Source organism: Pseudoalteromonas sp. A601 (genome assembly GCF_002165575.1).
GTDB lineage: Bacteria > Pseudomonadota > Gammaproteobacteria > Enterobacterales > Alteromonadaceae > Pseudoalteromonas.
The window spans coordinates 1-115,343 of record NZ_MXQF01000011.1; the positions used below are offsets into that span (position 1 = coordinate 1).

Below are 115,343 nucleotides of genomic sequence, written 5' to 3' on the forward strand. Positions count from 1 at the left end.
GCGGCGGGGAATAAACCCGAAGAGATTTAAAAGCAGCATTGGGCTCAATCACAATGCGGCTTTTACTGTCTTCTTTAAATGTCTCAATCTTACTCACAACAGTGCCAAAATCGAGCACATCTAACTCATACAGTAAGTCGTCTAAAATATCTGTATGATGAAATTCAGCAATAATTTTTCCACCACTTTCATGAACATCAACTGCCGCTTGGGTATCCTGCAAAAATACGAAAATGCGTGCTTCACCTTTTTCACCACGACGAAAATCAATAGATTGGATCGAGTTTATAAAATTACTAGTATCGTTAGCGCTTGCTTCGGCCGCATCTGACCTTGAGTTAGTCAGCATGTTGTCAGATACATGTAACGACACTAAATTATTATTCACCGTCGTTTGGTAAATTTTTAAACGATCCATATGTACGGTGACAATTAAGTGACCGTCGCTTACCTTACTTGTTACTTTCTCAATTCCTGCTTGGTCAATAGCAACGTCGCTGACAGCCTTTTCTACATTACTATCAATGAATCGCATTTCGATGCGGGCGGGGTTATTAAATACTTGTACTGTCGGTTGCTGCGCTAACTCTTCATCAAAAACCAGCTGTAGCTCGGTTTCTCCTGCAAGTAACGGATTGTACCGAACATCATAAAGTAATGGCTCAGCAAGCGCCGCCTGCGTGATAAAAAGGGCAATAACGCCAAGCACTGATTGCTGAATGCGGTTACTCCAAGATACTCCCTTATGCATTTTAATTTTACCTTTTTTATTTTTAACTCGCGCCATCAGTTGTCGCCTCTAACATTTCAAGCTTAGTCAGGCGCTCTTTCCAACAACCAGACCCATCGGGTATTAATTCTAGTAACTCTATAAAATCACTTTGAACATCTTTCACTACACCATGATATAAACCTAAGTAATCCCCAATTGTGACTCGGTGCAAAGATTCATCAGCGGCTTTAATTAAAGCCCATGTTCTGCCATCTGAACCAAGAGTCCCCTTCATTGCTAAGTTGTCTAAAGGGTATTTCTCCAATGGTTCTCGAGCTCGATCAGGATCAGGGTGTAAACAGTTCTTCACTTGCACCATATTATTTTGAATAATTTCAGGCTGTGGCGCAACAAACGGGCTGCGTAATTGACGTGCGCTGTATTCAAAATGTTCAAACTTAGTGAGCTTAGGTATTTCTTCAACTTTAGGCGTTGTGCTGGCCTTAACCTGATCAATAAATTCTTGCTGCTGTGCAATATCATCATTACACGCAGTTAAAGCAAAAGCTGAAAGAAGTATTGTAGCTATTTTTCTCATTTTCTAGCCACTCCCTTCTTAACTGCACCTTCATAGCGATAGGTTTTTGCGACCACGCTAAATGTAAGTTTACCGGTATTTGTGCTGGTTATTGAAAAATCGTGCAAACTTACAATGCGAGGTAGTTGCGCTACTTTGCCAACAAAATCACCAAATTCATGGTAACTACCTATCACTTCTATTTTTATAGGTAACTCAGTATAAAACTCTTTTTCTATTTCAGGTAGCCAACCAATCTTTAAGAAGGTTAATCCGCTTGTGGTACCAACATAAGTTAAATCATCTAGTAAACCAGGTGTTTCATTAGACGTTGGCAAGCGCTTTAATAGCTGTGAGAACTTATCTTCCATCTCCACCATTTGTTGGCGGTAAATCTCTAAATTACTCGCTACCGCGTATTTTGCGCGATAAGTATTGCGTAGCTCAACTTCCTTCGCTACCGCATTATGGTAACTATCAATTTCGTCTGAAACTAACAGGCTATAACTAAAAAATAGCACCAAAGCTGCTACAAAAGCACAACAAATAACTTTAACAACAACTGGCCAATCACCAATGTTTTCTAGCTCAATTTCATTCCAATCAATCTCGGTTAAGGCTTTGATATCAAGGTTCATTGCTTAACCTCACCAATTTTATCAAAGGGCTTAACATAAAACTCCATATTAAAATCACTAAGTAAGCGAGATGACTTTTCACCCGCTACGATCCCTTGCATAGTGGGTTTTTCTAACAGATAAGAGTTTTGTACTTGCCTTAACATGCTTGATAGGCGGTTATTTGATTCACTGCGTCCAATTACATGAATGGCGCTTCCCCGACGCTCTAACTTAGTTAAATAAACCCCACCAGGTACAATTTTAGCTACTTCATCCATAATTTGCGTACCTAAATTTCGACTACTCTGTAAATCCTCAATAAGACGCATACGCTGTTGTAAGTTTTCTTTCTTTTTATCTAACTCACGAATTTCGCGAATACGCGTATCTAGATGACCTATTTCGGTTGTTAAAAAATTATTTTTAACATTCTGTCCATCACGCAGATTGCCGTAATATGTACTTAACATATACATACTTAAAAAGCTCAATAGCACAACTAAAAACAAAGTAGTGGCAAACTTATTCTGAGATTGTTTACGCTGCTGTTCACGCCATGGCAGTAGATTTATATGTGGCATGATGAAAAGCTCCTTAATGCCAAACCTGTAGCAATGGCAAACTGCGTTCGGTGACGCTGCATTACATTACGATCAACTCTAGGTGATATATCCATATTTTCAAATGGTTCGGCAACTATTGTATGTATACCAAGCTCTTCTATTAACAAGCGATCTAAACCATTAATCATGGCTGTTCCGCCGGTCAAAATAATATAATCAATTTGCTCTTTACCACTGGTAGTCAAAAACATCTGTACAGCACGGCGAACTTGTTGTAACAGTGAAGTTTGAAAAGGCGCTAATACTTCAAACGTATAGTTAGGCGGTAAATCAGCGGTTGTTTTACCTATTTCAGCTTCATCAAAGCTTTTATTATAATAAGCAACAATGCTATTAGTGTATTGATCGCCACCAAACACTTGGTCACGAGTGTAAATAGTTTCACCTGCAAGTACCACACTTACTAAGGTCAGCACAGCCCCTATATCAATCATTGCCACACATTTATTAAATGCATCGCTGGGCAGTTGTTGATAATAAACGTCCATGGCTCGGCTAAGCGCATAACTTTCAACATCGACGACTTTTGCAGTTAAGCCTGCGGTTTCTAATGCTCCAACACGGGCTTCAACACTTTCGGTTCGTGCAGCCGAAAGTAACACGTTCATTTTAGTAGGATCGGCTTCATTGGTTGCTAGTTTTTCAAAATCGAGACTAACTTCATCTAACGGGTATGGAATTAAGCTATCGGCTTCAATTTCGATTTGCGACTCAAGTTCGGCATCACTTAACGTAACGTCCATAAAGATAACTTTGGTGATCACTGTTTGCCCGGAAACAGCAACCGCCGCAAATTTTGCCGATTTAGGTAATTTACGCTTCAATTTAGTGATAATATTACCAATCGCTTCAATGTCCTGAATATTTCGTTCGGACATTGTTCCTTTTGGCATAGGTTCAATTGCTAAGGCCTCTAGGCGGTAGCCGGTTTCCGTTTCATTCAGTAACACTGCTTTAATAGCGTGCGAACCGATATCTATCCCTATCATCATTGATGAAGACTTATTCATTAGTTGGCTTAACATGTTTGCGATTCGGCCTTTGTTTTAAGAATAAACAAGTTATAATTTTTATCTGAAAAAATACTATTCATTTTTTAATCAATATATACTATCAGCCTACGATTCTAATTGGGAGTCCATTTAGGGAAAATATAAGTGATTTTATTCAAACGAACTTTACAATTTTTTATCATTTGCACGTTTTTGGGCTTAATTACATTAGCAAGCCTTTATTATTACGTTAAATCCGATATCCCAAGTGTGCAAGTTTTAAAAGACGTGCAATTACAAACTCCCATGCAAGTATTCTCTCGAGACGGCTTGTTGATCAACCAATTTGGAGAGAAACGCCGTATACCCGTTAGTATCGATGAGATCCCACAGCCACTCATTGATGCAATATTAGCCACTGAAGATACACGATTTTATGAACATATTGGTATAGATCCTATAGGTATAGTTCGTTCAGCGATAGTATTAATATCAACTGGCGAGAAAAAACAAGGCGCAAGTACAATCACCATGCAGCTCGCTCGTAACTTTTTCTTAACACGAGAAAAAGCCTATATTCGTAAAGTAAAAGAAATCTTTATTGCCCTGCATATTGAAAACCTACTTAGTAAAGATGAAATACTTGCTCTTTACTTAAATAAAATCGAATTAGGCAACCGTGCATTCGGTATCGGTGCAGCTGCACAAGTTTATTATGGTAAAGAGCTTAATGAATTAAATTTAGCACAAATGGCGATGATTGCAGGTTTACCTAAAGCACCATCAGCATTAAACCCTATTCGTAACCCTGTGCGTGCTAAAGCTCGCCGCAATGTTGTGCTAAGTCGGATGCTTGACGTGGGCTTTATCACCCAGCAAGAGTTCAATGAAACGTCAAAGCAGCCAATTACAGCACGCTTTCATGGAGCTGAAATTGATTTGTATGCCCCTTATATTTCGGAAATGGTACGTGCCGAAATGGTCGCTCGCTACGGTTTCGAACGTGCCTATAATACCGGTTTTAAAGTATACACCAGTGTAGAATCAGACGTACAAGCCGCAGCACAAAAAGCGCTGGTAGATAATCTACATGCTTATGATATGCGCCATGGCTATCGCGGCGCAGAGGTTCATCTGTGGGATCATGAGACACAATCACCACTCAATCAACAAGCAATTTTAGACAAACTTGCTCCCATCAAAGAAATCGGCCCGCTGTTGGCCGCCGCAGTATTAGAGGTAGGCGAAAAAAGCGCTAACGTATTATTAAAAAATGGCGAGCACGCCACGCTAAACTGGGATAATTTAAAATGGGCACGCAAGTTCATCACTCGTTACCGTCAAGGTTTTGCACCAAAAACAGCCAGCGAAATTTTAGCGCCAGGCGCTCAAATTTGGCTGCGTAGAAATAACGACGGCAGCTATCTACTTAGTCAACTGCCAGAAGCCGCCAGTGCTTTAGTGTCTCTAGATCCTAATGATGGCCGTATAAAAGCTATAGTAGGTGGTTATAGCTTTGAGCAAAGCCAATACAATCGTGCAGTTCAAGCGAAGCGCCAAGTAGGCTCAAACATTAAACCCTTTATTTATTCTGCAGCACTAGAAAGAGGCTATACCTTAGCATCTATTTTAAACGATGCACCTATAAATCAATGGGATAAAAGCTTAGGTGTGGCATGGCGTCCTAAAAACAGCCCTGCAGTTTATAATGGCCCAATTCGTATTCGCCGTGCATTAGCGCAATCTAAAAACGTTATTTCCGTGCGTTTATTAAGAGGGGTTGGACTCAATCGTACTGCTGATCATTTACTTAAATTTGGCTTTCAAAATAGCGATATCAATCGTAGCGAATCGTTGGCCTTGGGTAGTGCCTCAATTACTCCGCTTGAACTTGCTCGAGGTATGAGCGCGTTTGCTAATGGAGGCCATTTAATTACTCCTTACTTTATTAGTGAAATTCAAGATTCTGCTGGCAATGTGCTATTTAAAACGCAACCACAACTCGCTTGTGACGCTGATGCAGCTGCTAACGAAGGTGACGTTGCCTTAAATAGTAATTTAACAAGCCCATCTAGTAATGTTTTTGAGGATTCCACTACAGGCCATGCATCCGCAGTAACATGTGCTCCGCGCATTATTTCTAAGCAAAATGCATTCTTAATTGCTGATGCTATGAATAGTGCGATTTGGGGCGGCGGTAGCTGGGCCCATAAAACGGGTTGGAGTGGTACAGGTTGGCGAGCGCAAGCGCTAGAGCGACGCGACTTATCAGGTAAAACAGGTACTACCAATGACTCCGTTGATACTTGGTTTAGCGGCTTTAATCGTAACGTAATGACTTCTGTTTGGGTGGGCTTTGATAATCCAGGTAACCCACTGGGTCGCTCTACCTATAATAGTAATTTGAGTAAATCTCAGATCACAGGCGCTGAGTCAGGCGCTAAAACCGCTCAACCTGCTTGGGTTGATTTTATGCGTGTAGCACTTAAAAACCAGCCAGAAGCGCCAATCGAGCCACCTGAAGGACTAGTGTCAATTCGTATAGACCTAGCAACAGGCTTACTTAGCCAAAAGAATGATTACACTAGTCGCTTTGAGTATTTCAAAAAAGGCACCGCCCCTACAAAATACGTTATGCAGCACGTTGAAGATGTATTTGAAGAGGATACTAAAACTGAAGAAGAGCTATTTTAATCGTCGTGATATAAAATCGCTGCTACATAAAACAAAAAAGCGCCAAAATTGGCGCTTTTTTATTACAAGCTTTTTATTTTAAATTTTGTATTAACCAATATAAATCCGAATGCACGCCTGCTGCGGTGACCTCTTTACCTGCACCAGGGCCTTGTATTACCAAAGCATTGCCACTATACCACTGGCTGTTTATTACAAAGATATTATCGCCCGGTGTTAAATTAGCTAACGCATCACCTTGAGTGGCAAACGCCAGCCCAACTTGCGCTGTGAGTTTATTATCAGCAAGTGACAAAGCGCCAGTATAGCGCAACACCTTACCCTGCTCGCTCGCCTGCTTGGCCTTGTCAGCAATAAAGCTATCTAACTGTTGTTTGTTATCTAAAAATGACTGCCAATCGCCTTGTGCTAATTGCTCTGGCATCAGTGCTATTAAGTCAATATCATCTAACTCTAAAGTTAAACCTAATTCACGCGCTAGAATAAGCAACTTACGCTGCATATCACGACCAGATAAGTCTTCACGCGGATCAGGCTCTGTAAAACCCATTTCCTGCGCTTGTAATACTAAATCTGAAAATGGCACACTGCCATCATAGCTACTACACAACCACGATAACGTACCAGAGAATACCCCTTCGATACGCGTGATTTTGTCACCACTATTTTGTAAATCAGCTAAAGCAAAGTTAATCGGTAACCCAGCGCCAACAGACGTGTTATAGCGCCAAAATAAATTGCGTTCAGCTAAATTGTGGCGTAATGCTTGATACCAGTCATTATCAGCCGTACCTGCATATTTATTCGCACTGATCAAGTGACAGTCTAAATTAACAAAGTCAGGATAAAGTAAACTAAATGATTCACTGGCGGTAATATCAATCACCACTTTATGTTCGTAATCAAGTTCACTTATATGCGTTAATAAATCCGCTTGCTGATAATCAGCAGCTTCGTTATCCCATCGTGTTTGCCATTGCTCCAGGCTAATACCGCTTGGGCTGAATAACATTTGCTGAGAACGTACTAAACCCACTAACTTCACACTAAAATGCTGTTCTAAGCGATTTAGCTGTTGTGAAAGCTGTGAAATAAACACTTCGCCAACATTACCTAAGCCTGCAATGATCACCGCAAGCTCTTGGCCTTTGTTGATTAACTTGTCATGTAATAGCGTTAATACATCACTATCAATTACTTGATCAGTTAATAACAAAGCATAATCAGTATCTTGGTGGCTAAAACGTGGTGCTAAACTTTGTTCACTAAGCAGCGAGGAAGCCTGTAAAGATAAATGAGCTATATCATTACTTGGTGCAACAATCGCGCAGCCATGTAAGTTTGACTCAACAATATTAGCACGCCCTTGTAACTGGCTCACAACTTGGTGAGTCGCACTACCTGGCACTAATAAGTAAGTATCGCCCTGCTTAACAAAATGGTGCAAGCTATGTTGAATAAGCTGACTCAGTTGCCCGACTTCACCTGCATTGAGTTGATCCACACGTAATAAATCAATGTTTTCTAGCGTGGTGATAAAACGCTTAGCTTTACTATAACTTTCTTTAACTATTTCAGTGGCACTGGCTTCAGTATCAAAACTGCTGCGTACAACCAGCTTTATATCAGTATTTTTTAACGGTGATAATGTTTTAGCATGTAAAACAGGGTTACCTAATCGTGCTAATAAATTGGCTTGACCACGACACACTTTTGAATATTTAAGCGCTTTATTTACCTTACGAGGGTCAGTACTAAATACACCTTGAGTATCGGTCCAAATAGACACTTGCTGGGCATGACAATAACTACCTAAGAGTGTGGCACTGTAATCACTGCCATTACGTCCAAAAGTTACTGTATCACCATGGCAGTCACTGGCAATAAAGCCGGTAACCACATTAACATGCCGCTTGCTTATCAAATCTATACAAGCTTGTTGATTCTTTTGATGCAATAACTGCCCATCATTTAAGGTAAAAAGCTGACGCGCATCAATATCTTTTGCAGCTAAACCTAATTGCTGTAAATAGCTTGCAAGTAATCTCGCCGACCACACTTCACCATGAGCAAGTAAAGGAGCCTCAGTTAAAGTTTGCTGCTTGGCTTGTTCGGCTAATTGTGCCAATTCTTGTTGCAATAAGCTAAGGGCCTGCTGCTTGGCTTGTGCCGTTAATAATTGCTCAATCAAGGTTCGCTGGTGATTATCTAACAATAATAAAATGTCGCTAACAGCTTGCAGATCATCCTGCTGGTAACTTTGCCATAACTTAACCAAAGTGTTCGTTGTTTTACCTGCGGCTGAAACCACAACACAATCACCCACTTCGCTATTCGCTAAAATGATATTCGCGACTGCTTGATAGCGCTCTGGCGAACTTAAGCTCGAACCACCAAATTTATGTACTATATTAACCATTTTTCTTACCACAATGCCGTATGTGCTGGCGTTAGTTTAAATGAGCTTGATTGCTGATCTTGTTGTTTAGCTGTGGCTTGTTGTGCAACAAGTTGCTCACTTTGACCACCCTGACCAGGCTTTACTTTATTAAACACACGTTCTAAATCAGCCACTAAGTCTTTAACATCTTCAATACCAACAGAAATACGAATTAGCGTGTCACCCACACCAGCTTCAAGGCGTGCAGTTGCATCCATTCCGGCATGAGTCATAGTAGCTGGATGACAAATTAAACTCTCAACACCGCCCAGTGACTCAGCTAAAGTAAACTCTTCAAGACTCGTTAAAAATGCTGCCGCATCATTTACATCACCCTTAATATCAAAACTCACCATGCCACCAAAACCACGCTGCTGTACTTTAGCCAACTCATGCTGTGGATGTGACTCAAGACCAGGATAATAAACTTGGCTTACATAAGGAGAGTCTTCTAGATATTGCGCTATGATAAACGCATTTTCTTGGTGCTGACGTAAACGAACATTTAACGTACGCAAGCCACGCAAAGTTAAGTAGCTATCAAACGGCGCACCGGTAATACCAATATTATTTGCCCACCACGCAAGCTCATCACCTAACTCTTGGGTTGCAGCAATCACGGCGCCACCCACAACATCTGAGTGACCATTAATATATTTAGTTGTTGAATGCACCACAATATCGACACCAAATTCGATTGGATTTTGTAAAGCCGGCGATAAGAATGTGTTATCTGCGCCAACAAGTGCACCACATTGTTTAGCAATAGTGGTAATCGCTTTAATATCGGTCAGGCGTAAAATAGGGTTGCTCGGTGTTTCAATCCAAATTAGCTTAGGTTTAATTTCAAGAATTTTTTCATGATTTTCAGTTTTCGTTAAATCTAAAACCACTAACTTTAATAACCCACGCTTTTCAAGAGAGGTAAATAAACGGTAGCTGCCACCATAACAATCATGAGGAATGATTAAAGTATCATCGCTATTGAGTAGTTGAGTCGCTAAATGTACTGCCGACATACCCGTGGCCGTAATAATTCCCTTAGCGCCTCCTTCAAGTTCAGCCAGCGTCTCAGCTAGAATATCGCGGCTTGGGTTACCACTGCGGCCATAATCGTATTGGCGTTTAGTATCAAAATCAGCAAAGGAATAGGTTGTTGATAAATGAAGAGGCGGCACAACAGCGCCATGATGTTTATCAGCATCGATACCATTTCGTACCGCGATAGTTGCTTTGTTCTTTTGACTCATAACGTCACCTACAATAAATGGATGTTTAGACGTCTAAAAGGTTAGATGATCAGTCCCCATAAGTCAAAACATTTGTGGTGTAACCAGGGCATTATTAGCGGTAAAGATATTTAGCTCGCTAGATGGCTAAATAACAAGTGTTTGACTATCTTTTTTAAAACGATAGAATTTCCGCATCTTTGCAAAGCAAATAGGCTATGCAAACAACTAACAACCTGAGGCAACGATACTTCTTATGGCTAAATGGAACGGTGAATATATTCACCCATACGCAGAACACGGTAAAAAATCAGAGCAAGTGAAAAAGATCACCGTGTCTATCCCACTTAACGTGCTAAAAGTGTTAACTGACGAGCGCACCCGCCGTCAAATTAACAACCTACGACACGCGACTAACAGCGAACTACTTTGTGAAGCATTTTTACACGCTTTTACTGGGCAACCGCTGCCAAACGACGAAGACTTGCGTAAAGACAACCCTGAGAAAGTGCCTGAAGAAGTGAAGAAAATCATGCTCGAAATGGGACTTGAAGTACCTGTACTTAACGAAGATTAAGTTACGGTTTGCATTCCTGCCTTCAGGAATTGGATACAAAAAAACCTCAGCACCTAACATTGCTGAGGTTTTTTATTGCTTGATCGTTTCGGCTAAGCCATATAATTTTCAGGCATATCTATTTGCGCAACACCTGAATCAATAGCCGCTTGCGCTACCGCTTTTGCTATACGTGGCAACAAACGCGGATCCATTGGTTTTGGGATAATATACTCAGGGCCAAATTCAAGAGAATCAACACCCGCTGCTTTTAATACTTCTGCGGGTACTGGCTCTTTAGCAATACTACGAATGGCATCCACTGCTGCAATTTTCATTTCATCGTTGATTTGGCTTGCACGAACATCAAGCGCACCACGGAAGATAAATGGGAAACATAGCACGTTATTAACTTGGTTCGGGTAATCTGAGCGCCCTGTCGCCATAATAAGATCTTTACGGGCGCCGTGTGCACGCTCTGGCGCAATCTCAGGATCTGGATTAGAACATGCAAAAATAACTGGTTTGTCGGCCATTAGCTTTAAATCTTCTGGATCTAACAAGTTCGGACCTGATACACCAACAAACACATCTGCATCGGCTATTACATCTTGTAACGTACGTTTATCTGTATTATTTGCAAACAGTTGTTTATATTCATTTAAATCATCGCGACGTGTATGAATAACCCCTTTACGGTCAAGCATATAAATATGCTCACGCAGAGCGCCACATTTAATAAGTAGTTCCATACATGCTACAGCAGCTGCACCAGCACCTAAACATACAATAATCGCATCTTCAATTTTTTTGCCTTGCACTTCAAGCGCATTGATCATACCCGCAGCAGTTACTATAGCAGTACCGTGTTGATCATCATGAAAAACAGGAATACTACAGCGCTCAATTAATGCTTTTTCAATCTCAAAACATTCTGGCGCTTTAATATCTTCAAGATTAATACCGCCAAACGTATCTGCAATATTAGCCACCGTATTGATGAAATCTTCAGTTGTACGATGCTTTACTTCAATATCAATTGAATCTAGGCCTGCAAAACGCTTAAATAATAATGCCTTACCTTCCATTACTGGTTTTGACGCCAGTGGCCCTAGATTACCTAAGCCTAATATAGCGGTACCATTAGTAATAACAGCCACCATATTACCTTTGCCCGTGTATTTATATGCATTAGCTGGATCGGCTGCAATTTCACGCACAGGTTCAGCAACACCTGGGCTATAAGCTAGAGCGAGATCATTAACGGTTTCAGCTGGCTTAGTAAGTTCAATGCTGATTTTTCCTGGAACGGGGTGAGCATGGTAATGTAATGCTTGTTCACGAAAGTCTGACATAACGCGATTTTATCCTGCAAGTAAGTTAAATTTAAAGTGAGAGTGAGCAGTTCTTAGCGAACAATACCTATATTATAATTAAATTCAAGCAATATCAGGTCTATCCTGTTATAAGCTATATCAGTTAATTTTATGCGTTTTGCCAGCATTTTTAGTAAATAATTCTAAAAACGCCTGATTAAAACACTAACAAAACATCAAAAAACCCAGCTAAATTTGCTTGAATTTAAAGCAAATATTACTGCAACTCGAACAAACTAAAAAACAACAACAATTATCGACGATAGCGACAAATAACTGCAATTTAGCCCGTTTTAGATACAGTAATAGCAGCAATGTAATTTATATTAATAATTAATATAGTGAATTAATTAGGGTTTGTCTGTGCTTCATTAGCTATAACCATTATAAGAAACAGAAATATTAGTCAGAATAATATCGCTATAAATTAGCCATATCGCTGGCAACAAAGTAATACACAAAGGGGGATTTTCTAATTTTAATCTATGTAAATTAGGAGGGGAAAATGAGTCACTGTAAGTTTTTCTAAATTACAGGCACAAAAAAAGCACCCGAAGGTGCCTTTCTTAACACGAAAGCAGAAATTACTTGCTGCTAAGTGAACCGAAACGCTTGTTAAAGCGATCAACACGGCCACCTGTGTCTAAAATCTTTTGCTTACCAGTGTAAAACGGGTGACACGCAGAGCATACGTCTAAGTGAATGTCTTTACACAGAGTTGAACTAGTTTCGAATTTATTTCCGCATGAACAAGTTGCTGAAATTACTTCGTACTTAGGGTGAATACCTTCTTTCATAGAAACCTCTAGTTAAGGCCGCATCGCTCTCCAAACCCGAAGTCTGGCACCATACGTCGTTTAAATCAAAATAATTGGACGCGTATTCTAAGCAACAACCTCGCCCGCCACAAGCTTTAAATGTGTTTTTTGCTAATTAAATGAGCAAAAACTTTAAACCCAGCATTTGCTGATAGGTTTTTTATCGTAACTTTAGTACATTAGCTGTCTTGTTGGTTTTTGTTGAGTTGCTATGAGTTTTGTTGAAGTTGCTATAAAAGTTCCGCTACAGCGTACTTTTGATTACAGCCTACCGGAACAACTTAACGGTTTATCAGTAACGCCACAAGTTGGCACCCGGGTTATAGTGCCATTTGGTAATCAAAAGAAAGTCGCCGTGGTACTCGCGTTAAAAACCACCACAGACGTGCCAAAAGATAAAATTAAAGCACTCTTAGAGGTGATTGATGATGAGCCTATTTTATCTGCACAGCATCTTGATTTATTACGCTTTACCGCCCGCTATTACTGCTACCCATTAGGCGAAACAATACATATTGCATTACCTGGCGCATTACGCCAAGGCGAATGCCCTGATAAAAGCAGTATTAACATGGTCGCCTTAACTGCAAAAGGCGCCAAGCTTCCGTCTTTAAAAGCAAAAAGCCAACTAGGACTATTAAAGCAATTAGCCGAATCAGGAAAGTCCTCACTCACCGAATTAAAAGCGCTCGGGTTTAATAAAAAGACCATTGATAGTTTGCTGACAAAAGAGCTTATTAGCCAAAGTATTGAACACGATAATCAATGGCAACAACAAGCGCCACAAATTGGTACCAAACCCGTATTAAACAAAGAGCAAGCCGTTGCCTGTACATCAATAAACCAAAGCACAGGTTTTAATAGCTTTTTACTTGAAGGCGTCACCGGCAGTGGCAAAACTGAAGTTTACTTACAATGCCTAGAAGAAGTACTAAAACGAGGTGAACAAGCACTCGTACTAGTGCCTGAAATTGGCTTAACACCCCAAACGGTTAACCGCTTTCGCCGCCGCTTTGTTGATACTCCTATCATGCTTTGGCACTCAGCCTTAACCGATAACGAGCGCCTGCAAACATGGCGCTTTTGCGAAAAAGCCAGCTGCGCTATTGTCATAGGCACTCGCTCAAGTATCTTTTTACCTTTTTTAAAGCTGGGTATGATCATTGTTGATGAAGAACACGATAGTTCATTCAAACAACAAGATACCTTGCGCTATCATGCCAGAGACTTAGCAGCGTACCGTGCTTACCAACACAAAATCCCTTTAGTCTTAGGCTCTGCAACCCCCGCTTTAGAGACTCTGCACAAAGCCATTAATGGTAAATACCAACTACTGAGCTTAACGCAGCGTGCGCAAACCAATACAGATAACAAGTTTCAGTTGTTAGATATGAAAGGTCAGCCTGATCAAGCCGGTATTGCGCATGCAAGCCTTGCCACGATGCGCCAACACTTAAACCGCGGTAAGCAAGTAATGGTATTTTTAAATCGCCGTGGTTTTTCACCTACACTAATTTGCCATGAATGTGGTTGGCTCAGTGAGTGCTCGCGTTGCAGTACCAGCGCAACATTTCACAAAGCTATAGGCCAAATGATTTGCCATCACTGCGGCGAACAAGAACGGGTACCACATCAATGCCCTGATTGTGGCAGCACGCAAATATTTCCAAATGGTAAAGGCACAGAGCAAATAGAAGAGTTTTTAACAACAGAGTTTACTGACACCCCTATTAGCCGGATTGACCGTGATTCAACACGGCGTAAAGGCAGCTTAGAAAAAGCCCTTGATGATATTAATCAAGGCGGCGCACGAATTTTAGTGGGTACGCAAATGCTCGCTAAAGGACATCATTTTCCCGATGTCAGCTTAGTGCTTATTTTAGACGTAGATAGCGGCTTATACTCCTGTGATTTTCGTGCGACCGAGCATTTAGCTCAACTGGTTACACAAGTTGCAGGGCGAGCAGGACGAAGCGGAGAGCCTGGCCATGTTTTATTGCAAACACACTTTCCAGAGCACCCATTATTACAAGACTTAGTTAATAATGGGTATCAAGATTTTGCCCGCTTTGCATTACAAGAGCGTGAAGATGCACAACTACCCCCTATTACGAATATGGCCATTGTCCGCGCCCAAGGGCATAACGTGAAGCAGGTGGTGGATTTTTTAACTGATTTAGTTCCTGTGCACGGTGTAACTGGTATACAATTGCTAGGTCCAATTCCTGCTCCTCTTGAAAAAATAGCAGGGAAATACCGTTTTCAATTGCATATTCAAGCGCTTGATCGTCAATTATTGCACCAATATTTAGCGCAAATGATTGACTACCTAAGCACCAGTAAGCTTGCACAAAAAGTGCGCTGGAGCTTAGATGTCGACCCAATAGATATGATTTAAGGTTAAAACTTAGAACACACATGGCACAACACGATTTTATTAATAAAAAACCGGGCAACCGTAACAGTAAAAAACAGCCACCCGCTAAAAAGCCATTTCCGGTTTTATTAGTTATTTTAACGACTCTTTTGGTCGGTGGTTTTTGCTTTGGCTTATGGTATGTAAAAACCAATGCCGACCCTAAACTTGTTGAACAACAAGCCAATCCGACTAAAGCTAAAGAAAAAGTTGAGCCGGCTAAACCGCGCCCGCCTGAATTTATAAAAGAAATAAAAGAGCATGAAATCCAAGTTGAAGTTAAAGAGCTTAAACAAAAAGGCCCTTATGTCATGCAATGCGGGTCATTTAGAACTCGTTCTCAAGCCGAAACTCTCAAAGCAAAAATAGCCTTTGCAGGACTCATTGCTGAAGTACGTGAAACCACTGGCACAAATGGAATTTGGTATAAAGTACGCCTTGGGCCTTATAAAACCAAGCGTTTAGCTGAAAGTGACAAAAACAAACTCAAACGCAGCAAAATAATGGGCTGTGGAATTTGGCTTTGGACTTGATTTTAATCCATTAACCCATATTAACCTCTCATCAATCGCTTTTTACGAGTCGCCCCCGCGGCTCGATGATGAGGAATAACATGACCACTATTGTAAGTGTACGCCGCGACGATAAAGTCGTCATTGGTGGCGACGGCCAAGTTTCACTTGGTAACACCGTAATGAAGGGCAACGCCCGTAAAGTTCGACGCCTTTATAATGGCAAAGTAATCGCTGGTTTTGCTGGCGGTACTGCTGATGCCTTTACCCTATTCGAACGTTTTGAAAGCAAACTTGAAATGCACCAAGGTAACCTAACCAAAGCTGCCGTAGAAATGGCAAAAGACTGGCGTAGTGACCGTGCTCTTCGAAAACTCGAAGCCTTGCTTGCGGTTGCTGATGAAACCGCGTCATTGATTATTACAGGTAACGGCGATGTCGTGCAGCCTGAAAACGACCTAATCGCTATTGGTAGTGGTGGTAACTTTGCGCAATCAGCCGCAACTGCGTTACTTGAAAACACCGACCTGAGCGCCCGTGATATCGTAGAAAAAAGCCTGACAATTGCAGGCAATATTTGCGTATTCACAAATAACTTCCAAACTATCGAAGAATTGTAATAGGAACCGCTATGTCTGCTATGACTCCAAGAGAAATCGTTCATGAACTTGACCAACATATCATTGGCCAAGCAAAAGCAAAAAAAGCCGTCTCTATTGCGCTTCGTAATCGCTGGCGCCGTATGCAATTAAGCGACGACTTACGCACTGAAGTTACCCCAAAAAATATTTTAATGATTGGTCCTACCGGTGTTGGTAAAACTGAAATTGCACGTCGCTTAGCAAAACTCGCTAACGCGCCATTTATTAAAGTTGAAGCCACTAAGTTCACCGAAGTGGGTTATGTCGGTAAAGAAGTTGAAACTATCATTCGTGATTTAGTCGATGTGTCAATTAAAATGACACGCGAACAGCAAACTAAAAAGTTTAAGCATCGCGCTGAAGAAGCTGCAGAAGAACGTATTTTAGACGCATTACTGCCACCAGCGAAAGACTCATATGGTGAAGCTCAGCGTGATGAAAACTCATCAACGCGCCAGACATTCCGTAAAAAGTTACGCGAAGGTCAATTAGACGACAAAGAAATTGATATTGATGTTGCTCAAGGGCAGCCTAATGTTGAGATCATGTCGCCTCCTGGTATGGAAGAAATGACCAACCAGCTGCAGAGCATGTTCCAAAACATGTCTTCTGATAAAAAGACCAAACGTAAGCTGAAAATTAAAGAAGCCTTTAAACTGTTAGCCGAAGAAGAAGCCGCTAAATTAGTAAACCCTGAAGAACTTAAAGAGCAAGCTATCTTTGCGGTTGAGCAAAACGGTATTGTGTTTATCGATGAGATAGACAAAATCTGTAAGCGTGGCGAGTCATCAGGCCCAGATGTAAGTCGTGAAGGCGTACAGCGCGATTTACTGCCGCTGATTGAAGGTTCAACTGTCAACACCAAACACGGCATGGTTAAAACCGACCACATGCTATTTATTGCCTCTGGTGCATTCCAAATGTCAAAACCATCTGACATGATCCCAGAGCTACAAGGTCGTTTACCTATTCGTGTTGAACTAGAAGCACTCACAGCCGATGACTTTAAACGCATTCTAACTGAGCCACATGCGTCACTCACAGAACAACAACGCGAACTACTTAAAACTGAACAAGTAAATGTAGAGTTTGCCGATGATGCAATTGAGCGTATCGCTAAAGCCGCTTGGCAGGTAAACGAAAAAACCGAAAATATCGGTGCTCGTCGCTTACATACTGTGATGGAAAAACTAATGGAAGAAATTTCATTTGATGCTTCAGAGCAAGCAGGTTCAAATCTAGTGATTGACGCCGCTTATGTTGAAAAACATTTAGGCGCATTAGTTGAAGATGAAGACTTAAGCCGCTTTATTCTTTAATTTTAAAACTAGGATCTAGGGCCTAGGTTCTAGGTTCTAGGTTCTAGGTTACTCACAAAGGTATAACAATGAAACAAGTGATCAAGGTACACCATCATACCGTTAGCAAAGCGCTTGATGTTTATTTTGATGACGACTCAACTTGCACTTTCAGCAGTGAGTTTTTGCGTGTTCACTCCCCTTCTGCCGAAGTACAAGGCCATGGCAATGAGCCGATGAAACTCGTTTTGAGTAAATCACAGGTTGGCATCAGCAAAATAGAACCCGTTGGTCACTATGCAATTAGACTCATCTTCGACGATAACCACAACAGCGGCTTATTCAGTTGGAGCTACTTATCACACCTACAAGCTAACCATGATGATCTATGGCAAACATATCAGCAACGCGTAGCAGAGCACCAAGCTAACAAAGACAGCGTACCGATCAAGTTTGTGCCTTAATGAGTTGGCGAGAGTAAAGTTAGCAAGTTAAAAGGTTCAAGGTGAAAGTTAGCCCAGCTCGGCGTTAAAGCTGATTATGTGGTTGTGGTTGTGGTTGAGTGCAGCGAAATCTAATGAGAAGGTTCTAGGTTCTAGGTTTGCCGAGCCATAAAGTAGTCTTATCAAACTTTGTCAAATTAGTGAACTTCAATCAAATCAAACAGGCGTGTTTGTGCCAATATAGTCTTTGAACATTCGCAATTTCCCCCAGACAGCTTCCTAGCTGAACAACATTGGCTTGATAGATGTTTTACTTACTATTGATGTCATTTTTAACTTTTTGGTTTAACTCCATAAAGTCTTTTACCAATGAGTCGCAAACAGACTTTTTAGCAGCACATTTTACTTCAGTAGTTATTCCAATCTGACCATTTCTCTCGACAACCGCACGGCGCACAACTGACGGATATGAAGGGTGAGCTTTGGGTGCAAATGACCAAAGAGCTTTATTCGTATTATCGTTTACAATAACCCAACCTTTAGACTCACTAATCTCTGCATCGAGATCTAACTTCAGCGCTTCGAGAGCCCCTAAAACAGTGTTATAACCAAAAACTTGCCCATTTTTTCCTTCATATCCCAACTTTGAGTTTGAATCAGTAGCAAATGAAAAACACGAAAAAATTAATAAAGCTAAAAATATTACTCGATTCATATACAGCCCTACTTAAGCACATAACGAGCCTATAGAATTACTCGTTTTTAATTTATTTTTATTAATGCATTAACCATAGCGGAGTTGCAATTTTGATTCAATCGCTTAGTCATATTCGGGTTAGATTAACGACTATTTAAGCATGTAAGTACTAAACGCTAAGTTTCCCTCATTTACTTCTCATTCCCTGCTATTTGTGCAAAAGATCTTTAACTGAATTATTCACAAGGAAGTTAAGTAACTAGAGCCTGAGATTGGCGTAGGTCGTGCTTTAGCGCGTCAATTCCAATAGTTAATTGATTCTCGCCATAAATGACGACCTACAATAGTCCTAAGTGTCGACCCGCAGTTCGTTGCTCGAACCCCGTGGCTTGTCACTCCCTTTGTACAAAAAATCTTTAACTGAATTATTCGCAAAGAGGTTAAGAGGCGCTGCGCTTTAGAGAAAATAAGTAAACGAATATGTTTATTGGCTTTGAATTGACCGTCACTGTATTAAAACGCTCAAAAAGAACATTAGACTGAGTTAAGGCTTATTGGTGTTATAACAGAGTTTACACATCGTCCTCGGTCAAAATTTGCCGACAGTTACGAACAGTCAAGATTCGAATTTCGTGACTTGAACTGTAGATAATTCGATAGTAACCAAAAATAATTTCACGGTAATTTGTGTGTGGTATTTCAGGAACGAAGCGCCCCATTTCTGGCGTATTGCCAAGCAATTCTGTTTTATCAAAAACGTCATTCACCCATTTTTCAGCAGCAGATGGGCTATCTAAAGAAATGAACTCTGCTGCATCACCCAGTTTTTGAAGTGCTAATGGGGACCACACTACTTTCATTACTTAATGCGCCGTAGCACTTGTGAACGCGCATCTTCATTTGTAACACCTAGCCCTGAAGCCAACTGGGCTTCTGCGGTACGCATTTCTTCAAGTAGCTCGATCTTTTCTTGCATTGCTTCATACTCAGCAACATCGAGAACAACAGCTACGCCTTTACCACGCTGTGTGATTACCAATGGACGACGAGTCTCATTGATCTGTTTGATGTAAGATGCAACGCCAGCACGAAACTCAGATAACGGTTGAATATCTTGATCGAAATGAATGCGACTCATATTGAACTCCAATTAGTACAAAATAACGTACAAATAATAGTTCAACAGTTCACTGTTAGCAAGAGGCCGATATTGTAAAATAGCACTTTATAATACGCACATATGCCCACTTCACCTCACACTCATTTTAATTACCCAACAAAAAAGCCATAAGCTCAAAGCTACTTAGACTGCTTAAAATAAAACTTATGGCTTATAACTTTAAAACTGACGGCTGACGGCTGACGGCTGACGGCTAGACCTTAAACTTATCTATCGCTTGATGCAGTACTTTCGCCTGCTCTGATACTTCTTCACTGGTTTGTGCATTAGTAACAGCATGGCCTGATGCGCTTTCGGCGATATCACGAATTCTCACTACATTTTTATTTACTTCTGAGGCCACTTGGCTTTGCTCATCAATGGCGGCAGCAATATGGGTGCTCATGTCCATGATGGTTTGTACATCTTCAGTGATAGAGCTAAGTAACTCACCTGCCTTTGTGGCTTGAGCAGCACTTTCTCCCCCTTGTGTGCGGCAACGTTGCATTATACTCACCACTTCTTGAGTGCGCTCTTGCAAGGTTGAAATAATACTTTCGATTTCTGTTGTTGATTCCTGCGTGCGCTGAGCAAGCGAACGTACTTCGTCAGCAACAACAGCAAAGCCTCGTCCTTGCTCTCCGGCACGGGCTGCTTCAATAGCTGCATTCAGAGCAAGTAAGTTTGTTTGTTCTGCAATACCGCGAATTACATCCAATACAGAACCAATTGTTTCACCGTCTTTTTCAAGTTGTGAAACCACTGAAGAGGCATTACCAAGTGAATCCGAAAGTTGATTAATGTGCTTAACGGTAGATTCTACTTCCGAGCGCCCCTGTTGTGCGCTTAAGTTAGTCGACTCGGCCTTTTTAGCCGCCGCTTCAGTATTGTGAGAAATATCTTGAATGGTTGCCTGCATTTCAGTAGCAGCTGTTGCTACCATATCAGCTTCATGCAATTGCTCTTGCATACCGCTACTTGTTGCAGAGGTTGTCTCTGATAAGTTACCTGTCGCAATATTTAATGTAGTGAGCGCGGTATTTACTTCATAAATAAGCTTTTTGAAATCACCAATTAAACTATTAAAGTCAATGGTCATAGTAGTGATTTCATCTTTACCGGTTTCTTCAATAAACAAGCTTAAATCGTTGTTGCGCCTAATATCATTAATGGTGTGATACACCCGCTCGATAGGTAAGATGATTGAACGACTAGTAAAATAAACCAGTGCCATAACAATTAAGCTAGCAATGACAAAAATAGCAATTGCTAGCATTTGTGCCTGCTTAGCAGTTTCATCCACTTGCTGTTTGGTCTCGCTTGTAATGCGCGAAACCACCTCATCACTTTGTTTGACACTACCGCGCATTTTTCCTAGAGCACCTGAATCTAAATCTAGACCCAGTGCAACTTGTGCATCCACCAGTGCTGTAAACTTACTTTGATAGCTGTTAAGTAATAAGGCCAACTGCCCACTAGTGTTAGCATCAATATCTGCCGCTCTAATTTGTTGGCTTAATTGCTGGGTTAAGTCTTTAAAACGCGAAAGGTATTTAAGATCTAAGCGCAGCATAAAATCTTTTTCGGCGCGGCGTAACTGTAGCATTAAAGTTAAAAGTTGGTTGTTGTCTTGCTCATCTAGCACCATTTCCATCTCATGTACCGCACTACGCAACTCACCATATAAGGCGTCTGTTGGGTGCAATCCTATGACACGTTGTAACTCAACAACTTTTTGAAAATCGTTATAATACTTCTCAGCTAGCGCCGCGAACTGATTAACTTGAACAGTGGCGATATTTAATTCATTTGACAGTACAGTCAGTTTATCGAGTTTAGACTGCAATTGTTCATACTCTTGATCAAATGCTGCTAACTTCGACACATCCTTATAAAAAAGAAAATCTTTTTCATGTTTACGCATCGATAGCTCATGTATATCCAGTTCTTCTGCATATTGAATGGTTTCATTTAGTTTTAGCATGGTCCGTGCTTCATAAATGATGATACAAAGCATAACAATCATTGCTAAACCAACAACTAAAGCGTTAATTTGTAACCGACGCTTAATCGTCAGGTTTTGGAGTAAAGTCATCTACAACAGCCTTTCTAATTTAATCATTATGATTATAGTCAAGTATTGGTCTTAATGTGCTGATTATCTCACTTTAAACCAATAATCTGTAAATTAATTTACTCTTTATCTAAAATTAAGCCACTGAATCCCATAATGATTCGTGTAAATTTTGGGTGTTACTCCATTGCTTCTCTGCCAGCCAGTTTACCAACGGCTTAGGATCACTGGGAAAGTTTATCTGCATGTGATCTTTGCTAGTAATCCACTCATCAAGTGCACATGGGTTTAAATAACTCATCACATGCGCTGCTTTCATGGCTAATAACGTTTGTGCATTGGCATCCTGCTCAAATTGACCTGACAATGGTTTGAGTAATAATTTTTTACCGAGCTTTAGCGCTTCACTGGAAAGTTCAAACCCTGCATTGGCTATTACGCCGCTGGCGTTGGCTAAGTCATTCAAAAAGCCACTGCGTGAAGGTGCCCTTAAATGAATGTGCCCATGAGAGTTATTTTTTGCATCGGGGTGATAACAATAAAACTCTTTAGCCGGAAAGTCCTTTAAATAATCAACCACACTTGCTAGTTCTTCAAATGGTAAATAAACCAATACCTTATTATCAACACTCACTGGATTATCATGATGGTGATTGGCAATAAACGGTGGGATGATATTGCCTGCAAACGGTTGCCAATGAACGCCTAAATAAACATCGGCAGGCGCATAACAACGAATTAATGAACGGCGAAATAAACCATGACCAAACATAGGCACTTTGGGTGATAAAAAAGCGGCTTGGTGGCTCATTCCAATAACCGGCACACCTTGGCGCTTTGCTGCCCACGCGGTGATGGGCTCGAAGTCATTAAACACAAAATCGTAACTGGATACATCCAGCTGCTTAATATCATTTAGCAATTTGCACACTCGCGCATTCTTTACTGTGCGTAAACTACTAACTTGACCATTTTGGGTTGAAAACGATAATCCGCGAAAACTACGGTAATTTATAAATTCGCCCATATCAAAATAGTCTTGCTGCGCGCGCCCTGAAAAAACATAATCAACTTCTACGCCCATCTGGCTAAACGCATTTGCCATTACTCGTGCACGAGTTATATGTCCGTTTCCTGTGCCTTGAATACCGTACAGTATTCTCATAGATAACCCACCAATAAAATAGCCATTACACCACAACTTGAACCCATTAAAGCCCCAAGCACGACATCAGCAGGGAAGTGAACCCCTAGCACCACACGAGAAGCAGACACACCGCTGGCCCATGCAAACCATAACCAGAATAATTCTGGAAAATATTGCGCCAGTATAATGGCGACTAAAAAAGCGCCCGCACTATGCCCTGATGGCAAACTAAACTTATCGCTAGGCACTATATATGCGCCTTTTACTAAACAATCACATGGGCGAACTCGCGCGAAGGTTTTTTTTGCAACATAATAAATTGGTCTTTCGATCAAAAAGCCAAGCAACAAGGTGATCGATAGCAGTTGCAACTCTTGCTCACTGCCTAACCAGCCAAACCCCAAAGCCATCATGACGTATAAGCCACCATTACCGCTTTTTGAAAACCCTAACGCTGAATTTTTTATCCATACGGGTGAGTTTCCATTAAATAGCTTAAGGAACAAATCTTCATCTAACTGTGCAACCTTTTTTAGTATATTGTTCTGACTCATGGTTGGGTCCTTTTTCACGCAAACTATGTACACAATTTCAGCATAGGCGCTCTAAATAACAATTGGGTGACGCTTTTAAGACACTAATGTTGCTTTTACCTACTTACGCTCTTTTTTGCATAAAAAGAGCACAATTAACTATCATTAAGTCGTTGTTATTGCGTTTAAGAGGGGTATACTGAAGACTAGCTCATATATCTTTTAGAAGGATAGAAAAATGGATTACAGCACCTCAGATTTATGCGATCACTTTGCCGACGTGGTCGATGTGCTCGAACCTATGTTTATTAACTTTGGTGGCCGTCACAGTTTTGGTGGCCGTATCAAAACCGTTAAATGTTTTGAAAATAATGAACTGATCAGAGAGATCCTTAGCGAAGATGGTGATGAGTGTGTTTTACTCATTGATGGCGGTGGTTCAACTCGTCGTGCACTGATTGATATTGAGCTAGCTGAATTAGCCATAGAGAATAATTGGCAAGGCATTGTTGTTTACGGTGCAGTACGCCACGTAGACGAACTTGAAGAACTCGACTTTGGTATTCAAGCGATTGCATCTATTCCTGTTGCGGCAGATAGCCAAGGTGCTGGTGAAGATGGTATTGGGGTTAATTTTGCCGGTGTTTCATTTTTTGATGATGATTACATCTACGCAGACAGCACGGGGATCGTGTTATCAGCTGAAGAGCTAGAATTGGAAATTGTTGAAGAATAAATGTCCGAATACCTACATATTTATGATGAAGCGACTGTTAAACCTTGGTGTAGCAGTCGTTTAAATGAAAAAAAAGCATGGCAGTCTATTGCTTTATTAGACACCCAAGTAAACCCACTACAGGCCATGCAAGATGCTGCACAGTTTGGTATTAAATACGTTTTACTTGGCATCTGTGAAGACATTGGCCCCAGAGCAAACCTTGGTAATGGCGGAGCAAGCGATGGCTGGCACGCATTTATTAAGCGCTTTTTGAATCAGTCAAATAATCAATTTTTAGCAAACGAAAAAGTGTTATTGCTTGGTGAGGTTGGTGTTGCAGATATTACCGCAGCCGCAGCTGATTTAGATATTCAGAACCCAGAGCAACTTAACCAATTACGTGATTATTGCGGCCAATTAGATACCCGTGTTGAGCACGTGTTAAATTTAATTTTTAGCGCCGGCCTTGAGCCAATAATAATAGGTGGCGGCCATAACAATTGCTTAGGTATTATTCGTGCTTTAAGTAAACATAAAAAGCAGCCTATCAACGCTATTAATTTTGACCCTCACGCCGATTTTCGTGACTGTGAAGGTCGTCATTCTGGCAATGGCTTTCGTTATGCATACAATGAGCAGCACCTGCATAATTACCATGTAATTGGATTGCACGAACTAAAGAATAATCAAGCGATTATTGACGCATTAGCTGAGGCTAAGTTTGGTTATGATAGCTACCAAGCACTGCAAGTAAGGCGTGAAAAATCACTCACGCAAGCATGCCAGCAAGCGCTTGATAAATTAAGTCATGCACCTTTAGGTGTAGAAGTTGATTTAGACAGTATTTCATTAATGCCAGTAAGCGCATACACCAATTGCGGATTTAGCGTCAGTGATGCAGAGCATTTTGTATATTTAGCCGCAACGCAAGCTAATAGCCAATATTTACACCTTTGTGAAGCAGCGCCAAATCAACACCCTAGTGGTTTAAATGCGGGATTGAATGATGCCGGGCAAATCATTACCGCACTGGTTAATGCATACCTGCAAGCTAAAGAAAACTAAGCCGTCGCGTAATTTAGCTGTGCTCGATTTGCCATTGCTTTAACCAAGAAATCATACCGACGCTACTCAATGGGTGGCTAAAATAATAACCTTGGGCTGCGAACGCATTGAGGTTATTAACAAAGCTTAACTGCTCTTTAGTTTCAACTCCCTCACAAATAACTTTACTATTTTGTTGATTATGCATTTCAACCATGCCGGCGATTAAGCTTCTTATATGTCCTTGCTGGCTAAAGTCTGCGGTAAGCGAAGGCGATACTTTTACATACTCAACAGCTAAGTTAGGTAACTTAGCCAACCACACAGGGCTATCGCCTAAGCCGTCGACACACATTTTAACCCCTTTACTATTAAGTCTTGCAACCATTGCTTTGCCTTGCTCATCTAAATTCATAAAGACCTCAAGAGGGCACTCTATGATTAAATCTCCTGGTAATAAATGATGTTCTAAAAAAACCTGATCAATAAATGCAATAAACTCCTCATTAAGCATTTCTGGGCCAAATATATTTGTGCTTAATGGCATTTTAATACCTTCCATCCGCAATGCCATTACCAACTCTGCAGCTCTTTCGATAACAAATTCAGCTAAAGGATACCCCAACCCTGCAATACGAATATCTTCGATAAATCGGCTGGCAGATAAAATACCCTGCTTAGGATGTTGCCAACGCAGCAGCAACTCCAAAAACTCGATATCTTCATCATGATTACGAATAACGGGCTGAAAATACAACTCCAACTCGCTCGAAAAGTTAATATTGGCCAACTCTTTTAATCGAGCTTGCTGCTCTAGTTGCTCAACCATCATTTGTTGATGAAAAGCGACAACTTGTTTATTAGGTTGGCTATCGAGTGCTAAATACCCGTACGAGATTAAACTATCAAAACCACTGCCTTGTTCATCACAATTTACATAGCTTGCCCGTGCGGTTACTTCGACGGTGCAATTAGCCACATTGAAGGGTTTTAGCGTTGCCCCTAATATTTGACTAATAAGCTGTTCGTGAAGGTGCTTATAGGTATCTAAGCAACATATAAATGCAAAGTTTAATCCACCTAAATGCGCTAATTTTTGCTGTGCTGATATATTAATAACGTCTTCAATAGCTAATAACTGTTTTGCTCTACTTGCCGATTGCGCCAATAGTAAATCACCGAAATCTCGGCCGATGTGCTGGTTTACAGCAGCAAAACCTTCTAAGCGAATAATAACGAGCGCGCCATCATGTTCGCCGCCATGGCGCCAGTCATAATAAGCCTGTTTTAATTTAGCACGATTTGGTAGTTCAGATAGCGGCGATGAAATTAACGGCTCGTCTCGGCTAACTTCATCTTGGCTATTGGTTAAGTCATGTTCATCTTCGAAAAAATAACCTGAACTTGCTAATACCAGCGTTGCAAGTACCACCCAATGATTTGGAATAGCTAACAGTAAGTGGGCAGCAAAACAAATTGTAAAAACTAGCGCAGCACCAAAGCTAATGCTCAGCATAGTCCAGTTGTTTTGTTTAAACGTTTGCCACAAATGTAAGGCAATCATCAAAGCGAGTAATAGTTCAAGATAGGCGTAATGAAAGCTCAATAATGCTAATGCAACAAAGGCATTGGCTATATAACTTAAGCGAAGTAATGGGTGCCTTACAACACATAAGGCACATATCATTGACATCAATATCGCCCCACTTAGAAAAACGGGGATTTGTGTGTTAGTTAAAAAAGAGCTTCCTGCTATTTGTGTAAGTCCAGTAGTTGTTAATAGCGCAAGTAAAGTCATCAAATAAGTACAGCATAAAAATAGACTAGTTAAGTCTACCTAATACCCACAGATTTAACAGTTTATTTACACCTAATTGATAGCTTAATTGCGCTGGGTGTGAGATCTGCCAGTGTGCGATGTCTGCTCTCATACCCACTTTGAGCACACCTCGATCAGTTAAACCCAGTGCCTTAGCTGCATTTCGAGTTACACCAGCTAAGGTTTCTGTGGGAGTTAACCTAAATAATGTGCATCCCATATTCATCATTAATTGCAAAGAGCACAATGGCGATGTTCCCGGATTAAAGTCTGTCGATATAGCAATGGGCACATTATACTGCTTTAATAAATCTATTGGTGGTTGTTTAGTTTCGCGTAAAAAGTAAAACGCGCCAGGTAGTAGCACGGCAACCGTGTCTGCAGCAGCCATGGCTTTTACACCCTCTTCATCTAAATGCTCAATATGATCTGCCGATAAGCCCTTAAACTCAGCAACTAATTGTGCGCCCTGTTGATTTGATAATTGTTCTGCATGGCATTTAACAGGTAGGCCGTGCTTAGTAGCTGCGTCAAACACACGACGGGTTTGCTCATTGCTAAAACCGACATTTTCGCAAAATACATCAACCGCATCGGCTAAATTGGCAGAAACAACTTGCTCTAGCATGTCATTACACACCAAATCTATGTATTCATCACTACGACCTTTAAACTCTGGTGGTAATGCATGTGCGCCTAAAAATGTGGTCTTTACGTCAACAGGGTGGTTTTCTCCCAGCAGTCGAGCAACTTCGAGTATTTTGACTTCATTTTCGCAATCGAGCCCATAGCCCGATTTTATCTCTACCGTAGTCACACCTTCAGCATAAAGCGCATTTAACCTGTCTTTGGCCAGTACAAATAGCGCTTCGTGATCGGCTTCACGTGTGGCTCGCACAGTACTGGCAATCCCGCCTCCTTGAGCAGCTATTTGCTCATAGCTAACGCCTTGTAGTCGCTGTTCAAATTCTTCGGCCCGAGAACCCGCAAATACTAAATGCGTGTGACAGTCAATTAAACCTGGCGTTAACCACTGTCCTTTTGCTGAAAGCATCGGCGTCGCAAAAGCATCAAATTTTGGTAACTCGCTTTGCTTACCGAGCCACGCTATATGGCCATCTTTAATTGCTAAGGCCGCATTTTCAATAGCACCATATGCAGAGTCGATACTGCTATCCATGGTGGCAATATTGGCGTCGGTTATTAATAAATCCCACTCACAAGATAAACTGTCTAATGTTGAATTACTCATCACGGCCCTTAAAAAGTTTTTTATTAGTTTAACAACCCATCTTGTATATACAAGCTTATTATGCCATCTTATAGCGAATATAAATTAATACACAGTGTAATTTAAACCAATGACGACTCCTAAGTTCGCACAAATTAAGCAATTCATTGTTGATAATATTCGTAGTGGCGCTTGGCTTGAAAACCAACGTGTTCCTTCTGAAAATGAATTGACCGAGCAATTTAGCGTCAGCCGAATGACTGCCCGCCGCGCTTTAAGTGAATTAACCGAAGCCGGTATTTTAACCCGCAGCCAAGGGCTTGGTACGTTTGTAGCAAGCTTTAAGTCACAATCGTCATTACTTGAAATTAAAAATATAGCTGATGAAGTAAAAGCCCGAAATGGTAATTACAGCTGTACCGTTTTAGTGCTTGAATCAATCAACGCAGTAGCACCGATTGCCATTGCATTAGGGGTTGAAGTCAATAGCGTGGTTTATCGCAGTGTTTTAGTGCACAACGAAAATGAATTACCACTGCAAGTAGAAGAGCGGTTTGTAAACCCAGCCCTTGCGAGTAATTATCTACAGCAAGATTTTACAGCCCTGACACCACACGAATATTTATCCAGCGTGGCACCATTAACCGAAGCGCGCCATACCGTCGAAGCGGTAATGCCTAACAGCGAAATGTGCCAATGGTTAAACCTCTATCATGAAGAGCCATGCTTACAGGTTATACGTCGAACATGGTCATCAGCGGGCATTGTGAGTTTTGCACGCCTAGTATCACCTGGTAGCAAATACCGTTTAGGTGGTCACTTGACGTTTAAAAACAACAAAAAGTAACTAAATATCATAAAGATGCGCTTAACTGCGTATTTTTTGTAACTAACAAGCTTGTATATACAACAGGAGCACACTATGAATAACAGACTCGATGAATCGCGTGTGATACGCGCACCGCACGGTGATAAAATCAGTGCTAAAAGCTGGCTCACAGAAGCGGCTAAACGTATGCTAATGAATAACCTTGACCCTGAGGTTGCAGAGCATCCACATGCATTAGTTGTGTATGGCGGCATCGGCCGCGCAGCACGCGACTGGCCTTGTTTTGATAAAATCATCGAAACCTTAGATAGACTCGAAGATGATGAAACTTTACTTGTGCAATCTGGTAAACCTGTTGGTGTATTTAAAACACATAGCAACGCGCCACGAGTACTCATTGCGAATTCAAACCTAGTACCACACTGGGCAAATTGGGAACATTTTAATGAGCTCGATAAACTTGGTTTGATGATGTACGGGCAGATGACAGCGGGCTCTTGGATCTATATTGGCTCACAAGGCATTGTCCAAGGTACTTATGAAACCTTTGTTGCCATGGCAAAACAGCACTTTGCTGGCGATGCTAAAGGTAAATGGGTGTTAACCGGCGGCTTAGGCGGTATGGGCGGCGCACAACCCCTTGCAGCAACTATGGCAGGTTTCAGCGCTTTAGTAGTCGAGTGTGATGAAAGTCGTATCGATTTTCGTATTAAGACTCGCTATGTTGATGTTAAAGCGACTGACTTAGATCATGCCTTAACCCTGATTAATGATGCCTGTGCTAAAGGCGAAGCACTCTCTGTGGGTTTATTAGGTAATGCCGCCGATATCTTTAGCGAGCTAGTTGAGCGTAATATCACCCCTGATGTCGTAACCGACCAAACCTCTGCTCATGATCCGCTAAATGGTTATTTACCACAAGGCTGGACTATGGAGCAGGCTGCAAAGATGCGTGAGCAAGACGCGACAGCTGTTGTAAAAGCGGCTAAGCAGTCTATGGCTGTACAAGTTAAAGCCATGCTCGCATTACAACAAGCAGGTGCAGCAACAACTGACTATGGTAATAATATTCGTCAAATGGCGTTTGAAGAAGGCGTAGAGAATGCGTTTGATTTCCCAGGTTTTGTACCCGCGTATATCCGCCCATTATTTTGTGAAGGCATTGGTCCTTTTCGCTGGGTAGCGCTTTCTGGTGATCCTGAAGATATTTATAAAACCGATGCTAAAGTCAAAGAGCTTATTCCTGATGACAAGCATTTACACAACTGGTTAGATATGGCCCGCGAACGCATCCAGTTCCAAGGTTTACCGGCACGTATCTGCTGGGTTGGCTTAAAAGACCGTGCTCGCCTAGCATTAGCATTTAATGAAATGGTTAAAAACGGCGAGTTAAAAGCACCAATAGTGATTGGTCGTGATCACTTAGACTCAGGCTCTGTTGCTAGCCCTAACCGCGAAACCGAGGCCATGAAAGATGGCTCTGATGCAGTATCTGATTGGCCATTACTTAACGCATTATTAAACACCGCAGGCGGTGCTACTTGGGTGTCGTTACACCACGGTGGTGGCGTAGGCATGGGCTTTAGCCAACACTCAGGCGTAGTTATTGTTGCTGATGGTACCGATGAGGCCGCAGCACGTGTAGGACGCGTGCTTTGGAACGACCCTGCCACGGGCGTAATGCGTCATGCGGATGCTGGATACGATATAGCAGTTAACTGCGCCAATGAACAAGGTCTAGACCTGCCAATGCTAAATAAGGATTAATCATGTTTGAATATACACTCACACCTGGACAACTTGATTTAGCAACTTTGCGAGAAATAAATCAATCGCCAGTAACATTGACACTCGCCAAAGACAGCGACATCAAAATTGCTGCCAGTGCGCAAACTGTACAAGACGTGATTGATCAGCAGCGTACAGTTTATGGCATAAATACTGGTTTTGGTTTATTAGCAAATACAAAAATTGCCGAACACGAACTTGAGCTTTTACAGCGCTCAATTGTACTCTCTCATGCCGCTGGTATTGGTGAGTATATGGATGACAGCACGGTTCGCTTGATGATGGTGTTAAAAATCAACTCATTATCACGTGGTTTCTCAGGTATTCGCTTAAAAGTCATTGAGTTTTTTATCCAGCTACTCGCTGCACAAGTCTACCCTTGCGTACCAAAAAAAGGCTCTGTTGGCGCCTCGGGTGATTTAGCGCCGCTATCACACATGTGTCTACCTCTTTTAGGTGAAGGCGAAATGCGTCACCAAGGACAAGTGATTAAAGCCAGTGAAGGTCTAAAAATTGCGGGTCTTGAGCCACTCACTTTAGCGGCAAAAGAAGGGCTGGCCCTTTTAAATGGCACGCAAGCATCGACCGCATTTGCCTTACAAGGCTTATTCCGCACTGAAAATTTGTATGCACAAAGTTGCGCGATTGGCTCAATGAGCATTGAAGCTGCAATGGGTAGCCGCTCACCGTTTGATGCACGTATTCATGACGTTCGTGGTCAACGTGGACAAATTGATTCAGCGGCAGTATTTCGTGACATACTTGGCAAACAATCACAAATCAGTGAAGCCCATGTTGATTGTGAAAAAGTGCAAGACCCTTATTGTTTACGCTGTCAGCCGCAAGTGCTTGGCGCTTGCTTAACCCAAATTCGTCAAGCTGCTGAAGTACTGTTGTGTGAGTCTAACGGTGTTACCGATAACCCGTTAGTATTTGCTGATGTTGGCGATATTATCTCTGGCGGTAACTTTCATGCAGAGCCTGTTGCAATGGCTGCGGATAATCTAGCCCTAGCGATAGCCGAAATCGGCGCATTGGCTGAGCGACGTATTGCCTTACTAATTGACTCAAACCTGTCAAAGCTCCCGCCATTTTTAGTTGATAATGGCGGCGTTAACTCTGGCTTTATGATTGCGCAAGTAACAGCAGCGGCATTGGCCTCTGAAAATAAATCACTCGCACACCCAGCATCGGTAGATAGCTTACCGACCTCAGCAAACCAAGAAGATCATGTATCAATGGCAACGTTTGCTGCGCGTCGCTTAAGCGAAATGGCCGATAACACCCAAGGTGTGCTCGCCGTTGAATGGTTAGCATCAGCACAAGGTCTTGATTTTAGAGCACCACTTAAAGCATCAGCTAAAGTTGAACAAGCAAAAGCAACCTTACGCGAAAAAGTGAGCTACTACGATAAAGACCGCTATTTTGGTCCTGATATCGAAGCTGCAAATACGTTATTAGCGCAAGGTAATCTATGCAGCCTGCTACCTGATGGTGTACTGCCTTCATTTTAAATATCAAACTGATAATTAAAACCAAGTGATTCAATCGCCGAGCCATTAATAATGCGCTCGGCTTTTACATCACTGGTAAATGTAGGTGCTGGTGTACCGTATTGCGCACATTTTTGTTTATAGTAATCAGCTTTACTTGGGTGTGCAGGGTTAACTACATTATAAATAGGTGCTGCTGTTTGCCAGTGTTCTAGCACTGTAACAATTGCATTTATTACATCTTGCTGATGCACCATATTCACAACTTGTTGACTAGAACTGTTTAATTGCTTACCAGCTACAAACCGTCCTGGCTCTCGCCCAGGCCCGACTAATCCAGCAAGGCGTAATACTTTACCTCCAGCATTTAACACACTTTGCTCGGCATCGATTAACCTTTGTTGGCGCTCACCTGAAGCAGTAATATCACTTGCTTCATCATAAATATTTGCACTGGGGTCGTACACACCTGTGGATGAGCACAACAAAAAACCCTGTGCATTCATTGCTTTTGCTAATTTTAAGCTGCGTTCTAAAGTCGCCTGATAGTTACTTTCAGGTTGTCGGCTGCGTGGTGGCATCGCACACACCCACCATGCATTTTCCAAATCCAGCTGATGAATTAATTGCTCATTTTGCAACACAAACTGCCTTAAAAATTCTTCTTGATGCTCTGCACTTCGATGTGTGCCTTGAACTTGCCAGTTCTGTTGTAGCCTATTCAGGCATAACGCCTGACCTAACCAACCAGCCCCTAAAACGACTAATTTGCGCTCGAATATACCCATAAAGTAACAAGACCCTTACGATTTTATAAAAAATGCTGCATTTGCCTTACCCCATAATATGGCGATTAAGACTAAGATATGATTATATATAGATGCCTACTCTACTAAATAACAAGAATGTGTGCACTCATGCTTAAAAATCTATCATTGCGAAAAAAAATATTATTGTTAATTGGAGGGACAATTAGTGTTTTACTAATTATTGCCTCAGCCTACTTTGTCAATCATATCGCCTCGCTATCGCGACAAGGTATTGAGCGCGAAGCTCATAGCTATCTACAAAGCGAACAACTTTCAATGCAAGGCTACTTTGCTAAATACGGTAAATTAGTCAGCACCTTTGTGACAAACCCACACTTAGTGAACTGGTTTGATGCCTGGGATCAACGAGATCAACCGCTTGAAGGTGCACCTGGGTATAACGAAGTCGATCAAGACTTTGTCCGCATCAGTAGCAATGATGAAAATGTTTTATCAGCATTTTTTGCCTCAGCAAAAACTGGCGAATACTTTAAAGAGCATGAACGTACAACTCATTATAATGGCCAACCTTATTATGCCTATAAGCGTGGCTGGTGGCAGGACGCCCTAAAACTAAACCGTCTTTATGTTGGGCCTATCTCAGTTGATTTGACCACAGGGAACGCCTCTGCGGTAGTGCAACAGCCTGTATATAACCAACAACGTGAACTTATCGGCTTTGGTGGTGTTGATTTACAGCTCAACAAAATCAATAAAATGGTTGAAGACATTCGCTTTAACGGACAAGGTTACGGTTTTTTACTCGACGGCGATCAAAAAGTCGTGCACCTATCTAACCGCACCAATCACAAATTATCAGTTACTGACGAAGGCCCAAATGGTAAAGAAGGACTCGAGCAATTAGAAAAGCAGTTTAGCGATACCAGTGGTTTTAGCCAATTAAATCGTGAAATGAAGAGCAACACCCGTGGTGATGCTAGCGTAATTCTGCAAGGGCAAGAGTATTTTGTGGTTTATGACCGCTTACAACTAGAAGAGCCCTTCCTAAACTGGTATGTGGGTATTTTAGTACCCCGTTCGATGATTGATGAGCCAGTGAATCAAGCGGTCACCACGACCACGACTTCTGTTGTTATTATTCTTTTAATCATTATTGCAATGATCATGTGGGCAACTCATATGATAGCCCAACCAATCACCACTCTAACTCACATTATGCGCGACATTGCCTCGGGTGATGGTGACTTAACGCAAAAGATCACCATTGATAGTAAAGATGAAGTGGGTCAATTAGCTCATCACATGAATACCTTTATTGATAAACTTCGCGCTATGATGCTAGACACAGCTGCACAGGCTGAGCAACTGACCAATGCAGCAGCGCAGTTAAAGTCGGTATCGCAGAAAACCAATGACGAAATCCAGCAAGAGAAGCAGCAAGTTGATAGTGTGAGTGCTGCGGTTACTGAAATGGCCACCACAGTAATGGAGATTTCACGTAATGCGCAGCACACCAATAGCGCCGCAGAAGAAGTACAAAACATAACTGCCGATGGCGCTACTCGCTCGCAGAACGCCCAAAGTGTGATGACAGCACTGGCCGAGCATATTGGTGAGGCGTCTACGGTGGTTGCTGGCTTAGAGCAAGAAAGTGGCAACATTGGTGCTGTTGTTGATGTAATCAATTCAATTGCAGAGCAAACAAACCTACTTGCACTTAATGCCGCAATAGAAGCAGCACGAGCCGGTGAACAAGGTCGTGGCTTTGCTGTAGTAGCCGATGAAGTACGTTCACTTGCTAGTCGTACCCAAGAGTCTACCGATGATATTCGTAACATGATCTCGCGTTTACAACAAATTGCTCAAAAAGCATCGATCATGATGCAACAAGGTCAAGAGCGCGCGCAAGGCTCCGTTACACAAACACAAGAAGTACTCGATGCGCTGAAGAACATTGCTAATGCGGTAACCAGTGTTCAAGACCAAAGCCATCAAATAGCGACCTCTACTGAGCAGCAAACTGTCGTCGCGGAAGATATAAATAGCAGTTTGTCGGCTATTAATCACTTAGTGAACAGCACCGCGGATCATGCTTTAGAGCTTGCCGATGAAGCACGTGATTTGAATGAGCTTGCCAGTTCACTAAATAGTACAGTCAATCAATTTAAGCTTTAACGCTTATAAAAATAAAAAGAGTGCCTTGTGCACTCTTTTTTTGTTGTAGATCAATAACGCTTTGTTGCAACTTTTTATAATGACGCAAACTTTATATAAAGGTGCGCGTGATGATTAATTTACCCAAGTGGGATCAAAGCTTAATAAACAAATACAATGTATCGGGACCGCGGTATACCTCCTACCCGACAGCTTTATCGTTTAATGAAGGCTACCAACAGAATGACCTTATTGATGCAGTAGAATCATCATCAACTAACAGCCTCTCTTTATATATTCACATTCCGTTCTGTAGTCAACTTTGCTATTACTGTGGCTGTAATAAAGTCATTACTCGCCATCAATCAAAGGCCGATCTTTACCTGGATTACTTAGAAAAAGAGATCATTGCACAGTCACAACTGTTTAATCACTATCAAGTTGAGCAACTGCATTTAGGGGGTGGTACACCCACTTTTTTAACTGCAGCTCAAATGGCACGCCTGATTGGCATACTTGAACTGCATTTTCAATTTAGTCCAGATGCAGAGCGCGGCATTGAAATTGATCCTCGATCGCTTGCTGATGGCATGCTTAATCATTTACGCTTTTTAGGCTTTAATCGGGTATCATTCGGGATTCAAGATTTTAACGATGAGGTACAACTTGCCGTTAATCGTCCTCAGTGTGCAGATGCAGTAAAAAGCTTGATCAGTGAAGCTCGTGAGCTTGGCTTCAACTCAATCAATGCAGATATGATTTATGGCTTGCCTTTACAAACACCACACAGCTTTAAAGAAACCATAGAGCAGCTTATTGCTCTAAGCCCAGATAGAGTCTCTGTATTTAATTATGCACACTTACCTGAGCGCTTTGCCGCACAACGTAAGATCAAAGATGCTGACCTACCTAGCGCCCACGACAAACTCACCATGTTCAAAAATACCCTTGAGCAAATGACTGAAGCGGGTTATCAGTTTATCGGTATGGATCACTTTGCAAAAGCTAATAATGAGCTGGCTGTGGCACAAAATGAGCAACAGTTACACCGTAATTTTCAAGGTTATACCACCCACGGGAACTGCGACTTATTAGGCTTAGGAGTATCGTCAATCTCACAAATTGGCACATATATTTTGCAAAACCAAAAAGTGTTAAAACACTACTACCATGCAATCGACAACAACTTGGGTAGTGCTATTTGTAAAGGCATGAAATTAAACCAAGATGATGTGATTCGTGCTGATGTAATCAAGCAGTTAATTTGTCACTTTGAGCTTGATATGCAACATGTAGCCACTAAATTCCAGCTAGATTTTCAGCGCTACTTTGCTGATTCGTTAACTGCGTTAGCACCACTGCAGGCTGACGGCTTAGTAAAAATAGAAAATGATATTATTCGTGTGACAGCACGAGGAAATTTATTTATTCGTATAATCTGTATGTGTTTTGACGCCCATCTACAAAAGCAAATAAACGCAACACGATTTTCTCGGGTAATTTAACAGAGGACTTAGCAGGTAATGAAAAAGCAGGCTAAGCCTGCTTTTTCTAATTGAATACTACATTTTCACTGCCGGGGGCAGCTTGAAATTCTTCAATAATTTTTTTGCAGTCTGCTTTTATTTGCTCTGCATGTTCTTCTTCCGCGCGCCAACGAGCTGTATCTTGCTTAAAAATCTCTTTTTTCGAGTATTTTTTGCGGGCTTCGTGGGTTGGCATTTCTTTTACCACTTCGTACATAGCAAAAATACCCGGATAACGAAGTGTTAAATCACCTTCATCGGCAAAACTATATTGCGACATCAGCACCCATATTCGTAAGCTTCCCTCAGAAAACTCACATTGCTCTTGCTCCATGGCGCGAGCAATTAAATGAATGCTATCAGCAAGCTTTGCATTACGCTCTAAGCGCGACTTAGCAAGCTTTTGTTGTTGCTTAGCTTGCTCCTTAGCGATTAGTTTATTTTGCGCTCTGAGCTTATACAGCAGCTGCCCTGCGTAGAATGCAAGACCAGCGATGATCACAGCGCCCACACACAGAGCTAAGATCATCATCGTCATTATTTATCATCCTCGTCGTCATCTAGCCACTCGTTGGCTAAATCATTCGACAAGTATTGATCAAAGTCGCTGCTACCTTGCTCTTCATACTCTTCGTCATCAAAGTCATCTTCTGGCTCATCTTCAATACCTAAGATCTCACACAGCACTTGGTGACGATCTATGCGGCTATTAAAGTACTTAGCATCTTTACCAGTTAACATCTCACCTTTTTCATGACGCTCAACTAATTTTAATAAACGCTCATCATTTTCTAAGGCTTCAAGCTCTTGCTCTGGTGATAGTTCTGGTTCAGTCACTTTTTTCAGCTCAACCTGAGGCTTTAGGTTACGTTTTAATTCAACCACTGGCTCAGGTGCTTTAGCAACTAAAGGCACTGGCTTTTTACTGCCTACACGCTTATCTTTATTTTGCGAGTTGCTACTTTTTGTTTCCGGCTGCAGTTCATCTACAGCATTACGAGAGCCCGGTTTTGCACCCTTATGCTTTTTAACGCGCTGCTCTTTTAAAGCACGCATTTCCTGAAGCTTATCTTTACTTAAACGAACAGGGCCGTTAGACGGTATTTTACGTGATTTTTTCTTTCTACTCATATCTTGATCATCTCACTTAAGAGGTTTTGAACAACACACATTATGGCGTTGCAGTGCTGGTCTTGCCAGAAGAATTCGGTTTGTGCGGAAATGAGGTTGGGTTACTCGACTACTAGCGCACTATTTCGCGTGCTATTGTAACAGGACAAATAAAAAGGCGGTAGAGAAAACATCTCTACCGCCTACTAATCTGAGCGCCATAAATCTGGACACTTCTCCCTTCGACTTTTTAGTCTTTATTATTTTTATTATTATTGCTGTTCCATTTTGTTATTGTTTTTATCTTCCGTGTACCATTCCATTTTTTTATTATTATCAAACTTCCATGAGTTTTTATTATTTTCGGTCTTCAATGACACTTTTTTAGTATTTCCTTTGTAGCATCAACTGATGCCAATCCCAATATGCCGCTAATTACTATCCCTATAGTTCTATCCATTTTGTTTTTATTGTTTTTTGCGACAGGGGTTAATTTACGCATTAATAATTTTGTTACAACTAATTTATATATTTTTTCTTACAGGATACAAGTAACAAAAAAACAAAAACAATAAATAACAACAACCTATAATTATAAAATAAATAAAAATAGGAATTTTCCTACACCACGACATGGGCAATGTCTTACAAGAGAGTGAGCTAAAGCGACGAATTTTAAACAAAAAAAAAGCAGCTTACGCTGCTTTTTTATTCAACTCTGTAATATAATACTAGCGATAAGGCTAATCTATACAACTTTAGTGTAAACCACCTAAGTACTTAGACAGTACTTCAATATCTTTATCTGTTAATTTCTTCGCTACATCTTGCATCATGCCGTTTAAGTCATTATTACGGCCACCATCGCGGAACTTTTCAAGTTGCGACTTGATATAACCTGGATGCTGGAAAGAAATCTTCGGGAACTTAGCTAAAGACGAACCATTACCGCGAGGGCCATGGCACGATGCACATGATGGAATACCACGCTCTGCATCACCGGCTTTAAATAACATCGCACCAACTTCTGCAACATCTTTAGGTGTTGCACCCTCAGACATATTAAGAGATGCAAAGTAAGCAGCTAAGTCTTTCATATCCTGATCGTTAAGCGGCATAGCCATGCCACTCATCACGGGATCCATACGACCTTCTTTGCCCCCAGAAGTCATACCTAGTTTGAATTCTGTAAGCTGTTTATAAATATAGTCTGCGTGTTGACCTGCAATCTTTGGGTAGATATTAACCGGCGCATTACCGTCTGGGCCGTGACAAGCCGCACACGTTGCTGATTTTTCTTTACCTGCGTTTACATCGCCATCAAATGCTGTTGCGTTGCTTGCTGACAACGCACCAAGCAATATAGTTAAAGATAGTGCTATTTTTTTCATGGTGAATTCTCTGTTTCCGACCCTGTATCATCTACAATATGGATGTTGCGATTTATATATTCTACACGATAATAAATTCTCTGGCACGTTTTCTACTCATATTAAACTTATAAATTATAGGGTTTTGACCTAGATTAAGCTTTGTTCATATGGTTTTAGTTTATTTAAGGTGCTTTAGTTGCCTTAAATACGCTTTTTAATGTGTTGGTAATAGTATAAAATACGCGCCCTGAGTAAACATGGTTTACTCTTTATTCATTATTATTGTACTTAGGAAAGCCCGTGCTTAAATCTCGTATCAAATACAACACTGCGTCGTTCGTTACCAGCGCTCCAGATATCACTAAATTACCTGATGATACGGGAATTGAAGTTGCATTTGCTGGTCGTTCTAATGCTGGTAAATCAAGTGCGCTAAATGCACTTACTGATCAAAAACTTGCCCGTACAAGTAAAACGCCTGGGCGAACACAGCTTATCAATACGTTTGAATTAGCAAACGTTGATAATATGCGTTTAATAGATTTACCGGGTTACGGTTTCGCTAAAGTGCCTATCGAAATGAAGAAGAAATGGCAAAAGTCGCTCGGTGAATACCTACAAAAACGTCAAAGCTTAAAAGGCATCGTGGTGTTAATGGATATCCGCCACCCCTTAAAAGACTTAGATTTAGACTTAATTAATTGGGCAATAGGCAGTGAGATCCCTGTTTTAGCACTATTAACTAAAGCCGATAAGCTCAAGCAAGGTGCACGCAAAGCACAAGTACTTCAAGTTCGTCGTGAGTTAAGCAGTTTGGAAGGTGATATTACCGTTCATGCGTTTTCATCACTTAAAGGAACGGGTTTACCTGAGCTGGCGAAAAAACTTGATGAATGGTACTTAGGACCAATCGTTGCAGTACCGCCTACAGAGCAAACGCCTGAATCAGACGCTTAATAGCTGTTATAAATAAAACCGCTGCGTTGCAGATTGAACAAAATAGCCTTGCTCATCAGCTTGAGCTATTTGTTCAGCCCACTGATAAAACACATTTCGTGCAACTCTGGCGCTACAACCATGAGGTAATTGTAAGTAAGGTATTGCTGTTCCTTGATAGTCTTGCATGTACAAAAACTGCTTTTTCGTTACTAACCACACCCGATCAATATTATCGATACAACACAGTACGTCGCCTTGTGCTGTTTGCTCATAACGCCAATTAACTATAACAAATGGTGCGTCAGCAACGGTGATCGCTATTTTCTCTACTGGCGTTTTTAAATAATACGTATCTTGTTCTTTGCATAATACTGACGCAAACAACTTAACCATAGCGATACGAGATATTTCACTACCTTGATAATGCCATTTGCCGTTGTTATCAATAACAATTGGCAACGTACCACACTCGGTAGGTTGCCACTGTTCAAAGGGTTTACTTGGCTGTGACAAACTCGCCGCCAGCTCAGAAACCGATAACATTACTTATCTTTGCTCAAAGTCAGCGAATAACTAACAGGCACAGCCGTCGCAATAGCTGATAATCCAGCTAATTTTTGTAATTGCGCAATACCACCTGTCACTGCAAAATCAGCTGCGTTAATAATAATAGGCGATACAGATGACACAGTTACGTCACCTTCTGGCGACATATTAGCAAGCACATCAGTGGTGATTTCTTTTGTTTGGCCATGAAAAGCAAGCTGTGCTTTTATACCTTTTAAAATATGCTGGCCTGGGATAATAGTCGTTAAGTGCTTGCTTAAATCTGCTGTTAACGTAGCCGCAGGAAACTTAACCGTTTCAAATAGTAACTTAGTCATTCGTTCATTGCGGATAGGGATCATTGTTTCAACAGATGACAAGTCAATATCGATTTTAAACATACCCTGCTCAGTTAGACTCCCTGACAACGCCTTAAAATGGTGCACTTCAGCAACACTGTTATTTTTAATCGAAACAAAGCTCACCTTGCTTTGCTCATTATTTAACTGCCAATCAGCAAACGCTACGTTACTTGCTAATAAACTTGCTAACGAAAAACCTAAAACAGCGATTGATTTAATCACGACGCAATCCTTTCAAAATGAAAATGAGATTCAATGGTATCACCTCAACTGTGAAGTGCAATAAATAGAAGTGGGCTCAAGTTAGGTTGTTTTATAAGATAACAGAAGAAAAAACGGCCCAACAAATAAATGCAGGGCCGGTATAGCAAACTGGGGAGAAGCTATCAATAAGTTGCACCCTTTCGAGTGCATCATCAACAGGATGTCCTACAGGATGAGGACGGCGCGGACTTTACCAAAATCAGCCCTAAAAATAAATTAAAAACCCTCTATTTTGGTTCGATTTAATGAACAAATAACGCTTGAACACATATTGTTCGATAAATTTACCTTTTAGTTACAATAAAAGCGCCCTCGGGCGCTTTTATCTTAATATAATGTATTAACCTAAGCTTTAGCGCACTAGTGCGCTTGCTCCCAGTTATCACCGCTGTCAGCTTCAACAATTAGCGGTACATCTAATTGAGCAGCCTGTGACATTAACTGGCAAATTTCTGCGGTATATTGCTTGGTACAATCTGCTTTGATCTCAAAGACTAATTCATCGTGTACTTGCATCAGTAATTTAACGGTATCAGGCGCTTGCTCAGCGACCCACTTATGCACTGTAAGCATGGCCTTTTTAATAATATCTGCCGCTGTTCCTTGCATTGGCGCATTGATAGCTGCACGTTCTGCACCTTTGCGGCGTGCGCCATTTCGCGCGTTGATCTCAGGCAGGTGTAAACGTCGCCCGAAAATAGTTTCAACGTAGCCGTTTTCTGCAGCTTTTTCGCGAGTTGATTCCATATAGTCTAAAACACCAGGAAAACGCTCAAAGTACTTATCAATATAATGTTGTGCTTCATGGCGTGGCACATCAAGTTGACGCGCTAAGCCAAATGCCGACATACCATAAATTAAACCAAAGTTAACTGCTTTAGCCTTACGGCGCATATCGGTGGTTACATCTTCTAACTCAACCCCAAAGACTTCTGCGGCTGTTGCACTGTGTACATCTAGGCCATTAGCAAAAGCATTTAGTAAGCCCTTATCTTGTGATAAATGCGCCATAATACGCAGTTCAATTTGGCTGTAATCGGCAGCAACAATTTTATAGCCATCTGCTGCGACAAATGCTTCACGAATGCGACGTCCTTCTTCTGAACGAATTGGGATATTCTGTAAGTTAGGATCGGTTGAACTTAAGCGTCCTGTTGCCGTTACCGCTTGATGATAAGAGGTATGCACACGGTTAGTTTGCTCATTAACCATTAATGGTAGCTTATCGGTGTAAGTAGATTTAAGTTTTGATAGTCCGCGATGTTCAATAATTACTTTTGGTAGCGGGTAATCATGAGCAAGCTCTTGCAGCACTTCTTCTGCAGTTGACGGTGCGCCTTTTGGCGTTTTTTTAATAATTGGTAGCTCAAGTTTTTCAAACAACAATACTTGCAACTGCTTGGGCGAGCTTAAATTGAATGGTTCGCCGGCAATCTCAAAGGCTTCTTTTTCAAGCTCAAGTAAACGCTCGCCTAAACGTTGGCTGTGCGCAGCCAGCATTTTACTGTCAATCGCAACACCGGTGCGTTCAATATCAGATATAACACTAACAAGCGGTAGTTCGATTTCTTCAAATACTGATTTTAACTTTTCATCAGCTTCAATTTTTGGCCATAATACTTGGTGTAAACGCAGCGTAATATCTGCATCTTCCGCGGCATATGGCGCGGCTTTATCCAGCTCAATTTGGTTAAAGGTTAATTGCTTTTTACCTTTACCGGCAATCTCTTCAAAGCTAATGTTCTTATGGCCTAAATATTTAAGTGCCAATGAATCCATATCATGGCGAGTCCCCACACTATTAAAGACATACGACTCAAGCATAGTGTCAAACTTAATACCCTTTAGCTCAAAACCCGCATTAGCTAATACGCTTTTATCATATTTAAGATTTTGCCCGACTTTGGCTTTATTTTTATCAGCCAAAATAGGACCAATCTTAGCCATTACCGTATCTAAGCTTAATTGCTCAGGGGCACCCGGATAATCATGAGCCACAGGTAAATAAACTGCTTCTCCGGCTTTTACCGCAAAGCTCATACCAACCAATTGCGCTTGCATGTAATCTAGACTGGTTGTTTCTGTATCAAAGGCAAATAATTGGGCTGCATTTAATTGCTCAACTAATGTGTCGAGTTGCTGCTCAGTTAAAATGGTTTCGTAGTGCGCATCATCCACTTTAGGTAATTCATTTGCTTCACTTGGCACTGCAAGATGCGTATCTGTATCTTTAGGGTTATCTAATAATTCGGCTAACCAACGGCGGAACTCACATTCACCATATAATGCAATTAACTCATCTTTATTTGGCTCTTGTAATTTAAATGTATCGAGATCGGATTCAACTTCAACATCACATTTTATAGTTGCCAATTCATAACTCAATGGTAAATGATCAATTGCGGCCGCTAGCTTTTCACCAATCTTACCTTTGATTTCACTGGCGTGATCTAGCACACCTTGTAATGATCCGTATTTTTGCAGCCACTTAACCGCAGTTTTTGGACCACAACCGTCTACGCCAGGGATGTTGTCTACTTTATCACCCATTAAGGCTAAGTAGTCGATAATAAGCTCTGGGCCAACACCAAACTTTTCAACCACAGTAACCGGATCTGAAATGCTATCGGTCATGGTATTGATCAAAGTAACATGCTCGTTTACTAGCTGAGCCATGTCTTTATCACCTGTCGATACTAATACATGACGCTTTTGCTCTGTAGCGATACGTGCGAAAGTCCCGATTACATCATCAGCTTCAACACCTTCAATACTGATCAGCGGAAATCCCATCGCTTTAATAATACTGTGTAATGGCGCTATTTGCGTACGCAGATCATCCGGCATAGGGGGACGATTAGCTTTATATTCGCTATACATATCATTTCTGAATGTTTTACCCTTGGCATCAAATACCACCACCATATGAGATGGATCATATTGTTTGATCAAGCTTTTGAGCATATTTACCACACCATAAATGGCACCCGTCGCCTCGCCCTTAGAGTTAGTTAAATGTGGTGGCGAATGATACGCACGAAATAAGTATGAAGAGCCATCAACTAAGATAAGTGGATTTTCGGGGATCTGAGCCATGATGTAATTGGATCCTAAATGAGATGAAACGAAATAATTATAAGCATGCCACAAGGACACGCATAAAACGACTTGAATTAGGTTATGTTTAAGGCTTTAAATAATAGCAAGCTGTGGATAACTTTGTAGATAACAAACACAGTCAATTCTTCCAAAGCAGCAAAAAGCACTTAGAAAAATTATAACCAGTTGATTTATATAAAAAGATAATACGACGTTCTTTTTTTATTTTTTTTAGGCCAATGTGGAAAAGCAATTTTTTTATTTACTTCCCTTGTACTTGTCTAATATATGGCCTTTTCGTGTAACCTAGCAAACGGTTATTTTTTACCCTTCTAAATAACCGGACGAGCATTCTACCATAATGGATCAAAGATCATAGTGATCCTTTATAATTTTTTCCTCTTTAGTGACTTTAAAAAAAGCATATACCGCGATTTCACTTTGCTACACTGGTATTTGGAATAAATTTATTTTTATAATTCGCTGATCTCTATTTTGACTCTGCTGCATGCTAGACTAATCGTATCAACTTCAAGGAGATCTTCATTATGAAAAAAATTGCTGTAATTTTAGCTGGTTGTGGTGTTTATGATGGTGCAGAAATAAACGAAGCAGTACTTACATTACTCCATATAGCCAAAGCCAATGCAAGCTATCAATGTTTTGCCCCAGACATAGAACAACTACATACAATTAATCACCTCACAGGCGAGCCAATCACGCCAAATCGAAATGTATTAGTCGAAGCCTCTCGTATCGCCCGTGGTGATATTAAACCAGTAACCGAGCTCAATGCAGATAACTTTGATGCACTGATCGTTCCTGGCGGCTTTGGTGCAGCAAAAAACTTGTGTAATTTTGCAATTAAAGGCGCTGAGGCACAAATGAATACTGAGGTAATGCAGGCTTGCAAACAGTTTGCTGACATGGCTAAACCTGCTGGTTATATGTGTATAGCACCAGCAATGATCCCACTGATCTATCAAGCAGGTGTAAAAACCACCATTGGTAATGATGCTGACACAGCATCAACTATTAACACCTTAGGCGCTAAACACATCAACTGCTCTGTGGATGAGATTGTTATTGATGAACAACATAAAGTAGTTACAACGCCTGCGTATATGCTTGCGCAATCTATATTAGATGCCGATGCAGGTATTGAAAAGCTTGTCAAAGCAGTCATTAAAATGTGTTAAGCCATTAGTGAACAATGAGAGAATTTTATAACGACATTTTTTGCGCTAACGCAAAAAATGTCGTTTTTTCAAAATAAAAACAGCTTGCAGCGTTTTATAAATTGCAGCTAAGCGTTATAATCGTTCTAAATTCCGTCATCTATCGTGATTGATCACGTTCAAATCGAAGTGAGCAAGGCAAAATGAAAAAACTATCAGCAGCATTATTATTGCTAGCAACCACCGCATACGCACAACCATATGATAACTCTATGACTGAAGATGCGATCAAAAAACGTATCGCACCTATCGGTGCCGTTTACTTTGAAGGCGATAAAGCAGCAGTTGCTGAAGTGCCAACAGGTCCTCGTTCTGGTGAACAAGTCTATCAAGCTGCATGTTTTGCATGCCATGGCACAGGTGCACTAGGCGCGCCAAAATCAGCTGAGGATTGGGCGCCTCGTTTAGCTAAGGGTGCTGAGACTCTGTTAAATCATGCAATTAACGGCTTTAATGCAATGCCCCCTAAAGGTACTTGTATGGATTGTTCTGATGATGAATTACAAGCTGCCATTGATTTCATGTCTAAAAAGTAATACTTAATTATTTATTTTAAATTCAAAAGGCTGGTTTTTACCAGCCTTTTTTGTTAGATAAACTATAAATATTAATATTTTATAATGAATTATTATTATCTTCTTCTAATACTATTATCTACTTGACGATTAACCTAAAAAATGAAAATATGAGTGTAATAATTATACAATAAAAACAGTCGGTTTAACGTCAGTGGAAGATAAAGCAGCTTTATTACAAAAACTAGAGCATAAGAATGCCCGTTTATCCGCTTTAGTTAAAAAGTACAAGCAATCACATCACCTACAAAATGCCCTGATACAGCTATCAGAGCAAGCAAGTACAGTTGCCGAACTAAACCTACTTTACCCTGCAATCCACAATATTTTGCAAGACTATGTACCAAGTAAAAGTTTTTACGTTGTATTATTAAATCAATTCACAAACACCTTAGAGCTATCCTATTTCGCCGATGAAAAAGACGGTATATCTATTCCTTTAAACCAAGATCATAACTTTAGCCAAGGTGTCACAGGTTATGTATTCAAGCAAGGTAAGACAATTTATTACCAAGGTAATGAGATGCAGAAAGCAGCTGACACAGGGCATTTTAAATTACTTGGCTCACCAGCGGAACATTGGGTAGGTGTACCTGTTTATCGAGAAAAACAAATAATCGGCGTTCTTGTAGCACAAAGTTACGATAAAAAACAAAGTTATTCAGAGCAACAAATAGAGCTGCTTGAAGTCATGTCTTTATACCTTGCAACAGCAATTGAGCGGGTTAAAAAACGTGAGTTATTAGAGTCTGAGGTAAAAATACGAACTCGCGCCCTGACACAAAGTAATGAAGCACTCAATCTTGAAGTTGAGCAACATAAAAAAACGTTAGAACGTCAGCATATTCTGTTTAAAATATCTGAACTTGCCACCCAGAGCAAACATATAGAAGAAGTCTATCAGCAAGTTCATGAGATAATAAAATCAATCACTTACGCTAAAAACTTGTACATTGCTCTGTATGACAAGAAATCAGGCTGGTTAAACTTTCCTTATTGTGTCGACGAATTTAACCCCAATACCCAGCCTCGTCCTTTTGCCAAAGGTTATAGCGAGCTAGTATTAAGTACTGAGAAAACGCAATTAATTGATTCAACCCGCGCTGAAAAGTTAATAAAAAGTGGTGTTGTTGAGCGCCCAGAGTTAGTACCAGAGCAGCAAATAGCAACCAGCTGGTTAGGAGCGCCACTAAAAACCTCACAAGGAGTTATTGGCTTAATTGTTTGCCAAGCTTATCAAAATAAGCATATTTTTAATCACGATGATTGTGAGTTAATTACCTTTGTTTCTCACCAAATTGCGAGCGTATTACAAACACATTTAGCAAGCCAAGCAATAAAACGCAGTAACCAAAGTCTTGAGCATCGCGTCGCTGAAAAAACCAAAGAGATTCGCCAAACCAATATGCATTTGCAGATGCAAATTGAAGAGCGGAAAAAAATTGAGCAGCATTTATATCACGATGCCCACCACGACTCGCTTACCGGTTTACCAAACCGCAGCTTATTTTTGACCCAGCTTGAAAAAACGTTACAGCACTATCAGCGCTACCCCGAGCAAGAGTTTGCGGTATTATTTATAGATTTAGATAAATTTAAAGACATTAACGATCAACTCGGTCATCAAGCGGGCGATCAATTTTTAATAGGGGTGGCTGAATCATTTTCGCAATGTATCCGTGAGCACGATTTATTAGCGCGTCTTGGAGGTGATGAATTTGTTATTTTATTAACTCACCTAACAGAGCGTCAGCAAGCCGAAGACGTTGCAAAGCGTATAACTAAGCTTATGAAAAAACCATTTTGCATGAAAGGTATTTGTGTGCAAAGTGGTGCCAGTGTGGGCATTACCTATTCAAAAACACATTACAAGCATACCGATGAAATTATTCGTGATGCAGATGCAGCCATGTATTACGCTAAAAATGCAGGTCGCAGTCGCTTTGAGTTTTTCCACCCGTTACTCAATGTTACTGCTAATAATCAGGAGTTTGAGGCTAGCCATCATCTCGATGCATTACCTATGCATTTTCGCAGCTCTGAAATCATTACCCTGAATGAGCAATTCCAATCAGAAGTGTTAATAGAAGCATTTGGTGAACATCCAGTACTTGGCAGCACCAGTTTTGATATTTTGAAAAAATTTGCTGCAGACAAAGCACAGCAACTCGATGTGGAACTGCAGCTGCTAGATCAAGCTTGCAAACAAGCGAAAGCGGCTGGTTTAGGCGTAGTATTATTGCCTTGTTCTGCATTATTGCTGGAAAAAATTGAATTTCAAGCTTTGTGCCTAACCTTACAAGGGCAAATAAATAAAAAACAGCTTTGCTTATTATTTAATGAACAAGAAATTAGATATGCTTCAGCCGTGCAGCTAAATAATCTGAAACAATTGAGTGCTCATGGCTATGCAATTGGCTTAAATGACTTTGCTAAAGACCGCTGCGAGTTAAACCTATTAACTGAGCTTAACTTTGACTACCTGCTGCTAAGCTCAACATTTAGTAAGCGCGTTTTACAACAACAAAGCTACGATTTGCAATTACAAGGTGTATTAGCAATCACTAAAATTAAACACATTAAAGTGATCGCAAAAGGCCCTTCAATTTTAAATTTTAGAGCCTTACTAGACACTCATGGCCTATCTTTGTTTGTTGGTAGGCAACATGCAATTAATATGCTGCCCACTGCAGACTCAGCTCTTGATAGCAGCGAGCAACAACTAAATTAGTTAACCTGAAATCTGCTTAGTTAGGCTTTTTCAACATAGCACGCAGGTTTGCAACGCGTGCTTGACCCTTTTCCATTCGCTCTGCTTGAGTATTAGGCGCCTTTTTATTCTCAAACGCTAAATCATCTTGTGGCAACTCTTGCACAAAGCGACTCAACTCCGTTTGTGACGTTTCACCAAATTGACGGCGGATTTTCGCATAAGTCATGGTCAGTTCTTGTTGTGCACGGGTTATCCCCACATACGCTAAGCGACGCTCTTCATCGACATTTTCTTCATCAATACTGACTTGGTGCGGCAGTAACCCCTCTTCCATTCCCACCATAAACACGTACGGATATTCCAACCCTTTTGAAGCATGAAGTGTTAGCAATTGTACCGCATCGCTTTCATCTTCTTCTTCATTACGTTCAAGCATATCGCGCAGCGTTAGTTTGCTTACCACTTCGGCCAGTGTCATAGGTGGATTATCTGCATCCCCCGTTAACATATCGGTGATCCAACGGTATAACTCTGACACATTTTTCATCCGCATTTCTGCAGCTTTGGCACTTGGTGATGACTCGTATAAATAAGCTTCGTAGTTAATTTGTCTGATCAAGTCTTTTACCGCTTCGAGCGTATCGCCCCGTACAGCGTTATCAGACAACTCAACCACCCAGCGGGCAAATCCGGCTAACGAATTTAAGCCACGCCCTTTCAATCGATAACTAAGATCGTTATCAAAACAGGTAGCAAATAAACTCGCGTGTTTTTCATTCGCTAATGTCCCCAGCTTTTCAAGCGTGACTGTGCCAATTTCGCGACGCGGCGTATTCACAATACGTAGAAATGCATTATCGTCATCTTGGTTCACGAGCAAGCGTAGATACGCCATGATATCTTTAATTTCAGAACGAGAGAAAAACGACATTCCACCACTAATTTTATACGGAATGCGGTTGCTCATTAATGATTTTTCAAACCCACGGGCTTGGTGGTTCCCTCGATACAAAATAGCGTAGTCTTTATAGCTGGTGCGCTTCATAAACTTATGCGAAATAATTTCAGCTACCACTCGCTCAGATTCATGCTCTTCATCACGACAGCCAATTACTTTTATTGGCTCACCATAACCCAGCTCACTAAATAGTTTTTTATCAAACTCATGAGGGTTATTAGCAATCAAAATATTCGCGGCTTTAAGAATTCGCCCTGCACTACGATAGTTTTGTTCAAGCTTAATAAGCCTAAGCCCTGGGAAGTCTTTACTTAACAATACAAGGTTTTGAGGGCGTGCACCGCGCCATGAATAAATCGATTGATCGTCATCACCTACCACAGTAAAGCGGGCACGCTCACCCACTAGCAACTTAACCAGTTGATATTGGCTGGTATTGGTATCTTGATACTCATCCACCAGCAAATAGCGAAAACGTTGCTGCCAGCGCTCTCGAGATGTGGCATTAGTGCTTAATAACAATGTTGGGATCATGATCAGATCGTCAAAGTCTAATGCATTATAAGCACGCAATTGCGTTTGATAGCGCGCATAAAGCTGGGCAAACAATGCTTTTTGCGGTTCGCGAGCTTCGCGAATAGCTTGCTCTGGTAAAATGAGTTCATTCTTCCAGCTGCCGATTTGCATCTTCAATAAGTTAAGTAAATCTTTATCTTTTTTCAGTTCGTCTTCGGTTAAGTCACCGAGTAATTGATTGGTGTCTTGATCGTCAAATAATGAAAAACCCGGTTTAAACCCTAACGTTTTTAACTCTTTTTTAATGATCTCAAGGCCCAAGGTATGAAAGGTAGACACCCATAGTCCTTTTGATTCTTGCTTGCCGAGCGTTTGCATCACCCGTTCGCGCATTTCTTTAGCTGCTTTATTGGTAAAAGTAACTGCGGCGATATTGCGCGCTTGATACTCACACTTTTGCACCAAGTAAGCGATTTTATTAGTGATTACTCGCGTTTTACCAGAGCCCGCCCCTGCCAACACTAGGCATGCACCACTAATATATTTTACCGCTTCATCTTGTTTAGGATTGAGTTTCATAACGACCAAAGAGATTACATTAAAGACGGGCAATTTTAGCGTAATCACTACAATACGCCTAGCCAATAAGGTAAGATTAGTTATTATCATTTTACGCGACACCGAGGGATAGACATGATCAACCCAGCAAAAATTGAAGAAATCGCCAAGCAAATCTCAAGCAATATGCCACAAGGTGTAAAAAACCTCGCGGATACTTTTGAAGTAAAAACCAAGCAGGCTATTCAAAATAAACTAGCTGAAATGGACTTTGTCAGCCGTGAAGAGTTTGATGTACAAAGCCAAGTGCTTATCCGTACGCGTGAAAAGTTAACCGATCTTGAAGCGAAAGTTGCCTTATTAGAGCAGCAATTAGCTAATAAAGATGACGCTTAATTAACTTATCAAGCTCACTTTAAAGGCAGCATTCGCTGCCTTTTTTAATACCTGTAAAAAACTTATACTTGATATATAGGCAAAATAATATACGCTATATATACAAAGCATATATACATTACATATTGGCAGATTTATGGGCATTGTAAAAATTAGCGACGAACTGCACGAAGAAATTCGTAAAGCCAGCAGCACTATGGTTCGTTCAATCAATTCACAATCTGAATTCTGGATAAAAATAGGCATGCTTGCTGAGCTTAACCCCACTATGACTTACGCTGAAATTTTAAAACAACAATTGGCGCAAGCTGATGTCACTACGAAGGAATTTCAACATGAGTGATATCGTCATCAAAACCCCCGAACAAATTGCTTTAATGCGTGAATCTGGCCGTTTACTTGCTCAAGTGTTTACCTATTTAGATGAGCATGTACAAGTCGGTATTACCACTATGCAAATTAATGATTTAGTTGAGCGCTATATTATTGATGAGCTTACTGCGCGTCCTGCAAGTAAGGGACAATACGATTACCCATATGTATTAAACAGCTCTGTTAACGAGGTTGTTTGTCATGGCTTCCCCGATACTAAACGCGTTTTAAAGTCAGGTGACATTGTTAATATTGATATCACCCTGGAGAAAAATGGTTATATTGCTGACTCAAGTAAAATGTACATGCTTGGCGATGTCTCACCATTGGCTAAGCGTTTGGTTGATAAAACCTACCAAGCCATGTGGCAAGGCATCAAGCTCGTAAAACCGGGAGTGAGGTTAGGCGATATTGGCAACGCCATAGCAAACTTTGCTCATGGTAATGGTTATAGCGTAGTTAAAGAGTACTGCGGACATGGCATTGGTGAACAAATGCATGAAGAGCCACAAGTACTCCATTATGGTAAACGCAATACAGGGGTAGAACTCAAAGAAGGAATGACGTTCACCATCGAGCCGATGATCAATCAAGGTGCAGCAAAGATAAAAACCAAGCCTGATGGATGGACGGTAGTTACGCGTGACAAAAAACTATCGGCACAGTGGGAGCACACTATTGCTGTGACTGCTGATGGTTATGAAGTACTCACTTTACGCGCAGAAGAAAGCGCGTAAAGTCATAGCTAAAATAGCCTTATTTAATATTGCGCTCAAACACTCTTTTCGCTGCGCTTTTATAAGTATCAGCCACTTCATCGGCACAGGTCACTACTGATTCAAGATCGGTTAAGTGGCCGTTTGCTAAACCATATACCCAACCATGAATGGTGAGTTCTTGGCCACGCTGCCATGCTTCTTGAACTATGTTGGTGCGACAAACATTACGTACTTGTTCAATAACATTGAGCTCAATTAAACAGTTTAAGTGCTCTTGCTCTGGCATTTCGCTTATATTGGTAATGTATTTTTCTTTTACATCGCCAACATGACGTAGCCAATTATCAATCAAACCAAACTTAGCATCATTAAGCACCGCCTGAACGCCACCACAACCATAGTGACCTACCACCATAATGTGCTTCACTTTTAACACTTCAACGGCGTACTGCATTACTGAAAGGCAGTTATGATCGGTATGTACAACAACATTAGCTACATTACGGTGGACAAATAACTCTCCTGGCATTAAATCTACAATTTCGTTCGCTGGAACGCGTGAATCTGAGCAACCGATCCATAAGTATTCTGGGTTTTGCTGCATTGATAAAATTTTAAAAAATTCAGGATCATCTTTGCAAGTGCGTTCTGCCCAGCGTTTATTATTTTCGAATAAATTCTTTAACTTTCTCATTGCATCTCTTATCTATTTATAACGGTAAATTTGCTTGGATCAAGATATTGCGAGGCGTTAATTGCTTTTCACAAAATGTTTTCACAGTGACTTGATAACCTTGTTGTTGCAAATATAAAGCACGATCGAGCACAAGCCAAACTTCTATTGCTCTTCTGAACACATGTCGAACCAGTTCAATACGCTCTGTGACCTTTTTGCGCATTTTCCCCTTTAATAAAAAATAATCATAATCAATATCTTGCGGTATTTCTAATGACTTTTTTTCAGCTGCCCATGCGCAAAAAGCTTTAAATGAACCTGAGAACATAGCCTTGTTTACAGACGGTACACTGACATAATTAGTAGAGTCGGTAATTGCTTTGCGCATCGCATCAAAACCAAGCCGCCACTCAACTTCAGTTTTACGCACTTTTGCAACTCTTGAAGGTGCGGTGACGGTTTCTTGTAAAGCTAGTTTTAAGTCTCGATGACGCAACATTAATTCACTTTGCTTTGCAACCTCACTCATCGCTAGATAAGCATCTTCAGTAAAAAGGTGATAACAACACGGGGACAAGCTGATCTGTTGAGTTTTCGCAAAGCATGCTTCACGTATAAAGCTTTGATGTAGTGCGCCACAGGCATGTAAAGCAACCGCATGCTGTTGCTCTCTAAAGTGGTTTGATACGTCATCTTTTAACACATCAGCCTGGCTAAAGTGCATCGCAAGCCCCTGCTGCTGCGCACTATGCTGACCTTGATCGCATAAATGTTGTTGTAGCTCGATACTGTGTACATTCGGCGCTTGATTAAATGCCAGCATCCGCCCTAAGTGACCTTTACCTGCGCACCATTCAAGTACAGGCTTGGTTTGCACACCCAAAGCCGCAACAAAATCTTGGAGCTGTTCAAACTTGCGCCCTTTAATACCATTGCTGATCCAAAAAGGATAATCTGTGCGCATAATTTGCGCTGTTGATATCGCACACAAATCAGCAAGCTTTTCTAATTCATTAATTGATGGACTAAAAAAGGTATAAAGTGCATCTTGATCACTATCCAGCTCAGCAACTTGTTGATCGGTTAATGCTTCAAGAATCGGCGCAAGCTCTGGCCAAGGAAGTTCATCGTAATCAAATGCGGTGCATTGCCAAAATTGGCGAGTCGATAATAAGAGAGTATCTAGGGCTGTAAACTGCTCAGCAAGGGTCATAAAATTTTTAACGATGAAAAGTATTTGCCTTATTATACGCTTTTTTTCAGCATCAAGCGTAGGTAAAGCGGGATAGATAACACACTAATAATAATAGCCGCTATCAACATCCACGACAGCCGTAGCTTTTTAGGTTTCTCATATTGGTAAATAAAGCCATTTTTCACTTCATCAAAACGATCCTGCTCTATATTGTATAAATCAGCTATTAATCGCCATTTAGCCATCGACATAGCCCCTAATTTAGAACCGGGCGGAGAGATATAATCAATTAACACTTCGGCTTCGTAGCTGAGCTCTTGATGACTTTTATCGTTCGCATAATACTGTGCAGTAACCGCAATTGATTCATCTAAGTTCATCATTGCGTAACGCCAGCCTTTTAAGCTTGCTTGATAAAAGTTTTCAACCGTTTTAGGGTTCTGCACTAGCATGCTTTGTGTAGTGTAGAGAATATCGCTATAAACGTTAATGCCGTACCTTTGTGGGCAAATTAAACGATGCTCAATCCCCTGCTGCCGCATAATAAAGGGTTCATTAGTAATATAAACCTGCATCGCATCTAATTGATCATTCAACCATTGATCTGTTTTTCCATTACTTAAATAGGCTGGCAATAACAGGGGATCAACGCCACTACGTTCAAGCATAACCAATAACTCTGCATTTTCTTTGCGACTAATAGAGCTAATGCGTTTATTGAAAAAGTCTCGAGGATGAAAAATATCGGAGCTTTTTTTTACCATCCAACAATAAGGAGAGAATTGTAAAATAGCAGCCATTGCCACCAAGGGCTGACCATCAATACGATGTTGTAAAATACCCGAGTGGCCCACGCCAAAGTTTGCTTGGCCCGCGAGTACTTTACTAAAGGTGTCTGGCTCACTTACATCTGCGGCTGTTATCGTTACATTGAGCCCAACATCTTTATAAAAGCCTTTTTGTTGAGCCATATAATAGCCAGCAAACTGAAACTGATGTGACCATTTAAGCTGTAAGGTGACATGCTTTGTCTCAGCCCGCGCTATGTTGCAATGTAATATACCAACTAGGCTAATTGCTGTTATAAACCCTTTAAGTAGCAATATAAACACCTGAGGGTAATTAGTCATTACTAATAACTATAGATAAAATTATTAATAAGGCAATTATCCTCAGGAGATCCTTAATTATTTGCAGCTTGTACGGTATTTAGTGGCGGTTGCGTTGTCAAAAACTGAGTAAAGCATGGGTTGTTTGTCTCATCTTGTACGCTATAACCCAAGCGGTTTAGATGCTCATTAAACACCTCAAACTGACTTGGCTCTATCGCAAACCCTGCAAGCACATTGCCCATTGATCCACCATGGTTGCGGTAATGAAATAAAGTAATATTCCAGTTACTGCCCAATGTATCTAAAAAGCGCGCGAGAGCGCCGGGATACTCAGGAAACTCAAAGCGTAATAACCGCTCTTGCATTTGCTCTGGCGCTTTACCACCGACCATATACCGTACGTGCAACTTAGCCAGCTCATTATCTGATAAATCACAAAATTGATAACCGTTCGAGGTTAAATCGCTTTTCAGTTCATCAAGCTCTTGTTGACCTTGACGCAGGGCAATGCCAACAAAAATTTGTGCTTCGCCAGGGCCTGCATAACGGTAGTTAAACTCAGTAATTGCTCTGCCGCCTAGAGATGCACAAAACTGCTTAAAACTGCCTTTTTCTTCATTAATGGTTACCGCAAATAAGGCTTCATTCTTTTCACCTAATGCTGTTCGCTCAGCAACATAGCGCAGGCGGTCAAAGTTTAAGTTAGCGCCAGACAAAATAGCGGCTAAATGCAGTCCTTTAAGGCCACTTTGCTGACTCCACTTTTTAAGGCCAGCAGTAGCAAGAGCGCCAGAAGGCTCAGCAATAGCACGGGTTGAAACAAAGATATCCTGCATTGCAGCGCATATTTCATCGCCTGATACCGTAACCACTTCATCACAAAACTTTTGCGCTAACCGAAAGGTTTCACTACCGATGATTTTAACCGCAACACCATCAGCAAAACTACCAACGCGATCAAGCTCTACAGGCTTTCCTGCTTCAAGAGCAGCCTGTAAACAAGCGCTTTCGTCAGCCTCAACACCAATTACTTTAATATCTGGACGCAACGATTTGATATACACCGCCATTCCTGCAAGTAATCCACCGCCCCCCACAGGAATAAACACTGCATCAAGTTGATTAAGCTGCTGCATTAGTTCACGCGCGACAGTGCCTTGACCCACAATTACATCGGGGTCATCAAATGGCGGAACAAATACCCCATTACGCTTTTCGGTCAACTCAAGGGCGTAAGCTTTAGCGGCATCAAAGTGGTGACCATGTAACACCACTTCACCACCTAAAGCACGCACTGCATTTACTTTGATTTCAGGCGTAGTGACAGGCATGACAATCGTGGCCTGATGCCCCAAATGCGAAGCACTCAGTGCCACTCCTTGCGCATGATTACCCGCAGAGGCTGTGATCACCACAGACCCTTTAGGTAATTTTGCTAATTTATTATACGCGCCGCGCAGTTTAAACGAATAAACAGGCTGCTGATCTTCGCGCTTTAGCCAAACATGATTGCCGAGACGCTCACTCAAGGTAGGCATTTCGCTTACCTCAGTGACTTTTGCCAGCGGCTCCATATTTGCTTGAATAATAGCGCGAAAATAATCGAGCTCTTGAGAAACCATAATTAGCTAAGCTCCTCCAGTTTGGCTAAATCACGCACCGCACCTTTATCAGCACTGGTTGCTAGTAGCGCATACGCTTTTAACGCTGATGATACATAACGGTCGCGGTCAAGCGGCTTATAGGCTTGTTTACCACGAGCCAATTGTTTTTGTTTACGTGCTTCAAGCTCTTCATCGGTTAATGCTAGAGTGATCTCACGAGTGGCAATATCAATGATAATTTTATCGCCGTTCTCAACATAGGCAATTGCACCACCACTTGCTGCTTCTGGTGATACGTGACCAATTGATAAACCTGAAGTGCCACCAGAAAAACGACCATCTGTGATCAAGGCACACTTTTCAGCAAGGCCTTTAGATTTTAAGTAACTGGTTGGGTAAAGCATTTCTTGCATGCCTGGGCCACCTTTAGGGCCTTCGTAGCGAATAACCACAATATCACCGGCTTTTACTTCGTCATTTAAGATGCCTTCTACTGAATCATCTTGTGACTCATACACCACGGCTGTACCTTCAAAGTGCAGCATTTCATCAACTACGCCAGCACTTTTAACAATACAGCCATCAACAGCTAAGTTACCTGAAAGTACGGCTAGCCCGCCATCTTGGCGAAACGCATGTTCAACACTGCGGATACAACCATTTTCGCGGTCGTTATCGCCTTCATCCCAGCGACACGATTGACTCATTGCTTTAGTCGTGCGGATACCTGCAGGCCCTGCACGATAGAATTTTTGAGCGGCTTCGTTATCTGGATCAGTGGCATCCCATTTTTTAACCAGTTCACCCATGGTCATACCGGCAACGTGATTTACTGACAAATCAAATAAGCCTGCTTTACCTAACTCACGTACAATTGCCATCATGCCACCAGCACGGTGTACATCTTCAATATGATACTCAGGTGTTGCTGGTGCTACTTTACATAAGAAAGGCGTTTTGCGAGATAGCTCATCAATATGTGACATATCAAAATCAACACCCGCTTCTTGGGCTGCGGCTAATAAATGCAGTACGGTATTTGACGACCCACCCATTGCGATATCAACGACCATTGAGTTCATAAAAGCAGTTTTATTAGCAATGGCGCGCGGTAATACATCGTGGTTATCTTTTTGATAGTACTCACGGCATAAATCAACAATACGTGCACCAGCTTCAGCATACAGTTGTTTACGATCTTTATGTGTCGCAAGCGTAGTGCCGTTACCAGGCAGTGCAAGGCCAATGGCCTCTAATAAGCAGTTCATTGAATTCGCTGTAAACATGCCCGAGCACGAACCACAGGTTGGGCACGCTGAACGTTCAACTTGTTCTGAGTCAGCATCGCTTACAGAAGTATCAGCACCTTTAACCATGGCATCAACGAGATCGAGTTTAATATCAATATTAGCAAGCTTAGTTTTACCTGCTTCCATTGGGCCACCTGATACAAAAATAACCGGAATATTTAAACGTAATGCCGCAAGCATCATACCAGGGGTGATTTTGTCGCAGTTTGAAATACAGATCATCGCATCGGCACAATGACCATTAACCATATACTCTACTGAATCGGCTATTAAATCACGCGAAGGCAATGAATAAAGCATGCCGCCGTGTCCCATAGCTATGCCATCATCAATGGCGATAGTATTGAATTCTTTTGGTACACCACCGGCTTGAGTGATGGTTTCGGCCATAAGTTCGCTGAGTTGATTAAGATGCACATGCCCTGGTACAAATTGCGTAAATGAGTTCACAACAGCAATAATTGGTTTACCAAAATCGGTATCTGTCATACCGGTTGCGCGCCATAATGCACGGGCACCTGCGCGTTTTCGACCTTCTGTTGTTGTTGCACTTCTTAATTTAGCCATAGTTACCTCAGTATTTGCAGCCGCAAGGCTGTTCCTCATTCTTTAATTTTTTTTACTGTTAGAGGGTAAATACCCTCTAACCCTGTTGATTTTTTAATGCAAACTACATTGCTTGCTGTTGCTGTACGCTTTGTAGCATCACCTGCTTTACGTCAACTAATTTAGCCAGTTGTGTTGTTAGTAAGTAGACTGGTTTATCGCTATCGACTGTCATTTCTACTTGATAGTGGCCGTCGTCTAAGTTGATCTGTAAATGGGTTAAATCAAAACCACGATGACGCACAACACGCAAAAAACGCTCAACGGCCACACTCTGGTTTTTTAAAGTCACTGTTAAACTGTGTTTCATTTTGCACTCTCCGTCATCATTTCATCGTTAGCAGCACCTGGTGGTACTAATGGCCATACATTTTCTTTATCATCTATACAGGCGTGTACTATGTACGGACCTGTGCTATTCACTAATGCGGTAATTGCATCATCCACTTGATTTGCATGGGTAATTGTTTGTCCTGGAATGCCAAATACCGCAGCTAACTGCACAAAGTCTGGGTTATCTGATAGGTTCGTTTCACTATAGCGGCCATCAAAAAATAGCTCTTGCCATTGGCGCACCATACCTAAACGTTGGTTATCAAGTATTAATATTTTTACCGGTAAATTATTACGACGAATAGTCGCAAGCTCTTGAATATTCATCATGATTGAACCATCACCAGAAACGGTGATCACAAAATCATCTGGGCGCGCGACTTGCGCACCGATTGCCGCTGGTAAACCAAAGCCCATAGTGCCCGCACCACCACTGCTTAAATGATTACTCGGGTGGCTAAACTTCATATGTTGTGCAACCCACATTTGGTGCTGGCCTACATCACAACATACTACGCCAGTTTTAGGCATGCGCTGACTAAGTTGGTTTAGTAAATACGGTGCAAATACTTTTTCACCGGGGTAATCATAACGCCACGTATGTTTAACCATCATCTCTTTAGTGTGCGCTAACCATGCTTGTTGCGTTACAAAACACTCAAGTTGCGGTAACGATGTTTTTAAATCTGCAATTAAAGATGCTTTAGCAGGCTTTCGCTTACCTACTTCGGCCACATCAATATCTAAATGAATCACCTTTGCTTTGGCTGCAAACTTACTTAAATTACCAGTTACACGGTCATCGAAGCGAGCACCTATACATACTAGTACATCACACTCTTGTACCGCTAAATTTGCAGCTTGACCACCATGCATACCTAGCATGCCTAAGTCATATTCATAATCGGGTAATACGCTGCCCAATGCTTTTAATGTTGAAACAGCTGGCATTTGCGTTTTTTCTAAAAATTGCATTAACTCATTTTGTGCACCGGCACTTTGTACGCCACCACCAACATACGCTACAGGTCGCTTAGCTTCGCTCAATAACTGGTTTGCAATTGCCACTTGGTTTAGGTCTAACTGCGGTAAATAATCGTCAGCAGCCAGCCAAGGATGAAAAGGCACTTGCGCTAACTGAATGTCTTTTGGAATATCCACAAGCACGGGCCCTGGACGGCCGCTTTGCGCAAGATGCATAGCTTCTTGTAAAATTTCAGCTAAATCCTCTGCCCGCTCAACCATATAACTATGCTTGGTGCATGATAACGACATACCTAACACATCGATTTCTTGAAAAGCATCAGAGCCAATTGCCGCGGTGGGTACTTGCCCAGTGATAGCTAAAAGCGGCACTGAGTCCATCATCGCATCGGCAAGAGCTGTAATTAAGTTAGTTGCCCCAGGGCCCGATGTAGCAAAACACACGCCTAACTTACCCGTACTACGCGCAAATCCTACCGCTGCAAAACCTGCTCCTTGCTCATGACGAGTCAAATAATGCTTCACTGGCGCGCCATACAGGGCGTCGTAAATTGGCATTATGGCACCACCTGGATAACCAAATACTTCATTTACGCCATGCTTGGCTAATAAGTCGATTGTTAGTTCTGCGCCTGTCATTAATAAATCCTCATTCCTCAGTGACATTATGTGCTATTACTTTCTCTAAACCTGAAACTAAAAAGCCCCCCGACTGGTTAAGTGCGGAGGGCTTTTATAATGCTTTACAATATTTAAAGCACTAAGTAGCCCCCGCGGTAATAATAATCACCACGACGTTAATAAGGACTAGGTTTAGTGCGTTTGTAAGCATGTAATAAATACCGTAAATTTGTTTAATTAGCGCAGGAGCGTTTTCATCCTCGCTGTCTTTATCTATTAGTACCGCGATGCCCGCCTTAAGTCAACCCTAAAAACAATCTAAAAAAGCTTATAACAATTGAATTTACTGGTTTAAAAATTCAAAATTCAGCTAATTATGAATTGAATTTTCAGATATAACCATTTATTGATAATTCATACCTAGTAATAACCATTTCACGGTTTGATTCATTTTTAGCATAACTTGCATAAACTTTTGATATATTTAAATGACAAAATTTGAAATAAGCTATATCAGAAACAAAAAGCAGTTTGCAATAAAATAACAACTACTCGCTTAATTAAGGTACTTGGGTATATACCCAAGCCACCTCAAGATGCAGAATTCAGCGTTTCACAGGGACTTAATATCAAGGCGTTACTTTGCAAGAATGGCCATCCCTTTTAAAAAGTAACAACGATGAGAGTAAGTTTCTGTGAAACGCCCTACGGGTTGGTTTAAAAGCGATTTATCCTGCGTTATTGATTTTAACAATAGAACCACTATTACTTGCAATCAATGCCTTGCCTAAATCGCTTTTAATTCCAACTGAAACTCGTATCTTGAGGTAGTTTGGGTATATGATTACATTAGCAACTCAGCAATAAGGATAATTATGAACTTCACACAGCGTATCAGTAGCTACTTTATTTTAGCTATTTTACTCACACTTAGCTTTGCCAGCCATGCAGAACCCGGCCTTTGGCAACTTGAAAAAAACGGTGTGAAATCGTATTTATTTGGCACTGTACATGTTGGCGATAGCAGCATGAAAGGTTTACCGAGTAAAGTAACCAAAGCTATTGATGCAACAGATAAAGTGATTGTCGAGGTCGATATCAGCGCAATTAGTCCAATGGAAATGCAGCGCCGCTCAATGCCATTTATGATGCTAAAAAATGGTAAAACCTTAAAAAGCGAGTTATCCGAACAAAACTACAGCAAGCTAAAACAGTACTTTAGTAACAAATCAATCGATATAGCGATGTTTGACAACCTTGCACCGTGGGCTGTGATGGTCACCATGATGCAAATGGAGTTTCAAAATGCAGGTTTTTCAGATCAAACAGGCATTGATAAGCAAGTACTTGCTTACGCTAAAACTAAAAACAAGCAAATTGGTGAGCTTGAAACATTAGAGTATCAAATGGAAATGTTTAACCATATGTCACTGCTAAGCAATGAAATGATCGAAGAAACCTTTGAGCAACTCGCCGATGTTGAAACCTACTTTATTACGCTTGTAGATGCATGGAAAAATGGTGATATGGACACTTTAACCAAGTATTACAACGAAAGCTTTGATGACAGTAACTACGGCGAAATCAGCGAACAAGTTATGCTGATTGAACGTAACAACAATTGGGTAAAAGAGCTCACCCCACGCCTAGCTAAAGAGCAGTTATTTATTGCCGTAGGTGCCCTGCACTTACCTGAGCAACACGGTTTATTAAAACAGTTTAAAGAGCAAGGTATAACCGTTACCCGCTTATAAATTCCCCCTCTAATGTAGGTCGTCAGTTTGGCTTTTTGAGATTAACGCGCTAAAGCACGACCTACTTATATGCAACACTAATGAGTAAAATAAACACTTAGGTAGCTTATTAACTAAAGCGTTTATGTAATTTCCAATAGTGGTTTGCCAGATAACTGTAAAGCGGAAACAGTCAGTCAATAACATGATGTCTAAAACTTGTGGCCTCAGAAGGTGATAAAAGGGCCATCTTTTTAACTGACAGCCCGGTACTAATACTATTACCTATCACTTCTACTGATTAGTTCATAACCTTGGGCTTCATACTCATTAATACATTTTTGATACTTATTTTGAAGTTTGATTTCATCAAAAAAACCAAGTGAGTAGGCGTCACACTTAACTTTCATTTTATCTGGATTTTCTAGCACAGCAACTAACTTCAGTTCCGCAAATCCAAATTTATATGCTAATTCTGAAAATTGTGTATAGAGCAAGAGTGAGAAAGCAATTAAAAGTGTAGCAGTAAGTGATTTATTCATTTTTTTATCCTGTTAAATGATTTGATTGATTTTAAAGTAGCAAAAATTGAACCACTTCTCTTCACCTTATAAAATAAGGCCTATGGAGCACTAACCAAACCAAGCAATAGGATATTAACCAAAATTTAGTTGATCTAGCCAATTTTTAGCACTTCTATGGGCTGAGAGGTTATTTAAGCATGCCAGCTCTTGCTCATTCATTACTCTTGGTACCAAAAAATTTAAGTAAATTATTCACAAAGAGATTAAGAGGCGCTGCGCTTTAGAGGGTAAAACCATGCAGCACTTGTTTCGTATACATAAAATAAATTGCAAGGTGAGCGTGTAGAGCTGGAGAGGCTACATACCTCCGGCTACCTGATTATATTTTTATGCCATCGCAAAGTTTACTGCGTGAACATTACTCAATGTTAATTTGTTGTTTAGCCAAATAACGACAACTTAAGCCGGAAGGCTCTAGATATACGTCAATGATAAACTCTCCAAGATGCGGCGGATTATACATAGTCATTAGTGATAGTCCTCATAGTTGAGAATATATGTACTACCATCAATAAATTCAAAAGTAATGCGCCAGTTACCATGTACAGTAATAGACCAAATCCCATCACTCATCAATGAAATATAAGCGGAGCAGACACATCATTGATTTGCAAAATACCAATGAACGGTTTAAAAGCTTGGGTAACTAAACTCAAGCATTTATGTAATCTAAAAAGAGTGGATTTAATAGGTTGCCCCCCCCATTTCGTAACTTGGGGGTAGCAGTCAACACAGCTTTGGTTTTAAATATTCACTGTTGGGTTTCGTTGCTCTCAACCACAACCCACGGTGGTAAATTTAACGCCGAGTTGCTCTGGCTTTTCCTAGCACCTAGCACCTAGCACCTAGCCCCTAGAACCTTTTCTTTACCTAAAATCTTCCATTTTTAAATAATGCTCTATACCCGCTATTTTGTCATTGGCGTGGTGATTTACATAAATAACCGTACTGCTTTGTGCGGCGCAGATTTTTTCAATCAGCAGTAGTACACGCTGCCGATTTGCTTCATCCAGCCCTAAACAGGGTTCGTCAAGAATAAGTAAAGTTGGGTGCTTAACCATAGCTCTGGCAATCAGCAACATGCGCTGGTCACCAAACGATAGTTGTGTGAACGCAGTGTTTTTGTAATCAGTTAAGCCCAGTAACTCCAGCCACCGTTGTGCGGTGTTAATTTCGCTGTCGCTAGCTTTTTGGTAAAGCCCGATACTGTCATAAAAGCCCGATACGATAGTGTTTAAAGCAGACACTCCAACTCGGTAGTCCATATGTAACGCATTCGATATATAACCAATATGCTGTTTGATCTGCCAAATACTTTCGCCACTACCACGCTTGAAGCCAAATACTTCAATATCATTGCTGTAGCACTGTGGGTTATCACCAGTGATCAAGTTAAGTAAACAGGTTTTTCCTGAGCCATTTTGACCACTTAGCTGCCAATGTTGCTTGGCTTCGATTGTCCAATCTAAGTTACTAAACACAGTTTTATTCGCATAGCTTACTTTTGCTTGGCACAGCTTTACGAGTACGTCACCTGTGAAAATCGGCGGACTGTTTGCAGGGTCTTTTTCAGGGATGGTTAAGTCTGTATGCTGTAAATGCAGCAGTTTAAATAAGTCATCTCGCTGCGTATCGTTTGGCTGAGCTAATTGGTGCTGTAATTGGCCGTCAACCACGTAGCCATAATGGCTGATAAAATCTGGGGTTTCGTCCAAGCGGTTGAGTACAAATACCATGGTTATACTGCGACTAAGTTGCGCTAAAATATCATTAAGCGCCGCAGTACTGGCAGTATCTAAGCCATCAAAGGGTTCATCAAGCACTATAAACTCTGGGCGATTACTCAATGCTTTGATCAACATAAGTTTGCGTGTTTCACCGGTTGATAAAGCTCGCAAGCGCTGGGCTAGTAATGAAGAAAATGAAAAGATATCGATTAACTGCCGACATAATTCATTATCAAAAAAGACGCTATCTGCATTTTCATAAATGATATCTTTTACAAGCCTAGCTGCAATTAAGCCATCGGTTATGTCATCTTGATTTTGCTGTAACTCAGCGTTAATTAGCTGCTTTTGCATATCTGATGAAACCAACTCCATACGCTCAAATGTACACTGTCTATCACCCGTTATCAGTTGCGCATAACCGAGTAAAGCAGCTGTAATGGCAGACTTCCCCGCGCCATTACCACCAATTAACAACCAATGCTGACCGCTTTGTACTTGCCAGTTTAAATTATTAAGTTGGTAACTATTTTGCCCTTCACCCTGTAGTTTAGCAGTTACTGTTTGTAGTTGTATAAATGCCACCAGCAGCCCTCTTTATCTTTGTATAAACTGAAAATACCCGACAAATTATTACTTGGCTAGCTTTTATCCCGATAAAATTATTTGTTTTGTTTTAAACCTTTTATGACCCCTTTGCGACTAATTAATAAATACATTCAAACAACAGGCCACGTTATGAAAAAGATTTTATTGTTAACTGCATTTGCAGTATTTATGAGTGCTACTGTAAACGCTAAGGTTGAGCACGAAATTAAACGCAACTTTACAGTCGATACTCAGCAAACACTTGATATTAGCTTTCCGGTAGGCAGCCTTGAAATTAATACCCATGATGGCAATGAAATAAAAATATCTATTGAGCTCGAAGATAAAAACAACGGTTGGTTTGATAATACAGATAACCTTGATGAGCTAACCCTTGATAGCAAACAAACAGAAAGTGAACTCACATTAAGCTTGGATAACGACGACGTGCAACAAAACTGGTTAGTGAGTGTTCCACGTAGTTTAGCGGTTAATGTAGACTTAGGTGTTGGTGATATTGAAATTAATGATTTTACTAACAGTGCAGACATTAAAGTGGGCGTGGGCGCCGTTCGTATTGATAGCCAAAGTGACGATTACAAATACATTAACCTTGATAGTGGTGTTGGTGATACTCGTATTTCTGGCTTAACAGGTGATGCTAAAACCAGCCGTAAAATGGTCAGTTCTGAAAGTGAATACTCTGGTAATGGTACTCACACTATTAAAATTGAAGTCGGTGTCGGCGATATAAAAGTAAAACACTAACTTTTGTAATACCCAATCCTTGGTTAGCCCTTATTTAGTACATCTATAAGGGCTTTTTTAATGGTGTCATTGTTGATTGGTTTATAAACATGCCCATCGGCTCCCAGCTGATAAGCCTTTTCCAAATCAGCTTGTGAGGTATTCGCCGTAACAACAATAATGGGGGTTGCTAAACTTAGCTCCTGACGAATAATATCTATCGCTCGAAAGCCGTCCATAACAGGCATATTCAAGTCCATAAAAATTACATCATAATTACTATCTGCAACTTTACCCGTTGCAATTAGACCATTCTCGGCCAGATCCGAGGTATAATTAATGGCTTTTAAAATGCCATTTAAAATCATCGCATTTAATGGATTGTCTTCAACTATTAGGCAATGCAATTTATGCGGTAATTGGCTAGTCTCCCCCTGCTCCTGAGTGATACAAACAGGCAACACAATACTCACCAAAGCGCCCGTAGGCTCTTTATCTATAAACTCAATATTTGCATTTTGCGCACGTAATATATGCTGCACTCGCGCTAACCCCATTTGCATTCCTTGGAAATGAGTATCTTGTATTTCTAGCAGTGTTGATAAGTAAGGGTACTGCTTAGAAAAACCAATACCGGTATCACTGACTGTGAGTAACAGTTGCTGATGATTAGGCAGCGATGCTGAAACAACCACTTGACCGACTTTGGTAAATTTAAGCGCATTGTTAAGTAATTCACCCAATACTTGTTGTAAACGGCGATGATCTAATTCAACAGTGCAATTAAGCTCTGCCGATAAGTCCTTAACTAGCTCAATGCTATTTTGCTGATAGCTAAACTGGTAGGAATGAATAACCGCTTCAAGGGTTTCTAATAAATTACTTTTAACAGGAGTCAGTTGCCACTGCCCAGAACTGAGCAATTGAGCTTCATGTAGTTCATCTAAAATATTTAATAAACGGCTTGAGCAATATTGTGCTTGCTGCTTTAGTGTTTGCTGGCTCGTACTAGTTTCTAATTCATTAATTGCATTTATAAGCCCTTGTAATGGGGTTCTAAATTCATGGCTTGCTCTTGCAATAAAACGCTCTTTAGTTTGACTAACTAATTCTGCATGTTGTTTTTGTTGCTGATACTTATCTAAAGTTGTCATGATGTGCTTTTCCATTGGTTGAAAAATAAGTTTCAACTCAATGAATAATAAACATAACGTTACCAGCCAGAACCCAAGTTCAATATATGAAATTAAGGTAACTTTATCTTTTGCTTGTTGCTCGAATAAACTAACGGCCTTGTCTAACTGCTTGAGAAATATCTCAACCTCATCAACCTCAAACTCCTCAGGAATTAAAGATAGATCATTTGATTGCAAAAATAATGCTACTGCGGCATAAAATTGTTCACTTTGCTCAGCAAGCTTACTCTCAGGTGAATAATAATGACTAATAAGCGCATCATCTAAATATAAGTATTCACCTGACTCTGCTTTTTTTATTAAAAAATGATGACCATATTTGAAATCTCTTGCGGCTTGCTGCAGTGACTTTTTATGCTGCAAAGTATTGTGCTGGTGCATTGTGTTTGCATACCACGCAATCTTTTGTGAGAGCATTCGTTGCTTACCCGCCACATTAATTACTTGAGCATCATCTTTTTGAATTGAAATTAAAGATTGCAGAAGTAGCGCTGTCGCACAGCTAAGAATGGCAATAACCAATAAAGCCAAGCGGTATCGCGATCGAATATTAGCAATGACTTGCAACATAGCGCACCCATAAATTAATTTACTTAATTGTAGCTTAGCTATAAAAAAGTGACATTTTCTATCAGGAAAAAATAAACCCCGTGTTTTACGGGGTTTATTTAGAACAGTTACAATTAACGGTTTTCTAAACGGTTATAATCAAATAAGCCGTACTCTATACCACGATATTGCTTTGCAACATTATGTAGTATATCGCTGTATTGCCAAAACTGCGGGTGAGTTCGGCGTATGGCAAATTTGCTCTTCAAGGCTCTGTAATCAGCCTCAACTTGCATTAGCGGTAACTGCTCTGCAAAGGCTTCAACTTGCTGTTGATTATTTAAATACCAAATAGCCTCTGGGTAATCACCAATAAAACCAGGCACGATAGTGAGCGTGTCTTCATCATAGGCGCGCTGACCTTCTTCATTTAACAAACTTGAAATATTATAATGAGCATTGTGATGAATAAGGGTGTAAGCCTCATGCTCAGAGTCACCGTCTTTAACTAACACATATGAAATTTGTGGTAATAAGTTAATCGCTTTTGCCGGCATGTTGTTAAATTTATGCAACGGCTCAGGCACCTTAGTGTAGTCATAGCGAGGGCTAAGCACAGGTTTCAATGTCTGTTTAATTAAGCCATATAACTCATGTTGTTGATCTTGAGTTTGGTATTCAATACCGGTTGTTTGGCCAAAGCTTTCACCACTTTTGAAAAAGTTAGTTAAGCTCGTTGGTGATTTACGATACCAATTGGCTTTTAACTCCTGGCGCTGCAGCTTAGGCAGTAGGGCTAAAAAGTTTTGTTCGCCTTCGAGCCTTAAAAAATCCATATATAAACGAGTAACGAGTTGGTGGCCAATATTGCCGTACACATCAAACCCTGCAACCAGTAAATAGTGAATACGCTCAAACAATGCGTAATCCAGTATCCACATTGTTTTTGGTTCTTGCCCTATTAAGCCTTTTACAACTGTTGCACTATCAAAATGGCGGAAAATAGTTAATGCAGCATTATCGTTAACGTCTTCACCACGCCATAAAGCGTCGGTAGTTAAATGCTCACCATTTTCAAACATTTCATTGGCTAGCTTAACTTTTGCTTCTAGGTAAGTACTTTGGCGCTTTGAATACTTAACCCAGCTTGAAATAGGCAACGCATTGCTTTCTTCTGCCGCTGGTAGTGCTAGTGCATCTTCGTGCTGCAATAACATTTGCTCCACTTGTGGTGTGGCTGCTTTATCTGGATCTGCAAACGCCACCCAAAAATGATCGTTTATAACATTTAATGCAATCTGACCACGACATACAGGCCCTTTAATAAAGCCCATAATAATCAATTCAGCTTCATCCAGCATAAATTGGTATTTTGACTTGACCGGCATTGCGGCAAAAACTTTAAATGGATTAGATGCTACCTCTGGCTTATAACTTGGCATTTTACTAACCTGATACTCAGGCTGGATAAATTGCGTATATAACCGAGCTAATTTGGTGTCGTTTAATGCCAGTGGTAAATGTGTTTTAGCAAGAATAGTTGAGCGCTCATGCATTAAGCGATAATAAACACGTTCAACTTTAGGGTCGTCATATGGACGACGCGTATTGATTAGTTTTATATCTTCACCGGGAGGTGTACTTGAACGAACGAGTTTAAAGAAACTCTTTTCACCATCTTGAACAAAATAAATATGTGCTAAATACCAATGCTCATAAACATAGCGAGCAGTTAATTGATGCTTTAAGCTATCTTGATTTAAAAAGCTTTCCCAGCGCTGTGCCTGCGCTATAACATTTTTACTGGGTGCTTCAATATGCGCCATCTTGCCGCCATTTTTAAGCCATTTTTCTAAATGTTTAAATTCACTACGAGAAATCCCCGGTAATCCATACGGCATACCTGCATGTGGCTGACTGTCCGCTAAATGGTCAAACTCCCCCATACTGGCACACGTTTGAGACCGATCAAGGGCAAAGTCAAATTCATCACCAAGCACTTCATCTTCAGGTAAAGGTGAGCTCATTTTTAACACTAAGCTATTGTATAAAACACTACCAGCAAGGTTGGCTTCTTCACTTTGAGCACGTTCATTAAGTACCGGCGAAAAGTTTTTTTCACGCCAACCTGCAGTATCTGCTGCATCATAAAGTAAACGGCTAGGGTTAGATGCGAGTAAACGTGTACCATCATAAACTAATTCTTTACTTAGGCCGCGGTCAATTCCCTCTGGAGATGAAAGCTTTAATTGGCAAGGGGCATCATAACAGCCGTGACATACAACACAGCGAGTGTCGAGTACTGGCTGTACGTGCTGTAAAAATTCAGCGCCAGCTCCGGTGTCGTGCTCGACTATTCGTTGCTGTATTTGTTCGGGGCCAAATAATTCATCATAATGCGCTGCGCCTAAGTAAGCACAACCACTTAAAATTATGATAATGCTTAAAATAAGCGATTTTTTCATATTATTCTTCGTCCTCATCGCCTAAATCAAACGTAGGCATCATGTCCATTTGTGGCGAAACAAATGTTGTCTCTTTTTGCGTGTTCAGTACTGCGCTTAGCAATGGTCCATGAGTGAGGGTTAATTGCGCATCATGCTCTGTATCAATAATGTCAGCAAACGTTTGATTAACGGCTTCTAGCTGATAGCTATTCACAGTGATAGCAACGCTGCTATCTGCGCTTGGATTTTGACACAGTTGAGTTAACAGCTCATCATCTAATACGATCGTCAGTAATAAGTCAGGGGTTTCTAAATCACGTTCACTTAATGTTTCATCAAACAAAAATAATGGAAGGGTTAAATTACTATCTTGCTCTAATTCCATGTGCGGTTCTCAAAGTACGGCTGTTAATAGAACGATTATAGCAAAGAATAAGATCAAAATTAGTGAAAGATTTCAACAGTTAGTGACTTTAAGCGACTAACTGTTGAATCAATAAGTAAGGCAATTAGCAAATGACTACCAAGGAAGTGTTTCGCCATTTGAATGCCAAAAGCCACCACTGTTTTGAAGGTTAAGTTCATCTATGCGTTTAGTTAAGCGCTCTGCCGCTTGCTCTGGTGAAATATCGCCAGCAAAATTAACCATTTGAGTTTGTACAAAGCCTGGATGAAATAATCCCACTGCAATTTTTTTACCTTTAAGTTCATGCGCTAAACTCACCGATGCTGCATTTAACGCCGCTTTAGACATACGGTAGCCAATGTAGCCACCAGAACCATTATCTGCAATAGAGCCCATACGGCTGGTGATCATCGCCACTTTAGCGTCTATACCTAAACTATGGATCAATGCATGGGTAACACGGATTGGTGCCACGGCGTTCACGGCGAGCTGTTGGTTTATTGCAGCAAAATCCATATCAGCCATACTTTCGTAACTAAATACGCCCGCATTATTGATAAGTAGGTCAATTTTATAACCATGTAATTGACTTTGTAGGGCGACAATATCACCTTCATTAGCAACGTCAATATTGCTGATAATAGTTACACCAAGTGCCTTTAGTTCTTCACTTACTTGGCGAACAACAGCTGTAACATGATAGCCTGCTGCTTGGTATTGTTGACATAAATTTAAGCCTATCCCTCTATTTGCGCCTGTAATAACCACGTGCTTAGTCATAAATTAGTCCCAGAAAATAATGATAATGATGAACTTGGGGCAAACAAAAATAAAAAAAGCGCCGCAGCGCTTATTTGGATAAATTTATAAAAAATCATGCTCAAATTAGCCGCATTTAACGTCACCCATTGCTGAAGTCATGATTGAAAATACCGCACCTTGCGGATCAGTGATTACACTGAAACGACCAACTTCAGGAACATCTGTAGGTGGCACACACACTTCGCCACCGAGTTGCTGTGCTTTGCTAGCAGACTCATCGCAATCTGCAACGGCTAAATAAATCATCCAATGTGCAGGGATGTCTTCAGGCCACTCTTGGGTCATTTGAATCATACCTGCAACCGGCTCGCCGGCTACTTTAAACAAAGTGTAGTCCATACCTTCCATTGGCTTAATTTCACTTTCCCAACCTAATAACTGACAGTAAAAGTCACCGCTTTTTGCACTATCTCGACTTGCTAACTCATGCCAATAAGGTGTGTTTAGCTCACCTAAGCGCTGACACCCTTTATGTTGCTTACCTTGCCACAATGCAAATAGAGCGCCGCCGGGCTCATTGAGTAAAACCATTCGCCCAGCATCCATTACATCATGTGGGCCTGCAATAACTTCAGCGCCAAGTTGCTTGGCTTTTTCAGCTACACTATCAATGTCTTCAACCGCAATATAAGCTAACCAATGACTGGGGATACCAGAACTTTTTTGATCATCAGGCATTTGGTACATTGCTGCAATATCATCGCCTTGCTTTTGCAACATGGTGTAATATAAATCATCACCAATTGGCTGATCGTCGCTATCCCAGTTAAATAACTCAGTGTAAAAACGCTTACCTTCCGCCCAATTGTGCGTGCATAACTCTGACCAGCAAAACACGCCGTGAGGGTGATTTTTGTTGTGTGTGCTCATGGTTCACTCATAGTTTGATGTTGATACTTTAAAGTTAATGGATGAACACATTTTTTGCCAGTTTTAATCCTCCTAATTGGTTGGCTTAATGGTGGCTATGGTGATGCCCACCTTTGAGTGTTTTTCCGTTGGTATCATAAAAACCTGGAGCACTATGTTCGATAAAACCTAGGTTGATCATTTTAGCTAAAAACGGATCGCTTTCGTTATCACCAATATCAGCATAGTCTGTGGTTTGATAGTTATCCCAAACGGCAAACTGCTGTTGCACGGTTTGCTTATCAAAACTAACCGATTGCAAAATTATTGTTTGGCTTCCTGTCGGCTTAGTAATGTGCATTGATTCAAGTAACTTTTTGTTTACAACCCATGACACTTCTATTGTCGTATCGGCTTGTTTTAAGCTGTATTTTTGTACTTTATCGCACCCTTCTCCGCGCTCACTTTGCAGTGTCATTTTAGCCAGTAACTCATCACTGACTAATTGCTGCTTGCTACTAAAGTTCTGCTTTGCTTTTACTTCTGAGGGTTGGTATTCAATACCACGCTTATCTTGTACAAAGTAGCGAATAGGTCTAAGTTGTTGGTTACTCAACTGCTGCCAAACTTCAACTAGTTGCTCATCTTGTTGAGCCGCTTGAGAGAGTGTTCGCCACAAAGTAAATTGCTGCGTGTGGACAGCTGTGTCAACCTCATGTTGTTGGCTTACTTTATAACTCGCTTGCATATATTGGCTATCGATTGTGCATTGTGCAGCACTGGCTAATGGGCTTAATAGCGCCAAAGACAAAATTACTAATTTCACGGGGTTCTCTTTTTCAATTAGATAATGCTAATACTGTATAGCGTTGATTTGGCAGATTTATGACAAAGAGCAACTCGGGCGAGTTGCTCTTAAAGTTATTATTAGTGTCGTTTAGTTTGCTAGCTTTGCATCGGCATTTTTAACAAGGTCAGCCGCGTAGTCCATAACATGGAACAAGTAGCTTTGCTCGTTAGTACCGGTAACAAGGTGAGCACCAGGACCAATTGCATACACACCCACATCTTCACCAGCGTGAGTTTCAGAACCCAGTGGTACAGCGGCTTCTTGATGGAAGCCAGCACTTGTTGTATCTACTGCGGTTAGGTCGTAACGACCCACAGCAGGGGCTTCAAGATAAGCAGCATCAGCGTTGGTTTCGTCACCTAAATTTCTAAAACCTAGGCCATTAGCATAACCAACTGTAGTATATGGCATGCCATCTGCTGCCAGGCTTGGCTCTTCACTGCCAACTGCAACCACTTTACCTAAAATTGGATTACCGCGTTTAGGGTATCCAGCAATAGTAAATACATGGCTGTGATCTGCAGTAACAATGATTAAGGTATCTTCGATACTGGTTTTATCCATAGCTACCTGAACAGCTTTTGACAATTCAATGGTGTCATTTAACGCATTGTAAGCATTCCCTGCATGGTGCGCGTGGTCAATACGACCCGACTCCACAGTTAAGAAAAAGCCTTTGTCGTTATTGTCTAACACGTCAATAGCCTTAGCAGTCATTTCTGATAATGATGGTTCACCTGCAATGTCATTACCGCGGTCAGCTTCATATTGCATGTGAGATTCATTGAATAAACCAAATACTTGTGTCGCGGTTTCTGTGTCTAGGTTATTAAATCCAGCTTGGTCCATTACGTATTGACCGGTTGGATATTTAGCTTGCCATTCTGTGATTAGATTACGCTCATCGGTGCGGTCGCCTTCGACGGCACTTACAGCATCTGCTGAGTTAAACGCTGCATCTTTAGGTAAAAAATGACGACGACCACCACCCATTACAACCTCAAGGCCGTCTACATCAACACCTGCAAAACGTGCTTCTAAGTTTGCTTCAAAGTTAACAAGCTGCGAAGCGATGTCTTCACATCCACCTGTTACGGCATCTTCAGGCATATCGGATACATCTTCCCAGTTACGGTCTGCAGATTTTGCATATGTCGCTGCAGGTGTTGCATGGGTGATGCGAGCAGTCGATACTATGCCTGTTGCTAAACCATTAATTTCAGCAAGTTCAGTCGCGGTGATAAGCTCATTACCAGCAACCGTTGAACAGTCGCCGCGTTCGATGTCTTCATCAACACCGATAACGCCTACGTCTGTTTTAACACCCGACGTCATTGCTGTCATGGTACCTGCTGAATCCGGAGTTTGTGCATCTACATTATACGTTTTAGCAAAACCAGAGAACGGCATAGTATCGAAGCTTAATAGGTGCTCTTCACCCATTTTTCCTTCCTGTTGACCAGCAAGAATACGTGCTGCGGTTACCGTTGATACACCCATGCCGTCGCCAACAAACAAAATTATATTTTTTGCTTTACCTGACTCTTTGACTATCCCTGCAATGTTCTCTTGGCTAGTGGCCATTTTTACTTTTGCATCTTTAAACCATTGGTTAGTTGATAAATTAACTAGCTGCTGTGGTGTCAATGACGATGCTGGATCGTTACAGTTTAGGTTAGTCTCTAATACTTCATCAGCATCAAGCTCACCATTACGGTTAGTATCTTCACCTTCAAGCGTCTCTGTACCACCATTAACACATTGCTGTGAACCAACAGGTAAAGTGTTATTCACAACCAGAGTTTTATAATCGTTATCGTCATCATCCGAGCAGCCCGCAAGCGCGACTACAACAGCTAAAGATAATAGGTTTAATTTGTTCATGTTAGCCGCCATTATTGTTCAATTAATTCGAGTGCTTGATTAACCAAGTGGAAAATCACATTTTGCTCAACAACACCTTGAGCAAGTTGTGCGCCCGGTCCTTTTGCATGAAGTGAAATGTCTTCTCCGGCATGAGTTTCAGAACCAAGTGGTACTGTCACTTCTTGGTGGAAACCCGCTGAGTTAGTATCGATAGCCGATAAGTCTACTCGGCCAACGACAGGCGCTTCGCTATAAGCTGCATCCGCATCTGTTTCGTCACCTAAATCTCGATATCCTAAACCATTTGCGTAGCCTAAAGTGGTATATGGCATACCATCTGACGCAAGGCTTGGCTCTTCACTACCGACTGCAACGACTTTGCCTAAGATTGGATTACCACGTTTAGGATAGCCTGCGATAGTGAATACATGGCTGTGATCGGCGGTAACTAAAATAAGCGTTTCTTCTGGGTTAGTACTATCAACCGCAGCTTGAACGGCTTTAGCAAATTCAATGGTATCGTTTAATGCGTTATAAGCATTACCTGCGTGATGCGCATGGTCGATACGTCCAGATTCAACGGTTAAGAAGAAGCCTTTTTCGTTATTATCTAGAATATCGATAGCTTTTGCTGTCATTTCAGAAAGCGAGGGCTCGCCAGCGATATCGTTTTCACGGTCTGCTTCGTATTGCATATGGGATTCGTTAAACAAGGCTAAAACTTGTTTAGTATCAGCTGATATCCCTTCAAACCCTGCTTTATCCATCACATACTGGCCATCAGGGTAGTTAGCTTGCCATTCAGCCGTTAAATCACGTTCATCAGTACGGTCACCTTCAACAGAACTGACAGCATCAGTAGAGTTGAATGCCGCATCTTTTGGCAAGAAGTGGCGACGGCCACCGCCCATAATGACGTCAATCCCATCAATATCAGTGCCTAAAAAGCGAGCTTCAACATTTTTTTCAAAATTAACTAGCTGTGATGCAATATCTTCACAGCCTGCTGTAACAGCACCTTCAGGCATATCTGATACATCTTCCCAATTACGATCTGCAGATTTTGCATAAGTAGCAGCAGGCGTTGCATGAGTAATGCGCGCGGTTGATACCACACCAGTCGCTAAACCTTTAATTTCAGCAAGCTCAGTTGTAGTAATTAGCTCATTACCAAACACAGTAGTGCAGTCACCTCGTTCAATATTCTCATTTACCCCAATCACGCCTACATCTGTTTTAACACCTGATGCCATTGCCGTCATGGTGCCTGCTGAATCCGGTGTTTGCGCATCAACATTGTAAGTTTTGACTTGAGCAGAATAAGGGAACTCCTCAAAACTCAGTAAACCTTCTTCACCCAATTGGCCGTCACGTTGTCCAGCTAAGATTCGGGCAGCAGTAAGAGTAGATACCCCCATACCGTCACCCACAAACAAGATCACATTTTTAGCTTTAGTTAGTTGTTCTTCTTGAGCCTGACTTTGCTTTTGCGCAAGAGTAGCTTGAGCACTTTCGTACCATTGGCTTTGTACTTGGCTTTGCGGTAAAACACCTGCATTCACTGTTGCAGATATTGCCAATGTAAAACCAATTGCAGTCGCAATTTTATTGATTTTCATTATAAATTCCGTCTCTATGTTATTAATAGAATCGTAAACCCGATAGGGTGTGAGTTAATGTGCGAGTAAATAATAAAGAGGGTTTATGACTGTAACGGTTATTTTGAATTACAAAGAGGTTAAGAAATGATTTAAAATTTATGAAAATCAATAATTTAGATATGATATACCATCACAATATAGGTAGACGCTAATCTTGTCAAACGGATACCGATTAAGTTTATTTTAATTATAATAATCTAGTTACATAGGTAAGCGAGCACGCTCAACCACGCTGCCAGGCATTTTTTGTGCTAGCTGACTCAGTGCACGCTCTATTTTTTTATGAGTTGCTTTGTCAGCAACCATGGCATGAAACAGCCATCGGTAGGCGTCTTCATAATCTCGAGGGCTACCAAAGCCATCGTTAAATAGTTTCACTAACCTTAATTGAGCTTTTAAATTACCTTGTGCAGAGGCTTCTCGTAGGTAAGTAATCGCCATTGCTTTATCTTTTTGTACTAAACGGCCAATATCATAATAGCGACCAAGTTGCTCTAATGCCGCAGCCAAACCTTGGTTTGCAGCTTGGCGCATATAATAAACACCGAGCTCCACATTACGATCAACACACACAGCATATGCCAACATATCGCCATATAAAAACTGATAAGACGGCAGTGCCATTTTATTGGCTCTGGCTTCAATATCTTGTACCAACTGGCAATCATCTGCCTTCACGCGCGCTAAGTGAGCGTTTTTATTGATCAATGCCAACAGCTCTGTTTCAGTATACAAAGGCACAGCCGCTAAGGGCTCATCAGCTTTGACATAACTTACAGGCAGCATTGATAACACCACTAATGAAAAACAAGACAACAAACGCATTTAGGTCACTTTAAATTTAAAACCATCTTAATAAAGTTTATACAAAGATCGTTCCATATTGAAATAAAGACACAAAAAAAGCTGCACTAGGCAGCTTTTTTAGTTCTAACAGTATTTATGCAAACGGGCTGCGTAATACCATAGTTTCTACACGATCTGGGCCGGTAGAAATAATATCAACAGGTACACCTGTGATTTCTTCGATACGTTTGATGTAATCAAGCGCTGCTTGTGGTAACTGATCAACAGACGTTGCGCCGACTGTGTTTTCAGACCAACCTGGCATTTCTTCGTATACTGGTGTTACTTTCTCGTAACCTTCAGCTGCAAGCGGTGTTACGTTAGTAACAGTGCCATCTTCAAGCTTATAACCAGTACAAATCTTAAGTGTTTCTAAGCCATCAAGTACGTCTAGTTTAGTTAAGCAAAAACCAGTGATTGAGTTGATTTGAACCGCACGGCGCATAGCCACTGCATCTAACCAACCAGTACGACGTAAGCGACCAGTCGTTGCACCAAATTCATGACCCACTGTGCCTAAGTGCTTACCCACTTCATCTTGCTTTTCAACACCGTCGTAAAGCTCTGTTGGGAAAGGACCCGAGCCTACACGAGTCGTGTATGCTTTAATAATACCTAGTACGTAATCAAGGTTTAATGGACCAAAGCCTGCACCTGTAGCAACACCACCAGCGGTAGTATTAGATGAGGTTACATACGGGTAAGTACCGTGATCGATATCAAGTAATGTACCTTGTGCACCTTCAAACAAGATGTTATCGCCAGCAAGACGAGTTTGATCGAGTAATTCAGTAACATCAACAACCATCGCTTTAAGAATATCAGCAACAGCCATTGCATCATCAAAAGTCTGTTGGAAATCAACTGCATCTACTTTGTAGTAGTTAACTAATGTGAAGTTATGGTATTCCAATACTTCTTTAAGTTTTGCAGCGAATAATTCAGGGTTGAATAAATCACCAATACGTAAACCACGACGGGCTACTTTATCTTCATAAGCTGGACCAATACCACGACCAGTAGTACCGATAGCTTTATTACCACGTGCTTTTTCACGGGCTACATCTAATGCGATGTGGAAAGGCAAAATTAGCGGACATGCTTCGCTTATTAGTAAACGATCGCGTACTGGTACGCCACGTTCTTCAAGCATGCCAATCTCTTTCATAAGCGCTTCTGGTGATACAACTACACCATTACCAATCACACACTTAACATTGTCACGTAATACACCCGATGGAATAAGGTGTAAAACTGTCTTTTCACCGCCGATCACTAAAGTGTGTCCAGCATTGTGGCCACCTTGGTATCGAACTACTAAAGATGCTTTGTCTGTAAGGAGGTCAACTACCTTACCCTTACCTTCGTCACCCCATTGGGTGCCTAGTACAACAACGTTTTTACCCATTGTAAATTCACTTAGAAAAAATTAGGACGAGATTTTACCAGAAAATGAGGGCAAAGATCACCCCGTTTAGGTTATTTTTTCTGCGTGCGATAAATACATCACCCAGAATAAAAATTAACTGGTTGAATAACATTAAGTTATTCATAAAAATTCGTTTTACTAAAAGAAAAACCCTGCATACACAGGGTTTGGATTTGATCTATATGAAAAGAAAGACTACTGCGCAGCAGCCCCTTTCATATATTTAAAGAAGTCACTGTCTGGCGATAACACCATCACGTCTTGCTTGCCTTTAAAGGTCTTTTTATAAGCCTCTAATGAACGTACAAAACTAAAAAATTCAGCGTCTTTATTATAAGCATTGGCATAAATAGCAGCAGCTTGCGCGTCACCTTCACCACGTACTGAGCGTGCATTACGCTCTGCATCAGCAAGCATTACCGTGACACGACGGTCAACTTCAGCACGAATTGTTTCGGCTTTTTCTTGACCCTCAGAACGGTGCTCTTTTGCCACAGCAGTACGCTCTGCGCGCATACGTTGGTAAATTGAGTTGCTCACCTCTGATGGTAAGTTAATTTGCTTAACGCGAACATCTAGTACTTCAATGCCTAGCTCTTGCGCACTTTCAGACGCTTGAACTAACGCTTCTTCCATTAATTCACTACGCTCACCAGATACGATTTCACGAATAGTACGCGAACCAAAGTTAGTACGAAGGCCGTTATTTACTTTTTGCTTAAGCAGTGTTTCAGCGTATTGCTTGTCACCACGCGCACGTAAGTAAAACGCACTAAAGTCATTTACACGCCACTTCACGAACGAATCAACGATTAAGTCTTTTTTCTCGCTAGTAACAAAACGATCCGGCGCACCATCTAAAGTTTGAATACGCGCATCAATACGACGTACTTGGCTAAAGAAAGGTACTTTAAACTGTAACCCTGGGTTATACACAATCGCTTTATCATCACTGTCTTTTTGTACTTTGCTAAAAAGCATTACGATTGCTTTTTGCCCTTCAGGCACCACAAATACTGACGAAAATGACAATACAACGGCAGCTAATAATAGAACTAAACTAAAGTTTTTCATTACGCTTATCTCCCGTCGTTAAAGCGATCAGCTGCAAAGCGGTCTGAACTTGAGTTCACAGTGCTATTGCGCGATGTGTTTATTTTGTTACGTAAGTCATTTATATCACTTGAACTTGGTAACGCTACGCGTGTAGCAGTACCTTGTTTTTCCATGATTTTATCAAGAGGTAAATACATCATGTTATTACCGCCTTTGACATCTACTAACACCTTAGAACTGCTACCTAGCACTTCTTGCATAGTATCTATGTATAAACGTTCACGCGTTACTCTTTTAGCTGCTTGATATTCTGGTAATAGTTTCTCAAAACGAGCTACTTCACCTTGCGCTTCTAAAATAATACGTTCGCCATAACCTTCAGCTTCTTGCGTCATACGTGTTACTTGACCACGAGCACGCGGTTCAATTTCACGGGCATACGCTTCTGCTTCACGAATAAAACGCTCTTCATCTTCTTGTGCAGCAATAGCATCATCAAATGCATCTTTAACTTCAGCCGGAGGACGAGAATCTTTAAAGTTCACGTCAGTTACAATTAAACCTAGGTTATAAGGTTCGATTATTTGATTCAGTTCATCCCATGTATTTTGACGAACTTCTTCACGACCACGCGTAAGTACTTGATCCATTTTAGAATGACCAACAACATAACGTAAAGCACTATCAAGCGCTTGTTGTAAGCTGTGATCTGCATCTGTTACGCTAAACTTGTAAAGGTGCGGGTCAATAACACGATATTGCACTTCAAACTCAACGCTTACTACGTTTTCGTCTTCAGTTAGCATAAAGCCTGATGCAGGTAGTGAACGTACCGCTTCAATATCAACTGGAATAACCGTTTCAATAAAGGTCATTTTCCAACGTAGACCTGGATCTGCAATGCGGTCATATTTACCAAACTGTAAAACAATACCACGCTCGGCTTCTTTAACAGTGTAGATACCACTTAATGCCCATACAATTACAGCAATGATAAGCACGAACGAAAGCCCTGCTCCACCAAGTCCGCCACCATCTTTGCCGGATTTATTACCGCCAAATAAGCCGCCAAACTTACTGCTGAACTTACGCAGCACCTCGTCTAAATCAGGTGGGCCTTGATCACGTCCGCCTTTTTTGTTCCACGGATCTTTATCATTGCCATTATTACCCGGTTCATTCCAGGCCATAGCTATACTCCATTGTTATCTAAATAATTTAGGTAATTGTGTTAAATCTACCAAATATAAGGCCATTCTCATACTAAAAACGACAATGTGTAGTAGATTTTTACTTTCATAAAATAAATGAGTCGATTTCTGGGCCAAATTCTTTCTTTAATTTGTTCCATTCAACCATTGGCATACGTGTGGTTAATAGCCACTGCCCTTGTTCATCAAAGTCTTCTTCATGCACTGCATTTAAGTTAAATAGCGCGGCGCGTAAACGCCCATACTGCGGTGCAAGTTTAAGTGTGTGTACGAACATTTTCTTCGCCAGTAACTCACTAATGGCTTCTGACAATAACTCACAGCCTGCTCCACTATGTGCAGACAGCCAAACTCTAATTGGTACACCTTCGTCATCACGATCTATACGCGGTGAAACGTCTTCAAGTGCATCAATTTTATTATAAACCAGTAATTGCGGTACTTCATCGGCTTCAATTTCTTTTAGCACCGATTGTACCTGTTCTATATTCTCTTTGCGACGCCCATCAGCTACATCGACTACATGTAGCTGTAAATCTGCTTCACGGGTTTCCGTTAATGTCGCTTTGAATGCGGCAACTAAGTCATGGGGTAAATGACGAATAAAGCCAACCGTATCGGCTAATATTACCGAGCCAACATCACCAATTTCGAGCTTACGAAGAGTGGGGTCGAGTGTTGCAAACAACTGATCGGCCGCATAAACATCTGAATTAGTAATACGATTAAATAACGTAGATTTACCCGCATTGGTATAACCCACTAACGATACGGTCGGTATTTCGTTACGATTACGCGCGCGGCGGCCTTGCTCACGTTGCACTGCCACTTTTTGTAAACGCGCACGAATACTTTGAATACGCACTCGCAGTAAACGTCTATCGGTTTCGAGCTGAGTTTCACCAGGACCACGTAATCCTATACCGCCTTTTTGGCGCTCAAGGTGAGTCCAACCTCGGATCAATCGGGTCGACATATGACGCAGTTGCGCCAGCTCAACTTGCAATTTACCCTCATGGGTACGTGCGCGTTGGGCAAATATGTCTAAAATAAGGGTCGTTCTATCAAGTACACGACATTGGCAAACGCGTTCTAAATTGCGCTCTTGTGATGGCCTGAGTTGATGGTTGAATATGACGACATCTGCATTGTGGATTTTGACAATCTCAGCAATTTCTTCTGCTTTACCGCTACCGACGAATAGTTTCGGATGTGGTGCTTGACGGCTGCCTTGCACAACCGCCAAACTGCTAACACCAGCAGAAGATACTAACATTTCCAGTTCATGAAGATCTTCACGATCTCCTTCTTGAGGAAAGTCAATATGGACTAAGACTGCCTGTTCGCCGGCTTTATAACGGTCAAACAAGCATTACGCTCCTAATTTAAAAATTTCCAGGTTCAGCCTGCTCTTCACCTTCTTCACTTCCTTGAACACCTTGGAAGTTTACTGCACGAGCAGGAACTACTGTAGAAATTGCATGTTTGTACACCATTTGATTAACGGTGTTTTCTAGTAAAATTACAAATTGGTCAAATGACTGAATCTTACCTTGTAGCTTGATGCCATTTACCAAAAAGATTGATACTGGAATACGCTCACGACGTAGCGCATTCAAAAATGGGTCTTGTAACGATTGGCCTTTTGCCATGTTATTATCCTTCGTTCTAGGTGTTATTATAATTAAGTGGCTGAACTCATTTAACAAAGCTAAAAAATATTCAACTACTACTAGCTTAGCGAACTTACAACACGTTGCAAGTTTTCTTCATCACCCGTAGTTAACCAAGTTACATCGGGCCAGCTTCTCAACCACGTCAATTGACGCTTTGCAAGTTGTCGAGTTGCTGCAATACCGCGAAACACCATGTCATCATAGTCAGTTTCGCCAGCAATGTAATCCCACATTTGTCTATAACCTACACAACGAATAGAAGGTAAGTTTGGGTGTAAATCCTTACGTTGATATAGGGATGAAACTTCTTTTTCAAACCCCTCATCAAGCATTATTTTAAATCTTTGTGCAATACGTTCATGCAAATCAGCCCGATCATCCGGTGCGATAGCAAATTGATGGAACGTATAGGGTAAACTTGGCTGCTTACTTTTTTGCAGCTCCGTCATGGTTTTACCAGTTAAACGATAGACTTCTAAGGCACGGTTAATGCGCTGAGAATCGTTTTCGCTCATTTTTTCTGCCGCTTGTGGGTCTACTTCTGCAAGCTCTTTATAGAGTGCAGGCCAACCATGTTCATTTGCCTGTGCTTCAAGCTCAGCACGTACCTTAGGGCAAGCTTCAGGAAGCGGCGATAAACCATCTATTAGCGATTTAAAATACATCATAGTACCGCCTACTAGCACCGGCACTTTACCTTGTTTATGAAATTGATCAATTTTTTCAATCGCATCACGACGAAAATCTGCCACAGAGTAACTTTGGGCAGGGTCAATAATATCAATTAGGTGGTGTGGTGCTAAAGCCAGCTCTTGCGCATTTGGCTTAGCCGTACCAATGTCCATATCTTTATACACTAAGGCTGAATCGACGCTGATTATTTCGGTATTTAAATGCTGACAAAGCTCAATAGCCAGTGCAGTTTTTCCTGCAGCCGTTGGACCCATTAAAAATATGACCGGTAAATTACTCAACGCGTTAACCCTAATCTAACTGTGATAAATAGTGATGTAAGTCTATTTTAACCGCTTTTGTCCGTAAACGTTGAATTGTTTGCGGATTATTTTTCATTTGTTGTAACTCGCCTGCAAATGCTTGGCTGGCAAAATAGCGCTCGGGTACATTGCACTGCTGCCAATTAAGCCATTCTTCTATGTTATCGAACTGCTGTTTACTTGCCTCTAGTAGGATATCAATGGCCTGGCTTACATCTAATAAATACAGGCTATGCGGCAACTTTTTCACCATGACAAATTGCTTTTCTATATTTAGCTCAAAACCCAGTAAAGTAAACCACGATTGCTGCTCAGTTAATCTTTGCTGATCCTCTTTACTAATATTGACTCGCACAGGAAGTAATAAAGCCTTGCCTTCAAGGCTTGCTTGTTCAGTAATTTGCTGTTGCCAATAATCAGCTAAAGCATACTTAAAATGAGAGCAATAAAGTTGCTGCTGCTCAGAGAAAACACAACTACCATCTTCTTGCACTATTAGTGAGGTCGTATTAGTGCTGTACTCAGGCGCTGACACTGGCGTTTGCTGTACAGGTGAGGCAGTCACACTGTCAAAATGTGCGGCATGTTGTTCACTCACGCCTTGGTAAAATGCGTTCACATCATGATGCGAGGTTTTACTTTCTCTTTGTCCAGAGAAGCCACTCGCAGCAGAGCCAGCACGCGATGAACCGCCCGAATAGCCCCCTGATTGACTCGGTTGCAAAGGCGTTTTTGGGTAATCAAATACATCTGCCTGCTCAACTGGCGGCGCACTTGAAAAGCGCTCAATTGATTGAGCTGGTTGCGATACGTGTGGCGCAACAAAATCATTTTGCAAAGGCACAACCACTTGCTTTATCGCTTGTAAAATAAAGTCATGTACTAAGCGCCCTTGATGAAAGCGTACTTCATGTTTTGCCGGGTGCACATTGACATCCACTTGGCGTGGATCAATATCAATATAAATCACAAAACCAGGTAACTCTTCTTGCCCTGCGACTTCTTCAAATGCTTGGCGAATGGCATGTAAAATCAGTTTATCGCGCATCATACGATTATTTACATAAGTGTATTGCGTGGTATTGCTTGAACCTACAGGTAATACCCAACCATGTAACTGTAATCCTGTATCACCGGATTTAATATACAAGCCTTGCTCAGCAAATGCCTTGCCAGCAACTTGCGCTACGCGTGTAATTGCTTGTGTGGGATCTGTTTTGGCACGATATTGGCGCACAACTTTGTCATTATGAGTTAGCGTAATCGACACATCAAAGCGACTTAAAGCAATCCGCTTAATGAGCTCATCAATATGATTAAACTCAGTTTTTTCGGTACGTAAAAACTTACGCCGCGCAGGTGTATTAAAAAATAAGTCTTTCACTTCAATGGTGGTGCCATCAGGGTGAGCGGTAGGTTTTACTTGTACCGCCATATCACGACCCTCAGCAAACGCCTGCCATGCAGCCTCTTGCTCTTTAGTTTTAGAGCTAAGGGTTAACCGAGATACCGAGCTAATTGACGCTAACGCTTCGCCGCGAAAGCCCAGTGAACAAATGTTCTCTAAGTCATCGAGGGATTTTAGTTTGCTGGTCGCATGGCGTGACAGTGCCAGTGTTAGCTCATCTTTATTAATACCTGAACCATTGTCACGAATACGAATAAGCTTATGGCCACCGCGTTCAATATCTATTTGAATACGATTAGCCCCCGCATCTAAACTGTTCTCTACCAACTCTTTTACAACAGACGCAGGGCGCTCGACCACTTCACCCGCAGCAATTTGGTTAGCTAATCGCGCGGGTAATATTTCAATATTCATACTCATCCTAACGATGTTAACTTTGCGGGATATCTAGCTCTTGGCCGATAAATAAAGTATTAGATTTGAGTTTATTAACGCGCTTTAACTGCGTTACAGACACCCCATAACGGCTAGCTAATAAACTTAATGACTCACCGGGTCTCACTTTATGCTTTGTAGGGTATTGTGATTTTAATGATGCAAATAACGAGTCATCCGGTGGATTTTTTAAATAATAACTCTTAATCGAGGTAAATATTGCTTTTGCTAGCTTCTCTTGGTGATTAGCACTTTTAAGGAGTCGCTCTTCCTGTGGGTTAGAAATAAACCCCGTTTCAACTAAGATTGATGGAATATCCGGAGATTTCAACACTGCTAGGCTGGCTGCTTGCGGCTCTTTCTTATGTAACTTGGCCACTTTTTTAAGCTCTTGCACCATTTCTTCGGCCACGTTAAAACCGGTCTTCATGGAGTGATCCATCGACATATCAAGCAGTGCTTGAGCTAGGTATTTCTCGCTGGCTGTGTCTTTTATCACACCAGCGGCACCACCAAGTAACTCTGAGTGCTTTTCTTTATCTTCGATCCATTTACCAATTTCAGAATTGGCACGGCGTAACGAGAGCACCCACACTGATGCCCCATTAGGGCCAGGGCTGGTAAAGGCATCCGCATGGATAGAAACAAAAAAGTCTGCTTTTTTCTCACGGGCTCGGCTGGTACGCGTATTGAGATTTACAAAGTAATCACTACGGCGGATCATTCGCGAAATCATACCGCGCTCAGCATCTATCATGCGTTCTAAACGTTTTGCAATTTGTAAGGTTATGGTTTTTTCATAAGTACCTGATGGCCCAATGGAGCCAGGATCTTCACCACCATGGCCGGCATCAATCGCAATCACAATGTCGCGCTGCTTACTTAGTTCACGTTTTTTTACCGCAGCATTACTGCTTTGCGCCACAGGCTTTGCTTGTTCTTTGTCGTAAAGGTCGACCACTAAACGGTTTTTATATGGCCCAGTTGGGGCTAAAGCAAATAATACTGGTTTAACAGCCCCGGTTAACTCAAATACAAACCGTACGCCTTTACTATTTTTAGCTTTGGAGTAGCGCAGTTTACTGACAATTTGATGTTTTTTAGGAATGCTAGGCAGGTCTTTAATCTTATTAGTATTTTCTAAATCAACCACGAGACGTAATGGATTCTTCAGCATAAAGTAGCTAAAGTCTGGTTTGTCAGCTAAATCAAAAACAACACGAGTGCTATCAGGCGACGGCCACACACGCACACTGTTAATCGTGTTTTGTGCAACAACGCTTTGGCTTATTGCAAATAACAAACAAGCACACACCCACTTAATAACTACTCGACTCATCTGATCCATTACACCTTTAATTATTATTTTTAATCTCGAGTTAACTGCTCTACAACTGCCTTGCCACGTTGACTCACGCTGCAAATTTCGATTTCACGGGCCTCACCAACATAGCGCATAGTAATGTCTAAGTCAGGAACAGGTATAAACTCTCCGCCTTTCTCTGGCCACTCAACAACACAAATAGCATCATCTGAAAAGTAATCGCGGATACCCATATATTCTAGCTCTTCAGGGTCACCTAGCCGATATAAATCAAAATGATAGACATTGGCTGCTGCTAATTCGTAAGGTTCGACTAATGTATAGGTCGGACTCTTAACCTTACCTTGATGACCAAACCCTTGCACTATACCGCGAGTTAATGTGGTTTTTCCGGCACCTAAATCACCATGTAAATATATTACCGCGCCTTGCTCAGTTAAAGTTGCAAGCTTATTACCCATTGCGACCGTTGCTGCTTCATCAGCGAGTTGAAAACCAACACTCTGGGCCATTATTACCTCATGAAAAACAAATAAATCATTACTGTATTAATCATACCAGATTATTTTTGTATCGCGAATACAGAGCCACAGTTCGTTAGAGCTAAAAAAACCGGCAAAGTTGCCGGTTTTTTAAATTATTAGCTTTATAAGTGCTTATAAACCTAATTTCTTCTCAAGATAGTGGATATTAGTTCCACCATTTTGGAAGTTCTCATCTGCCAAGATTTTCTTATGCAGTGGCGTATTCGTTTTAATGCCGTCAATTACTAACTCATTCAATGCATTACGTGCACGTGCAATCGCTACATCACGATTTTCACCATAAGTAATGAGTTTGCCAATCATTGAGTCATAATGTGGTGGCACACTATAATCAGCATAAATATGGCTATCCCAACGAATACCTAAACCACCAGCAGGGTGGAAACGGGTAATTTTACCCGGTGAAGGAATAAACGTTTCAGGATCTTCTGCATTGATACGGCATTCAATAGCGTGACCACGAATTACTACATCATCTTGCGTGAATGACAGCGGTTGACCAGCAGCAATTTTTAACTGCTCTTTAATTAAATCAACGCCACTGACCATTTCAGTTACAGGGTGCTCAACCTGAATACGGGTATTCATCTCGATGAAATAGAACTCGCCGTTTTCATATAAGAACTCAAACGTACCTGCACCGCGATAACCAATTTCGATGCATGCACGCGTACAACGTTCACCAATGAACTTACGTACTTCAGCAGTGATACCTGGCGCTGGCGCTTCTTCAACTACTTTTTGATGACGACGCTGCATTGAACAGTCACGCTCACCTAAGTGAACCGCATTACCTTGGCCATCTGCAAGTACTTGGATTTCGATATGGCGTGGGTTTTCAAGGAATTTTTCCATGTAAACCATGCTATTACCGAAGAACTGTTTTGCTTCTTGCTGAGTAAGTGCGATTGAATCGATAAGCTCTGATTCATTACGTACAACACGCATACCACGACCACCGCCGCCACCAGCCGCTTTGATGATTACCGGGTAACCGATACGCTTAGCGATTTGCATATTGCGTTCTTTGTCATCTGATACTGGACCGTCAGAACCTGGAACACACGGTACACCCGCTTTACGCATAGCGCTGATTGCAGATACTTTATCGCCCATTAAGCGAATGGTATCGCCCTTAGGACCAATAAATACAAAACCGCTTTGCTCAACTTGGTCAGCAAAATCTGCATTTTCAGCAAGGAAGCCGTAACCAGGGTGAATCGCAACTGCGTCTGTTACTTCAGCAGCCGCAATAATACGCGGAATATCTAAGTAACTTTCAGTGGCTGAAGGTCTACCGATACAGATGGTTTCATCTGCTAATAATACGTGCTTAAGATCGCGATCCGCCGTTGAATGCACAGCAACCGTTTTGATCCCAAGCTCTTTGCAGGCGCGCAATATACGAAGTGCAATTTCACCCCGATTTGCAATGACTACTTTATCTAACATGAGAGTTGGCCTCTAAGGTTGCGCTATTATTCAATGATGAATAAAGGTTGATCAAATTCTACTGGCTCACCATTTTCAACTAAAATAGCTTTCACTGTACCAGCTTTATCTGCTTCAATTTGGTTCATCATCTTCATCGCTTCGATGATACAAAGTGTGTCGCCTACTTTAACTTGCGTGCCTACTTCTACGTATGCCGGCGCTTCAGGAGAAGCCGCTGCATAGAAAGACCCTACCATTGGCGATAATACTTGATGACCTGTTGGTGCTGCTGGCGCTGCTGCTTCAGCGGCTGCAACTGGAGCCGCAGGTGCTGGCGCCGCTGCTGGAGCTGGTGCGTACTGAGGAGCATATTGTGGAGCGTAAGCAGGGCCAGCGCTCATGTTATTACGGTTAATACGTACTGACTCTTCACCTTCAGTGATTTCTAATTCAGCAATACCTGATTCTTCTACTAGTTCAATTAGTTTTTTGATCTTGCGAATATCCATGAACGACCCGCCTTCTAGTTTGTGTGTTTAAAATTAATTTGAGTTTTGCAACCGGTTAACAGCAGCTTCTAACGCTGCACGGTAACCCATTGCACCTAATCCACATATCACGCCTTGCGCCACATCAGAAAAATACGAATGATGGCGAAACGCTTCCCGTGCATGCACATTGGTTAAATGCACTTCATAAAACGGGATATCAACACTCAGTAATGCATCACGTAAAGCCACGCTTGTATGCGTAAATGCAGCTGGGTTAATAATGATGTAATCAATAGCCTGCCATGCACTGTGTATGTGCTCAATTAAAGCTTGCTCACTATTACTTTGAAAATGCGTTAACTCAACATCTAGACCATGGGCTGCACTGGTTAGTTCGCTCATAATCTCAGCCAGGGTTTGCGAACCATATTTCTCTGGTTCTCGCTTACCAAGCATATTCAAGTTGGGGCCATTTATAACTAAAAGCTTAAATTTTGCAGCCATAATACGCGATAATCCTATAAATAATGAGTTAAGCCGTTTTGATTAGAAATCCCACCACAACGTAGGGGATAAAATCTAAAATAGCAAGTATTTCTCACGTTGACCACCTATTATAGCTAGTTCGATGTAAATAGCAGCAAAATACTGGTCTAATGACTATAGAGTGGCGCAAAGTTGCGAGGATAAAGGCGGGAGCTAAAAATAGCTTATTATAAAAAGTGGTTTAGCCACAATTTAATTCATATCTAAATCAAATTGTGGCTAAAATTTACTTATACTGGTTTTGTATTCGCTTATTGGCGAACTTTAGCTAAATGCTGAGAAAAATCGTCAGCATTTAAAAAACCGGTAACACGTTGAGCTGCTAATTCTTCACCTTGAGTGTTGAAAAACAGAATGCTTGGTAAACCAAATACCGTGTACTCTTCCATCACTTCGATGGTGGTTTCGTCACTCTCTGTCAAATCAATTTTAAGTAACTCAAAGTGAGCAAACTCATCTTGAACGCTCGGCTTTGGAAAGGTGTATTTTTCAAACTCTTTACAGGCAACACACCACTCGGCATACAAATCAACCATTACCATGCGGCCTTCATCGTTTGCTTTATTTATCGCTTGCTTAAGCTCGGCTAAATTAGCTACTAGTTTAAACTTATGGGTTTGCGACTGCTCAGCACTCACCCCAACTGTATTCGTCACTGGCCAAATATAGTTTTTAGTTAAACTTGCACCTGTAAGCACCAATAAGGTTGCAACAAACCACAGTGCCGTTTTTAACTTGCCTTGGCTTTGGCCACTTTGCCAATGGTGTAAATAAAGCGCCGTTGCTAATGCTAACAAACCCGCCATTAATAGTATGATGTCAAAATCTACAATACGCTCTAGCAGTATTAGCGGCACGACTAGCATAATAAAACCAAATAAGGTTTTAACTTGTTCCATCCAACCACCCGCTTTTGGCAGTAACTTTCCGCCAGAAGTACCTAATAGTAATAATGGTATGCCCATACCAAGACTTAAAACATAAAGAGTTAAGCCTCCAACTAAGTAATCGCCGCTTTGCGCAACAAATAATAAAGCAGCAGATAATGGTGCCGTGGTGCAAGGGGAAGCAATTAAACCCGACAACACCCCCATCAAAAATACACCAATATAATTGCCGCCTTTTTGATTATTACTCACTTGTGTGAGCTTATTCATCATGCCACTAGGTAGTTTTATTTCGTACCAACCAAACATCGACATGGCTAACAACACGAATAATAAACTAAAGCTGATCAAAACATATGGGTGCTGTAAGTAGCCCTGCACTTGCCCACCTAACGATGCAACCACTAAACCCAGTGCCGCATAGGTGACTGCCATACCTTGAATATAAACAAACGATAAAGCAAAAGCTTTTTTGGTTGATAGGTTTTTTTGACCGGCAATTAAACTCGATAGAATAGGAAACATAGGAAATACACACGGTGTAAAGGCAAGGCCTATTCCTACTAAAAAGAAAATAACTAAATTAGCCAATAAACCTTGTGATGCCAATTTTTCGGTAAAATTTTGTTCTGTTTCTGCTGGCTCACTTTGCTTAGGAGCCGTGTTAGCGGACTTTATAACCTCACTATTGAGTGCAGCAAATGCACTAGCAGTATCTGTGGTGGTGTTTTGCTCAGGAGTTTGGCCTGCAATCACACTTAATGGAATGGTAATTATTTCTGGCGGATAACACAATCCTGCTTCGGCGCAGCCTTGGTAACGAACTTTAACGACTCCTTGTTGCGCTACATTACTTAATTTACTTACCACGCTAAATGAATCGAAGAAGACTTCCGTTTTACCAAAGAATTCATCTTCAATCACTACCCCTTCACCTAACTCTGGGACTTTGATATCAGCATCTTTAGCAATGATCTCGAGCTTTTTTTTATAAAGATAATAACCAGGGGCGATATCCCAGCCAATAAATAAAGTACCGCCTTGCTGATCAAAATCAAAACTAAAGGCTTGATCAACCGGTAAAAAAGTTTGCTCTGCTGGCTGTAATAAATCATTCAATAAACTGTTATTTGCTTGTGCAGGAAAAAGCCAAAGCGCAGATAGCAATAAAAGAAGAAACCGCATTAATTAAGTACCTCATCCATCCAATTAAAATAGGCTAAATTGCCCGTTGATACATCCACTACTTGAATTTCTGGAACCTCATAACTATGTAATTGCTTAATAGTTTGGATAACTAGGTTCATTTTTTCAGACTTAGTTTTAATAAGCAGCTTGCATTCTGTGGCCTGCGTTACTTCACCTTCCCACATATAAACCGACTCTACATTAGGAAGAATACTGACACATGCAGCCAGTTTTTGGCTGACCAATTGTTCAGCCATTGCACGCGCTTCACTTGCATTTGCGCAAGTGGTAAAAACAAGTCGAAAATGAGTCGTCATCATATTGAACCTTTAGTTGTTTGTTCTGCCCAACTCATAGTAGCTGATAGCTAAACTAAAGTGTAGCCATATGCATGACTGCACTACTATTGAAAAAAGACCTGATAGCCCATATTTATATTTCATCACGATGTTACGTGAGCACTATTTAGAGAGCTTTATGTTTAGATTTTTATTTTTGTTATTTATTCTCGTGCCGATCATTGAAATCGCGCTGCTAATTCAAGTAGCCGATGTTATTGGTGGCTTTGCAACAATTGCACTGGTTATTTTAACCGCTATTTTTGGTGCAAAACTGGTTAGACAGCAAGGTATGGGCGCACTACAAAATGTGCAAAGCCAGATGGCTCAAGGGCAAATGCCAGCCAAAGAATTATTTACCGGGTTATGTGTCATTATCGCCGGTATCTTATTACTAACCCCAGGCATTATGACTGATGTATTTGGCTTTTTACTACTCACTCCAGCGATTCGCAATAAGTTAGCCGCAGGTCTTGCGAGCCAAGCAACTGTTCGTATGAGTGCAGGTATGCAACAAGGTCCATCACCATTTACACAACAGACTCAGCAAGAGCCTGAACCGCGTAAAATGAGCGAGCCAACTACGATTGATGGTGAATACGAGAGAAAAGATTAAAATTTTTATTTTTTTCTCTTGGATTTTTCCGCATTACCCCCATTACTGAGTACAACTAATCCACGGCAATTAAATCAAACTATTTAATTGCCTTGGTACACACAAAACTTTTTTCTGTCCTGTTCAGAAACTGTTAGGAGAACTAAACAAATGAACATTCGTCCTTTACATGATCGCGTGATCGTTAAGCGTCTAGAAGAAGAAACCAAGTCTGCTGGCGGTATTGTATTAACTGGCTCTGCTGCTGAGAAATCAACGCGCGGAGAAGTTGTCGCTGTTGGTAATGGCCGTACTCTAGATAACGGTGATGTGAGAGCATTAGAAGTTAAAGTCGGTGACACTGTGTTATTCGGCTCATATGTTGAAAAAGCTGAAAAGATCGAAGGTGAAGAATACCTGATCATGCGTGAAGACAACATTTTAGGCATTGTAGGCTAAACCTACTTTTCGTTTAACAAACATTTAAGAATTTAGAGGAAAAAATCATGGCAGCAAAAGAAGTACTTTTTGCAAGTGACGCACGCGCTAAAATGCTAGCTGGCGTAAACATCTTAGCAAACGCAGTTCGTGTAACTTTAGGCCCTAAAGGTCGTAACGTAGTATTAGACAAATCATTTGGTGCTCCAGTGATCACTAAAGATGGTGTATCAGTGGCAAAAGAGATCGAACTTGAAGACAAGTTTGAAAACATGGGCGCACAAATGGTGAAAGAAGTTGCATCTAAAGCAAATGATGCAGCCGGTGACGGTACAACTACAGCCACTGTTTTAGCACAATCTATTGTAAATGAAGGCCTAAAAGCAGTTGCTGCTGGCATGAACCCAATGGATCTTAAGCGCGGTATTGATAAAGCAATTATCGCCGCTGTTGCTGAGCTTAAAGAACTTTCAGTTCCTTGTGCTGATACTAAAGCGATTGCTCAAGTTGGTACTATTTCAGCTAACTCTGATAAAGAGATTGGCGACATCATCGCAGAAGCGATGGAAAAAGTAGGCCGTAACACTGGTGTTATCACTGTTGAAGAAGGTCAATCACTTGAAAACGAACTTGATGTTGTAGAAGGCATGCAGTTTGACCGTGGTTACCTATCTCCGTATTTCATCAACAACGCTGAAAAAGGCGCGGTTGAGCTAGATAACCCATTCATTCTACTTGTAGATAAAAAAGTATCTAACATCCGTGAGTTACTACCTACATTAGAAGCCGTTGCTAAAGCAAGCAAGCCACTACTTATCATTGCTGAAGACCTTGAAGGTGAAGCACTAGCAACACTAGTAGTAAACAACATGCGCGGTATCGTTAAAGTATCAGCTGTGAAAGCACCTGGTTTTGGCGACCGTCGTAAAGCAATGCTACAAGATATCGCAGTGTTAACTGGCGGTACTGTTATCTCTGAAGAAATCGGCCTTGAGCTTGAAAAAGCAACAATCGAAGACTTAGGTACAGCTAAACGCGTAGTAATCACTAAAGATGATACAACGATCATCGACGGTGCTGGCGAAGAAGATGGCATCAACGGTCGTGTTTCACAAATCAAAGCACAAATCGAAGAAGCAACGTCTGACTACGACAAAGAGAAACTACAAGAGCGTATGGCAAAACTTGCCGGCGGTGTTGCAGTAATCAAAGTTGGCGCAGCCACTGAAATCGAAATGAAAGAGAAAAAAGACCGCGTTGAAGATGCACTTCATGCAACTCGCGCAGCGGTTGAAGAAGGCGTAGTACCGGGTGGTGGTGTTGCACTAGTTCGTGCTGCGAGTAAACTAGCTGCACTAGTAGGCGACAATGAAGACCAAAGCCACGGTATCAAAGTAGCACTACGTGCTATGGAAGCACCACTTCGTCAAATCGTGACTAACGCAGGTGACGAAGCGTCTGTAGTAATTAACGCAGTTAAAGGCGGCGAAGGTAATTACGGTTACAATGCAGCATCTGGCGAATACAACGACATGCTTGAAATGGGTATCCTAGATCCAACTAAAGTAACGCGCTCTGCACTACAATTTGCAGGTTCGATTGCGGGTCTTATGATCACCACTGAAGCCATGGTTGCTGAAATCCCAAAAGATGAGCCAGCTGGTGCCCCTGATATGGGTGGCATGGGCGGAATGGGTGGTATGGGCGGCATGATGTAAGAATCGCCCTGCCTCCATGGTCATTATAAATCAATGACTTAAAAGCATATCGAAACCAACTGTGGTACGTTTTGTGTCACGGTTGGTTTCACACTTTTCCCTTAATCTTTTTCTACGATATTCCATCAGCTCACCAATAGCTACCCCTTATCTTCATCTTATCTAATACGCTCTGTATGGCTCCCTACGATCACGTAGTGTGGACATAAGCAAATATCTTACTGTGTCTTAAAGTCTTCTCACAGAATATCTCACGCTCTCCTATGAGTGCAGGGGGGAGGGGGCGAGGTACTACCCTTTCTATGCGATTGCGTCGTTCCATGACTTTAAAAAAACATGGTCCAATCAATTCCCCACTTTTATTCCCTGACTACCAGTAGAGGTCCTCTCTACGTCTTTCATTCAATTCCATAACATCACACAAGGAGTACCCTTATGCCTAAACCCAAGAAATCCATAGCTGAACTTAAAGCCACTGGTAGCTATAGACCTAATAAACATGGTCGTGCTGAAGATATGCCAGACCTCCCCGTAGAAGCTCCACGAATGCCCCACTTCGTCTCAGTAGATGCGTCAGAGTATTTCAACGAGATAGTAGCTCTGGGTGTCAATATGAGCATTGTGACCAAAGCAGACTCTCTTATTATTGGTCTACTGGCCTCAGAGATAGCTGAGTGGGTCGAGCTTGATGCTTACGTTAAGACAGAGGGCTTCATGGTTAAGCTCCCTACTGCTACAGGCTTCATGCAGACCACAGTTAATCCCAAGATAAGAGTCCGTGACGATAAGCTTAAGGTCATCCTCAAGATGCTTGGTGAGCTTGGTATGTCTCCAGCGGCTCGTTCAAAGGTCACCGTTAACCAGAAAGACAAGGACCAAAAGAGCGCCTTAGGGGAGTTCCTAGCGGCTGCAACCAAACGAATGAATGCCTAACCTTTCTCAACTGTCACAATCTCATACCATAAACCTGACATTGTCATAAATTAAATTATCAGAGTTATTGACACCAGATCCATCCCCTGTAAGAATCTCTTAAGTTTATGACATACCATCAAGGATTAACCATGGCACTTATAGGATTTGCAAGAGTCTCTACCAGTCAGCAAGACCTCACTTCACAAGTCAACCATCTATCTGCATACGGTTGTGAGAAGATCTTCCAAGGTAAGCACTCTGGTAAGGAAGAATCCAATAAGCAAGCACTAACCTCCCTTATTAACTATGTTCGCAGTGGAGATACTGTAATCGTTACTAAATTAGACAGACTGGGTAGGTCCCTCTCTCAAGTACTTACCTGTTTGGATATTCTTAAAGATAAAGAGGTTGGCTTCATTGCGATTGAGCAAGGGATAGACACGACTAGTAAGAAGGATCCTATTAGCATAGCTATGGTCCATTTACTTGGAATGTTTGCTGAACTTGAAAGAAATTTTATTATCTCTCGCACAAGTGAAGGTAAAGCCGCGAGTGGTAATTATGGAGGTCGCAAACCCAAGTTAGCCTATGAGCAAGAACAAGAGGTAATAACCAAGCTGTCTAAGGGGGTCAGCAAAGTTGTATTAAGCAAAGAATATGGTGTCTCAAGGGCGACTATATTAAACATCAGTAGAAAGAGGGATAAGTAGCATTTGCAACAACCTTTATACCTGTTCATTCTTTCTCCCTGACAATAAGAACATTAAGAAAGAACGTTAAGACAGACCTATATTGATTAATAAACATTGTCGTATATCTATGTGTCATTGTGACTGTTATGAATTATCCCTGACTATTAGAACCATAGAGAAAGAACATTAAGTTACTGCTTGATGGACCAGTCTAACCTTTATGCTTCAATAGAACCAATACCACTGATTAATACTATCCATGGTCATATACTTATTGATACTGCTACAGGTTGATACCTGATGCTCCCCATACCCCGTGATATTCACTTCATTAAAATGCTTAGCTTATATCACAAGGGCTCACTTAGACTATGCAACCATGGAATGAAAACAATAGAAGGACAAACAATATGAACTGTATCGCTTTATCACAAGTTAACCTTCAAGCTCCAACTCAACTACGTTTAATGGAGAACCAAGCTCATATCGAAGAACTTGCACATGTCTATGCAGACAGAGGCTCTTTCCATGAGTTGCCATGGGTGGCTTACGTAGCAGAAACCAACGAGTACGTACCAATTGATGGCTTCCACCGTTTAATGGCCATTGAATGGCTACACAACCAGAATGATATTCAAACGGATGCAAACACAGAAGAAGTAGAAATTCGTTACTCTGAATTTGACACTATGTCTGAAGCTATCATTGCGGCCGCTGGTGTTAATGCTACACATGGCCTTAAGCGTCAGAAGGGTGACATACAGAATGCTATCCGTACTCTTTTAGAGGTAGACCGTATTGGCTTCATGGAGAACAAGTTCAAACTTAATAAGAAAAAGATCATGGCTACAGTGAAATGCTCAGCACGTACTTATGAGCAGGAAACTAAGATCATTCGTAATGAATTAGAAGCGGCTCGCAACATAGCTGTAGACCAACTTGCTCTTGAGGGCCTATCACAACGCGAGATTTCCCTGCGTACTGGTATATCACAACCAACAGTAAATCGTATCCTAGATGATTCAAATACGCATAATGCGCAAATGACTCAAAACGAAGGCGGCTCAAATACGCATAGTGCGCAAATGAGCCAAGGTGAGTCAAATACGCATAATGCGCAAATGACTCAAGGTGAGCAAAATTGCCATGATAGCGAAATTGCTCAAAGCGATGCCCCAAATACGCATGATGCGCAAACGGGGGAAGAAGACGAGCAGGAGCCTTCAGTATTCAATCACATCACAACGGCTACCGTAGCGGCTAACCCATGGGCTGAATTTGAAAGGGAAAAAGAAGTAAGCACTAAACAAAAGAGTAGAAAAATAAATCTCTGTGATGATGAGTTAATAGAGATTTTATCAGGTCTTTCATCACAACAGCGAACCTTAGCTCTAAACTATCTAAGTGACTTCTGAAGTCATTTAAACTCACATTAGCGGAATATTAGGGATTCTTAACGGACTCCCTTTTCTGCACCATAAAAGTTCTAATTGCAATTAATTACCCATTTCGCAGTTTCGTGACAGAAGTCGTCTAGGTATGGTATAACCGTTAAATTAGGCTTTGTGATAAAAACAATAATTTTGAAAGATACTGCAGGGAATGCTTATGAATACAACTAATCCATTACCAATAATGGTACGTTACAACGGTGATGGCGAGCATATAAAAGCCCATCAAATGAATTCAATTTATGTTGCGGACAGTATTAAAGCACTTGCAACTGTCTACCAAGAAGCCTACCTAGAAGCAAATAAAATCTATAAATCAAAAGTTAACTTAGAGTCTTACCTAGAAGGTGGGTTTGGGGAAGGATCTATATGGTGGATATTCAAATTATTTACTTCTGAAAACGAGTCTCAACAGTCTTTGGATAAACAAAATATAAGTACAAAGATATTTTCATCGATTGAGCATGTGATTCGCTTACTAAAACAAATAGATCTCTCAACGACTGAGATTGTCATTAAAGATACTTCAGATGGTTACAAGATTAATATTAATGGTGAGCTTGTATACCTTGATGAATTAAAGTGTGCGTTACTTACCAACCCAAAGGTTAGAGCAGCTTTGAGCTCAATGGCAATGCCTCTTTCAGATGAAGGTATTTCAAGTCTCACAGTGAATCAAGGTGAAGATGAAAAAAACACTATAAAAATTATTAAAGGTGAAGAGCAAAATTTAATAGCAAGTAGAAACCACAAGCATATTATGGATGATGGCAAGATTACAGGTTTTTATCACATAGACACTCTTAGCTATAATCCTAAGTCTAAGTGGATACTTCTTGAAAAGGACTATCCAAAGAATAGCATTACTGTTTTGATAGTAGATCCTAAGTTTTTAAAAAACGTATCAGAGAACCAAGAAAAATTCTCAAAAGATGACCTTTTAGAAGTTGAAGGAGTCTGGTTTAAAGAAAAAAGAAAGCTTACAGGAAAAGTATCTGTGACCTACACTATAACGAAGGTAATCCAACACATTCCGGCTGAGGATAGGCAATGGAAACTGCTTTAATACTATTAGGTATAACATTAACTATAGTCATCTTAATTTACTTTGGTCCTAGCATCATAGATAGACTGAAGACTAAGAAAGTTAAAGTCACTACAATAGATAAGACAGGAAAACAAAACGTCACTACGCTTTACCTTGATCAAGGTGATCCATTATGGGAGATAGTACTCCACCATAAAGGCATTAAGAGTAATAACAATGTCTGAAATTGATATTGTAGCTCCTTCAAAAGGTATTAAAAATCAAGATGTATTAAGCAGTGCAGCTTTGACTGGTATTATTATGTTCGTCCTACTGACATGGTCAAAAACACTGACTGATGAATCACTACTTTCAAATTATTTGTCTGAACAAGTACTTTCTTTTATAGCTGGTGCACTATCCTATATACTTACTTGGCTTTTATCCTTAATACGTTATGAGCTAAAGCTTAGAGACTATAAAAGAAAGTTTACTAAAAAAATAAATTTTATAAACCTTCTAATTAAAGATACAACTTGTGATGAATCAACTAAAGAGTTGCTTACCATCAAAAAGAACCTAACTATTAAAGCAGCGAAAGCTATAGCAGAAGACAAAACTTAATTCCAAAAGTAGTCACCTAGCACTACACTCTAGGCGACTTTACTATCTTTTGTAACTCCTAATTCAACACAAAAATATCTTTTATCCCAGCCACTCTTGCTCAATCTGTTCCGCAACTATATCTACAGTCTGCTTCAACCGCTTAACATCATGCCTTGCATAGTGACCAAAGCTCATAGTAGTTCCTGTTTTATGGCCTGCCACGTAAGCAACATCAAACTCGCTGAGCCCTTCAGCACGTTGGCCTGCTGTGATGAAGTGGTTACGTAGTGAATGGAATGACCTTGATGAGTCATCAGTAACCTGACCAACTTTAAAGCGTGAAAAGGTACGTCCTGCTGCTTTGTGGTCAATCTTCAAAGGTAACGGAAGATCTACCACTTGTTCAGCTAAAGGAATGTACCTCGCTGCGCTATCAGTTTTACCTTTATGGACAACGAGACATTTAATTCCCTCAATTACTTCAACGTCAGCATTACATAACTCGCTGATACGAGCACCAGTAAACAAACCTAGTTTGACCAGTGGTTTCACTTCATTAGGACAATCAGATAAAACCTTGCGTAATTGCTCAGAGCTGAATAATTGCTTGCGTTGTGGTGACCCGCTCTTATAAAAACTTAAATCATGGTCCTCAAATGGGCTTTGCTTAATGGGTATTTCACCTAGTTGAAAAGCATGGGTCCAGATTGATTTAAGGCGTGATAAGTGAGCAGCGATAGTCCCATGAGCATATTCACCCCCTAGGTGTTCAATGTAAGCCACAACAGATTTTTTATCGATGTTCTCTAATCCAATATCATTGACTCCCATAAAGGTAAGGAACCTCGAGAGGGAGGAATTGAGCTTTTGTTTAGTATCGTCAGAAAGTGACGCCTTACGTGCAAGCAGGCTACTCAGAGCCTCCTTGATTGTGAAGGTGTAAGGGTGACTTGCCTCCCCATAAGCAACCTGTCTATATGCTGCATGAGCAATAGGGTTTCGAGGAAAGAAGTCATCATAAAATAGACCTGATTTAGAATCCTTAATACCCTCAGCGTATTCCTCAGCAACCTGTAAGTGTTTCTTAAAAGTTTCCCTCTCTGGACTTAGTGCTGATTGCACTTGAATCGCCAATTGGCCGTTGTATCTGTCCCGTTTTAATCTGGCTGTTTTTATACAACTCGTATTAAGGCTGAATGTGATGTGTGTCTTACCAACGTGAAGATGAGCAATTGCTTTAGGTACTCTGCGATTATAAACGTAGGTGTCGTGATGTTTCTTTATGTGCTTATTTAGTGTGGTCATAATTCATCCCTTGTAAGTTTATGTATACCGGAATGTGTAACGCCAAGTGGCTTACACCCCTCTAATAGTCAGGGATTAAAGGAATTATGGAGGATTGGGGGACTTTGATGTAAAATCATCCTCCCCTCCTAGCTCAATTAAAAACCCAGCTTCGGCTGGGTTTTTAGTTTAAGGACTAAAATAACGGATATAACTAGTAAATAAAATGACTCCAGCGTAGAGCAGTGTCTGCACTGCGTAATAAACCATACTCAGAGTTAATTTTATTTATACAACCTTGTTAAGGATATTGAAATGAATAAAAAACCTAAACTAATTATCTCGTCACTTGATGCAGATAGATTGTATGAATTAATGGAATCATTACCAGCAGGTAGTTTCGCTGGCGAAAAAGAACTTGAAGCTGAACTGGGTCGCGCAACCATAGTCGAGCCAAAAGATATGCCTTCAACGGTTGTTACTATGAATTCGACGGTAAACTTTATCGTTGAATCGACTCAAGAAGAATTCACCAAGACCTTAGTGTATCCAAAAAATGCTGATGCTAATGGCGACAAGATATCAATTTTAGCGCCAGTAGGAAGTGCACTACTTGGCCTGTCTCAAGGTGATGAAATTGAGTGGCCTAAGCCTAGTGGCGGAGTGATAAAAGTAAAAATAAAAGAAATAACCTATCAACCAGAAAGAGTTGGCGAGTTACACCGCTAACTGTTAGCAGTATTAAAAACCCAGTGAAAGCTGGGTTTTGTGTGTTGGGGTTTAGTCAGCGAGCTTCGAGAGTAAAGTTAGAGAGTTGAAAGTAATAAAATCTGCCAAAAAATGTCGCCACGAAGCTTTAAATCATTAACACGCAATGCACAGGACTAAGATTATTACCTAACGCTCTGTAGTGAGCAACTTCATTGACCACTACAAGATGGTATGGATTTCTTCTTTACTATTTCAATAAACTAAAGGTCTAATACCAGTATTCACATTTTTCTTTAATAACTTTGCAAACTTGAATTACGCGCATGTTATGCGCATAATGTGATTAACAAATTATTGGAGGGATAATTATGAATATTACTTTAGGTAAAGAGTTTGAAAAAAGAATCTCTGAGAAGGTATCAGAAGGTTTATATACTTCAGCAAGTGAAGTGATCCGTGATGGTTTGAGACTATTATTTGAGAAAGATGTTGCTAGAAACCAGCAACTTGAAATATTGCGAGAAGAGGTGGTGAAAGGCTTCGAGCAGCTAGCTGCTGATGACTCGTCAAATCACAGCGTGATGGATATATTTGAACAAGCTTCTATTTCTGTCGCTAACAAGTCAGCAAGTAATAAAACTGATGTCTCGCTATAAATTATCTCCTTTAGCTGAAAAAGATTTATTTAAAATAATTTCAACAACTATTGAGTCTTGGGGAAGCGCACAAGCAAAGGAGTATGCTCAAACTATCGATGCCGCGTTATTGAAATTAGCTCAGTATCCTGATTTTGGCAGAGAAAGGGGTGATATTTATACTGGCGCTAAAAGCTTTCCAGTAGAGAAGCATATTGTCTTTTATCAAATTAATGAAAGTGGTATTAATGTAGCCCGTATTCTTCATCAGCGCATGGATCCATCAAAACACTTCTAATCATATTTTGGTAAGGTCAAAACATGTCTGAAAAGTCATATTAACAAACTGCCAAAATAGATAGTCGCCTCCAATTGATAGTTAAAAAGCGATGCTGCGTAATGTGGCGCCATAAAATGACCAAAGAAACAGGGTAAAATATCCATCATCTTGTAGAAAGGGTAAAGGCGATTCAGACGAGCCAAGTAACTTACTGTTGCTGCGCACTAGCAGTTATAGGCAAGTACATATTTTACACAGTTGACATAGAGTTAAAATGGTTATAAGACTATTCCATAAAGTTATATGGATCAGGTTATCTATAACGGATGAATAGTCCCTATGCTATTTTTCCTATCCACGGAGTAATTTATGTTACCAGCAAGTTACATTGAGGTTTTAAATAGACTTAAGTCAAAAGGCCCGATAGTCGAACAAATTTCCTCTGAGAGCCTAGAGTTCAATTTCGATATTCTAAGAGATCTGGATAAAAGAGGCTACATTCAGGGGACGTATACACCCTCGAGTACTTGCAACTTTTATACTAATGTTTCAATTACAGAATATGGGCACGCGAAGCTTTCAGAGTTAGCGACAATTTCACAACCTTGTGAAGAGCTCGTTACTTGGACGATTGATAGAAGGTTAGTTATTTTTGGTCTATTAATTAGTCTCTTAGGTATATTTATAAAACTTTTCAGTGATTAATCGCCGCTCCGTAAGTAGGTACTGGTTTATAAAGGCTTGGGCCGTATGCGGGGAAATTCGCATGTACAGTTCTAATAGGCGGTGGCGCAGTAACGCGTAGCTGCTACCCGACATCATCCCCTAAGCACCTCGCTTATAAGAAAACCCCGCTTCGGCTGGGTTTTGCGTATTATAGCTTTCAGTTTTTAACTATCAGAAACTGACGGCTTTAGTTTACCAACTCTCTAACTATAGCGAACAGATCGCTCGGCAGCATGCCTCGTTCGCCGTCACGCTGTGCGGCTATATCTCCAGCTTTTGCATGCAAGATCACACCAAAACACGCAGCTTGCTCAGTCGTTAATCCTTGTGCGATAAGGCCAGCAATAACCCCAGTGAGTACATCACCGCTGCCGCCGACCGCTAGTGCAGGGTTGCCATCTGTGCATACCCACGCTTTAGTGTCATTAGCGATAATACTACCCGCTCCTTTGAGTACACAGGTCGCTGAATATGTTTCTGCCAATTTGCGTGCACTTTGATAACGCGCTGACTCAATATCACTAATAGTGCAATCAAGTAGCCGTGCGGCTTCGCCTGGGTGCGGTGTGAATATTGTGTTTTTTAATGAAATAGGCGTTGATTGCTGAGCAATAAGGTTTAATGCGTCGGCGTCGACAACTATTGTTTTATTGTAAGCAACACAGTGCTCAATAACCGTTTCAAAGGTGGATTTAGCCCATGAGTCTTGACCAAGCCCTGGGCCAATGGCTATGCACGTAGCCCACTCTAATGCTGCGTTAAGATCGGTTGTCGTCACCATCAACTCAGGACGACCCATGCTGATAGCCAATACAGAGTCTGGGTGAGTATATACCTTAACCATACCTGCACCTGTACGAAGCGCAGCCTCGCTAGTTAACCTTATTGCACCGGCAGTGCCCGCATTACCGCCAACACACAGTAACTTGCCATGACTGCCTTTGTGGCTGTTGTTTTGTCGCTTAGTTAAGCCTTGAGTGGTGTCATAATTAATAAGCGCTGCGCTTGGCTCTGCCAATTGGATAAACGCCTGACCAACGCCTAAGTCTGCAAATTCACATTTACCCGCATATGCTCTGCCCTCGCCCGTTACTAAGCCTTGCTTTATGCCAACAAACGTAACGCAAAGCTCGGCTTTAATAGCTATACCTTGTACAGCGCCCGTATCGGCATCAATGCCCGAAGGTAAATCAATCGCAATAATTGGCGCTGGGCTATCGTTGGCCGTTTTTATTAGCTTGGTAAATGGCTCTCGCACCTCACTTTTAAGGCCAGTGCCTAGCAAACCATCAATAATAATGTCAGCACTGTTTATTGTTAGCGGGTCATAAGTTGATATTTCGCCATCAATAGCCAACCATGCTTTTTGCGCTGTTAGCGCATCACCCGTTAATGGTTTATCTGGTGCAGCCGCAATCACTGTTACTTGCTTCCCTGCCTTTTTAGCGAGACTTGCAACAATATAACCATCACCAGCATTATTGCCTACGCCAACTAAAACAACATAATCTTGAGCGAGTGGGTAGTGTTTCATCGCCTGCTCAAACACTGCCTTACCTGCACGCTCCATTAGCGTATACATAGACACAGCGCTTTGCTCTGCTGCACTAGGTTCGTGTGTGCGTACTTGCTCGGCGCTAAATACACATTGGAGTAAGTTAGCTGACATGTTCAACCTTAATTGTGGTTTTTTACCAGCATATAAGTGCTCACAAGAGCAGTCAAATGGTTGATAACCAATCTGGCGATCGTGTGTTTTTATTTTTACACAGCAATGACTTTAACTTGATATTGTTCAATTAACCCTCATTAACTTTATATTAGTAACCATATTGAAAACAAATGGATTTATTAGATAGTGTTGGCCTTGGCACATTATTACTAAATTGGCTTGTCGTCACCTTACTGTTACTTATTATAGTGTGGGTCATGATTAAAGTTCTGGCCTCGGGTAAAACCATGTCACGGGGAGCATTTTTATTTTTGTCGTTCTTCCCACTGATTTCGTTATTTCCTATTCCGCCCCCGCAATTTGAGAATGTCCAAAAAGCCAAACAAGAACAACGTAAGCGCAAAGAAGATTCTGGCGATCCGCCTGATGATGAAACCATAGAATAACAAAAGTAGACTTAGATCATGCAAAAAACTAACACCAAGAAACTATTAACCAGCGCGGGGGTCATCGCTTTTGCTGTGGCCGTTTGGCATTTACTCTGTATTTGGGGTGGGCCAAGCTGGTATACCTTTGCTAGGGCGCCGCACGTGTTAATTGAGTCAGCTCAACAAGGCACCTATCTTGCGCCTGCTGCCACGATTATAGTTGCTGGGCTTATGCTTACCTGTAGTGTCTATGCGTTCTCAGCTGCGGGCACAATACGAAAAATGCCTTTAACCACAGCGGCTTTATCAACCATCGCTTTGATATGCGTAGCCCGTGCTTTAATTGCAGTACCATTACTTATTCGCTCAACTGAACTTGATATTTGGCAATTAGTAGCCAGCTCGGTTTGGCTATACGTTGGTATATGCTTTTTATTAGGTGCTAAAGCCTACTGGCAAGTTTACCACCGACACTGAGAGCACTTTATTCAAACTAACTTTACTTTCGCTAACTTTACTTTCGCTAACTTTACTTTCGCTAACTTTACTTTCGCTAACTTTAATCTCGCTAACTTTACTCTCGCTAACTTTACTCTCACTAACTTTAATCTCGCTAACTTACAAAAAACGGCGCATAACTTTCGTTATACGCCGTTTTTTCAGAACAAGCTTAGCTTATTCTGTATCTGGTAAATTACGACCGTAGAAAATCTCTTGCATCTCACGGGTTAACTTAGAACGAATTTCTTCTTCTTCGTCGTCAGATAAGTCATCTGTAGAAACACCAAATAAATAAGTATTTAAATCGGTTTCTTTTAACATCATCTTAGTGTGAAATAAGTTTTCTTGATACACGTTCACGTCCATCATTTGGTACGCTTCTTTGGTATCTTCAGTCATGTAATTTTGAATCGAATTAATAGCATGATCGATATAGTGTTTCACACCATCTACGTCACGGGTAAAACCACGTACGCGGTAGTCGATTGTTACAACGTCTGACTCAAGGCTATGAATTAAGAAGTTCAACGCTTTTAATGGCGAGATAATGCCACAGGTTGATACTTCGATATCAGCACGAAATGTACAAATACCATCATCAGGATGCGCTTCAGGGTATGTATGCACACAAATGTGGCTTTTATCTAAATGCGCAACCACTGCATCAGGTAATGGCCCTGGCGCTTCATCAACATCGTAGGTTTGCTGTTGCTCAATAGGTTCTTCTGCAATTAAGATCGTTACGCTAGCGCCTTGCGGATCGTAGTCTTGGCGAGATACATTTAGGATATTTGCGCCTATTATATCAACCACTTCACCTAGAATATCGGTAAGTCGATCAGCACTGTACTGCTCGTCGATATATTCAATATATTCTTTACGCTGTTGTTCGGTCTTTGCGTAGCAAATATCGTAAATACTAAAGCTTAAGCTTTTGGTTAAATTATTAAAGCCATGAAGCTTAATTTTATCGAAGGGTTTGTTCATACTAAACCAACCTGTAAACGAGTGAGATCTGCACTTGCAGAATTAAAAGTTCGCGGATTTTATACGAATTTCACCGCAGGAAAAAGCGTTATTTTACCTGTTCTTGTACAACTTCGTGGCTGTGGGTGATTTCTACTGTTTTATCAAGCATTAATGCGACTGAACAATACTTTTCGGCAGACAGTTGCACCGCACGTGAAAGATGCTTTTCAGACACATTATTGCCTGTTACAACAAAGTGTAAGTTAATCTTGGTGAATACACGAGGAGCTGATTCAGCACGTTCTGAGCTTAGCTGTACTTGAACATCAGAGAAGTTTTGTTTAGCTTTTTTAAGAATGCTCACCACATCTACAGATGAACAACAGCCAACAGACATTAATACCATTTCCATAGGACTTGGCGCTGCGCTATCACTGCCAGCATCAAATACTACATTATGACCCGAATTAGAACGACCAATAAACGTATCGCCTTCAACCCATTTTACATTCGCTTGCATTTTTCTACTCTAAAAAATTGTTTTATTTATTGTATGCAAGTCACGCTCAGATGCAATTAAAAGCGATATTCAACGTAATTACGCGCCTTCGGCTACGGCACAATCAAATAGATTTTTAACTAAACCGGCAAACTCATCAATAAATGCATGTTGCTCAATAGTCACTTGCTTACTGGTAACACTGCTAAGTACTTCTTGTAAGTCATACACAATACCATCTACTTCACGTACTATCATGCCGCGCTGCTCAGTTGAAAGCTCTGTATGTTGCTGGCATAACAGCATTACATTTTCTGCGATATCGTCTTCAATTAATTCCATTACTGTAGGAGCACCAGGTTTTATTTCGCCGGGCTTCTCAAATAACGCTAAATTTTGAGTGAGATACATGATGAGATCATCATACCCTTGCCTATCTAAAACCATAATTAAAACACCTACAATAAAATTATCACGACTATATGATTTAAGCAGAAAGCGCTTTTAATTGCTACCTTTGAGCATTAAGCAATACAAAAAAAGCAGCCGAGGCTGCTTTTTTAGTTATTTAGTACCAATTTAATACTCGGTGCTAATCAATTTTTAAACCAGGGCTTAATGTCGCTGGCATCGCTACTTTTTCAAGTTCAACAGAAGCTACTGGGTATGCGCAATAGTCTGCTGCATAGTATGCACTTGCACGATGGTTACCGGATGCACCAATACCACCAAATGGCGCAGCACTTGATGCACCTGTGATTGGGCGGTTCCAGTTAACAATACCAGCACGAATACGACGTAAAAAGTGGTCATAATCCGCAGCGTTATCACTTAATAAGCCTGCTGATAAACCAAAGCTGGTGTCGTTTGCTTTATCGATAGCACTATCAAAATCAGTAAAGCGGAACACTTTTAATAACGGGCCAAAATGCTCTTCATCTGGGAAGTTTGCTACATTTGTACACTCGATAATACCTGGCGTAACAAAGCCTGTGTTTTCAGTGTGTGTAAGCTCCACAAGTACCTCTGCACCTAGCTTAACAAGCTGCTGCTGCGCTTTAACCATACCTGCTGCGGCAGCTGATGAAATCATCGCCCCCATGAACGGCTGGTCTGCATCATCAAAGTTACCCACTTTAATAGCTTTAGTCGCTGTGATAAGACCCGCTAAGATCGCATCGCCTTGCTCACCCGCTGGTAAAAATAACTTACGTGCACACGTACAGCGTTGACCACTTGAGATAAATGCAGATTGCAGTATATCGTGAATTGCGGCTTTTGTATCTGCAACATCAGTAATGATAAGCGGGTTATTACCCCCCATTTCTAATGCGAGAATTTTACCTGGCTGGCCTGCAAACTGCTCATGCAAGATATGTCCTGTGCGTGATGAGCCCGTGAAGAACAAGCCATCAATCTCTTTATGCGCTGCAAGCGCTTTACCTGTTTCAACTTCGCCTTGTACAAGGTTAATCACGCCAGCTGGTAGCCCTGCTTTTTCCCATAACTTAAGGGTTAGCTCAGCCACCATAGGGGTTAGTTCAGATGGTTTAAATACCACGGTGTTACCTGCTAATAGTGCAGGAACAATATGACCATTAGGTAAGTGGCCAGGGAAGTTATAAGGCCCAAACACGGCAACTACACCATGTGGCTTATGGCGGATCATCGCGCGGCCTTGTGGCATTGGGTTTTCTACATCACCCGTACGCTCTAAAAATGCTTTTTCAGAAATCGCTATTTTACCCACCATTGCACCGGCTTCAGTGCGGGTTTCCCATAATGGTTTACCCGTTTCTTGCGCAATAGCTACAGCAAGCTCTTCGCTGTGTTCTTTTAAGGTTTCAGCAAATGTTTTTACAATGGCTAAACGCTCATCGAATGATTTATCAGCCCAGCTATAGAAAGCTTTACGTGCTGAATTTACCGCACTATCAACTTGTTCGCTGGTTGCTGAATTTGCTTGCCAAATAACATCGTTATTTGCAGGGTTTACTGAATTAAATGTATCGCCTTGGCCTTGCGACCACTGACCATTAATAAATTGTGCAGGATGAGTCATATACTTTCTCCTAAATTATAAGCTTGTTGCGGTAACGGTATCGCCCGCTTGTAAATGAAGTGCGTCGGCCATTGCTTGAGGCAATGTAAGCTCTGCGCTTGTCGCATCAAAGTTTAACTGTGCGACGGTTGCTCTAAAGTCATTTAATTTATCGTTCGCTAGCATTACTGGCGTGTCGCCACTATTGTCACCAATTTTTACAGTAAAGTTATTTGCATTACGAATGGTTGCAATATTGCCTACTTTAGCTTCAACAGTAGGGCCTGCATCAAAAATATCAACGTAGCCGTTAAAGGTGAAACCTTCACTCTTTAATAGCTCTATTGCAGGGCGTGTATTGTCATGTACTTTACCAATTACTGCTTGCGCATCTTTACTTAATAAGTTGACATAAATTGGGTACTTAGGCATCAGCTCCGCGATAAACACTTTCTGCCCAATACCTGTTAAGTAATCTGCGGTTGGAAAGTCCATCGAGAAAAAATGCTCTTCAAGCCATTGCCAGAACGGGCTGTCACCATTTTCATTTGATACACCGCGCATTTCTGCGATAACGGTCTCAGCAAAACGTTCTTGATGTTGTTTAATAAACATAAAACGTGCTTTTGACAGTAGCTTGCCGTTATTGTTTTTACGATAGCCGTCTCTTAAAAATAGTGTACATAGCTCGGTTGCACCGGTGTAATCATTACACAGGGTTAGTATATCAACCGCTTTGTAAACATCTAAAGTACGAGATGAATGAATCGCTTTGCTAAGGTGATAATGGTAAAACGCGTCATCAAGGCCTACGGCAGCTTCGATGGCAGAAGTACCCACCACTTCACCAGTTTCGCTATCTTCAAGAACAAACAAGTAGCCTTCATCACCCGGGTGAGATGCACTTTTTGCGAATGAGCTTACTGAATGGTCTATTTTCTTTTGTAATAACGCTTCGTTATTAGGTAAAGACGTAAAGCCATGCCCCGATTCGTGGGCAATCTTCAATAAAGCTGGGTAATCACATTGCTGGATTGGGCGAAGGATCATCATGAGTCCGCTTGCTCCCTTATAAATAACGGTAAAATTAGAATACTAGGGCAAGCTTGCTACTTGCCCTTGATCAGATGAGACGGGTTGATTAACCGTTCACGACTGTAGCAACGGCTTTTTCAAAGCGTGCCATACCTTCACGAATATCAGCTTCTGGAATAACTAAAGACGGTGTAAAACGCACAACATCAGCGCCAGCGACTAACGACATAACACCTTCGTTAATACCGGCAACTAAAAACTCTTTTGCACGTCCTTTGTATTGCTCAGTTACTACAGCGCCGATTAATAAGCCTTGACCACGGATTTCTGAAAACACTTTGTATTTATCATTAACAGCCGTTAGTAATTCACGGAACAATGCTTCTTTTGCTTTAACGCCAGCAAGTACCTCTGGCGTGTTAACTGTATCAAATGCAGCTTCACCTACGGCACAAGCCAATGGGTTACCACCATAAGTAGAACCATGAGTACCTACTTTTAAGTGCTTTGCGATTTCAGTCGTCGTTAGCATTGCGCCAATTGGAAAACCACCGCCTAATGCTTTAGCAGACGTTAAAATATCAGGAGTAACACTTAAACCTTGATAAGCGTATAGTTCACCTGTACGGCCTACACCTGTTTGTACTTCATCAAAAATAAGTAGTGCGTTATGTTTAGTACACAGCTCACGAACGCCTTTAGCAAATTCGTCAGTTGGCGAAACAATACCGCCCTCACCTTGTAGAGGCTCCATCATTACCGCACATGTTTTGTCTGAAATTAGCTTTTCAAAAGCAGCTAAATCGTTGTAATCACAATGTACGATGTCACCTGGCTTAGGGCCAAAACCGTCAGAGTAAGCAGCTTGACCACCTACTGTTACAGTAAAGAATGTACGGCCGTGGAAACCTTTATTAAATGCAATGATTTGTGACTTTTCTGCACCAAATTCTTCAAGCGCTAAACGGCGCGCTAATTTAAGCGCCGCTTCATTTGCTTCTGCACCTGAGTTGGCAAAATAAACTTTTTCAGCAAATGTAGCATCAACTAGCTTTTTAGCTAGGCGAAGCGCAGGTTCATTGGTCATTACATTTGATAAATGCCAAATCTTCTCGCCTTGCTCTTTTAATGCATTAACTAATGCAGGATGACAATGGCCTAGACAGTTAACAGCGATACCACCAGCAAAATCGATGTATTCGCGGTCTTGCTGATCCCATACACGTGAGCCTTCGCCACGAACAGGAATAACGCTTGAAGGTGCGTAGTTTGGTACCATTACTTGATCAAATAATTCGCGATTAACTGTCATTTTTTATCCTCTTAATTGTGATATCACAGAGAGTGTGAATAATTGAATGGTGGATTGGTGCACCATTCCTTTTGGCGTAAATGAGCATAGCTTAAATTGCCAAAAAATACTCTCTGGTTCAATTTTCAGAAGGCCATTATTTCAGAGTTTTATGCTGTTGTCTCTTAGAAAACTTTCATGCAGGCCTTGTTATTCAAGGCTTTGAGATATTATTTCATAGATAGTGAATAACTATTTACTCAGGTTTATAACCAAGACTTTCTTGCATAACTCTGCTCCGTTACTCACTGAGCACACCTTTAGCTCATAAACTAAAGCAGAGTTTTAAACTGACTAATGAATGAATAGTCGCAAAAAAATTAACAAAAAATTTATGAAATTAGTCAATTTTTATATGGAAGTGCTGGAAATTGGTTTTTTCTAGCTGGTTTAGTTCCGATTTAGTGAAATTGAAAAACTCAAACCATCGTGCTGTTTCATCACTTTCTACCATTTGATGCTCAACCAGGGTGAGGTGCTGAGAATAACAGCGAGCCTTTTGTATCACCTCTGTTAAAGGTAATAATGTATCGCCTTTGCCTAACGGCGTTGTGAGTTGCTGCATGGCAAACTTAAAAGGTAAATAACGAAAGGCCATTTTATCAATCACCTTTTGCGTTACCTTTAAAGAGTGCTCACTTAACAAAGTGCTTAAAAAAAGGGGATCAGGCTTGAGCTCTAATAAAGCCGTGTGTAAATCTTTTTGCTGTTCATCCCGCGCTAAACTTACTTTGCGTTGCCATACCAACTCAAAGGTACGTAAGTAAAGTCGTACCAAAGCAATCTTACCTACATCCAATAGCATACCTAGGGTAAATGCATGAATTTCGTTTACACCATTTAATTTAGCTAACTCTTGTGCAGCAATAGCACAAGCCATTGAGTTATCGCGCAAGCGACGTTTTAATAGCGGGAATGGCTCAGTGCTATGAGGCATCCAATGGCGTACCGCAAAGGTTGGCACTACAAATTTTAAGTTATCAAGACCGATATAACGCAGCGCTAAAGACGGATTATCGACTTTAACAGAAGTATGTTTATTACGCTGAGTTCGGTAATAAGGCAGATTCACAAAGGTCACAAGCTCACGGCCTAGCCAGCTCAAGTCGTTAACTAATGGCTCTAAACGACCTACGGATGCAGATTTAACTGACAGAATATCTAAAATTGCAGGTATATTATCTTCGATGCCAATTGTATCATGAATAACAGTATCAATATCAGCTAGCTGCTTTTGCATTGCATGCTCTATCACTTGATGAAGTTGTTCACTCGCTTGCGCACGATACTTATGATGGGCTGTACTGGATTTTTGTCGCTTTGTTTGCGCTGCGACTTCTACTTCAAGTAAGGTGCGCTGTTTTATTGGCTCACCATAATCGATTTCTAAGGTGTGAATATAACCGATTTGGCGCTGAGCAAAGCTATGCCCCAGCAACAGATCATGTGCGCGTTGAGCGAGTGCTTTTGCAGTGACTTGTTGGCGCGATTTGTCTGTCATTAATTAGTATCTTTTATAAATGTTATTTAAAGAGTAAGTTCTAAGCCTAGAACCGAGTTAAAAAGTTGGCAAGTAATTCAAGCCCTTGTTCGGTTAAAATTGCTTCGGGGTGAAATTGTACCCCTTCTAATGCTAAAGTTTTATGTAGTAATCCCATAATTTCGTCAAACTCACCGTCAACTGTTTGCGTCCAAGCAGTAACTTCTAGCTCGCTGGGCAAACTTTGTCGCTGCGCAACCAATGAATGATAACGACAAACCGTTAGCGGATTCGCCAAACCTTTAAACACACCTTTATTATTATGATAAATCGGCGATGTTTTTCCATGCATAACCTGTTTGGCACGTATTACATTACCTCCAAGTGCTTGGGCGATAGTTTGATGTCCTAAGCATATCCCTAAAATAGGGTATATTCCTTTTAATTGCTCAACCACTTGCAATGACACTCCCGCCTCATTAGGCGAACAAGGCCCTGGCGATAAAACAATATGCTGAGGGTTAAGCTGCTTAATTTGTGCAATGGTTAACTCATCGTTGCGCTTTACTAACACCTCTTGATCTAGGCGCTGAAAATATTGCACCAAGTTGTAGGTAAACGAGTCATAGTTGTCGATCATTAGCAGCATGAAATACAGAACCCAAAAGCTTAATCAGAATAATGGGGTCGCATTTTATACCCAAACCACCTCAACACAACCAACAATCGGTGAAATATCAAATCAAGCTCCATTAAAAACCAAAAAACCAGATTGAAACCCACCTTTAAAACCTTATCCCATCCATCGCTGCCAAAACAGCACTCAATTGGTGGAGGTTGTTGATACTTACTTTATAAAACGAGCAGGTGCCGACGATAAACCAATGGCTTAAACACAAACAGATATCATACTGAGCTCTGAAAATGATTTTGAGCAATGTAATATTGGTACCGACATTAAGCTCTATGATAAGAGAAAAAAGTTGCTCACTGTTGATTTATTATTAAATAACCCAAGCTCTATTATGTAGGGTTAATACTCTCTACATTACCTGTATTCAACCTAAAGGAGCAACCTATGTTAGGCGAAGACCATTCATTAACTAAAGAGTTTCCTGAATATCTAAATACCATCACTGCATTAAGTAAAGAAAGTTCCGAGTTTGCAATAAAAGCTAAGCAATATGATGCCATTGATAAAGAAGTGCGTGTATTAGAACTTCAAGATGCACCGATTGATGACCAATCAATGCACCAAATGAAAGTCGAACGTGCTGAATTGAAAGATTGGCTACATCAAGAGTTAATGAACGCTCACGCTTCTTAACCCATTCTAGCCCACCAATG

The 115,343-nt window shown here is 41.1% G+C and carries 105 protein-coding genes and 1 pseudogene; 38 read left to right on the top strand and 68 right to left on the bottom strand.

Annotated features, from left to right (window positions below; all coding sequences use genetic code 11):
* From B5G52_RS10705 to B5G52_RS10725, 5 genes are all read right to left on the bottom strand, one after another.
* The coding region (locus tag B5G52_RS10705) for an AMIN domain-containing protein (RefSeq protein ID WP_369679925.1) at nucleotides 1-787 on the bottom strand (787 nt) is incomplete at its 3' end.
* Entirely contained in the window at nucleotides 774-1,310 is a 537-nt protein-coding gene (locus tag B5G52_RS10710) for a pilus assembly protein PilP (protein ID WP_087532641.1), read from the bottom strand. The genes B5G52_RS10710 and B5G52_RS10705, both read right to left, overlap by 14 nt.
* Complete coding sequence (locus tag B5G52_RS10715) at nucleotides 1,307-1,927, bottom strand: type 4a pilus biogenesis protein PilO (RefSeq protein WP_087532642.1); 621 nt, start codon at nucleotides 1,925-1,927, stop codon at nucleotides 1,307-1,309. The genes B5G52_RS10710 and B5G52_RS10715 overlap by 4 nt, the downstream gene beginning before the upstream one ends.
* On the bottom strand, nucleotides 1,924-2,490 hold the full coding sequence (locus B5G52_RS10720) for a PilN domain-containing protein (RefSeq protein ID WP_087532643.1): 567 nt from the start codon (nucleotides 2,488-2,490) through the stop codon (nucleotides 1,924-1,926). Before B5G52_RS10720 ends, B5G52_RS10715 begins: the two co-directional genes overlap by 4 nt.
* The gene (locus B5G52_RS10725; RefSeq protein ID WP_087532644.1) at nucleotides 2,478-3,557 is read right to left on the bottom strand and encodes a pilus assembly protein PilM; all 1,080 of its coding nucleotides are present in this window, start codon (nucleotides 3,555-3,557) and stop codon (nucleotides 2,478-2,480) included. Before B5G52_RS10725 ends, B5G52_RS10720 begins: the two co-directional genes overlap by 13 nt.
* A 132-nt stretch (nucleotides 3,558-3,689) precedes the next feature.
* Here B5G52_RS10725 and B5G52_RS10730 point away from each other — a divergent pair, with 132 nt between their 5' ends.
* Nucleotides 3,690-6,218 (top strand): penicillin-binding protein 1A, encoded by a 2,529-nt coding sequence (locus B5G52_RS10730; RefSeq protein WP_087532645.1) that lies wholly within the window; start codon nucleotides 3,690-3,692, stop codon nucleotides 6,216-6,218.
* A 73-nt stretch (nucleotides 6,219-6,291) separates the two neighbouring features.
* Here the strand turns inward: B5G52_RS10730 and metL are convergent, their stop codons facing one another.
* Nucleotides 6,292-8,637, bottom strand: coding sequence for a bifunctional aspartate kinase/homoserine dehydrogenase II (gene metL, locus B5G52_RS10735; RefSeq protein ID WP_087532646.1), 2,346 nt, complete (start codon nucleotides 8,635-8,637; stop codon nucleotides 6,292-6,294).
* A 5-nt stretch (nucleotides 8,638-8,642) separates the two neighbouring features.
* Nucleotides 8,643-9,908, bottom strand: coding sequence for a cystathionine gamma-synthase (gene metB, locus B5G52_RS10740; RefSeq protein WP_087532647.1), 1,266 nt, complete (start codon nucleotides 9,906-9,908; stop codon nucleotides 8,643-8,645).
* A gap of 235 nt (nucleotides 9,909-10,143) precedes the next feature.
* On the opposite strand from metB, the gene metJ reads away from it, so the two are divergent.
* Nucleotides 10,144-10,464 carry a met regulon transcriptional regulator MetJ gene (gene metJ / locus B5G52_RS10745; protein WP_016709540.1) on the top strand — a complete coding sequence of 107 codons (321 nt, stop codon included), beginning with the start codon at nucleotides 10,144-10,146 and terminating at the stop codon, nucleotides 10,462-10,464.
* Between the two features lie 92 nt (nucleotides 10,465-10,556).
* On the opposite strand, the gene B5G52_RS10750 is transcribed toward metJ, so the two are convergent.
* A complete protein-coding gene (locus B5G52_RS10750; RefSeq protein WP_087532648.1) occupies nucleotides 10,557-11,798 on the bottom strand; it encodes a malic enzyme-like NAD(P)-binding protein in 1,242 nt (413 codons plus the stop codon).
* Between the two features lie 605 nt (nucleotides 11,799-12,403).
* Nucleotides 12,404-12,616, bottom strand: coding sequence for a 50S ribosomal protein L31 (gene rpmE, locus B5G52_RS10755; protein ID WP_087532649.1), 213 nt, complete (start codon nucleotides 12,614-12,616; stop codon nucleotides 12,404-12,406).
* A 232-nt stretch (nucleotides 12,617-12,848) separates the two neighbouring features.
* Between rpmE and priA the strand changes: the two genes are divergently transcribed.
* From priA to B5G52_RS10780, 5 genes are all read left to right on the top strand, one after another.
* On the top strand, nucleotides 12,849-15,035 hold the full coding sequence (priA, locus tag B5G52_RS10760) for a primosomal protein N' (RefSeq protein WP_087532650.1): 2,187 nt from the start codon (nucleotides 12,849-12,851) through the stop codon (nucleotides 15,033-15,035).
* 20 nt (nucleotides 15,036-15,055) lie between these two features.
* Nucleotides 15,056-15,586 (top strand): SPOR domain-containing protein, encoded by a 531-nt coding sequence (locus B5G52_RS10765; RefSeq protein WP_087532651.1) that lies wholly within the window; start codon nucleotides 15,056-15,058, stop codon nucleotides 15,584-15,586.
* 80 nt (nucleotides 15,587-15,666) lie between these two features.
* Nucleotides 15,667-16,185: an ATP-dependent protease subunit HslV gene (hslV, locus tag B5G52_RS10770; protein WP_054552816.1), complete on the top strand. Its 519-nt coding sequence runs from the start codon at nucleotides 15,667-15,669 to the stop codon at nucleotides 16,183-16,185.
* Between the two features lie 11 nt (nucleotides 16,186-16,196).
* On the top strand, nucleotides 16,197-17,525 hold the full coding sequence (gene hslU / locus B5G52_RS10775; protein ID WP_087532652.1) for an HslU--HslV peptidase ATPase subunit: 1,329 nt from the start codon (nucleotides 16,197-16,199) through the stop codon (nucleotides 17,523-17,525).
* Nucleotides 17,526-17,593: 68 nt separating this feature from the next.
* A complete protein-coding gene (locus B5G52_RS10780; protein ID WP_087532653.1) occupies nucleotides 17,594-17,968 on the top strand; it encodes a gamma-butyrobetaine hydroxylase-like domain-containing protein in 375 nt (124 codons plus the stop codon).
* A gap of 289 nt (nucleotides 17,969-18,257) precedes the next feature.
* Here B5G52_RS10780 and B5G52_RS10785 read toward each other — a convergent pair whose 3' ends face one another.
* The 6 genes from B5G52_RS10785 to B5G52_RS10810 form a co-directional block, all read right to left on the bottom strand.
* Nucleotides 18,258-18,662, bottom strand: a complete 405-nt coding sequence (locus tag B5G52_RS10785) for a hypothetical protein (RefSeq protein WP_087532654.1) — start codon at nucleotides 18,660-18,662, stop codon at nucleotides 18,258-18,260.
* A 554-nt stretch (nucleotides 18,663-19,216) separates the two neighbouring features.
* The gene (locus B5G52_RS10790) at nucleotides 19,217-19,504 is read right to left on the bottom strand and encodes a type II toxin-antitoxin system RelE/ParE family toxin (RefSeq protein WP_087532655.1); all 288 of its coding nucleotides are present in this window, start codon (nucleotides 19,502-19,504) and stop codon (nucleotides 19,217-19,219) included.
* Entirely contained in the window at nucleotides 19,504-19,782 is a 279-nt protein-coding gene (locus B5G52_RS10795) for a type II toxin-antitoxin system Phd/YefM family antitoxin (protein WP_176372539.1), read from the bottom strand. The genes B5G52_RS10790 and B5G52_RS10795 overlap by 1 nt, the downstream gene beginning before the upstream one ends.
* Nucleotides 19,783-20,017: 235 nt before the next feature.
* Nucleotides 20,018-21,898, bottom strand: a complete 1,881-nt coding sequence (locus B5G52_RS10800; protein WP_087532657.1) for a methyl-accepting chemotaxis protein — start codon at nucleotides 21,896-21,898, stop codon at nucleotides 20,018-20,020.
* A gap of 115 nt (nucleotides 21,899-22,013) precedes the next feature.
* Nucleotides 22,014-23,042, bottom strand: coding sequence for an MJ1255/VC2487 family glycosyltransferase (locus B5G52_RS10805; protein WP_087532658.1), 1,029 nt, complete (start codon nucleotides 23,040-23,042; stop codon nucleotides 22,014-22,016).
* Entirely contained in the window at nucleotides 23,039-23,578 is a 540-nt protein-coding gene (locus B5G52_RS10810; RefSeq protein WP_087532659.1) for a phosphatase PAP2 family protein, read from the bottom strand. Before B5G52_RS10810 ends, B5G52_RS10805 begins: the two co-directional genes overlap by 4 nt.
* A gap of 217 nt (nucleotides 23,579-23,795) precedes the next feature.
* Between B5G52_RS10810 and rraA the strand changes: the two genes are divergently transcribed.
* Both rraA and B5G52_RS10820 read left to right on the top strand, forming a co-directional pair.
* Complete coding sequence (rraA, locus tag B5G52_RS10815; RefSeq protein ID WP_087532660.1) at nucleotides 23,796-24,293, top strand: ribonuclease E activity regulator RraA; 498 nt, start codon at nucleotides 23,796-23,798, stop codon at nucleotides 24,291-24,293.
* Nucleotides 24,294-25,340, top strand: a complete 1,047-nt coding sequence (locus B5G52_RS10820) for a formimidoylglutamase (protein ID WP_087532661.1) — start codon at nucleotides 24,294-24,296, stop codon at nucleotides 25,338-25,340.
* A 13-nt stretch (nucleotides 25,341-25,353) separates the two neighbouring features.
* On the opposite strand, the gene B5G52_RS10825 is transcribed toward B5G52_RS10820, so the two are convergent.
* Together B5G52_RS10825 and hutI are read right to left on the bottom strand one after the other, a co-directional pair.
* Complete coding sequence (locus tag B5G52_RS10825) at nucleotides 25,354-27,012, bottom strand: GGDEF domain-containing phosphodiesterase (protein WP_087532790.1); 1,659 nt, start codon at nucleotides 27,010-27,012, stop codon at nucleotides 25,354-25,356.
* Between the two features lie 130 nt (nucleotides 27,013-27,142).
* The gene (gene hutI / locus B5G52_RS10830) at nucleotides 27,143-28,390 is read right to left on the bottom strand and encodes an imidazolonepropionase (RefSeq protein ID WP_087532662.1); all 1,248 of its coding nucleotides are present in this window, start codon (nucleotides 28,388-28,390) and stop codon (nucleotides 27,143-27,145) included.
* Between the two features lie 109 nt (nucleotides 28,391-28,499).
* Between hutI and hutC the strand changes: the two genes are divergently transcribed.
* The 3 genes from hutC (at nucleotide 28,500) to hutH (ending at nucleotide 32,500) form a co-directional block, all read left to right on the top strand.
* Complete coding sequence (gene hutC / locus B5G52_RS10835) at nucleotides 28,500-29,216, top strand: histidine utilization repressor (RefSeq protein ID WP_087532663.1); 717 nt, start codon at nucleotides 28,500-28,502, stop codon at nucleotides 29,214-29,216.
* Between the two features lie 75 nt (nucleotides 29,217-29,291).
* The gene (gene hutU, locus B5G52_RS10840; protein WP_087532664.1) at nucleotides 29,292-30,965 is read left to right on the top strand and encodes a urocanate hydratase; all 1,674 of its coding nucleotides are present in this window, start codon (nucleotides 29,292-29,294) and stop codon (nucleotides 30,963-30,965) included.
* 2 nt (nucleotides 30,966-30,967) lie between these two features.
* The gene (gene hutH / locus B5G52_RS10845) at nucleotides 30,968-32,500 is read left to right on the top strand and encodes a histidine ammonia-lyase (protein ID WP_087532665.1); all 1,533 of its coding nucleotides are present in this window, start codon (nucleotides 30,968-30,970) and stop codon (nucleotides 32,498-32,500) included.
* Here hutH and B5G52_RS10850 read toward each other — a convergent pair.
* A complete protein-coding gene (locus tag B5G52_RS10850; RefSeq protein ID WP_087532666.1) occupies nucleotides 32,497-33,267 on the bottom strand; it encodes an NAD-dependent epimerase/dehydratase family protein in 771 nt (256 codons plus the stop codon). The genes hutH and B5G52_RS10850 overlap by 4 nt on opposite strands.
* A 129-nt stretch (nucleotides 33,268-33,396) precedes the next feature.
* Here B5G52_RS10850 and B5G52_RS10855 point away from each other — a divergent pair, with 129 nt between their 5' ends.
* Complete coding sequence (locus tag B5G52_RS10855) at nucleotides 33,397-35,424, top strand: methyl-accepting chemotaxis protein (protein WP_087532667.1); 2,028 nt, start codon at nucleotides 33,397-33,399, stop codon at nucleotides 35,422-35,424.
* 110 nt (nucleotides 35,425-35,534) lie between these two features.
* Nucleotides 35,535-36,908 (top strand): oxygen-independent coproporphyrinogen III oxidase, encoded by a 1,374-nt coding sequence (hemN, locus tag B5G52_RS10860; RefSeq protein ID WP_087532668.1) that lies wholly within the window; start codon nucleotides 35,535-35,537, stop codon nucleotides 36,906-36,908.
* 46 nt (nucleotides 36,909-36,954) lie between these two features.
* Here hemN and B5G52_RS10865 read toward each other — a convergent pair whose 3' ends face one another.
* From B5G52_RS10865 to B5G52_RS10875, 3 genes are all read right to left on the bottom strand, one after another.
* Complete coding sequence (locus B5G52_RS10865; RefSeq protein WP_087532669.1) at nucleotides 36,955-37,470, bottom strand: DUF2489 domain-containing protein; 516 nt, start codon at nucleotides 37,468-37,470, stop codon at nucleotides 36,955-36,957.
* Complete coding sequence (gene yihI / locus B5G52_RS10870; RefSeq protein WP_087532670.1) at nucleotides 37,467-38,060, bottom strand: Der GTPase-activating protein YihI; 594 nt, start codon at nucleotides 38,058-38,060, stop codon at nucleotides 37,467-37,469. Before yihI ends, B5G52_RS10865 begins: the two co-directional genes overlap by 4 nt.
* A 737-nt stretch (nucleotides 38,061-38,797) precedes the next feature.
* Nucleotides 38,798-39,430 carry a cytochrome c gene (locus tag B5G52_RS10875; RefSeq protein WP_087532671.1) on the bottom strand — a complete coding sequence of 211 codons (633 nt, stop codon included), beginning with the start codon at nucleotides 39,428-39,430 and terminating at the stop codon, nucleotides 38,798-38,800.
* Nucleotides 39,431-39,712: 282 nt separating this feature from the next.
* On the opposite strand from B5G52_RS10875, the gene yihA reads away from it, so the two are divergent.
* Entirely contained in the window at nucleotides 39,713-40,369 is a 657-nt protein-coding gene (yihA, locus tag B5G52_RS10880) for a ribosome biogenesis GTP-binding protein YihA/YsxC (RefSeq protein ID WP_087532672.1), read from the top strand.
* 6 nt (nucleotides 40,370-40,375) lie between these two features.
* Here the strand turns inward: yihA and B5G52_RS10885 are convergent, their stop codons facing one another.
* The 3 genes from B5G52_RS10885 to polA all read right to left on the bottom strand — a co-directional run bounded on the left by B5G52_RS10885 (nucleotide 40,376) and on the right by polA (nucleotide 44,619).
* Nucleotides 40,376-40,894, bottom strand: coding sequence for a DUF1285 domain-containing protein (locus B5G52_RS10885; RefSeq protein WP_087532673.1), 519 nt, complete (start codon nucleotides 40,892-40,894; stop codon nucleotides 40,376-40,378).
* Nucleotides 40,894-41,481, bottom strand: a complete 588-nt coding sequence (locus tag B5G52_RS10890) for a YceI family protein (RefSeq protein ID WP_087532674.1) — start codon at nucleotides 41,479-41,481, stop codon at nucleotides 40,894-40,896. Before B5G52_RS10890 ends, B5G52_RS10885 begins: the two co-directional genes overlap by 1 nt.
* A 402-nt stretch (nucleotides 41,482-41,883) precedes the next feature.
* On the bottom strand, nucleotides 41,884-44,619 hold the full coding sequence (gene polA / locus B5G52_RS10895) for a DNA polymerase I (protein ID WP_087532675.1): 2,736 nt from the start codon (nucleotides 44,617-44,619) through the stop codon (nucleotides 41,884-41,886).
* A gap of 551 nt (nucleotides 44,620-45,170) precedes the next feature.
* Between polA and elbB the strand changes: the two genes are divergently transcribed.
* From elbB to B5G52_RS10910, 3 genes are all read left to right on the top strand, one after another.
* Nucleotides 45,171-45,821 (top strand): isoprenoid biosynthesis glyoxalase ElbB, encoded by a 651-nt coding sequence (gene elbB, locus B5G52_RS10900; RefSeq protein WP_087532676.1) that lies wholly within the window; start codon nucleotides 45,171-45,173, stop codon nucleotides 45,819-45,821.
* A gap of 182 nt (nucleotides 45,822-46,003) precedes the next feature.
* Nucleotides 46,004-46,396, top strand: a complete 393-nt coding sequence (locus B5G52_RS10905; RefSeq protein WP_087532677.1) for a cytochrome c5 family protein — start codon at nucleotides 46,004-46,006, stop codon at nucleotides 46,394-46,396.
* A gap of 193 nt (nucleotides 46,397-46,589) precedes the next feature.
* Complete coding sequence (locus B5G52_RS10910; RefSeq protein ID WP_087532678.1) at nucleotides 46,590-49,166, top strand: diguanylate cyclase; 2,577 nt, start codon at nucleotides 46,590-46,592, stop codon at nucleotides 49,164-49,166.
* A gap of 16 nt (nucleotides 49,167-49,182) precedes the next feature.
* Here the strand turns inward: B5G52_RS10910 and rep are convergent, their stop codons facing one another.
* Complete coding sequence (gene rep / locus B5G52_RS10915) at nucleotides 49,183-51,201, bottom strand: DNA helicase Rep (protein WP_087532791.1); 2,019 nt, start codon at nucleotides 51,199-51,201, stop codon at nucleotides 49,183-49,185.
* 114 nt (nucleotides 51,202-51,315) lie between these two features.
* Between rep and B5G52_RS10920 the strand changes: the two genes are divergently transcribed.
* From B5G52_RS10920 to map, 3 genes are all read left to right on the top strand, one after another.
* Nucleotides 51,316-51,576, top strand: coding sequence for an accessory factor UbiK family protein (locus tag B5G52_RS10920; protein ID WP_087532679.1), 261 nt, complete (start codon nucleotides 51,316-51,318; stop codon nucleotides 51,574-51,576).
* A 136-nt stretch (nucleotides 51,577-51,712) separates the two neighbouring features.
* Entirely contained in the window at nucleotides 51,713-51,919 is a 207-nt protein-coding gene (locus B5G52_RS10925) for a ParD-like family protein (RefSeq protein ID WP_087532680.1), read from the top strand.
* Nucleotides 51,912-52,685, top strand: coding sequence for a type I methionyl aminopeptidase (gene map / locus B5G52_RS10930; protein WP_087532681.1), 774 nt, complete (start codon nucleotides 51,912-51,914; stop codon nucleotides 52,683-52,685). Before B5G52_RS10925 ends, map begins: the two co-directional genes overlap by 8 nt.
* 19 nt (nucleotides 52,686-52,704) lie before the next feature.
* Here map and can read toward each other — a convergent pair whose 3' ends face one another.
* From can to ilvG, 7 genes are all read right to left on the bottom strand, one after another.
* Nucleotides 52,705-53,361: a carbonate dehydratase gene (can, locus tag B5G52_RS10935; RefSeq protein WP_087532682.1), complete on the bottom strand. Its 657-nt coding sequence runs from the start codon at nucleotides 53,359-53,361 to the stop codon at nucleotides 52,705-52,707.
* Nucleotides 53,362-53,377: 16 nt separating this feature from the next.
* Entirely contained in the window at nucleotides 53,378-54,556 is a 1,179-nt protein-coding gene (locus tag B5G52_RS10940; protein WP_087532683.1) for a methyltransferase, read from the bottom strand.
* A 32-nt stretch (nucleotides 54,557-54,588) separates the two neighbouring features.
* Nucleotides 54,589-55,668 carry an ABC transporter substrate-binding protein gene (locus tag B5G52_RS10945; protein ID WP_087532684.1) on the bottom strand — a complete coding sequence of 360 codons (1,080 nt, stop codon included), beginning with the start codon at nucleotides 55,666-55,668 and terminating at the stop codon, nucleotides 54,589-54,591.
* Nucleotides 55,669-55,721: 53 nt separating this feature from the next.
* The gene (ilvA, locus tag B5G52_RS10950; RefSeq protein ID WP_087532685.1) at nucleotides 55,722-57,272 is read right to left on the bottom strand and encodes a threonine ammonia-lyase, biosynthetic; all 1,551 of its coding nucleotides are present in this window, start codon (nucleotides 57,270-57,272) and stop codon (nucleotides 55,722-55,724) included.
* Nucleotides 57,273-57,274: 2 nt separating this feature from the next.
* Entirely contained in the window at nucleotides 57,275-59,131 is a 1,857-nt protein-coding gene (gene ilvD, locus B5G52_RS10955) for a dihydroxy-acid dehydratase (RefSeq protein ID WP_087532792.1), read from the bottom strand.
* A 103-nt stretch (nucleotides 59,132-59,234) separates the two neighbouring features.
* Nucleotides 59,235-59,480: an acetolactate synthase 2 small subunit gene (ilvM, locus tag B5G52_RS10960; protein WP_087532686.1), complete on the bottom strand. Its 246-nt coding sequence runs from the start codon at nucleotides 59,478-59,480 to the stop codon at nucleotides 59,235-59,237.
* Entirely contained in the window at nucleotides 59,477-61,126 is a 1,650-nt protein-coding gene (gene ilvG, locus B5G52_RS10965; protein ID WP_087532687.1) for an acetolactate synthase 2 catalytic subunit, read from the bottom strand. Before ilvG ends, ilvM begins: the two co-directional genes overlap by 4 nt.
* Nucleotides 61,127-61,983: 857 nt before the next feature.
* On the opposite strand from ilvG, the gene B5G52_RS10970 reads away from it, so the two are divergent.
* A complete protein-coding gene (locus B5G52_RS10970; protein WP_087532688.1) occupies nucleotides 61,984-62,862 on the top strand; it encodes a TraB/GumN family protein in 879 nt (292 codons plus the stop codon).
* A 260-nt stretch (nucleotides 62,863-63,122) separates the two neighbouring features.
* On the opposite strand, the gene B5G52_RS10975 is transcribed toward B5G52_RS10970, so the two are convergent.
* The 3 genes and pseudogenes from B5G52_RS10975 to modF form a co-directional block, all read right to left on the bottom strand.
* The gene (locus B5G52_RS10975; protein WP_087532689.1) at nucleotides 63,123-63,383 is read right to left on the bottom strand and encodes a hypothetical protein; all 261 of its coding nucleotides are present in this window, start codon (nucleotides 63,381-63,383) and stop codon (nucleotides 63,123-63,125) included.
* A gap of 510 nt (nucleotides 63,384-63,893) precedes the next feature.
* Nucleotides 63,894-63,989 (bottom strand): annotated as a pseudogene (locus tag B5G52_RS10980) (type II toxin-antitoxin system RelE/ParE family toxin); the annotation flags it as partial.
* 302 nt (nucleotides 63,990-64,291) lie between these two features.
* On the bottom strand, nucleotides 64,292-65,737 hold the full coding sequence (gene modF, locus B5G52_RS10985; protein WP_087532691.1) for a molybdate ABC transporter ATP-binding protein ModF: 1,446 nt from the start codon (nucleotides 65,735-65,737) through the stop codon (nucleotides 64,292-64,294).
* A gap of 153 nt (nucleotides 65,738-65,890) precedes the next feature.
* Between modF and B5G52_RS10990 the strand changes: the two genes are divergently transcribed.
* A complete protein-coding gene (locus B5G52_RS10990; RefSeq protein ID WP_087532692.1) occupies nucleotides 65,891-66,508 on the top strand; it encodes a hypothetical protein in 618 nt (205 codons plus the stop codon).
* Between the two features lie 23 nt (nucleotides 66,509-66,531).
* Here B5G52_RS10990 and B5G52_RS10995 read toward each other — a convergent pair whose 3' ends face one another.
* From B5G52_RS10995 to cutA, 23 genes are all read right to left on the bottom strand, one after another.
* Nucleotides 66,532-68,253 carry a response regulator gene (locus B5G52_RS10995; RefSeq protein ID WP_087532693.1) on the bottom strand — a complete coding sequence of 574 codons (1,722 nt, stop codon included), beginning with the start codon at nucleotides 68,251-68,253 and terminating at the stop codon, nucleotides 66,532-66,534.
* A gap of 113 nt (nucleotides 68,254-68,366) precedes the next feature.
* Nucleotides 68,367-70,697 (bottom strand): fatty acid cis/trans isomerase, encoded by a 2,331-nt coding sequence (locus tag B5G52_RS11000; RefSeq protein ID WP_087532694.1) that lies wholly within the window; start codon nucleotides 70,695-70,697, stop codon nucleotides 68,367-68,369.
* A 1-nt stretch (nucleotide 70,698) separates the two neighbouring features.
* A complete protein-coding gene (locus B5G52_RS11005) occupies nucleotides 70,699-71,064 on the bottom strand; it encodes a hypothetical protein (RefSeq protein ID WP_087532695.1) in 366 nt (121 codons plus the stop codon).
* Between the two features lie 135 nt (nucleotides 71,065-71,199).
* Entirely contained in the window at nucleotides 71,200-71,865 is a 666-nt protein-coding gene (locus B5G52_RS11010; RefSeq protein ID WP_087532696.1) for an SDR family oxidoreductase, read from the bottom strand.
* A gap of 105 nt (nucleotides 71,866-71,970) precedes the next feature.
* Nucleotides 71,971-72,777 carry a VOC family protein gene (locus B5G52_RS11015; protein WP_087532697.1) on the bottom strand — a complete coding sequence of 269 codons (807 nt, stop codon included), beginning with the start codon at nucleotides 72,775-72,777 and terminating at the stop codon, nucleotides 71,971-71,973.
* An 85-nt stretch (nucleotides 72,778-72,862) separates the two neighbouring features.
* The gene (locus B5G52_RS11020) at nucleotides 72,863-73,582 is read right to left on the bottom strand and encodes a hypothetical protein (protein ID WP_087532698.1); all 720 of its coding nucleotides are present in this window, start codon (nucleotides 73,580-73,582) and stop codon (nucleotides 72,863-72,865) included.
* Between the two features lie 111 nt (nucleotides 73,583-73,693).
* Nucleotides 73,694-75,490: an alkaline phosphatase gene (locus B5G52_RS11025; protein WP_087532793.1), complete on the bottom strand. Its 1,797-nt coding sequence runs from the start codon at nucleotides 75,488-75,490 to the stop codon at nucleotides 73,694-73,696.
* Between the two features lie 11 nt (nucleotides 75,491-75,501).
* On the bottom strand, nucleotides 75,502-77,091 hold the full coding sequence (locus B5G52_RS11030; protein WP_087532699.1) for an alkaline phosphatase: 1,590 nt from the start codon (nucleotides 77,089-77,091) through the stop codon (nucleotides 75,502-75,504).
* A gap of 243 nt (nucleotides 77,092-77,334) precedes the next feature.
* Nucleotides 77,335-77,958: a tetratricopeptide repeat protein gene (locus B5G52_RS11035; protein ID WP_087532700.1), complete on the bottom strand. Its 624-nt coding sequence runs from the start codon at nucleotides 77,956-77,958 to the stop codon at nucleotides 77,335-77,337.
* A 115-nt stretch (nucleotides 77,959-78,073) separates the two neighbouring features.
* Nucleotides 78,074-79,387, bottom strand: a complete 1,314-nt coding sequence (locus B5G52_RS11040; protein WP_087532701.1) for an adenylosuccinate synthase — start codon at nucleotides 79,385-79,387, stop codon at nucleotides 78,074-78,076.
* A 216-nt stretch (nucleotides 79,388-79,603) separates the two neighbouring features.
* Nucleotides 79,604-80,482 (bottom strand): protease modulator HflC, encoded by an 879-nt coding sequence (gene hflC / locus B5G52_RS11045; RefSeq protein ID WP_087532702.1) that lies wholly within the window; start codon nucleotides 80,480-80,482, stop codon nucleotides 79,604-79,606.
* 5 nt (nucleotides 80,483-80,487) lie between these two features.
* Nucleotides 80,488-81,654, bottom strand: coding sequence for an FtsH protease activity modulator HflK (gene hflK, locus B5G52_RS11050; protein WP_087532703.1), 1,167 nt, complete (start codon nucleotides 81,652-81,654; stop codon nucleotides 80,488-80,490).
* A gap of 106 nt (nucleotides 81,655-81,760) precedes the next feature.
* On the bottom strand, nucleotides 81,761-83,044 hold the full coding sequence (gene hflX, locus B5G52_RS11055; RefSeq protein WP_087532704.1) for a ribosome rescue GTPase HflX: 1,284 nt from the start codon (nucleotides 83,042-83,044) through the stop codon (nucleotides 81,761-81,763).
* Nucleotides 83,045-83,060: 16 nt separating this feature from the next.
* Nucleotides 83,061-83,327, bottom strand: a complete 267-nt coding sequence (gene hfq, locus B5G52_RS11060; RefSeq protein WP_087532705.1) for an RNA chaperone Hfq — start codon at nucleotides 83,325-83,327, stop codon at nucleotides 83,061-83,063.
* Between the two features lie 80 nt (nucleotides 83,328-83,407).
* Complete coding sequence (gene miaA / locus B5G52_RS11065; RefSeq protein WP_087532706.1) at nucleotides 83,408-84,325, bottom strand: tRNA (adenosine(37)-N6)-dimethylallyltransferase MiaA; 918 nt, start codon at nucleotides 84,323-84,325, stop codon at nucleotides 83,408-83,410.
* Between the two features lie 10 nt (nucleotides 84,326-84,335).
* Nucleotides 84,336-86,168 carry a DNA mismatch repair endonuclease MutL gene (mutL, locus tag B5G52_RS11070; RefSeq protein WP_087532707.1) on the bottom strand — a complete coding sequence of 611 codons (1,833 nt, stop codon included), beginning with the start codon at nucleotides 86,166-86,168 and terminating at the stop codon, nucleotides 84,336-84,338.
* A gap of 16 nt (nucleotides 86,169-86,184) precedes the next feature.
* A complete protein-coding gene (locus B5G52_RS11075) occupies nucleotides 86,185-87,528 on the bottom strand; it encodes an N-acetylmuramoyl-L-alanine amidase (protein ID WP_087532708.1) in 1,344 nt (447 codons plus the stop codon).
* A 29-nt stretch (nucleotides 87,529-87,557) separates the two neighbouring features.
* Entirely contained in the window at nucleotides 87,558-88,025 is a 468-nt protein-coding gene (tsaE, locus tag B5G52_RS11080) for a tRNA (adenosine(37)-N6)-threonylcarbamoyltransferase complex ATPase subunit type 1 TsaE (RefSeq protein WP_087532709.1), read from the bottom strand.
* 144 nt (nucleotides 88,026-88,169) lie between these two features.
* Nucleotides 88,170-89,510, bottom strand: a complete 1,341-nt coding sequence (gene accC / locus B5G52_RS11085) for an acetyl-CoA carboxylase biotin carboxylase subunit (RefSeq protein ID WP_087532710.1) — start codon at nucleotides 89,508-89,510, stop codon at nucleotides 88,170-88,172.
* 26 nt (nucleotides 89,511-89,536) lie between these two features.
* The gene (gene accB / locus B5G52_RS11090; RefSeq protein WP_087532711.1) at nucleotides 89,537-90,001 is read right to left on the bottom strand and encodes an acetyl-CoA carboxylase biotin carboxyl carrier protein; all 465 of its coding nucleotides are present in this window, start codon (nucleotides 89,999-90,001) and stop codon (nucleotides 89,537-89,539) included.
* A gap of 33 nt (nucleotides 90,002-90,034) precedes the next feature.
* A complete protein-coding gene (gene aroQ, locus B5G52_RS11095; protein WP_087532712.1) occupies nucleotides 90,035-90,487 on the bottom strand; it encodes a type II 3-dehydroquinate dehydratase in 453 nt (150 codons plus the stop codon).
* A 293-nt stretch (nucleotides 90,488-90,780) separates the two neighbouring features.
* Complete coding sequence (locus tag B5G52_RS11100) at nucleotides 90,781-92,601, bottom strand: protein-disulfide reductase DsbD (RefSeq protein WP_087532713.1); 1,821 nt, start codon at nucleotides 92,599-92,601, stop codon at nucleotides 90,781-90,783.
* On the bottom strand, nucleotides 92,601-92,921 hold the full coding sequence (cutA, locus tag B5G52_RS11105) for a divalent-cation tolerance protein CutA (RefSeq protein ID WP_087532714.1): 321 nt from the start codon (nucleotides 92,919-92,921) through the stop codon (nucleotides 92,601-92,603). The genes B5G52_RS11100 and cutA overlap by 1 nt, the downstream gene beginning before the upstream one ends.
* Nucleotides 92,922-93,081: 160 nt before the next feature.
* Between cutA and B5G52_RS11110 the strand changes: the two genes are divergently transcribed.
* From B5G52_RS11110 to B5G52_RS11150, 8 genes are all read left to right on the top strand, one after another.
* On the top strand, nucleotides 93,082-93,558 hold the full coding sequence (locus tag B5G52_RS11110) for an FxsA family protein (RefSeq protein ID WP_087532794.1): 477 nt from the start codon (nucleotides 93,082-93,084) through the stop codon (nucleotides 93,556-93,558).
* Nucleotides 93,559-93,708: 150 nt separating this feature from the next.
* On the top strand, nucleotides 93,709-93,996 hold the full coding sequence (locus tag B5G52_RS11115) for a co-chaperone GroES (RefSeq protein WP_087532715.1): 288 nt from the start codon (nucleotides 93,709-93,711) through the stop codon (nucleotides 93,994-93,996).
* Nucleotides 93,997-94,043: 47 nt separating this feature from the next.
* Nucleotides 94,044-95,693: a chaperonin GroEL gene (gene groL / locus B5G52_RS11120; RefSeq protein WP_087532716.1), complete on the top strand. Its 1,650-nt coding sequence runs from the start codon at nucleotides 94,044-94,046 to the stop codon at nucleotides 95,691-95,693.
* Between the two features lie 435 nt (nucleotides 95,694-96,128).
* Nucleotides 96,129-96,626, top strand: a complete 498-nt coding sequence (locus B5G52_RS11125) for a phage terminase small subunit P27 family (RefSeq protein ID WP_087532717.1) — start codon at nucleotides 96,129-96,131, stop codon at nucleotides 96,624-96,626.
* Between the two features lie 131 nt (nucleotides 96,627-96,757).
* On the top strand, nucleotides 96,758-97,318 hold the full coding sequence (locus B5G52_RS11130; RefSeq protein WP_087532718.1) for a recombinase family protein: 561 nt from the start codon (nucleotides 96,758-96,760) through the stop codon (nucleotides 97,316-97,318).
* A gap of 392 nt (nucleotides 97,319-97,710) precedes the next feature.
* Entirely contained in the window at nucleotides 97,711-98,715 is a 1,005-nt protein-coding gene (locus B5G52_RS11135; RefSeq protein ID WP_087532719.1) for a hypothetical protein, read from the top strand.
* A gap of 193 nt (nucleotides 98,716-98,908) precedes the next feature.
* Nucleotides 98,909-99,817 carry a hypothetical protein gene (locus tag B5G52_RS11140; RefSeq protein ID WP_087532720.1) on the top strand — a complete coding sequence of 303 codons (909 nt, stop codon included), beginning with the start codon at nucleotides 98,909-98,911 and terminating at the stop codon, nucleotides 99,815-99,817.
* Nucleotides 99,818-100,015: 198 nt separating this feature from the next.
* Nucleotides 100,016-100,402, top strand: coding sequence for a hypothetical protein (locus B5G52_RS11150; RefSeq protein ID WP_087532722.1), 387 nt, complete (start codon nucleotides 100,016-100,018; stop codon nucleotides 100,400-100,402).
* A gap of 81 nt (nucleotides 100,403-100,483) precedes the next feature.
* Here B5G52_RS11150 and B5G52_RS11155 read toward each other — a convergent pair whose 3' ends face one another.
* A complete protein-coding gene (locus tag B5G52_RS11155; RefSeq protein ID WP_087532723.1) occupies nucleotides 100,484-101,689 on the bottom strand; it encodes a DUF6538 domain-containing protein in 1,206 nt (401 codons plus the stop codon).
* A gap of 294 nt (nucleotides 101,690-101,983) precedes the next feature.
* On the opposite strand from B5G52_RS11155, the gene rnk reads away from it, so the two are divergent.
* The 3 genes from rnk to B5G52_RS11170 all read left to right on the top strand — a co-directional run bounded on the left by rnk (nucleotide 101,984) and on the right by B5G52_RS11170 (nucleotide 103,312).
* Nucleotides 101,984-102,397: a nucleoside diphosphate kinase regulator gene (rnk, locus tag B5G52_RS11160; protein WP_087532724.1), complete on the top strand. Its 414-nt coding sequence runs from the start codon at nucleotides 101,984-101,986 to the stop codon at nucleotides 102,395-102,397.
* A 350-nt stretch (nucleotides 102,398-102,747) separates the two neighbouring features.
* On the top strand, nucleotides 102,748-103,035 hold the full coding sequence (locus B5G52_RS11165) for a type II toxin-antitoxin system ParD family antitoxin (RefSeq protein WP_087532725.1): 288 nt from the start codon (nucleotides 102,748-102,750) through the stop codon (nucleotides 103,033-103,035).
* A complete protein-coding gene (locus tag B5G52_RS11170) occupies nucleotides 103,022-103,312 on the top strand; it encodes a type II toxin-antitoxin system RelE/ParE family toxin (protein ID WP_087532726.1) in 291 nt (96 codons plus the stop codon). Before B5G52_RS11165 ends, B5G52_RS11170 begins: the two co-directional genes overlap by 14 nt.
* 895 nt (nucleotides 103,313-104,207) lie before the next feature.
* Here the strand turns inward: B5G52_RS11170 and B5G52_RS11180 are convergent.
* Nucleotides 104,208-105,689, bottom strand: a complete 1,482-nt coding sequence (locus B5G52_RS11180; protein WP_087532728.1) for an NAD(P)H-hydrate dehydratase — start codon at nucleotides 105,687-105,689, stop codon at nucleotides 104,208-104,210.
* A 173-nt stretch (nucleotides 105,690-105,862) separates the two neighbouring features.
* Here B5G52_RS11180 and B5G52_RS11185 point away from each other — a divergent pair, with 173 nt between their 5' ends.
* Genes B5G52_RS11185 through B5G52_RS22535 form a run of 3 tightly spaced genes read left to right on the top strand, consistent with a single transcriptional unit; the run spans nucleotide 105,863 to nucleotide 106,813 of the window.
* A complete protein-coding gene (locus tag B5G52_RS11185; protein ID WP_087532729.1) occupies nucleotides 105,863-106,138 on the top strand; it encodes a hypothetical protein in 276 nt (91 codons plus the stop codon).
* An 18-nt stretch (nucleotides 106,139-106,156) separates the two neighbouring features.
* On the top strand, nucleotides 106,157-106,597 hold the full coding sequence (locus B5G52_RS11190; RefSeq protein WP_087532730.1) for a hypothetical protein: 441 nt from the start codon (nucleotides 106,157-106,159) through the stop codon (nucleotides 106,595-106,597).
* 9 nt (nucleotides 106,598-106,606) lie between these two features.
* Nucleotides 106,607-106,813, top strand: coding sequence for a pentapeptide repeat-containing protein (locus tag B5G52_RS22535; protein WP_087532795.1), 207 nt, complete (start codon nucleotides 106,607-106,609; stop codon nucleotides 106,811-106,813).
* On the opposite strand, the gene speD is transcribed toward B5G52_RS22535, so the two are convergent.
* From speD to B5G52_RS11235, 8 genes are all read right to left on the bottom strand, one after another.
* On the bottom strand, nucleotides 106,796-107,608 hold the full coding sequence (speD, locus tag B5G52_RS11200) for an adenosylmethionine decarboxylase (RefSeq protein WP_087532731.1): 813 nt from the start codon (nucleotides 107,606-107,608) through the stop codon (nucleotides 106,796-106,798). The genes B5G52_RS22535 and speD overlap by 18 nt on opposite strands.
* 88 nt (nucleotides 107,609-107,696) lie before the next feature.
* Nucleotides 107,697-108,110, bottom strand: coding sequence for an OsmC family protein (locus B5G52_RS11205; protein ID WP_087532732.1), 414 nt, complete (start codon nucleotides 108,108-108,110; stop codon nucleotides 107,697-107,699).
* Between the two features lie 78 nt (nucleotides 108,111-108,188).
* Complete coding sequence (locus B5G52_RS11210) at nucleotides 108,189-108,536, bottom strand: DUF3802 family protein (protein WP_087532733.1); 348 nt, start codon at nucleotides 108,534-108,536, stop codon at nucleotides 108,189-108,191.
* Nucleotides 108,537-108,681: 145 nt separating this feature from the next.
* Entirely contained in the window at nucleotides 108,682-110,151 is a 1,470-nt protein-coding gene (gene astD, locus B5G52_RS11215; RefSeq protein WP_087532734.1) for a succinylglutamate-semialdehyde dehydrogenase, read from the bottom strand.
* A gap of 15 nt (nucleotides 110,152-110,166) precedes the next feature.
* Nucleotides 110,167-111,183 (bottom strand): arginine N-succinyltransferase, encoded by a 1,017-nt coding sequence (gene astA / locus B5G52_RS11220; protein WP_087532735.1) that lies wholly within the window; start codon nucleotides 111,181-111,183, stop codon nucleotides 110,167-110,169.
* 88 nt (nucleotides 111,184-111,271) lie between these two features.
* Complete coding sequence (locus B5G52_RS11225; protein ID WP_087532736.1) at nucleotides 111,272-112,477, bottom strand: aspartate aminotransferase family protein; 1,206 nt, start codon at nucleotides 112,475-112,477, stop codon at nucleotides 111,272-111,274.
* Between the two features lie 379 nt (nucleotides 112,478-112,856).
* A complete protein-coding gene (locus B5G52_RS11230) occupies nucleotides 112,857-114,017 on the bottom strand; it encodes an HDOD domain-containing protein (protein WP_087532737.1) in 1,161 nt (386 codons plus the stop codon).
* A 46-nt stretch (nucleotides 114,018-114,063) separates the two neighbouring features.
* A complete protein-coding gene (locus tag B5G52_RS11235) occupies nucleotides 114,064-114,645 on the bottom strand; it encodes an aminodeoxychorismate/anthranilate synthase component II (RefSeq protein WP_087532738.1) in 582 nt (193 codons plus the stop codon).
* 429 nt (nucleotides 114,646-115,074) lie between these two features.
* Between B5G52_RS11235 and B5G52_RS11240 the strand changes: the two genes are divergently transcribed.
* Nucleotides 115,075-115,323 carry a YdcH family protein gene (locus B5G52_RS11240; RefSeq protein ID WP_087532739.1) on the top strand — a complete coding sequence of 83 codons (249 nt, stop codon included), beginning with the start codon at nucleotides 115,075-115,077 and terminating at the stop codon, nucleotides 115,321-115,323.
* Nucleotides 115,324-115,343: the final 20 nt, after the last annotated feature.

Coding starts and splice junctions, on each gene's coding strand:
- B5G52_RS10905 (WP_087532677.1), top strand. CDS start 46,004: ATGAAAAAACTATCAGCAGCATTATTATTGCTAGCAACCACCGCATAC.
- rep (WP_087532791.1), bottom strand. CDS start 51,201: ATGAAACTCAATCCTAAACAAGATGAAGCGGTAAAATATATTAGTGGT.
- cutA (WP_087532714.1), bottom strand. CDS start 92,921: ATGACGACTCATTTTCGACTTGTTTTTACCACTTGCGCAAATGCAAGT.
- hfq (WP_087532705.1), bottom strand. CDS start 83,327: ATGGCAAAAGGCCAATCGTTACAAGACCCATTTTTGAATGCGCTACGT.
- B5G52_RS11115 (WP_087532715.1), top strand. CDS start 93,709: ATGAACATTCGTCCTTTACATGATCGCGTGATCGTTAAGCGTCTAGAA.
- B5G52_RS10825 (WP_087532790.1), bottom strand. CDS start 27,012: ATGTCAATGATATGTGCCTTATGTGTTGTAAGGCACCCATTACTTCGC.
- B5G52_RS11170 (WP_087532726.1), top strand. CDS start 103,022: ATGTCTCGCTATAAATTATCTCCTTTAGCTGAAAAAGATTTATTTAAA.
- B5G52_RS10715 (WP_087532642.1), bottom strand. CDS start 1,927: ATGAACCTTGATATCAAAGCCTTAACCGAGATTGATTGGAATGAAATT.
- metL (WP_087532646.1), bottom strand. CDS start 8,637: ATGGTTAATATAGTACATAAATTTGGTGGTTCGAGCTTAAGTTCGCCA.
- metB (WP_087532647.1), bottom strand. CDS start 9,908: ATGAGTCAAAAGAACAAAGCAACTATCGCGGTACGAAATGGTATCGAT.
- hslU (WP_087532652.1), top strand. CDS start 16,197: ATGTCTGCTATGACTCCAAGAGAAATCGTTCATGAACTTGACCAACAT.
- hutU (WP_087532664.1), top strand. CDS start 29,292: ATGAATAACAGACTCGATGAATCGCGTGTGATACGCGCACCGCACGGT.
- rraA (WP_087532660.1), top strand. CDS start 23,796: ATGGATTACAGCACCTCAGATTTATGCGATCACTTTGCCGACGTGGTC.
- B5G52_RS11165 (WP_087532725.1), top strand. CDS start 102,748: ATGAATATTACTTTAGGTAAAGAGTTTGAAAAAAGAATCTCTGAGAAG.
- B5G52_RS10995 (WP_087532693.1), bottom strand. CDS start 68,253: ATGTTGCAAGTCATTGCTAATATTCGATCGCGATACCGCTTGGCTTTA.
- hutC (WP_087532663.1), top strand. CDS start 28,500: ATGACGACTCCTAAGTTCGCACAAATTAAGCAATTCATTGTTGATAAT.
- B5G52_RS10750 (WP_087532648.1), bottom strand. CDS start 11,798: ATGTCAGACTTTCGTGAACAAGCATTACATTACCATGCTCACCCCGTT.
- rpmE (WP_087532649.1), bottom strand. CDS start 12,616: ATGAAAGAAGGTATTCACCCTAAGTACGAAGTAATTTCAGCAACTTGT.
- B5G52_RS10875 (WP_087532671.1), bottom strand. CDS start 39,430: ATGAAAAAAATAGCACTATCTTTAACTATATTGCTTGGTGCGTTGTCA.
- B5G52_RS10975 (WP_087532689.1), bottom strand. CDS start 63,383: ATGAATAAATCACTTACTGCTACACTTTTAATTGCTTTCTCACTCTTG.
- hemN (WP_087532668.1), top strand. CDS start 35,535: ATGATTAATTTACCCAAGTGGGATCAAAGCTTAATAAACAAATACAAT.
- B5G52_RS10970 (WP_087532688.1), top strand. CDS start 61,984: ATGAACTTCACACAGCGTATCAGTAGCTACTTTATTTTAGCTATTTTA.
- B5G52_RS11010 (WP_087532696.1), bottom strand. CDS start 71,865: ATGACTAAGCACGTGGTTATTACAGGCGCAAATAGAGGGATAGGCTTA.
- B5G52_RS11030 (WP_087532699.1), bottom strand. CDS start 77,091: ATGAAAATCAATAAAATTGCGACTGCAATTGGTTTTACATTGGCAATA.
- B5G52_RS10940 (WP_087532683.1), bottom strand. CDS start 54,556: ATGACCCTTGCTGAGCAGTTTACAGCCCTAGATACTCTCTTATTATCG.
- B5G52_RS11225 (WP_087532736.1), bottom strand. CDS start 112,477: ATGACAGTTAATCGCGAATTATTTGATCAAGTAATGGTACCAAACTAC.
- B5G52_RS11190 (WP_087532730.1), top strand. CDS start 106,157: ATGCAAAAAACTAACACCAAGAAACTATTAACCAGCGCGGGGGTCATC.
- B5G52_RS11005 (WP_087532695.1), bottom strand. CDS start 71,064: ATGGAATTAGAGCAAGATAGTAATTTAACCCTTCCATTATTTTTGTTT.
- B5G52_RS10920 (WP_087532679.1), top strand. CDS start 51,316: ATGATCAACCCAGCAAAAATTGAAGAAATCGCCAAGCAAATCTCAAGC.
- accC (WP_087532710.1), bottom strand. CDS start 89,510: ATGTTAGATAAAGTAGTCATTGCAAATCGGGGTGAAATTGCACTTCGT.
- B5G52_RS11230 (WP_087532737.1), bottom strand. CDS start 114,017: ATGACAGACAAATCGCGCCAACAAGTCACTGCAAAAGCACTCGCTCAA.
- priA (WP_087532650.1), top strand. CDS start 12,849: ATGAGTTTTGTTGAAGTTGCTATAAAAGTTCCGCTACAGCGTACTTTT.
- B5G52_RS10805 (WP_087532658.1), bottom strand. CDS start 23,042: ATGAGAATACTGTACGGTATTCAAGGCACAGGAAACGGACATATAACT.
- speD (WP_087532731.1), bottom strand. CDS start 107,608: ATGAACAAACCCTTCGATAAAATTAAGCTTCATGGCTTTAATAATTTA.
- ilvG (WP_087532687.1), bottom strand. CDS start 61,126: ATGACAGGCGCAGAACTAACAATCGACTTATTAGCCAAGCATGGCGTA.
- B5G52_RS10855 (WP_087532667.1), top strand. CDS start 33,397: ATGCTTAAAAATCTATCATTGCGAAAAAAAATATTATTGTTAATTGGA.
- mutL (WP_087532707.1), bottom strand. CDS start 86,168: ATGAATATTGAAATATTACCCGCGCGATTAGCTAACCAAATTGCTGCG.
- ilvM (WP_087532686.1), bottom strand. CDS start 59,480: ATGAAACACAGTTTAACAGTGACTTTAAAAAACCAGAGTGTGGCCGTT.
- hslV (WP_054552816.1), top strand. CDS start 15,667: ATGACCACTATTGTAAGTGTACGCCGCGACGATAAAGTCGTCATTGGT.
- astA (WP_087532735.1), bottom strand. CDS start 111,183: ATGATGATCCTTCGCCCAATCCAGCAATGTGATTACCCAGCTTTATTG.
- aroQ (WP_087532712.1), bottom strand. CDS start 90,487: ATGGCTGCAAAATTTAAGCTTTTAGTTATAAATGGCCCCAACTTGAAT.
- B5G52_RS10990 (WP_087532692.1), top strand. CDS start 65,891: ATGAAAAAGATTTTATTGTTAACTGCATTTGCAGTATTTATGAGTGCT.
- B5G52_RS10820 (WP_087532661.1), top strand. CDS start 24,294: ATGTCCGAATACCTACATATTTATGATGAAGCGACTGTTAAACCTTGG.
- hutH (WP_087532665.1), top strand. CDS start 30,968: ATGTTTGAATATACACTCACACCTGGACAACTTGATTTAGCAACTTTG.
- B5G52_RS10790 (WP_087532655.1), bottom strand. CDS start 19,504: ATGAAAGTAGTGTGGTCCCCATTAGCACTTCAAAAACTGGGTGATGCA.
- B5G52_RS11140 (WP_087532720.1), top strand. CDS start 98,909: ATGAATACAACTAATCCATTACCAATAATGGTACGTTACAACGGTGAT.
- B5G52_RS10725 (WP_087532644.1), bottom strand. CDS start 3,557: ATGTTAAGCCAACTAATGAATAAGTCTTCATCAATGATGATAGGGATA.
- yihI (WP_087532670.1), bottom strand. CDS start 38,060: ATGAGTAGAAAGAAAAAATCACGTAAAATACCGTCTAACGGCCCTGTT.
- B5G52_RS11240 (WP_087532739.1), top strand. CDS start 115,075: ATGTTAGGCGAAGACCATTCATTAACTAAAGAGTTTCCTGAATATCTA.
- B5G52_RS11210 (WP_087532733.1), bottom strand. CDS start 108,536: ATGGTTTTAGATAGGCAAGGGTATGATGATCTCATCATGTATCTCACT.
- B5G52_RS11025 (WP_087532793.1), bottom strand. CDS start 75,490: ATGAACAAATTAAACCTATTATCTTTAGCTGTTGTAGTCGCGCTTGCG.
- tsaE (WP_087532709.1), bottom strand. CDS start 88,025: ATGGCCCAGAGTGTTGGTTTTCAACTCGCTGATGAAGCAGCAACGGTC.
- B5G52_RS11035 (WP_087532700.1), bottom strand. CDS start 77,958: ATGCGTTTGTTGTCTTGTTTTTCATTAGTGGTGTTATCAATGCTGCCT.
- hutI (WP_087532662.1), bottom strand. CDS start 28,390: ATGAGTAATTCAACATTAGACAGTTTATCTTGTGAGTGGGATTTATTA.
- hflC (WP_087532702.1), bottom strand. CDS start 80,482: ATGAAAAACTTTAGTTTAGTTCTATTATTAGCTGCCGTTGTATTGTCA.
- ilvA (WP_087532685.1), bottom strand. CDS start 57,272: ATGGTTTCTCAAGAGCTCGATTATTTTCGCGCTATTATTCAAGCAAAT.
- polA (WP_087532675.1), bottom strand. CDS start 44,619: ATGGCTCAGATCCCCGAAAATCCACTTATCTTAGTTGATGGCTCTTCA.
- B5G52_RS11180 (WP_087532728.1), bottom strand. CDS start 105,689: ATGTCAGCTAACTTACTCCAATGTGTATTTAGCGCCGAGCAAGTACGC.
- B5G52_RS11075 (WP_087532708.1), bottom strand. CDS start 87,528: ATGAGTCGAGTAGTTATTAAGTGGGTGTGTGCTTGTTTGTTATTTGCA.
- rnk (WP_087532724.1), top strand. CDS start 101,984: ATGAATAAAAAACCTAAACTAATTATCTCGTCACTTGATGCAGATAGA.
- B5G52_RS10795 (WP_176372539.1), bottom strand. CDS start 19,782: ATGAGTCGCATTCATTTCGATCAAGATATTCAACCGTTATCTGAGTTT.
- accB (WP_087532711.1), bottom strand. CDS start 90,001: ATGGATATTCGCAAGATCAAAAAACTAATTGAACTAGTAGAAGAATCA.
- B5G52_RS10925 (WP_087532680.1), top strand. CDS start 51,713: ATGGGCATTGTAAAAATTAGCGACGAACTGCACGAAGAAATTCGTAAA.
- B5G52_RS11135 (WP_087532719.1), top strand. CDS start 97,711: ATGAACTGTATCGCTTTATCACAAGTTAACCTTCAAGCTCCAACTCAA.
- B5G52_RS11205 (WP_087532732.1), bottom strand. CDS start 108,110: ATGCAAGCGAATGTAAAATGGGTTGAAGGCGATACGTTTATTGGTCGT.
- B5G52_RS11040 (WP_087532701.1), bottom strand. CDS start 79,387: ATGGGTAAAAACGTTGTTGTACTAGGCACCCAATGGGGTGACGAAGGT.
- B5G52_RS11110 (WP_087532794.1), top strand. CDS start 93,082: ATGTTTAGATTTTTATTTTTGTTATTTATTCTCGTGCCGATCATTGAA.
- B5G52_RS11130 (WP_087532718.1), top strand. CDS start 96,758: ATGGCACTTATAGGATTTGCAAGAGTCTCTACCAGTCAGCAAGACCTC.
- B5G52_RS11155 (WP_087532723.1), bottom strand. CDS start 101,689: ATGACCACACTAAATAAGCACATAAAGAAACATCACGACACCTACGTT.
- B5G52_RS11185 (WP_087532729.1), top strand. CDS start 105,863: ATGGATTTATTAGATAGTGTTGGCCTTGGCACATTATTACTAAATTGG.
- B5G52_RS10710 (WP_087532641.1), bottom strand. CDS start 1,310: ATGAGAAAAATAGCTACAATACTTCTTTCAGCTTTTGCTTTAACTGCG.
- B5G52_RS11125 (WP_087532717.1), top strand. CDS start 96,129: ATGCCTAAACCCAAGAAATCCATAGCTGAACTTAAAGCCACTGGTAGC.
- B5G52_RS11235 (WP_087532738.1), bottom strand. CDS start 114,645: ATGCTGCTAATGATCGACAACTATGACTCGTTTACCTACAACTTGGTG.
- B5G52_RS10810 (WP_087532659.1), bottom strand. CDS start 23,578: ATGAGTCAGAACAATATACTAAAAAAGGTTGCACAGTTAGATGAAGAT.
- elbB (WP_087532676.1), top strand. CDS start 45,171: ATGAAAAAAATTGCTGTAATTTTAGCTGGTTGTGGTGTTTATGATGGT.
- astD (WP_087532734.1), bottom strand. CDS start 110,151: ATGACTCATCCTGCACAATTTATTAATGGTCAGTGGTCGCAAGGCCAA.
- groL (WP_087532716.1), top strand. CDS start 94,044: ATGGCAGCAAAAGAAGTACTTTTTGCAAGTGACGCACGCGCTAAAATG.
- B5G52_RS10850 (WP_087532666.1), bottom strand. CDS start 33,267: ATGGGTATATTCGAGCGCAAATTAGTCGTTTTAGGGGCTGGTTGGTTA.
- B5G52_RS10720 (WP_087532643.1), bottom strand. CDS start 2,490: ATGCCACATATAAATCTACTGCCATGGCGTGAACAGCAGCGTAAACAA.
- B5G52_RS10765 (WP_087532651.1), top strand. CDS start 15,056: ATGGCACAACACGATTTTATTAATAAAAAACCGGGCAACCGTAACAGT.
- B5G52_RS10945 (WP_087532684.1), bottom strand. CDS start 55,668: ATGACTAATTACCCTCAGGTGTTTATATTGCTACTTAAAGGGTTTATA.
- B5G52_RS11015 (WP_087532697.1), bottom strand. CDS start 72,777: ATGAGCACACACAACAAAAATCACCCTCACGGCGTGTTTTGCTGGTCA.
- B5G52_RS10800 (WP_087532657.1), bottom strand. CDS start 21,898: ATGACTTTACTCCAAAACCTGACGATTAAGCGTCGGTTACAAATTAAC.
- B5G52_RS10780 (WP_087532653.1), top strand. CDS start 17,594: ATGAAACAAGTGATCAAGGTACACCATCATACCGTTAGCAAAGCGCTT.
- B5G52_RS10785 (WP_087532654.1), bottom strand. CDS start 18,662: ATGAATCGAGTAATATTTTTAGCTTTATTAATTTTTTCGTGTTTTTCA.
- B5G52_RS11150 (WP_087532722.1), top strand. CDS start 100,016: ATGTCTGAAATTGATATTGTAGCTCCTTCAAAAGGTATTAAAAATCAA.
- map (WP_087532681.1), top strand. CDS start 51,912: ATGAGTGATATCGTCATCAAAACCCCCGAACAAATTGCTTTAATGCGT.
- B5G52_RS10885 (WP_087532673.1), bottom strand. CDS start 40,894: ATGTTATCGGTTTCTGAGCTGGCGGCGAGTTTGTCACAGCCAAGTAAA.
- B5G52_RS11100 (WP_087532713.1), bottom strand. CDS start 92,601: ATGCGGTTTCTTCTTTTATTGCTATCTGCGCTTTGGCTTTTTCCTGCA.
- B5G52_RS11000 (WP_087532694.1), bottom strand. CDS start 70,697: ATGAAAAAATCGCTTATTTTAAGCATTATCATAATTTTAAGTGGTTGT.
- can (WP_087532682.1), bottom strand. CDS start 53,361: ATGAGAAAGTTAAAGAATTTATTCGAAAATAATAAACGCTGGGCAGAA.
- metJ (WP_016709540.1), top strand. CDS start 10,144: ATGGCTAAATGGAACGGTGAATATATTCACCCATACGCAGAACACGGT.
- ilvD (WP_087532792.1), bottom strand. CDS start 59,131: ATGGCTAAATTAAGAAGTGCAACAACAACAGAAGGTCGAAAACGCGCA.
- hflK (WP_087532703.1), bottom strand. CDS start 81,654: ATGGCCTGGAATGAACCGGGTAATAATGGCAATGATAAAGATCCGTGG.